Below are 114,393 nucleotides of genomic sequence, written 5' to 3' on the forward strand. Positions count from 1 at the left end.
GACTACGCCCGTGATGACCGTCAATTCATCGCCCCGGCAATCAGTTGGCGCCCCTCGGACGACACCTCGCTGACGGTGCTGGCGTCCTTTCAAAAAGACCGCAATGTGCTGGGCTACTACGCGTTGCCGCGGATAGGCACCCTCGACAGCTCGCGTTACGGACGGATCGCTACGGATCGTTTTGTCGGCGACCCTGACTTCGACAAGTACGATGTAGAACAGTGGTCACTGGGGTATCAGTTTGAACATCACCTCAATGATATCTGGACATTCCGCCAGAACGCCCGTTACAGCCGCTCCTATCAGGAACAGCGCACGATTTACCAGTACGGCCTGGATGACGACCAGCGCACCGTGGGCCGCTTCGGTTATCTGGGCCACGAAAAGGTGAAGAATGCCCTGCTCGATAACCACTTCCAGGCCCAGTGGAACGCCGGCCGTTTCGAACATACAACGCTGGTCGGTATCGATTTGCAACACGCCAGTACCAACCAGTTGGGGGGTGGCAACGTGGTTGATCCCCTGGATGTGTATGCACCGGTCTATCACCAGGATTACAGCGACCTGGACGCTTTTTACGACATCAACCAGCGTCGTCAGCTAGACCAGGCGGGTGTGTATCTCTCGGAACAGCTCAAATTCGACGAGCATTGGGTCTTCAACCTGGGCGGTCGCCAAGACTGGGCACGCTCGAAAACGGTCCATTACGCCACCGATACGGCGGCAGACCTCAAGCAGCGCGATCACGCCTTCACGTGGCGGACCGGTGTGATGTACCTGGCAGACAACGGCCTGGCGCCCTACGCGAGCTATTCGGAGTCGTTTTTCCCTAACATCACGGCGGTGGCGCGTGACGGCAGTGCGTTCGAACCCGAAACCGGTCGCCAGTATGAAGTCGGGATCAAATTCCAACCCAAGGGCAGTGACAGCTACGTGACCGTCTCGCTGTTCGACCTGACGCGGCAAAACGTACTGACTGCCGATCCTGCCAACAATCGTTTCTCGGTGGCGACCGGAGAAATCCAGTCGCGCGGTATCGAACTGGAAAGCAAGGCGCAGGTGTCCGATGCGCTGGAGTTGATGGCCAACTACAGCTATTCACACCTTGAAATTACCCGCAGCAATACGGCCGATGAGAAAGGCAATCAACCTGGCAATACCCCTGAACAACTGGCCTCGCTCTGGTCGCAATACACCATTCAGGGCGGCGCGCTATCGGGCTTGGCGATAGGGGGAGGAGTACGCTATGTCGGCAAGAGCTATATCGACTCGCAAAACAGCGAAGGCATTCCCCACTACACGCTGTTTGACGCCAGCCTGAGCTACGACCTGGGCAAGCTGTCTTCATCCTATGCAGGGGCGAAGCTGGCGCTCAATGCGTCCAACCTGACCGACGAAACCTATGTCTCCCAGTGTGGTTACACCGGCGACAGCTGCAAATACGGGTATCGCCGAAATGTGACCGGATCGGTGAGTTACAACTGGTAAGCACCCCCTTGGCGACCGGATCGGCACGTAGCGCAATTGCCAGACAAAACCGCTTTCGTACTCGATATTTCAACAGCGTCGGCCGATAGAGGGCGTTGACAGCGGACTGCTTTCGGCAGCCTGCTGCCACGGCAGCTTTTGGCGGATTCCTGCCTATTCTCTACGGAAGGGATGATCGACAACGTTCGAATTCAGGAGGTTTACCATATATTCATCCTCGATCATCCCCTCCACGCCTCACCTCCCCTCCTGTTGAATCACCTCTTTTCGCGCCAAAGCTCCGGATTTCATCCTTTATGCTAAATTATGTATTGGCAATAATTATGGCGTATCCATAAAAAGGGATAATTGCATGAGCAGCATATTTCAGCGCCCTGAACTGGCTGAATCGATGGCAAACCAGCTTCTCAATCCAGGCGTATTAGATGAAGGTCTACGCTCAGGTCTTTTTCTGTCTGGCCTGCGCCGTACAGGTAAAACGACCTTCCTGCGCAACGACCTTATCCCAGCCCTGGAAGCAGCAGGCGCCCTGGTGATTTACGTCGACCTATGGAGCGATACGCTGGCCAACCCGGCAACGCTCGTGCACAACGCCATCCACAAGACCCTGAAAGAACTGCAAACGCCGGGCTCTTCAATCCTGGAAACGCTCAAGCGAGTCAGCAATGTCGATCTGGGCGCAGCAGGATTCAAGTTCGGTTTCAAACTCGACAGCATCGGCAACGCCGACGGCCCCACATTAGCGCAAGCACTCGCAGAGGTCGTCGACCAAGCGAAGACCGATCTCGTGTTGATCATCGACGAGGTGCAACATGCCATTTCCTCCGACGATGGCAACCAACTGCTCCTGGCCCTCAAGGCTGCTCGTGATGCAATCAACCCGCGCCCGAATACGCCGGGCTACTTCCTCTTTATCGGCACAGGCTCCCACAGAGCCCAGGTAAGCGAGCTGACCGCCAAACGCAACCAAGCGTTTTCCGGCGCGACATCGGCCGCGTATCCACTGCTAAAGGGTGACTACGTTGAATTCCTGCTCAACCGACTGGCAATGACGGTGAAGAAGGAAAAGCTCCCCTCACTTGAAGCCGCTGTCGAAGCCTTCAATACCCTGGGCAATCGACCTGAGGAAATGCTCAAGGCATTGCGTCAGCTACTGCAACAGGGCGGTGATCCTGATCTTTTCCTCCCCGTGATTGCCAGCACCTTACGCTCAGCGGCGGCAAGTATTGAGCTTGAAAAAGTCGAACAGCTGGGCAGCCTGGCTCAGGCGATTTTCAACAAGATCGCGGCTACGGAAGGCGATGCTCGGGGGATTTTCTCTACCGATGCAGCTGCGGAATATTCAAAGACGGTAGGTCGCGAAGTGCGGGTTGAAGAGATTCAACCCGTGGTGATTGCGCTGGTGGCGGAGAACATCATCATGCGGCGAGGGCATGGGATTTATGCGATTACGGATCAGTTTGTTCAGGAGATTTGGTTGGAGGAGCGTGCGTTGATTGAGGGGCGGTAGGGACAAGCAATAAATTTTCCACCTTAGTCACATGCTTGGACTTTGTAGGTCCGCTATTGATGATGTGGTGAAGGTGTTGGAATCGCCTGGGAATACCGGGCTGTAAGTAGGGCTGTGAAGCGGCCCCAAAACCAGGCGCTTAGTAAAATCTCAGTGCCTTTATTGGGGCTGCTGCGCAGCCCGGCGCGGGGCAAGCCCGCTCACCACAGAGTTGTGTGCCCGCATTTGAGAGTGGTGTAGATACCCAGGGGCGTTTTTTTCGGTATAAACCTGAACATCCCTGCGTCGTGAACGGACTCCCATGAACGCCCTCAAACTGATCTGCCTCCTCATCGTTTTCCCGCTGCTGCTGGCCGCCCTCGGTGGCTGGGAGCGTCAGCGTGCTGACGAAACCACCACGGCGCTGGTCGATTACCACGTCACGGTGACTACCGCTAAACAGCAACTCCAAGCGCTGGCGGCGAAGGAGCCGACGGCGATGGTCGCCCTGGTCGATGAAAAAATCAGCGTGCAAACGGCCCTCTCGCGTCTGGAAAAAATCGAAGCCGAGCTGCCCATTGCCCACCGCGTGAACCGTGCAATGCGGGTCCTGGCGCCGTGGGTGATGGGCTTGGGTCTGTCGGCGGCGTTGATTGGTGCGGCTGCATTGGCGGGTACGTACTGGGCCGGGCGGCGGGCACGGCACTCACGGGAGAGGTTATTGCAGGCGTTCTCCCTGGGCAGCCGCCTGTTGCCCTATGTGCTGGTGGGCCATGTGGTGGCGGTGGCGGCGGCCGTCGCGTTGGCGTTGAGTTTCGAAGGCTTGGGGATGTGGCATATCGGCCGGCTGGGCAGTGGCGAAGTCAAGCTGATGGCGGTGCTGGGGGTGATCGCGGCGTTCTGTGTGTATTCGATCTGGCAGTTGCTCAGACAGCTGCGCCCTATGCTGGGGATGTTCAAGCCCGAGCCGCTGGAGATGTTCGGCCAGGTGGTGACGCCCGTGCAGGCTCCAGGGTTGTGGCGCCATGTGGACGAATTGGCGGAGAGGCTCGGCGCGCTGCCACCGGACCACATCGTGGTGAGCCTGGCCCAGGGCTTTTACGTGACCTCCAGCGCGGCCACTGTGCAACCGGCGAATACTTTGCTGCAGGGGCGCACCTTGCATGTGCCGTTGCTGTATCTGGGCCTGCTGAGCCGTGAAGAAATCAGCGCGGTGATCGGCCATGAGCTGGCGCACTTTGTGGGGCAGGACACGGAATACAGCCTGCGCTTTTTACCGATCTACGATGGGGTCAATCGCAGCCTCGAAGCGCTATTGAACACGATGCTGACCAGCGATTTTATCCAGGGACGGCTGATGCGGCCGTCGTTCATGTTCGGTGTGTTTTTCATGCAGCGCTTTGATGACGCGGTGAACCACTGGAGCCGTGAGCGTGAATTGCTGGCGGACGCTGCCGGCGCGCAGTTGGCGGGCCCTGCGGCGGCGGCTTCGGCGTTGTTGCGGGTGTCGGTGGTGCAGCCGCACGTTGAGGATGCCTTGTTGGCGTTGTGTGAAGCAGGCGCGGCTACCGATCTGCCCGACGCCGTATTCGCGAGCTTGCGTGAGTGTGAATTGCAACCATCAGCCGAAGCCCTGGAGATTCATCAACCCCATCCCACCGACTCCCACCCCTCCAATGGCGAACGCCTGCAGGCGCTGCACGTGCCACTGGACGATACCCTGCGCAGCGCCACCCGCGAGGTGGATAGCGACGTAGCGAATGCGCAGATGGATGCCTATTTCAGTGCCCCCCAGGCAGTGCGCGAGCAGCTGTCTCGCGACGTGATGGACGTGGCGGTGTCGGAGAACAGCGCGCACACCCAGCTGCTGGAAACCTTGGCCGCTTCGGCCGAGGGTGAGCGCAGCCTGCATGAAGGCGGCCAATGGCGCGGGGTGCTGATGGCGGTGTCGGGCCTGCCCTTTGTGCTGGCGGCCCTGTTTATCCTGAGTCGAGTCTGGCTCGCCCCGGAGCGTTTGAAAGGCACGCCGCTGTCGGCAGTCGGCGCGGGCGCGTGCCTGGGCCTTATCGGGCTGGGCCTGCTGTGGCTGGGCATCCGTCGATTCAAGCGCGCGCCGCAGACCGCGTTGCGCCTGACACCGGAGCATTTTGTGTTCAATAACCTGGCGCAACCGCTGCCCATCGAACATATCGAGGAGATCACGTTGCAGTTTGTCCAGGGCATCTGGGTAACCGTTCAACTGACGCCCGAGGCGCCGTTACCGGCAATGCGCAAGACCGCGTTCGGTGTACCCGGCGTGCGGGTCAACAAGAAGAAACGCCAGGTGCTGCTGCTGATGGCACAGCTGTGTATCGACAATAAAAAGATCGAACCTTATGAGGGGTTGTCCTTGATGCTCGACTACAAGAATGCGGCGTTGGCGCGCAAGATTTTGCAGAGCCGCGAGGACTGATGCACACCCATAAAAAAACCCCGAACCAGTCGGGGTTTTTTATCGCCTGGAATCAGGCGCGAGGTGCGATCACTTAGAAAACGTTGATCGGATAGTCGGCGAACAGACGGATTTCGTTACCGCCTACGTTGTACTTGTCGGCATTGCTGGAAACGCGCAACCAGGACGCACGAGCACGCAGGCTCAGGTCTTTGGCCGGGCCGCTTTGGACGACGTATTTGAACTGGTTGAAGATCTCGCGCTCGGTGCCATTGCCACGGTTGGAACCGTCGTCAATGTTGGTGCCGCGCACGTAGGCCACGTTGTAGGTCAGGCCAGGCACGCCGAAGGTGCTGAAGTCCAGGCCGTAGCCGGCTTGCCAGGAGCGCTCGTCCTTGCCGTTGAAGTCGGACCAGTAGGAGTTGGCCAGCAGGATGGTGTTGCCGCCGTCGCCGATGCCGCCAGCGTTGCGGTAGCCGCCGTACAGGTAACCGGTGTCGCCCGTGCTGCGCTGGTGAGCGACGGTGAAGCTGTGCGGGCCGACAGCCCATGTGGCGCCCAGGCTCCAGATCTTGTTGTCGCGAGCGTCTTCGCTGCCTTGGTTTTCCAGGGCGAAGCTCTTGTCCAGCTTGGTTTTGTAGCCATTGAAGTCAAAGGTCAGCGACTGTTTCTCTGGCAGGGCCAGCACGTAGTTGACGTTGACGTATTGCTTCTTCAGCACGTCTTGCATGTCGGAGGCGTACAGCGCGGCCGACAGGTTTTCGGTGAATTTGTAGCTGCCACCGACGTAGTCGATGCTTTTCAGACGGCCGCTGTCGGTACCTTCGGCGCTCTTGCGAGCTTCCTTGGTGAAGTGACCGGCGTCGAGTTGCAGGCCGGCGATCTCTTTGGAGACGATCGACGTACCCGTGAACGTTTCGGACAGCAGACGGGAGTTGTCGTAGGCCAGGACCGGAACGTTAGGGAACTGATCACCGTACTTGAGCACCGTGTTGGAAACGCGGAACTTGACCGCTGCGCCGCCTTTGGCCAGGTCGTGTGGTGCCGAGCCAGGGTTTGCCGAGCCATCTGGATTGGTGGTGCCATTACCCTGCTTGAAGAAGTCGATCCCCCCCGCGCCGGCGCGACCTTGGCCACCGTCCAGACGGATAGCATATTGGCCAATCACATCCACACCCACACCGACGGTGCCTTGGGTGAAGCCGGACTCGAACTTGCCGATGAAGCCTTGGCCCCATTCGGCTTTGTCTTGCTTGCCGTTTTTGTAGTCGCGGCTGATGTAGGCGTTACGGGCTGCGATGTTCAGGTGGCTGTCTTCAACGAAACCCTTGGATTGCTCCTGGTCGTTTGCCATTGCTGTCGATGCGCTCAAAATCCCCAGAGCGATCAGACTCATCCGTTGCTTCAACATTTTTTGTATTCCTTATTACGGGTTGAGTACGCGCGATGACACCAGGCTCCATGTCGCTTTTCTGGTGTCGACTTTTCCGAAAAAAGAAGGCCCGCGGACGACTGAACATGCCGCGGGCCTTTTCTTATTGGATGAGTCATGGCTGTTAGCCACAGGCGTTGGGCGCAATCCTAGTCGCGCGTTGAACTATGTGTCAATTTCGTGAATCGTCTGTATTTAGGCGAAATAATTCTAAGCAAAGGCCTACTGCCTTTCTGAAAACGACCAGATTCTGTCTTTAACGACCCACGAAACACATCTCGTAACATATTTCAAAGCCGATACGTTTGGTAATGGATAACGCACGCAAATGCAAAGCATTACCATTAGCGTGCTTTTTCCTGCCAAACCCTTTGGATGCATTCCACCATGCCTGCCCTTCGCCTGACGCCCATGACCCTTGGGCTTTCTGTTCTGCTGTCTGCCGGTTTTGCCTGTGCCGCCACCACCTTGCCCGAAACCTCGATCAGCGCCGAAGCTGACGAAGACGACCCGCGCGTCAAGGAAACCAGCACCGCGACCCGCACCGCCACACCGGTACGGTATGTGCCCCAGGCCATCGACTCGGTGAAGACCGAAAGCCTGCGCGCCTACGGCACCAACGACCTGGGCCAGGCCTTGAGCGGCATCCCCAACGTCAGCAGCGGCGCCGACACGCGCTTCGACAGTCTGCGCATCCGTGGCTTCGACGCGAGCAACGACTTCTACCTCGATGGCATTCGCGACGACAGCCAGTACGTGCGCGACCTGCACAACATCGAGCGCATCGAAGTGCTCAAAGGCCCGGCAGCCGTGCTTTACGGGCGAGGCGGCCAGGGCGGGATCGTCAACCGCGTGAGCAAACTGCCAACGGCCGGGCGCAAGTCGAGCATCGAGGCCCAGGGCGGCAGCAACGATTTGCGCAGTGTGTATGCCGACCTGAGCACCGACCCCACCGACAACATCAGCCTGCGTCTGAACATGGGCAACCAGGACAACAACAGCTTCCGCGACGGCGTCAGCGGCAATCGCCAACTGTTCGCACCGTCCATGAGCTGGCAGCTCACACCGGATCTGAACTGGCTGGTGCAATACGAATACAGCCGCTACAACCGCACGCCGGATCGCGGCATCCCCGGCGTCAACGGCCGCCCCGCCGACGTCAGTCGCAGCACCACCTACGGCGACAGCCGCGATTACATCGACGACAAGACCCAGTCCCTGCGCTCCAAGCTGGCCTACGAACTCAACGACAACTGGCAACTGCGCCAGACCCTCGGCGTGTTCAAGCTCGACAGCGATTTCGACAACACCTACCAGACCGCCTATGTTGCCTCGACCAATCGGGTGACGCGCCAACGCTGGCAGCAAGACCTGACCACCCTCAACGTCTTCAACAACGTCGAGCTGGAAGGAGGCTTCAGCACCTTCGGCCTGGAACACCGCCTGCTCACCGGCGTGGAGCTGGGCAGCCAGCGCCGCGATCCAAAGCTGTACACCGCCACTGCTGTGAACCGCGGTGGCCAGGCCGTGCCAGCCCTGGACCTCAACCAGCCCAACCGTCGCCTGAGCCACACCGGGCGCATGAGCGTATCGAGTAACAACCACACCGAAGTCGAAAGCCGCGCCCTGTATGTGCAAGACCAACTGCGTCTGAACGACCAGTGGCAAGTGCTGGCCGGCCTGCGTTACGACCGTTTCGAAGTGGACACCAAAAACAAACTGCTCAATACCCGACAAGACGTCAAAAGCCACAGCACCAGCCCGCGCTTTGGCCTGGTGTGGACGCCCCTGGAACACCACTCGTTCTATGCCTCGTGGAGCAAGACCTTCTCACCGGCCGGTGGCGGCCTGATCGGCATCACCCCGAACGCCGCCGGCAGCGTCAACGACCTGAGCCCCGAGCTGACCAAGCAAAAAGAGATCGGCGTAAAAAGCGACTGGCTCGACGATCGCCTGAGCACCACCCTGGCGGTGTACGAACTGGAACTCTACAACCGCCGCACCAGCGACCCGCTGGACCGCACCATTACCCTGCTCAGCGGCCTGCAGCGCTCGCGCGGCGTGGAGCTGACAGCCACCGGCAAGATCGTCGGCAACTGGTCTGTACGCGGTGGTGTCGGCCTGCAGGATGCCAAGGTCGAGAAGGACAACAACGGCTTTGAAGGCAAGCGCGTCAGCGACGTGGCCAAGCGCAATGCAAGCCTGTTCATCACCTGGAAACCGGAGATGGGCTGGTACGCGGAAACCGGTTTGACCCTGGTCGGCGACCGTTATGCCGACAGCCTCAACACCGTGGTGCTGCCGGGTTATGGCAGTTGGGACGCGTTGGTCGGGTTCCGGCAGAAAGAATGGGATGTGCGCGCGGCGCTGAACAATATCGCCGACAAGACCTACTACGAATCGGCGACCAGTGTGGCGCAGATTCAGCCGGGCGAGCCGCGTAACCTGGTGGTGACGGGCACTTATAGCTTCTAAACGTAAACCCCCTTCTTATCGCAGCTGCCGAGCGCAAGCGAGGCAGCTGCGATGAAGCCAAGGCTATTTCGTTAGTTACTCATCAACTCGCACAACGCGTGCATTTCAGCCTCGCTGAACAACCCCACCGGGTAGCGTTCACTCATCACACTGCGCAAATCCGGCTGCTGCCTGGCTTGTCGCGAGCCGTTTTCCTTCAACCAGAGCCCCAGCGCATGGATCGCGTCACCGTCAACCCGCGAAGGGTGGAAGGTGCGCGTGTACATCGGGTTGATATTGGCATTCATTTCGGCGCTCTCTCCTGCTGCGTGAGCGGCTAACTTACTCAAGGTTTATGACAGAACTGTGCGGTCATCACCCTGGGACACTGGGGCAACACCGATACAAGAGCTATGCCAATGTCGCGTGTTTATAGGTGGGCGGACACAAAAAAGCCCACGACCGTGCTGGGCCGTGGGCTTGCTGTAGAGACCGAAACCGAGGGACGCCCGGTTGCCGGAAAGGCGTTGTTACAACTGCACTCAGTTTTTATGCGGGGCCGGCTGTTGTTGGGTCAGGCAATGGATATTACCGCCACCCAGTAACAGTTCACGGCCCGGCACCATCACCACTTCGTGCTGCGGGAACAGGTCCTGCAGGATAGCCTTGGCTTCAGCGTCCAACGGGTCGTCGAAACTTGGCGCGATGATGCCGCCGTTGACGATCAGGAAGTTGACGTAGGAACCCGCCAACCGCACGGTCGGATTACGTTCCTGTGTGCCGTCCACCGGATCGACCCCTGCGCACTCTTCCTCAGTGGCATACAACGGCCCCGGGATCGGCATTTTATGCACCGTGAACGAGCGCCCCCGGGCGTCGGTGCTGCTTTGCAGGACGGCCATGGCGGCTTGGCAACGCGCGTAGTTCGGGTCTTGCGGGTCGTCGGTCCAGGCCAGCAATACTTCGCCTGGGCGCACGTAGCAGCAGAAGTTATCCACATGGCCGTCGGTTTCGTCGTTGAACAGGCCGTCCGGCAGCCAGATGATCTTATCCACAGCCAGGTTGGCGCTGAGCACCGCTTCGATTTCGGCACGGTCGAGGTGCGGATTACGGTTGCGGTTGAGCAGGCATTCCTCGGTGGTAATCAGGGTGCCTTCGCCGTCGACGTGGATCGAGCCGCCTTCCAGCACGAAACCCTCTGTGCGGTAACGCGGCGCGCGCTCGATTTCGAGGATCTTGCCGCCCACCTGCGAGTCGCGGTTCCACGGCGAGTACAGGCCACCGTCAAAGCCGCCCCAGGCGTTGAAATCCCAGTTCACGCCGCGCACTTCGCCACGGTCGTTGATCACGAACGTCGGGCCGGTATCGCGCACCCAGGCGTCATCGCTGGACATTTCCACCACACGGATATTCGGCAGGTCCAGGCGGGCGCGGGCGTTTTCGTACTGGCCGGCAGAAACCGCCACGGTCACCGGCTCAAACCGTGCGATGGCCTTGGCCACCGCCACGTGAGCCGCCTGCGCGGGCTTGCCGCCCAGGCGCCAGTTGTCCGGGCGCTCGGGCCACACCATCCAGGTTTGGGTCTGTGGCGCCCATTCGGCGGGCATATGGAAGCCATCGGCGCGGGGGGTGCTGTGCAGGGTGGTCATGGCGATCAGGACTCCGAATGGGGTAAAGGCCGACTTTATAACGGATAAAAATCGGCCTTAGAAGAGAATAAACAGCATGAATGAAAAATATGACAGCCAATGACCGATAACAATCGATTATTTACAGTTGCTCATCCAGCACCTTCGACAGCATGTCGACAAAGAAGTCCACGCTACGTTTGGAGGTCACCATCGGCGGCTTGATCTTGAGGATGTTCAAATAATCGCCAGTCGGCTGCATGAAAATCCCCAACTCTCGCAATCGATCACACAACAGGGTGGTCTCTTCGGTGGCGGGCTCCAGGGTTTGCCGGTCACGCACCAACTCCAGGCCCAGATAGAAACCGGAACCGTGAACCGCGCCTACCAGGGGATGACGGTCGATCAGTGCTTCCAGCCGCGCCTTGAAATGCCCGCCGACCACCTGGGCGTTTTCCCACAATTTTTCTTCTTCCATCACATCCAGCACCGCCATGCCGATCCGGCAACTTACCGGGCTGCCCCCCGACGATGAGAAGAAATACCCCTCGGCCTCCAATGCCTCGGCGATCTCGCGACGGGTGATCACCGCGCCAAGTGGCTGACCATTGCCCATGCCCTTGGCCATGGTGATGATGTCGGGCACCACGCCCTGCTCTTCGAAGCCCCAGAAAAAGTGCCCCATGCGGCCGTAGCCCACCTGCACTTCATCGGCGATGCACACGCCGCCTTGGGCACGCACCAACCCGTACACCTGCTGCAAGTAACCCGGCGGCAGGGAGATGCCGCCGGCGTTGCCGTACACCGGTTCACAGATAAACCCGGCCAGTTGGCGCTTGCTCGCAGCGATTTTCGCCAGGTTATGTTCCACGCTTCGTACGTAGTCCGGCGCACTGTCCTGCCCGCGGAATTCACCGCGATAGGTGTTCGGCGCGGTAACCGGATGGACCCACTCCGGGCGGCTGCTCAAGGCCTGGGGATTGTCCGCAATCGAGGTGGACACCGCATCCGCCGCCACCGACCAGCCGTGATAGGCCTCCAGCACACTGAGCATGTCGCGCCCACCGCTGTAGGCCCAGGCCAGGCGGATGGCCAGGTCGTTGGCCTCGGTGCCGCTGTTGACCAGGAACACCCGATCCATGCCCGCCGGCGCCAGCGCCAGCAAGCGCTCGGAAAACTCGGCAATGGCGGCATAGTGAAACCGCGAGTTGGTATTGAGCAGCGACCATTGCCGCGCCGCCACCGCCGCCATGCGCGGGTGGCCGTGACCCAGTACGGCGACGTTATTGAGCATGTCCAGGTAGGAACGGCCCTGCATATCGATCAGGTGGTTGCGCCAGCCGCGCTCGATGCGTGGCGGGTCGACGTAATAGTGCTTCTGCGAGCGGGCGAAACTGGCATCACGCCGGGCCAGCAGGGCATGGGGGTCGAGTTCCGGTTCGGCATCGCAGGCCAGTCCCAGTAACCCCGCAGGCGAGGGGCACAAGGCTTGCCAGGCCAAGGCCCGGGACGGTGTACAAAACAGCGGCGGTTCGAGGTCGGCGCGGCACAGTTGCACGGTCAGCGGCCCATGGACCTCACCGAGAACCTGCCCCTCCACCAGCAATGAACCGTGCTTCAACCGGGTGTCCACGCCCCACAACCGCACGCTCAGCTCCACCCCTTGCACGCTCACAAGGCCATCGGCGTCCTGATGCAGCGTTCCGGCAAAAGGCGCCTCCAACACCGTGCCATGGGGCAGATGCAGCTCTACGTGGAGGGGGAAAGTCTGCGGTTCGGTGGCACTGTCCGGGCAGGTACGCGACAGCCGATATTGGCCATAACGACTTGCCGCCAGCCCATGCACCGCCGCCGCCTGATCCAGCAGTTGCCGATCAATGCCGGGCAGTTCCCAGTTGCCGGCTTCGAAATGCGGGCTGAGCACACCCAGGTCGATCAGCGCGAACTCACGCCCCACCAGGCCCGGTAGCAACGGCGCGAAGTCCTGGCTGGCAATCGACGGCAGCGTCTCACCGACACTGCCGAGAATCGCAGCCTCCATCAGTTCAAACGGCACCGACGTCGCCACATGGAAAATTTCCCACTCGTGTTCGGCGTTTTTCAACAGGTAAGTGTTGTCCGGATCCAGGCGTTGCTGCTGTTCGCTGCTTAGTACCAACACTGCCGCACGGGCGACGATCAGTGGCCACAACGCCTGCAATTCCTCGCGTTGCAACGGGGTCACGGCATGGCAGGCCCGGACCGCCGGCAGGATGGCAAACGGGTCGCCCTCGGCATGGTGCAACAGAGCCGCACAGGTCACCGACAGGTCGGCAATCCGCCAGGTGTGCACCAGGTCGCCGAAATCGATGACGCCTTGCAGTTGCCAGTGCCGTTGCGCATCGCGCTGCCACACCACGTTGTCATCGGTGATGTCCATGTGCACCGCTTGCCAGGGCAGGCGGTCGGCCAGGGGGCGAATGCGCTGTTCAACCTGCTCGGCCACCTGTTCCAGCGCGGCGCGGTGGGGCAGGTTTTCCAGGGTGGCCAACAGATAGGTGATCAGTTCCCGGGCATGGCGTGGGTCCCATTGCAGGGTACGGTCCAATCCAGGGTGGGAGAAATCCGCCAGCGCGCGGCTCATGCGCCCGCACAGGTCGCCGAAGCCTGCGATCACGTCGCGTCCCAAATGCGGCAGATGGGTCAACGGCTGGCCGTCGATATAGTCCAGCAGCCGCAGATGCAGGGGCTGGCCATCGACCGTCACGCTCAACAGCTCTTCACCGTCCAGGGCCTTGATGACCTTGGGCACCCGCACGGCCTGCAGGGTGTCGAGGGCCGCGTGCTGGGCCTGCAGCTCAATCGCCGCATAGTCGCCCCGGCAGATTTTCAGAACAAACCGACCGCGGGCACTGTCGATTTTGTAATTGAGGTCTTGCTGGCTGCCCAGTGATTGCAGGGTGCCCGTGAGGCCGTAGTGCTGCTCGAGCAATTGCGCTGCCTGGTCGGGGCCTACTTGCGGGCAGGGTAGATTGGCGCGATGGATCAACGTAGCAAGCAGCATGGGCGTGGCCTCGTTTTTTTCAGGGGTGTATATCGCCATTGTTCAGGTGAGTTAGGCAACCCCCCTACGCATACCGCGCTTGCGCCTATCTTCCGCACAACTCAAGCTATGCTTCATTCGCTTAATGTCCGTCTAAGGAAAAGGCCCTCCGACATGCGCATTCTCATCACCGGCGGCGCTGGATTTATCGGCTCCGCCCTGATCCGCCATCTGATTCAAAACACCGAACACGAAGTGCTCAATCTGGACAAACTTACGTATGCAGGCAATCTGGAATCACTGACCAGCATTGCGTCTAACAGCCGCTATGAGTTCGTACAGGCCGATATCATTGACCAGGCCAGCGTCAGCGCCGTGCTGACGCGCTTCGAGCCACAGGCAATCATGCACTTGGCCGCAGAATCCCATGTCGATCGTTCGATTGACGGGCCGTCGGATTTTATCCAGACCAATATCGTCGGCACCTACAGCCTGCTGGAGGCCGCCCGTGGCTATTGGCAAACACTCGCCGAGCCAGAAAAACGTGCGTTTCGCTTCCACCATATTTCCACCGACGAAGTCTACGGCGACCTCCACGGCGTGGACGACTTGTTCAGCGAAACCACACCCTACGCGCCCAGCTCGCCCTACTCGGCCAGCAAAGCCGCGTCCGACCACCTGGTCCGCGCCTGGCACCGCACGTACGGCCTGCCCGTGCTGCTGACCAATTGCTCCAACAACTACGGGCCTTTCCACTTCCCCGAGAAGTTGATCCCGCTGGTTATCCTCAACGCCCTCGCGGGCAAACCATTGCCGGTCTATGGTGATGGTTTGCAAGTGCGCGACTGGTTGTTTGTCGAAGACCATGCCCGGGCACTGCTCAGCGTCGTGACACACGGCGTGGTCGGCGAGACCTACAACATCGGCGGCCACAACGAACAGAAGAATATCGACGTAGTACGCAGCATCTGCACCCTGCTGGAGGAATTGGCGCCGCAACATCCCCACGACGTGGAGCAATACACCGACCTGATCACGTTCGTTAAAGACCGTCCAGGCCACGACCAACGCTACGCAATCGATGCCGGCAAGATCGAACGCGAACTGGGCTGGGTACCCGAAGAAACCTTTGACACCGGGCTGCGCAAAACCGTGCAGTGGTACCTCGATAACCTGGAATGGTGCCGCAGGGTCCAGGACGGTAGTTATCAGGGTGAACGCTTGGGCAATACCGACACGAGGGATCTGATCGCATGATGAAAGGAATCGTATTGGCCGGCGGCTCCGGCACCCGCCTGCACCCCATCACCCTGGGTGTGTCCAAGCAGCTGTTACCGGTGTATGACAAGCCGATGATCTACTACCCGATCTCGGTGCTGATGCTGGCGGGCATCAAAGAAATCCTGGTGATTTCCACCCCGGCGGACTTACCGCAATACCGCAACCTGCTGGGCGATGGCAGCCAGTTCGGCGTCAGCTTCAGCTACGCCGAACAACCGCAGCCGGACGGCTTGGCACAGGCCTTTCTGATTGGCGAACAGTTCATCGGCAGCGACCCCGTGTGCCTGATCCTGGGCGACAACATTTTCCACGGCCAGCGTTTCAGCGAGCAGCTGCATGCAGCGGTAAAGCGCGGCAAAGGTGCCACGGTATTTGGCTATTGGGTCAAGGATCCGCAGCGCTTCGGCGTGATCGACTTCGACAGCGAAGGCCGCGCCCTGTCCATCGAAGAAAAACCGACTACGCCCAAATCAAGCTATGCCGTCACCGGCCTGTATTTTTACGACAACGACGTGATCAGCATCGCCAAAGCCGTCAAGCCCTCGGCCCGCGGCGAGCTGGAAATCACCGACGTCAATAACGCCTATTTAAAGCGCGGTGACTTGCAGGTAGAGCGCTTCGGTCGAGGGTTCGCCTGGCTCGATACCGGCACCCACGACAGCCTGCTGGAAGCCTCACAGTACGTGCAGACCATCGAACACCGTCAGGGCCTCAAAGTGGCGTGCCTCGAAGAAATCGCCTACAGCAACGGCTGGATCGACCGCGACCATCTGCTCGAACGCGCCCAATACTTCGGCAAGACCGGCTACGGCCAATACCTGTACACGTTGGCGGGAGACAACCGGTGAACGTCGTTGACACCTCACTCCCTGGCGTAATGATCATCGAGCCCAAGGTGTTCGGTGACGAGCGTGGTTTTTTCTACGAAAGCTTCAATGCTCGCGCCTTTGCAGCGGCCACCGGGCTCAAGCGCGAGTTTGTCCAGGACAACCACTCGCGCTCGCAAAAAGGCGTGCTGCGCGGCCTGCATTACCAACTGGAACACACCCAGGGCAAACTGGTGCGGGTTACCGCCGGTGAAGTGTTGGACGTGGCTGTGGACATCCGCCGCAGTTCGCCGAATTTCGGGCAATGGGTGGGCGTGCGTCTGTCGGCACAGAACCATCGCCAGTTGTGGGTGCCGGAAGGCTTCGCCCATGGCTTTGTGGTGTTGAGCGACTCCGCCGAGTTCTTGTACAAGACCACCGACTACTACCAGCCCAGTGCGGAACGCAGCATCCTGTGGAACGACCCGACGTTGGCCATCGACTGGCAACTGAGCGAACCGCCGCAACTGTCCGCCAAGGACCAGGCTGGAAAACTGCTGATGGACGCCGATCTGTTCCCATGAAAATCCTGATCACCGGCCAACATGGCCAAGTCTCCCAGGCACTGCAACAGCAGCTCCAGGGCCTGGGCGAACTGATTGTCCTCGGCCGCGAGCACCTCGATCTGGCCGACGCCAAGCACATCCGCCAGCAGGTGCGCGCCCATCGCCCCGACCTGATCATCAACGCCGCCGCCCACACGGCTGTGGATCAGGCCGAAAGCGAACCGGACCTCGCCTTCGCCATCAACGCCACCGCCCCCGGAATTCTCGCCGAGGAAGCCAAGGCCCTGGGCAGCCCGTTGATCCACTACTCCACCGACTACGTGTTCGACGGCAGCAAGCCTGGGCCCTACACCGAAGCAGACACGCCCAACCCCTTGGGCGTCTACGGCCAGAGCAAACTGGCGGGTGAACAGGCGATTGCCGCAGTGGGAGGCCAGTACCTGATCCTGCGCACCAGCTGGGTCTACTCCAACCACGGCAAGAACTTCCTGCTGACCATGCAGCGCCTGCTGCAAGAAAAACCCCACCTGCGCATCGTCGCCGACCAGATCGGCGCGCCGACGTGGGCCGTGACCATTGCCGCCAGTACGCGCGCCCTGATCGAACGCTGGCAGGCGGGCAAGGCCGGGGAATGGGGCATCTACCACCTGACCGCCGAGGGTGAAACCTCGTGGTTCGGCTTTGCCCAGGCGATCGGCGAGCACCTGCGCGCCAGTGGCCGCGCGTGTGCCGAACTGGAGGCGATCCCGTCCAGCGCCTACCCGACGCCCGCCCGGCGCCCGCTGAACTCACGCCTCGATTGCAGCCACCTGCGCCTGCAATGGCGCGTCAGTCAGCCCTTGTGGCAAGACGCATTGCGCGAGTGTCTTGCCGGGCAGCACTAGGCATAATGCGCCTGTACCCACAGGCGCACGACTCCCATGACTCCACCCCTTCCGCGAAGACCCCGCTGGCGCAGTCTCGCCCTGTTGGCCCTGTGCCTGGCACCGTTGCTGTGGCCGCTGGAGCACTTGGCCGAGCGTTACTATCGCAGCGAACTGGCCGGGCAAAACCGCCAGACCCTCGATCTGTACGTCGCCAACCTGCTGGGCACCCTGCATCGCTATGAAGTGCTGCCGCAGATCCTCGGCGACTTGCCGGCCTTGCGCACGGCGCTGGCCGCGCCGCAGGTCAGTACCAACCTGGTCAACGCCAACATGCTGCTCAAGGACGTCGCCGCCCAGGCCGGGGTGGAAGTGATGTATCTGATGGACACCACCGGCAAGACCCTCGCCGCGTCCAATTGGGACAAGCAGGACAGTTTCGTCGGGCGCAACTTCTCGTTCCGGCCCTATTTCAGCGAAGCCATGGCCGGGCGCCTGGGACGGTTTTTCGGGCTGGGCACCACCTCGGCCAAGCGCGGCTATTTCTTCGCCGCCGCCGTGCGCGATGGCGACACGATCATCGGCGTACTGGTGGTCAAGGTCGACCTGGACCACACCGAAAGCCTGTGGGGCAATACCCCGGAACAACTGCTGGTCACCGACCACAACGGCGTGGTGATCCTCACGTCGCGCCCGCAATGGCGCTTCCGTGCCACCCGGCCGCTGACCGCCGAGGAACGCCAGGCCATCATCGCCATCCAGCCCTACCCCACGCGCGACCCGCAACCCTTGAGCCTGAGCAGCAGCGCATGGCTGCGCCAATCCACCGCCATTGCCGAGACCGGCTGGAATGTGGAGATCCTGGCACCGCAATCCTTGATCAGCCGCCCGGTGCGCACGGTGGTCGCCGTGGGCGGCGCCACGTTGCTGGTGTTGATGCTGCTGCTGGGCCTGTTGATGCAACGCCGCCGCCACTACCTGGAACGCATCGCCTTCGAAGCCAAGGCCCGCCGCGAGCTGGAGATGCGCGTGGTCGAACGTACCAGCGATCTGGAAGGCCTCAACCGGCGTCTCAAACAGGAGGTGCTGGAGCGCGAACACGCCCAGCAGGAACTGGTGCGCGCCCAGGATGACCTGGTGCAGGCGGGCAAGCTGTCAGCGCTGGGCACCATGTCGGCGAGTATCAGCCACGAACTCAACCAACCCCTGGCGGCGATTCGCAGCTATGCGGAAAACGCCGAGATCCTGCTCGACCACGAGCGCACCAGCGATGCCCGGGGCAATCTCAAGCTGATCAGCGAACTGACCGGGCGCATGGCCTCGATCATCGCCCACCTGCGCGCCTTCGCCCGGCGCGACCGGCACGCGCCGGAGAGCGTGGCCCTGCAACCCGCCCTCGACGATGCCCTGGCGCTCCTGGCCAAGCGGCGGCGCTCGATGGAAGTGGAACTGATCCGCGATTTGCCGGAAGCGACCCTGTGGGTACAGGCCGGCGAAACCCGCCTGCGCCAGGTATTGGGCAACCTGCTGGCCAACGCCCTCGACGCCCTTACCGAAAAAGGCCCGCCGCGCAAACTGTGGCTGAGTGCCGAAACCACCGCCCAGGGCGTCAACCTGTACATTCGCGACAACGGCCCGGGCTTTTGCATGGAAGCCCTGGGCCGCGCCAGCGAACCGTTCTACACCACCAAGACCCGCACCCAGGGCTTGGGCCTGGGCCTGGCGATCTGTGACACCCTGATGCGTGCCTTTGGCGGCGAACTGCTGTTTGCCAACCACAAGGAAGGTGGCGCGCTGTTAACCCTGAAATTGCGTGCCGGCTCGCCGGGCGTCAGTCTGCAACCGTCCGAGGACCGCAGTGTATGAGTATCGATAACCAGATTCAGGTGGTGTTGATCGACGATGATCCGCACTTGCGTCAGGCCCTGTGCCAGACCCTGGACCTGGCCGGGCTGAACGTCCTGCCCCTGGGCGAAGCCACCGGCATCACCGCGCGCCTGTCGCGGGATTGGCCGGGCGTGGTGGTCAGCGACATCCGCATGCCCGGCATGGACGGCCTGGAGTTGCTGGCCGAGCTGCACGGCCAGGATCCGGACCTGCCGGTGCTGCTGATCACCGGCCACGGCGACGTGCCGCTGGCGGTGCAGGCCATGCGCGCGGGAGCCTATGACTTCCTCGAGAAACCCTTCGCCAGCGACGCCTTGCTCGACAGCGTGCGCCGCGCCCTGGCCCTGCGCCGGCTGGTGCTCGACAACCGCAGCCTGCGCCTGGCCCTGAGCGACCGCCAACAACTGAGCACCCGCCTGGTGGGGCACTCGCCACAGATGCTGCGCCTGCGCGAGCAGATCGGCGCCCTGGCCGCAACCCGCGCGGATGTGCTGATCCTCGGCGAAACCGGCGCCGGCAAGGAAGTGGTGGCCCGCGCGCTGCACGACCTGTCGAGCCGGCGCAGCGGGCCGTTTGTGGCGATCAACGCCGGGGCGTTGGCCGAGTCGGTGGTGGAGAGCGAACTGTTCGGCCATGAGCCCGGCGCCTTTACCGGCGCGCAGAAGCGGCGCATCGGCAAATTCGAATTCGCCAACGGCGGCACGTTGTTCCTGGATGAAATCGAAAGCATGAGCCTGGACGTGCAGGTCAAGCTGCTGCGCCTGTTGCAGGAACGTGTGGTGGAACGCCTCGGCGGCAACCAGCTGATCCCGCTGGATATCCGCATCATCGCCGCCACCAAGGAAGACCTGCGCCAGGCCGCCGACCAGGGCCGCTTCCGCGCCGACTTGTACTATCGCCTCAACGTCGCGCCGTTGCGTATTCCGCCACTGCGCGAGCGCGGTGAAGATGCGTTGATGCTGTTCCAGCACTTCGCCGACGAAGCCAGCAGCCGCCATGGCCTGCCGTTGCATGAGCTGCAACCGGGCCAGCGTGCCCTGCTGTTGCGTCATAGCTGGCCGGGCAATGTGCGCGAATTGCAGAACGCCGCCGAGCGCTTCGCCTTGGGCCTGGAGTTGGCGCTGGACAGCACCCCGGACAACCCCGCCAGCAGCGTGCTGACTTCCACGCCGGGCGGCTTGAGCGAGCAGGTCGAGCAGTTCGAAAAAAGCCTGATCGCCGCCGAACTGACCCGCCCCCACAGCTCCATGCGCAGCCTCGCAGAAGCCCTCGGCGTACCGCGCAAGACCCTGCACGACAAATTGCGCAAGCACGGCCTGAACTTCGCCAACCCAAGCACTGACGACGAATGACCCTGCCCACCCACCAAGAGGCCGCCATGAGCCGCGACAGCCGTTACCTGGAATCCATCCTCCACCACGACATCCCCCTGACCCGCGAAATGGGCCTCAAGGTACTCGACTGGCAAGACGGGCAACTGCGACTGCATCTGCCCCTGCACGCCAATATCAACCACAAGAGCACCATGTTCGGCGGCAGCCTCTACTGCGGCGCGGTGCTGGCGGGTTGGGGCTGGATGCACCTGCAACTGCGCGAGGAAGGGATTGAAGACGGGCATATCGTGATTCAGGAAGGGCAGATCAGTTATCCGCTGCCGGTGACGCACGACGCGACCGCCATTTGCGCGGCACCGGAGGAGAAGGTGTGGAAGCGTTTTTTGGCGACCTACAGGCGCTATGGCCGGGCGCGGCTGGCGTTGGACACCTGGATCGTGAATGAGGGCAGTGAAGAGCGGGCCGTTACGTTTACCGGCCAATACGTCTTGCACCGCTAGAAGCCAATACACAAAAAAATGTGGGAGGGGGCTTGCTCCCTCCCACATTCAGATCGGCTGAGGTATTAAGAGCGGGCCAAGGTCAGCAACCGCTCACGCCACGCCGCCTTCGCCGGCAACGCCAGGAAAAACGGATTCAGCAACGACGCCCGCGCCGGATAGCTGAACGGCTCGCCACTCAACTCCAGCACCTCGCCGCCCGCCCCTTCCAATACACCCTGGGCCGCCGCCGTATCCCACTGCGAAGTCGGCGCCAGCCGCGGGTAGCAATCGGCACTGCCCTCGGCCAACAGGCAGAATTTCAACGAGCTGCCGATATTCGCCAGCTTCAACTCACCCAACCCTTCGCTCAAACCGTCCAGCAGACGCTCTTGCTCGGGGCTGGTATGCCGGCGGCTGGCGACCACGGTGAACGCCTCACCCACTGCCGGGGCCTCGCGCACCTGGATCTGCCTGGGCGCTTCGTTCACGTCGGAACGCCACGCCCCCAGGCTGGCACCACCGAAGTAGCAACGGCCACTGGTGGGCATGGACACCACGCCGAACACCACGCGCCCCTGTTCGACCAGGGCAATATTGACGGTGAATTCTTCGCTGCCGGCGATAAATTCCTTGGTGCCATCCAGCGGGTCCACCAGCCACCAGCGCTGCCAGCCGGCACGTACGCTCTGGTCGATGTCAGCGTCTTCTTCGGACAGCACCGGGATGCTCGGGTCCAATGCGGTAAGGCCCGCAAGAATCAGATGGTGGGCGGCCAGGTCGGCCGCCGTGACCGGCGAATCATCGGCCTTGGAGGTCACCGCCACATCGGCGCGCCAGTACGGCAGGATCACTTCACCCGCCTGGCGGGCCAGTTCGATCACAGGGGCGATAAACGGGTGGCCTAAAAACAGTTCGCTCATGGGGTAAACGCTCCACGCTGAATCAACAAATCTCGTACCAGGTACAACGCCGCCAGGGCGCGGCCTTCGCTGAATTGCTCGTTTTGCGCAAGCTGCGACAGCTCGCGCAGGTTGACCCTGTCCACACGCATCGGCTCGGGCTCATCACCTTCCAGGCGTTCTTCATAGAGTTCGGTGGCGAGCACCACCTGGATTTTCTGGCTCATGTAGCCAGGGGATAACGACAGCTCGGTAATGTGTTCCAACTGCCGTGCGCCGTAGCCGGCTTCTTCCTTGAGTTCCCGGTCGGCCGCCGCCAGCACGTCTTCGCCGGGTTCGATCAGGCCCTTGGGCAACGACAGCTCATACTCATCGGTACCGCCGCAGTACTCTTCAACCAGCAACGCATGATCTTCGTCGATCATCGCCACGATCATCACTGCGCCGTAGCCGGCACCGCGGCCCACCAGGCGCTCGTAGGTCCGTTCAACGCCATTGGAAAAGCGCAATTGCACTTCCTCCACGCGGAACAAACGGCTACTGGCGACTATTTCGCGGGCGAGGACGGTGGGTTTCTGGCGCATAAGCGGCTCCTTGGCGTGATCGGGTTACTATACCGTGGCTTTTCCGATTGTCTGTGTCGGATATCTTTACTTACATGAGACCGCACCATGCCCTCTTTGCCCTGGCACGCCATCGACACCGTCCTGCTGGACATGGACGGCACCCTGCTCGACCTGCATTACGACAACCATTTCTGGATGGAACACCTGCCCCAGCGTTACGCCGAACTGCACGGGGTGAGCCGGGCCATGGCCGAGATGGAGTTGCAGCCTCTGTTCGAGCGTAACGCCGGACAGTTGCAATGGTATTGCCTGGATTTCTGGAGTGCGGAGCTGAACATCCCGGTGCGCGAACTCAAGCTGGAAACCGCCCACCTGATCGCCCTGCGCCCGGATGCCGACACCTTCCTGGCGGCGATCAAACGGGCAGGCAAGCGCGTGATCCTGATCACCAACGCCCATCGTGATTCGCTGTCGTTGAAATTGGAGCGCATTGAACTGGCGCCGTATTTCGAGCGACTGATCAGCTCCCACGACTACGGCTTCGCCAAGGAAAACCCGCAGTTCTGGGATGCCTTGCAGGCTGACATCCAGTTCGATCCGGCTCGCAGCCTGTTTATCGATGACACCCTGCCGATCCTGCGCAGTGCCCAGGCATTTGGCGTGGGGCATTTGCTGGCGGTGAAAGAACCGGACAGCAAAAAGGGGCCAAAGGACACGGCTGAATTTGCAGCAGTCGGTGACTACCGCGATCTCATTGTCGGGCTCTGAACCCTGTGGGAGGGAGCAAGCCCCCTCCCACCTTTTCGCCCGTGTATTACTCAGGAATACGCAGTGTCTGCCCTGGGTAAATCTTGTCCGGATGGGACAACAGCGGCTTGTTGGCCTCGAAGATCTTGTTGTACAGGTTGGCGTTACCGTACACCGTCAGGGAGATCGCGCTGAGGGTGTCACCCTTTTTCACCACGACGAAACGGGCGGCGGCAACTGCCGGGCCGGTTACGGTGATCTGGTCATCCACACTGGCCACGCCTTGAATGTTACCCAGCGCCAGCAGAATCTTCTCTTTCTCTTCCTGGGTGGCGACTTCACCGGTCACGGTCACTTTGTCGCCATCCACCGTGGTCTGCACATTCGGATTCCCCAGACCCACCTTCGCTACGTGTTCCTTCAACTGCTCACTCGCGTTGGCATTACCCGGCGTCAACAGGTCGACAATCTTTTCGCCGGCTTCTTTGATAAAGCTGAAAATGCTCATAGTGCGCTCTCCTTGGTAGTTGATTTCCAGATGCCCAAGACTAGACCAGTCCGGCAGACTTGGGTTCCAGCCCGACCAAAGACGCAAACGCGCTAGAATCCCCCCGCCATTGGAATAAGCCCTGGAGCGAAGATGGACATCAAGCAGCTGAAATTCCTCATCGCCCTCGACGAGACCCGTCACTTCGGCCAGGCCGCGGCGCGTTGCCACATCACCCAGCCAACCCTTTCGATGCGCCTGCGCAACCTTGAAGAAGAGCTGGACTTGCCGCTGGTCAATCGCGGCCAGCGCTTCGAAGGGTTCACCGCCCCCGGCGAGCGCGTGCTGGCCTGGGCACGCACGGTGCTGGCGGCCTATGACGGTTTGCAGGCCGAAGCCGCCGCCTGCCGTGGCAACCTGGTGGGTACGTTGCGCCTGGGTGTGGTGCCGTTGTCGAGCTTTGATCCGCTGGCGTTGATGCAACAACTGCACAAGGAGCATCCGAGCCTGCGCTTTGAGCTGTCGGCCCTCAGCTCCGAGCAGATCCTCGAACAGTTGGCGAGCAATCGCCTGGACCTGGGCGTGTCCTACCTCGACCGCCTGGACAACGAGCGCTTCGACTCCCTGGCCCTCGGCGAAACCCGCATGGGCCTGCTCTACGACCAGCGCTATTTCAGTTTTGGCGACAAGCCGCTGAGCTGGGAGGCCTTGATCGAACTGCCCCTGGGCATGCTCACCAGTGGCATGCACTTCCGTCAGTCCATCGACCACAACTTCCACAGCCGGGGCCTGCACCCGCAGCCGCTGTTACAAACCGACGCCGTCCATCAGTTGCTACAAGCGGTGCATGGCGGACTGTGCTGCGCCGTCATGCCGTTGGACGGCGGCCTGGACGCCCTCACCGAACATTTGCGCCTGCAACCCATCGAAGACGCCCACACCCTGGCGCGCCTGGGCCTGATCATGCGGCGCAGCGCACCGCGTTCGGCATTGGCAGAGGCGTGTTTCGCGCTGTTTCAGAAATCGCAAACAGAGTCTTGATCGACGTCATCTATCGGTAGATCAGTACTGGCAATTAGACGCGACGCTTTGTCGCGCCTAGTCTAAACACTGATCAATCCGCCGGTGGTACTGCCCCATGAACGCCAAGCGCCCAGTCTGCGCGGCGCCTGCTCCGGAAACGTCCGCGCCCGTCGCCAGCCAGAGCTACCAGTTTTGCAACCTCGAGCACACTGAAGTCGCCAGCACCGCCTTGGCGGAAGAAGTGGCGTTGGCGATTGCCTATAACGACATCAGCCAGGCCGTCATGCTGGTCACGCCCACGGACCTGGAAGACTTTATTGTCGGGTTCAGCATCGGCAGCGGCATTATCGCCGACGTCAGCGATATTTATGATCTGAAACTTAGCGGTTCGGGTTCGGCCCAATACGCTCAGGTGCAGATCTCCAGCCGTGCGTTCTGGAACCTCAAGCAGCAGCGCCGCCAGCTGGCAGGCACCAGCGGCTGCGGCCTGTGCGGAGTGGAAGCGGTGGAACAGGCCCTGCCGGACCTTCAAGTGCTGCCCGGCGCGCCCTTGCCGCCTGCCGAATGGCTCGACGGCCTGCGCCAGCGCATCAGTGCGTTCCAGCCTTTGGGCCAGTACAGCGGCGCTGTGCATGCGGCCGTGTTCATGGATAACCAGGGCGAATTGCTGATGGGCCGTGAAGACATCGGCCGGCACAACGCCCTCGACAAGTTGATCGGTGCGCTGATCCGCCAACGGGTCCCCACCGACGGAGGGCTGGCGATTGTCACCAGCCGTTGCAGCCTCGAATTGATCCAGAAAGTCCTGCGCGCGGGCATCCAGACCCTGGTCAGCCTGTCGTCGCCCACCGGCCTGGCCCTGCAATGGGCCCGCCGGCATCACCTCAATCTCATCCACCTGCCGCAGAAAAGTGCGCCGCGGGTCTACAGCCCTGCGATGGAGAACCAGCCGTGAGCAATCATCATCAAGCCGACCAAACCCCAACCCCGCGCTACAAGCCTTACAAGGGCCCGGCTGGCGGCTGGGGCGCGCTGATCAGCGTGGCACAGGCGTGGCTGACCAGCGACAACGCGCTGAAAAACCTGCGCATGATGCTCAAGACCAACCAGAACGGCGGCTTCGACTGCCCGGGCTGCGCCTGGGGCGACTCGCCGGAAAGCGGCATGGTCAAGTTCTGCGAGAACGGCGCCAAGGCGGTCAACTGGGAAGCCACCAAGCGCCGCGTTGACGCAGCGTTTTTCGCCAAGCACAGCGTCACCGCGCTGCTGGAGCAAAGCGACTATTGGCTCGAGTACCAGGGCCGCCTGACCGAGCCGATGCGCTACGACGCCGAAACCGACCGCTACACCCCCATCAGTTGGGAAGCGGCCTTCGACCTGGTCGGCAAGCACCTCAACGCCCTGCCCAGCCCGGACATGGCCGAGTTCTACACCTCGGGCCGTGCCAGTAACGAAGCGGCGTACCTGTACCAGCTGTTTGTGCGCGCCTACGGCACCAACAACTTCCCGGATTGCTCGAACATGTGCCACGAGGCCAGCGGCGTGGCCCTGGCCCAGAGCGTGGGGGTCGGCAAAGGCACCGTGACTTTTGATGACTTCGAACATGCCGATGCGATATTCGTCTGGGGCCAGAACCCCGGCACCAACCACCCGCGCATGCTCGAACCGCTGCGTGAAGCGGTCAAACGCGGTGCCCAGGTGGTGTGCATCAACCCCCTCAAGGAGCGCGGCCTGGAGCGCTTCCAGCATCCGCAGCATCCGCTGGAAATGCTCACCAACGGCGACAAGCCGACCAACACCGCGTACTTCCGCCCGGCCCTGGGTGGCGACATGGCCATCCTGCGCGGCATGGCCAAGTTCCTGCTGCTGTGGGAGCGCCAGGCTCAGGCCGAAGGCAAGGAAGCCGTGTTCGATCACGACTTTCTCAATGAACACACGGCCAACGTGCTGGATTACCTGGGCCAGATCGACGACACCTCCTGGGATGAAATCGTCGAACAGTCCGGCCTGACCCTGGTCGAGATCGAGCAAGCGGCGCGCATGTACGCCAAGGGCAAGAACGTGATCATGTGCTGGGCGATGGGTATCACCCAGCACCGCCACTCGGTGCCGACCATCCAGGAAATCGCCAACCTGATGCTGCTGCGCGGCAACATCGGCCGCCCCGGCGCCGGCCTGTGCCCGGTGCGTGGCCACAGCAACGTGCAGGGCGACCGCACCATGGGCATCAACGAACGCCCACCGGTGGCGTTCCTCGACGCCCTGGAGCGGCGCTTCCAGTTCCAGGTGCCGCGCACCAACGGGCACAACGTGGTGGAAGCAATCCACGCCATGCTTGAAGGTCGCTCCAAGGTGTTTATCGGCCTGGGGGGCAACTTCGCCCAAGCCACCCCGGACAGCCCGCGCACCTTCGAAGCACTGCGCAATTGCGACCTGACCGTGCAGATCAGCACCAAGCTCAACCGCAGCCACCTGATGCACGGCAAAGACGCGCTGATCCTGCCGTGCCTGGGCCGCACCGACATCGACATCCAGGCCGAAGGTCCGCAAGCGGTGACGGTGGAAGACTCGTTCAGCATGGTCCATGACTCCAACGGCCAACTGCAGCCGCTGTCGAAGTTGATGAAATCAGAACCGGCCATCCTCGCCGGCATCGCCGCCGCGACCCTGGGCAGCAAACCGGTGGACTGGAACTGGTTGGTGGCCGACTACAGCCGCATCCGCGACCTGATCGCCGATACCATCCCAGGCTTCAAGGACTTCAACGAACGCCTGAAACACCCCGGTGGTTTCTACCTGGGCAACTCCGCAGGTGCCCGGCGCTGGAACACGCCTTCGGGCCGTGCCAACTTCCGCCCGAACATCCTGCCCAAGGACCTGATCCACGAGCGCACCCACGCCACGGGCCACGTGCCGGACCTGATCATGCAATCGATGCGCTCCCACGATCAGTACAACACCACCATTTATGGCCTGGACGACCGCTATCGCGGGGTCAAAGGCCAGCGTGACGTGCTGTTCGTCAACGAAGCCGACATCATCCGCCTCGGCTTCAAGCCGGGGCAGAAAGCCGACATCGTGTCGTTGTGGGAAGACGGCCGCGAGCGTCGTGTGAAGGGCTTCACCTTGCTGGCGTTTGATATTCCGGCGGGGCAGGCTGCGGCTTACTACCCGGAAGTGAACCCGTTGGTGCCGCTGGAAAGCACCGGGGATGGCAGCCATACACCGACGTCGAAGTTCGTGGCGATACGTTTGGAAGCTGCCAGTGACAATGGGCTGATCATGGCGCGTTCGGCCTGACTGATCATTTCGGGCACAAAAAAGGCCGCTTTTGCATAAAAGCGGCCGCTCCGAAGTAGCTAAAGACTCGCAAAAACTACTTAAGTTCCCGAGCTAAAACAGTAACTTAGAGAATTGTGTACAACTCGTGTTACTGGTCGGATTTCTATTGTAACCATGTCAATACAGCCTCAGGATCGCGCCGTCATCCTCTTGAGGTCTCTCTATGAAGTTCTCCTCGATTCTCTTGTTGTCCCTTGGCCTGGTCAGTGGCGCAGCCATGGCCGGTGGCACCACCGAAGCCGGTGTGGGCGGCGCATTGGGCGGGGTTCTAGGCTCGGTTGTCGGCCAGCAGTTGGGCGGCAACACCGGTTCGACCATCGGCGCGGCCCTGGGCGGCGCAGGCGGTAGTGCGGTCGGCGCCGACAAGCGCAGCCGCGGCGAAGCAGCCATTGGCGGCGCACTGGGCGCAGCCGGCGGCAACGTGGTGGGCCGCAGTGTCGGCGGCAGCACCGGGGCACTGATCGGTTCAGCGGCCGGCGGTGGCGCGGGCGGTGCGCTGGGCAACTACATGGGCAACAAGAGCGATGACGATGATCGTCGTAGTCGTGATAGCCGCCGTTATGACCGCGACGACCATCGCGGCCGCGGCCACGCCTACGGGCATCGCAAGAACAAGCATCACTACCGTCACCGCTAAGCGCTAAAGAACACTGTAAAACCAATGTGGGAGGGGGCTTTCTCCCTCCCACATTTTTTGGCTTCTACAGTGTTTGTTGGATCGATTCAGACCACCAACCGCTGCAACGCCTCGCGCAACACACTCGGAATCGTCACCGGCTGGTTCGTCCCCCGATCCACGAACACATGCACAAAGCGCCCCGCCGCACAGGCCTCCTCTTCGCCTGCCTTGAACACCGCCAACTCGTACTGCACGGAGCTGTTGCCCAGCTTGCCCACCCGCAGGCCGATGTCCAGGCGGTCGGGAAAAGCAATCGACGCGAAGTAATCGCACGCCGAACTCACCACAAACCCCACCACCTCACCGTCATGAATATCCAACCCACCCTGTTCGATCAGGTAGGTATTCACCGCCGTGTCGAAGAAGCTGTAGTAGGTGACATTGTTCACATGGCCGTACACATCGTTGTCGTGCCAACGCGTGATGATCGGCTGGAAGTGACGGTAATCGGCGCGTTGCGGCATCGAGTCAGGCATGGGCACGTCTCATGAAAGTAGGGTTACAGGTCACTCAAGTGGGCCTGGGCCCACTCACGCACGTCGGCGTAGGGGTAGTCTTCCAGCGCTGCGAAACCGGGAATGCCCCGCGCCTTCAACTTGGTAAACAACGGCACGCTGATACCCCCCAGGAACCGTGTCAGCCGCTCAGCGCCCGGCAACTGTCCGGTGTGCTCATGATGCCTGTGGATAAAATCACCGCACAGCCCCATGAAGTTTTTATCCACAAGTGGCGGCAGGCTCGGCGGCGCCGGCAAATGCGCGACGTGACCGTGGCACACGGAGCAGTGCCCGCAGCGCTGCGGTGCATTTTCATCACCAAAGTAACGCGCCAGGCGCTGCCCCAGGCAATGTTCGGTGGCGAACAGATCGAGCATGGCGTGAATCCGCGCCACTTCCGTCACCTCGTGCTGCTTGAAGCCTATGTATAACTCGGCGCTCAACACCTGTGGATCAAACTCGGTATCCAGCAGGCTGTAGACCTCCGTCATCTGCTTGCTTTCCAACTCGATCAGGCCTTGTTCCTGGAAGTAATCCAAGGCCTTCACCACCCGACTGCGTTCGGCATTGTGTTGCTGGTAAAGCGCATCGAAATCCACGGTCGCCCAGGTTTTCGCACGCTTGCACACCTGGATGATCGCCGCGACAAACTGCTGGCGCTCGCCGGAAAAACGCGTCAGCAGAGCCTCGGGCTCGACCAGGTACTTGAAGCGGTATTCGGCATAAAACGCGTAGCGCGGCGCGATCACGCCCTTGAGCTCCAATTGCACCAACAGTGTCTTCAGTGGCAGTTCGCGGATGTTGCTGTGGTCCGACAGCGACCTCAGCAGGAACTCCCACTGCCCTTCACTGCGCGCGGCCTGCAACTCTTCCAGCACCCGCCGAATACCGTCCTGCTCCGGCGTATCGCCATACACGAAGTTTTCCAGCACATTGAGGCTGTCGCGGTTGGCCAGCACCAGGCAGTCCGAGGGCTGCCCATCACGCCCCGCACGGCCGATTTCCTGGCTGTAGTTCTCGATGGATTTGGGCAGGTCAAAATGCACCACATTGCGGATATCGCTCTTGTCGATGCCCATGCCAAACGCGATGGTAGCGACGATGCAATTGGAGCGCCCGCCCATGAAGCGCTGCTGGATGCCTTCACGCCTGTCGTGGGGCAAGCCGGCGTGATACGCCTCGGCCTGGATACCGTTGCGGTTCAGGTGCTCGGCAATCTGCTCGGCGGTTTTCTGCAAGGTGACGTAGACGATGCTGGGCTGGTTGGCCCGCGCGCTCATCCACTGCACCAGGCGACGACGCTTGTCCGCACCAGCGACCGGCTCCACCAACAGGTTGAGGTTGGGCCGGTAGAAGCCCGTGGTGACCACGTCGTCCGGCGCAATGGCGAACTTGGCCTGCATGTCGGCAATCACCTTGGGCGTGGCCGTAGCCGTCAGCAGCAGCGCTTGCGGGATCTTGAACTGGCGCTGGTAGTCCGGCAGCTTCAAATAATCCGGGCGGAAGTTGTGGCCCCACTCGGAAATACAGTGCGCCTCATCCACCACCAGCAGCGAGATCTGCACACTTTGCAGGAAGTGGCGAAAACGCTCGTTCTTCAAGCGCTCCACGGAAATCATCAGGATTTTCAGCTCGCCCGACCGCGCGCGTGCCATCACGTCATTGGCGTCCTCGCGGCTTTGCGCCGAATCGATACTGCCCGCCGAAATACCGTGGCGTTGCAGGAAGCCCAACTGGTCCTGCATCAACGCCAACAACGGCGACACCACCAGCGTCAGGTGTGGCAGCAACACCGCCGACAGTTGGTAACACAGGGACTTGCCCGATCCCGTAGGAAAAATGGCCGCAGCCGAACGACCTGCCAGTACGGCGCTGACCGTTTCTTCCTGGCCCGGACGAAACTGTGGATAACCAAAGACCTGCTGGAGGGTGTCGTGCATAGGCTGTCACTCCATTGACCGCTGAAGGTGGCTTAAAAACGTAGCCCAGTAAGCTCAGCGAATCGAGAAAGGTCGCATGGAAAAAAGAGACAGGATGATACACAGGGTGCAGCAATGGCCTTGGGCCAAATTTGACAAGTTCGACTGTGGCTGTAGGAACACCACAAACCAAATGTGGGAGGGGGATTGCCCCCCTCCCACATTTCAGCCTGCGCTACAGCTGAATCAGCGGTTCTGCACCCGCTCAATCGCCGTGTCATACACCGGGTTGGCCTTCTGTTCCTTGGCCAGTTGATAGTGACGCAATGCATCCGGGAACTGCCCCGCCGCTTCGTAGATCCGCGCAATGTTGTAGTAGGCACCTGCACGTACGGTGGCAGCATTGGCACCGGTGGCGAGGGCGATAGCCTTGCGATTGGCCCAGATCGACTCGGCAGTGTTGCCGGCTTTCTGATACGCCAGGCCGAGGTTGCCGTAGGCCTTGCCGAAGCCATTGTCCAGCTCGATAGCCTGGCGGAACAGGTCGATGGCCTGGTCCAGCTTGCCGGCCTGGTAGGCCGCTTCACCCTGCAGGTTCAGACGCTTCGCATCTGTTTGTACGGAAGAACTGACGGTGACGGCGGTGACCGCCACGCTGTCATCCAGCAGCGGTTTGACTTCGTTCAGCACATTCGCCGCATTCACGGTCACGCCACTGAAAGTGTTGATGTCCTGGAAGTCGCCGCTGCCGGTCATGCGGAACACCGTCCACAGGTTGCCGCTGCGGTTCTTGGGCACGTAGTAGGTACGCACCAGCGATTGGCCCATGTACACGAACACCTTGGCTTCGCTGTCGGATAACTGGCGCGAGCCTGGGTTGCCGCCATTGCTGTAGTCATGCACGGCATAAACATAGCTTTCGCCGTAGTGTTTTTTCTGCAGGGTGATGGTTTCCGGGCCGTAGCTGTCGGTGTCATCCACATCCAACTCGGCATCGGTACCCTTCTGGTTCTCGAAGTAGATGTTATTGCCGGGGAAAATCATGTGGGAGTCGAGGTCACTCGGCGTCTTGCCCCAAGTCAGCACCACACGCAGGCCATCGAGGTTTTCCATCACCGGGCTGATGGCGTAGGTCATGCCCGCGCAGGGGCACTTCACCACCAGGTTGGAGTAGCCAGGCTTCTTGATGATCAGCAGGTTGCTCCCATCATCGGCGGCCTCACTGGTCAGCGTCACTTGGCCCTGGGCGTTGGTGCGGCCCACCACGTTCTGTGCGCCGTTACGTTGCAGCAGCACTTCGGCATCGGCGATTTTCTGGTCCTTGACCACCGCACTGAGCACTTCGATCGGCAACTGCCCGGCCTGGACCGAAAAAGCCACCGCACACAATGACATCGCCGAAGCAACACGAAGCAAACCCATGCCTAACTCCCTTTAAGTCGCGGGCGGAAATCGCCCTGCAAGATTTTGCGGTGAAACATACGCTGAATTCCGGGTGTCGGCGGACTTTTTATACAAAATGTGACGTGGTTTTTATCCCGCCTGTCCATTGAAGCATTGCGCTACAATCAAACCTTGCTACCCAGGAGTACGCTGCGATGAGCGAACTGACGTTTGAGCAAAAACAGGATCATTACCACAAGATCCGCCGTTCCAATTACCTGGCCAGCCTGCGCCTGGAAGGGTTCGACACCCAGCCGGCCGACGTCGACAAACCCCTGCCGACCCGCGAAGCCGTCCTTGCCAAGTACCGCAACACCCCACGCTGATGCTCGACAAATACGGGGTGGGCCAGGATCCGTACTGCTATCCCGGTAGCAGCGTCCTGCGCAACCGCCTCGATTTGCTCGACGAAGCCCGCCTGCACCAGGCCGAGCGGGAATTATCCGAAATCGCCGTAGGCAACCTCCCTCTCTTCCCCCCGCCCTACGACCTCGACCGTCTGCAACACATCCACCGCACGCTGTTCGGTGACATCTACGACTGGGCCGGTGAGTTGCGCAGCGTGAACATCCAGAAAGGCGACACCCTGTTCTGCACCCCGGAGCGCATCCCCCCGGAAGCCGCGAAGATCATCCGGCAGATGGAAGAAGCAAACTGGTTTGTCGGTGCCAGCCAAACCGAGTTGATAAGCAGGATTGCCGAAGCCTATGGCGACCTCAACGTCATCCACCCCTTCCGCGAGGGCAATGGCCGGGCGCAGCGGATTTTGTTCGAACAGATCATCGTCAACGCGGGGTTTTCAGTGAACTGGTGGCTGGTGAAACACGCGGCATGGATACCGGCGAATATCGATGCGGTGGCGTGTGATTATCGGGGGTTGGTGGCGATTTTTGAGCGGTGTGTCAGCAGGCCTGCAGGGCAGTGATCGTTCCTCACGCTCTGCGTGGAAATGATCTTGATCAACGGCGAGGCGATGGACCAGAAAAAACACGGCGTCCTTGAGTTTTTCGCGAGCAATCTCGCTCCTACAAGCACTGCCAAGCCACAAATGCCGGAAACCGTTGTAGGAAACCTCCAAACACCGCGACATCCCCTTCCCAAACTGCTCCAAACACCCGCTTGCCCCTCTACAGAAGTTACCCGTAGCTGAATGAAAATAGCGCGGTCTCAACTTTCTCGGCAGAAACCTGTGAACATCGAAAGGGCTCAACACATCGGCCACTATGGCGTCATCTTCACAGTGAATCGCTTCACTGTTGTGCCTGACAATCGGCATGCTTTGGCCAATCTATGCCTGCTTGAAGCAAAAACGGTGGCGCGGTCAACACTCTCAATGCATGTCTACTCGGACGAGTCTTAGTGACATGGCCCTTTATCTTCAATCCGCTTCCTTTCTCATTATCTATTTGGTGCTGCACTACCAAATCACAGACCCAATGCTCAGAAAGCACTTCGCAGTCACATTTCTTACAACAGGCCTTATTTTGACGGTCCTACTACCCTATGTAGCGGTGATCCTCAGAATGCCCCTCCTACCTGTCTTTGTATTCTTGATAGGCTTGGCGCTCTTCATCACTCGAAACAAATACCGCCTCCAACGCAACCAGCCCCTTCATCCACTCCTGCGTGCCCCCACCATGAACCTCGCCCCCAACTTCCCCGAAGACCCCGTGATGCAGCAACTCCTGCAACTGCTGCACGAAGAAATCGGCCTGCCGAAACACAAGACCATCCGCCTGCAAACTTCACTCAATTTCGACCTGGGCTGTGACGGCAGTGAAGCCAAGCAACTCATGGAAGCGCTGGAGCAGGAGTTCGCCCTCGACCTCGGCGACTACGACACTTATCGTTACTTCAACCCACCGGTCTTTGACGTGTTCCTCAAGCGTCGGGGCAAGGGGCATGGCGACAAGGTGCCGCTGACCATCGGCATGCTCTACCTGGCCATCAAGACCCACAGCTGGGACACCCAGACACTGGAAAACCTGAGCTGAACGAAGATCAGCTCCAGGCACACCGCAACTCAAAGGTGGAGGGGCAATGATTCTGCCTATCGTCGACTAACCCTTCGCGCACAAAAAAGCCGCCCACCAGGGGCGGCTTTTTAACAGCGACCGAGTCTTACAACTTCGGACCCGCAGCCTTGATCGCATCACTCACTTCAAACTTCTTGAAGTTCTCGATGAACAGACCAGCCAGCGCCTTCGCTGCTTCATCGTAAGCCGCCTTGTCTGCCCAGGTGTTACGTGGGTTCAACAGGCCGGTCTCAACGCCCGGTACGGCCAATGGCACGTCGAGGTTGATGGTGTCGAGGTGTTCGGTTTCAGCACCGATCAGAGCGCCGCTCTGGATCGCTGCGATCACGCCGCGCGTGGTCGGGATGTTGAAGCGCTTACCAACGCCGTAGCCGCCGCCGGTCCAGCCGGTGTTGACCAGGTAGACCTTGGAGCCGAAGCCGCGGATGCGCTTGATCAGCAGCTCTGCGTATTCGCCGGCCGGGCGTGGGAAGAACGGCGCGCCAAAGCAGGTGGAGAAGGTCGACTTGATGCCGCTGCCCGAACCCATTTCGGTCGAGCCCACCAGCGCGGTGTAGCCGGACAGGAAGTGGTAGGCCGCTTGTTCTTCGCTGAGGATGGACACGGGCGGCAGTACGCCGGTCAGGTCGCAGGTCAGGAAGATCACCGCGTTTGGCTCGCCGCCCAGGTTCTTCTCGGAACGCTTGGCAACGTGCTCCAGCGGGTAGGCGGCGCGGCTGTTCTGGGTCAGGCTGACATCGGCATAGTCGGCGTGCTTGGCCTCGTCGATCACGACGTTTTCCAGCACGGCGCCGTGCTTGATGGCTTTCCAGATAACCGGCTCGTTCTTCTCGGACAGGTCGATGCACTTGGCATAGCAACCGCCTTCGATGTTGAACACCACGCCTTCGCCCCAGCCGTGTTCGTCGTCACCGATCAGGTAGCGGCTTTCGTCGGCGGACAGGGTGGTCTTGCCGGTACCCGACAGACCGAAGAACAGGGTCACGTCGCCTGCTTCGCCAATGTTGGCGGCGCAGTGCATCGGCAGTACGTCGGAAGCCGGCAGCAGGTAGTTCTGCACCGAGAACATGGCTTTCTTCATTTCACCGGCGTAGCGCATGCCGGCGATCAGCACTTTTTTCTGGGCGAAGTTGAGGATCACGCAACCATCGGAGTTGGTGCCGTCACGCTCTGGCACGCACTCGAAGTTGGCCACGTTGAGCACTTGCCACTCGTCACGACCGGCCGGGTTGTACTGGGCCGGGTTGATGAACAGGCAACGACCGAACAGGTTCTGCCAGGCAGTCTGGGTGGTCATTTTCACGGCCAGGTAGTGGTCTTCGGCAGCCCCTACGTGAACGTGGGAAACGAAATGCTCTTGCGCGTTGTTGAACGCCTCGACGCGGGCCCACAGGGCATCGAACTTGTCGGCCGGGAACTTGCGGTTGATCGGGCCCCAGGCGATGGAATCCTGGGTGGAAGGCTCTTCAACGATGAAACGGTCGACTGGCGAACGGCCGGTACGGTGACCGGTTTCCACGACCAGCGCGCCGGTATCGGCAAGCACGCCTTCACCGCGCTGCAGGGCTTCTTTGACCAGATCGTCAACACTCAGATCGGTGTATACGGCGTTATTGGCTTGCGTCATGAGGTTCCCCGTCGGCCTGTGGCCGAGTGCTCCAAACGTTTTGTAGTAGAAAGTTGCGCACTACTACCGCGAAAAAAGTGGGCCGGATTATGCCAGAAAAGCCCAAAAAGAGTAGGGCCCTCCCGTCAGAACGCCTCTAATCCGGCATTTGACAGGTGATTTACCTGTGCTTAAACGTTTTAGTGGCGGGTGTCGGAAGGCGTGTCGATGCCTGCGCCCGCGAACAATTGCGCTACATCGGCAGCGTCGAACAGGTAGCGCTCGTTGCAGAACTGGCAGTCGATCTCGATATTGCCACCGTGTTCCACCACCAGGTTCTGCGCATCTTCCAGGCCCAGGCTGACCAGGGCGTTGCCCGAACGCTCGCGGGAGCAGCTGCAGTGGAAGTGCAGCGTCTGCGCGTCGAACAGGCGCACGGGGTCTTCGTGGTACAGGCGGTGCAGGATGGTTTCGTTGTCCAGACCCAGCAGTTCTTCGGCTTTCAGGGTATCGGCCAAGGCAATGCAGTGCCGCCAGCTTTCAGCGCGATCTTCGTCGTCCTTGATACGGTCGGCCGGCAGTTGTTGCAGCAACATGCCACGGGCGCGCTTGCCGTCGGCGTTAAGCCAGAACTTGGTGCCCACTTGCTGGGACATCACGAAATAGTTGGTGAAGCATTCCGACAGCGTCTTGCCGTCGAGGTCGACGATGCCCTGGTAACGCTGGCCTGAGGTCGGGTCGACGGTGAGCGCCAGGACGCCGTTGGGCATCAGCTCGGCGAGGCTGGCGTCCGGGGCAATCTGGTCGGCTTCATAACGGGCCAGGCCTCGGATTTCGCGCTCGCTGGAGCATTCGATCATCAACAGCGGAATCGGCCCTTCGGAACGGGCTTGCAGGATCAGCAAACCGTCGAACTTCATGGTGCCCACCAGCAACGCAGCAGCGGCCATCAGCTCACCGAGCAGTTGTGCGACCGGCTCCGGATAGGGGTGCTTGGCGAGGACTTCGGCGTAGCTGCGCTCCAACGAAACCATTTCGCCGCGGGCGTCGCTCTCGTCGAAGATGAAGCGTTGGGTGAAGTCGGTATCCGGTAGATCAGTCATAGGTCTGGGTATCTGAATTGATGACAAATTGGTTACAAGGTTTATAAAATTAAACGCTTTAGCACCATCTTGGTGCGGCTTTCTCCTGGAAACAGAGAGCTTATTTAGAGCGAAGAGGGACAGTTTATGAACAATCCGGGTTTGTTCCAAGCCAAGTGGAACCTCCGGCGATGGGCTCTGTGCAATCTACTCGCTATCGGGCTGCTGTGTTTTTGGCTATGGCCCACGGGGCAGATGCTCTGTGTGATTTTCGACGAGTGGCTGTTTCACCTTCTCAACGACCCGCTGGCGAGCAACGCGACATGGCTGCATGTGTGGGCCGTGGCCAGTCTGCGGCCGTTTGATGCGGTGGTCGGGGTGATCCTGCTGATGCTGCTGATTCGCGGCGACTGGGTGTTCAAAGCCGCGCAGGTACGCCAGGCCCTGTTAGGTTTTGTCGGTATTTTGTTGCTCTTGCTGTTTATCCGCATGCTGTTTTCCAAACTCGCGGCGCAGATGGGCTGGCAACACAGCAGCCCGTCGATGGTCATCGCCGGGGCGATCCAGATGAGCGACTATTTCCCGGGGCTGGAGAAGACCTGGGAGCTGAAGGACCGCTCAAGCCAAAGCTTTCCGGGGGATCACGCCTCGGTGTTGCTGATCTGGGCAATGTTCATGAGCGTGTTCGCCAAGCGCATCGGCCAGGTGCTGGTGATCTGGGGCCTGGCGCTGTTGTTCATGATGCCGCGGCTGGTAGCGGGCGCGCATTGGGGGCAGGACGATTACATCGGCGGGGTGCTGCTGGCACTGTTGGCGTTGGGCTGGGGTTGTTACACGCCGTTTGCAGCGAAGGTGTCGGCCGCGTTGTTACACGTGACGACGCCGATCTTCAGGTTACTTGGCAAGCTGCCAGTGATCAGTGGATTGAGCGTCGTGCGCACCTCCCCTTAACGCTGCAAGCCCCCTCCCGCATTTGAATGGGCCGCTGCGCAATCAGTCATCATTGCCACTGCCGCGAAACTTGAACAGGTCGCGGCGCTGCTTCTTGCTCGGCTTGCCATCGGTGGTCATCCCCGTGGCGCCCGCCTTGCGCAGGGCCGCCGCATTTTCGCGCCTGGCAATGCTGGCTTCGGTTTCGGTGTACAGCGCCTGCGCTTCGGGGGCGCCACGGCGCACAATGGAAAGTACCTGAACCACCACGGTCTTTTCGTCAAAACCTATCCGAATCTGCAGCTCATCACCGACACGTGGCTCTTTGCCCGGTTTACAGCGCTCGCCTCGGTGATGCACCTTGCCGCTCTCAATCGCGGCCTTGGCCAAGGCACGTGTCTTGAAGAAACGCGCTGCCCAAAGCCACTTGTCCAGACGGACCTTTTCTTCCTCTTCCTGCTTTTGAGCCACTTGAATTCCTCGCTCTGACAAATGTCGCAACTGTAACGTTGAAACCCTTCGACGCATAAACCTCAAGGCTCACCTAAGATACGCCAGGTAGCACCCTGTTTTCGCGAGGATACGCCGTGACCGACTTTCCCACTTCACTCACCTCGCCTGAACAGCGTTGCGCAGGCTGCCAGCAAAGCGAACCCCTGGGTTTCGAGTTTGCTTTCGCCTACCAGCCTATCGTAGACCTTCGGGACCATTCGATTTTTGCCCACGAAGCCTTGGTGCGCGGTACACAGGGCGAAGGGGCGATGTCGGTACTGGAGAAGGTCAATGACAGCAACCGCTACCGCTTCGACCAGCGCTGCCGCACCCAGGCGATCGCCGGTGCTGCGGCCCTTGGGATGCAAACCCACCTTTCCATCAACTTCATGCCCAACGCCGTGTACCGTCCGGAGTTGTGCATCCGCAGCACCCTAGAGGCAGCTCGCGCGCACAACTTCCCGCTGAACCAACTGATTTTCGAAACACTGGAAAGCGAGCATGTAGATAACTATCGCCATTTGACGAATATTCTGCGTGAATACCGCGAGTTCGGCTTCAAGACCGCCATCGACGACTTCGGCGCGGGCTATTCGGGGCTGAATCTGCTGGCCGATTTCCAACCTGACTTGATCAAACTCGACATGGCGCTGATCCGCGATGTCGACCAGGATCGTGTCCGCCAGGTGATCGTCCAGGGGATTGTCACAATCTGTGAGCAGTTGAACGTTACTGTCATCGCCGAAGGCATCGAAAGTGCCGGCGAGCGCGACTTTCTGTCTGACTGCGGAATATTTCTGATGCAAGGCTACTGGTTCGCCAGGCCTGCATTCAAAGCCCTGGCCGAGGTTTCTCCTCAGGCGTGGGCGAATTGACCGGTTACCCATATTGAAGACATTTGACCATTTGACCGTTGTAGGTCTGCGTGAGTGGGTGGCACTTCCCGACTTGGGAGTGGCAGGCCTGCGTGCCAAGATCGACACCGGTGCCAGCACCTCCAGCCTGCATGCCACCGACATCGAGCCTTTTGAGCGCGACGGTGAGAAGTGGGTGCGCTTTACCGCGCACCTGGGCAGCGTTGTGCAACTGCGTCACCGCCGCTGCGAAGCGCCCCTGGTGACGATGAAAACCATCAAGAGCTCCAATGGCCATGCGCAGGTGCGCTACGTGATCAGCACCACCCTGGCACTGGGTGATCGGGTATGGCGGGTGGAGTTCACCCTGGCCTGCCGCAAAGCCATGCGTTACCGCCTGTTGCTGGGTTCCAAGGCGCTGATTGACGGCCACCTGGTGGTCAATCCCGGCGTCAAGTACGTTCAAGACAAGCCGGTGTTCCCGGTCTCTACTATTTCTGCCCCAGGTGCTGCATGAAGATTGCTGTGCTGTCGCGAAACCCGCGTCTGTATTCCACCCGCCGCCTGGTCGAGGCCGGCACCGAACGTGGCCACGAAATGGTGGTGATCGACACGCTGCGTGCCTATATGAACATTGCCAGCCACAAGCCGCAGATCCATTACCGCGGTAAACCTCTGGAGGGGTTTGATGCGGTGATCCCGCGGATTGGCGCCTCGGTGACGTTCTATGGCTGCGCCGTGTTGCGCCAGTTCGAAATGATGGGGGTCTTCCCCCTCAATGAATCCGTGGCCATTGCACGCTCGCGGGACAAATTACGCTCGTTGCAACTGCTCTCGCGGCGGGGCATCGGCCTGCCGGTCACCGGCTTTGCCCACTCCCCCGACGACATCCCCGACCTGATCGAAATGGTCAACGGCGCGCCGCTGGTGATCAAGGTGCTGGAAGGCACCCAGGGCATCGGTGTGGTGCTGTGTGAAACCGCGACTGCAGCGGAATCCGTGATCGAGGCATTCATGGGCCTCAAGCAGAACATCATGGTCCAGGAGTACATCAAGGAAGCCGGCGGTGCGGATATCCGCTGCTTCGTGGTGGGCGACAAGGTGATCGCAGCCATGAAGCGCCAGGCTAAGCCCGGAGAGTTCCGCTCCAACCTGCACCGTGGCGGCAGCGCCAGCCTGATCAAGATCACCCCGGAAGAACGCATGACCGCGCTGCGGGCGGCCAAGGTCATGGGGTTGGCAGTGGCGGGTGTGGATATCCTGCGCTCCAACCATGGGCCACTGGTGATGGAGGTGAACTCGTCGCCGGGCCTGGAAGGGATAGAGACCACCACTGGGAAGGATGTGGCGGGGATCATCATCCAACATCTGGAGAAGAATGGTGGACCGAATATGACCAGGACCAAGGGCAAGGGTTAGAGACGGGAGCTGTCAGCTTCAAGCTATAAGCTGCAAGAAAGGGCAAAAGCTGTGCGCCTTTCTCTTGCGGCTTCAAGCTTGAAACTTGCAGCTGTTTCTAGACCGCATCCCTTGGCAGCATAAGCCCAAGCGGCAAGCGTACCCGCGCCTCAAGGCCACCGCCGTCGCGGTTACGCAACTCGACATTGCCGCCGTGCATCGACGCAATCCGCCGCACGATCGCCAGCCCCAAGCCGGTCCCTTTGCCACCCCGGGCACGGTCGCCACGGGTGAAGGGGTTGAAGATACCCTCCAGCTCGTCCGGATCGATGCCCGCCCCCCGGTCCATCACACTCAGCACCACGTACGGCGCAGCACTGTCGCCAGACACATACGCAGCCACTTCAACATCCGAACCGGCGTGGTGCAAAGCGTTGCCGATCAGGTTGTTCAGCAGGCGCTTCATCGACACCCGACGCAACGCAAACGGCTGGATCGGCTCAAGGCGCATGCGCACTTGCTCGCCATTCTGGTTGTAGGGCGCGACAACCTCACGCACCAGGTCCGTGAGATCGACTTCCTCCACCACCTCGTCACGACCATCGCGAATAAACGCCAGGAACTGGTCGAGAATCGCGTCCATGTCTTCGATGTCGCGAACCATGTCGTCGGTGAGGTCGCTATGGTTGCCCATCAGCTCCAGGGACAGGCGCAATCGCGTCAAGGGCGTGCGCAAGTCATGGGACACCCCCGCCAGCATCAGCTCGCGCTCGCGCCCGGCCTGTTCGACATCCTCCGCCATCTGGTTGAAGGCGCCATACACCTCGGTCATTTCACTGGGCGTATCGCTGACCGGCAGGCGCACGCTGCGCCCCTGGCCCAATTGGCGGGCGGCAAACACCAGGCGTTTAAGCGGTTGGTTGAGCTGGCGAACGAAAATCCACGCCGACGCGGTGGAAAGCAAGCCGATGGCCAGGAACCAGCCCAACACGTTCCAGATCTTCTGCCCCCGCAAAGGGTGCGGATACAGCGGAACCTTGATCCAGGCATCGCCAAGGCTCGGCGCCCTTACCCACAGCGCAGGTGAAACATGCATGCGCAAGCGCACCTCGGTGTCCTCGCCCAGTTCGGCCTGCATCTGGCGCTGGTAGATCTCGCTGTAGGGCCAATGCTGCTCACCCTCGGGTACACCAGCCCCGTCCACGCGGGTCAACGTCGAGGCCTTGGCTACCTTTTCGCGGTTCTCAGGGTCTACGGCCCAGTAACCACGCAGCGTCAGGGCGACACCGTGGCTGTACTGCCGGTCCACCAGCACGTCTTCGTTCATCAGCAGATAAACCAGTGTCAGCGCCTTGGAAAACAGCACGACGATCAGCACCAGCCAAAGGGTGCGGGAGAAGAAACTTTGCGGGAACCACAGAGGGGTTTTCATAGAAGACAGCTGGACACCTTGCAGGAACGAGCGGCGCTCGCAGAATTGCAGACGCCGGGCATCCCGTCGACCCTCATGGAGTCAAGCGCCAGGATGCCCGCCCTGCAAATCATCGGTCACTTGGTTGCGGTGCCATCCGGCACAAACACATAGCCCACACCCCATACCGTCTGGATATACCGAGGTTTGGACGGGTCCGGCTCGATCATCCGGCGCAGACGGGAAATCTGCACGTCGATGGAGCGCTCCAGGGCGTCCCATTCGCGACCGCGTGCCAGGTTCATCAGTTTGTCGCGGGTCAGCGGCTGACGCGCGTTCATCACCAGGGCCTTGAGCACGGCGAATTCACCGGTGGTGAGCATGTGCACTTCGTCGCCACGCTTGAGCTCGCGGGTTGCCAGCGACAGTTCGTAGTCGCCAAAGGTAACGCTTTCGTCTTCGCTGCCCGGCGCGCCCGGTACCGGCGGTGCCTGACGACGCAACACGGCTTTGACCCGCGCCATCAACTCGTCTGGGTTGAAGGGTTTGGCCAGGTAGTCATCAGCGCCCAGCTCGAGGCCCTTGATGCGGCTCAGCTCATCGCCCTTGGCGGTCAGCATGATGATTGGAATCTGGTTGTTAGCGCCACGCAGGCGCTTGCAGGCGGTGAGGCCGTCTTCGCCGGGCAGCATCAGGTCGAGTACGACCAGGTTGAATACTTCACGCCCCAGGAGACGGTCCATCTGCTCGGTGTTCGGCACCGCGCGGGCACGGTAGCCCTTGGAGTTGAAGAAACGCTCCAGCAGGCTGCTAAGCCCCGGATCATCATCAACGATGAGAATTTTTTCGCCTTCAGCAGTTTGTGCAGTGCTGCTCATTGGATGCTCCTCTTATCTCGGCGCGCATTATGGCGTAGCTGCCGTTATACGCACCGTGTGCATTGTTAGCAGATTTTTCCTCTACTGCCAGCGAACCCTCGCCTTCCAACCACTGGCGCAGTACCCCCCAAGGGCAGAACGCTGGTTATAATGCGGCGCCTTCGTGCAGGGCAACGTCAGATCGTTGCCGTTTACTGCCGGGCTTTTTTTCCCCGCTTGTCGTGATTTTTTCGATTTCGAGGGTCAATAGGCTGCCTCTTGACCCAGGTAGCGGCGCCGGTCGGGCCGCTCAACCAGCCGCGCAAGGCCTTGTTTTCCGGGCCTGCGGGCTGCTTTTCAGAATTTCAGGTGGTTTTATGGACAGCATCAACAGCCGCATCGCCGAAGAACTCGGCGTACGCCCACAACAGGTCGAAGCGGCCGTCGCTCTACTGGATGAAGGCTCCACGGTGCCCTTCATCGCCCGTTACCGGAAAGAAGTGACCGGCAGCCTCGACGACATCCAGCTGCGGCACCTTGAAGAACGCCTGCGCTACCTGCGAGAACTCGACGAACGGCGTATCAGCATCCTCGCCAGCATCGAGGAACAGGGCAAGCTGACGCCTCAGCTTGAACGCGACATCAAGCTCGCCGACACCAAGACCCGCCTCGAAGACCTTTACCTGCCGTACAAACAGAAGCGCCGCACCAAGGGCCAGATTGCCCTGGAAGCCGGCCTGGGCGAACTGGCCGACGGCCTGTTCAACGACCCGTCGCTGACCCCGGAGACCGAAGCCGCGCGCTTCATCAACACCGAAAAAGGCGTTGCCGACGTCAAGGCCGCCCTCGAAGGCGCCAAGTACATCCTGATGGAGCGCTTCGCCGAAGACGCCAACCTGCTGGAAAAACTGCGCAACTACCTGAAACAGGAAGCCACCCTCAGCGCCCGCGTCATCGCCGGCAAAGAGGAAGAAGGGGCCAAGTTCCGCGACTACTTCGAACACGACGAACCGCTGAAAAGCATGCCGTCCCACCGTGCGCTGGCGATTTTCCGTGGCCGCAACGAAGGCATTCTCAGCTCTGCGCTGAAAGTCGGCGACGAACTGCCGGGCACCATGCACCCGTGTGAAGGCATGATCGGCCAACAATTCGGCATCCAGAATCAGAATCGTCCTGCGGACAAGTGGCTCGGTGAAGTCGTGCGCTGGACCTGGAAGGTCAAGCTCTACACCCACCTGGAAACCGACCTGCTCGGCGAATTGCGCGACGGCGCCGAAACCGAGGCGATCAACGTATTCGCCCACAACCTGCACGACCTGCTGCTGGCCGCCCCGGCCGGCCCGCGCGCCACCCTGGGCCTCGACCCGGGCCTGCGTACCGGCTGCAAGGTCGCCGTGGTCGATGCCACCGGCAAGCTGCTGGACCACGCCACCGTGTACCCACACGTTCCGCACAACAAGTGGGACCAGACCCTCGCCATCCTGGCCGCCCTGTGCGCCAAGCATGCGGTGGACCTGATCGCCATCGGCAACGGCACTGCCAGCCGTGAAACCGACAAGCTGGCCGCCGAACTGATCAAGAAGTACCCAGCCATGAAGATGACCAAGGTGATGGTCTCCGAAGCCGGTGCTTCGGTGTACTCGGCGTCGGAACTGGCCTCCAAGGAATTCCCGGACCTCGACGTGTCGATCCGTGGCGCGGTGTCCATTGCCCGTCGCCTGCAGGATCCGCTGGCAGAGCTGGTGAAAATCGATCCTAAATCCATCGGTGTCGGCCAGTACCAGCACGACGTGTCGCAGCTGAAACTGGCACGCGGCCTGGATGCGGTGGTGGAAGACTGCGTAAACGCGGTGGGCGTGGACGTGAACACCGCCTCCGTGGCGCTGCTGGCGCGTATCTCCGGCCTCAATGCCACCCTGGCGCAGAACATCGTCACTCACCGCGACGAAAACGGCGCCTTCAAAACCCGTGCGGCGCTGAAAAAAGTCGCGCGCCTGGGTGAAAAAACCTTCGAGCAAGCCGCCGGCTTCCTGCGCGTGATGAACGGCGACAACCCGCTGGATTCGTCAGCCGTTCACCCGGAAGCCTATCCGTTGGTGCAACGTATCGCCGCCGAGACCGACCGCGATATCCGCTCGCTGATCGGCGACGCCGCATTCCTCAAGCGCCTGGATCCAAAGAAGTACACCGACGAAACCTTCGGCGTTCCGACCATCACCGACATCCTGCAAGAGCTGGAAAAACCTGGCCGCGACCCGCGTCCCGAGTTCAAGACCGCCGAGTTCCAGGACGGCGTCGAAGACCTCAAGGACCTGCAACTGGGCATGATCCTCGAAGGCGTGGTCACCAACGTGACCAACTTCGGCGCGTTTGTGGACATCGGCGTGCATCAGGACGGTTTGGTACACATTTCCGCGCTTTCGGAGAAGTTCATCAAGGATCCGCGCGAAGCGGTGAAAGCCGGTGATGTGGTCAAGGTCAAGGTCATGGAAGTCGACATCCCGCGCAAACGCGTTGGCCTGTCGATGCGCATGGGCGACACCCCCGGCGAAAAAATCGACGGCGCCCGTGGTGCACGTCCTGGCTCGGCACCGCGCCAGTCGCAGAACCGCTCTGAAAACAGTCAACCGCGCAAGGAAACCGCCACCGCAGCGCCAAGCAACAACGCCATGGCCTCGCTGTTCGCCAACGCCAAGCAGTTGAAGAAACGCTGATGGAAATCCCCGCCGGCTTGACCCAGAGCGCGTTCAGCGAACTGATCGGCTGCCGCCTGCAACGCCTCGAAGAAGGCGTTGCCGAGGTGGCCCTGACCCTGGAGCCGCACCTGCGCAACCGCGCGGGCAAGCTCCATGGCGGGGCGATTTTCAGTCTGGTGGACATCACCATGGGGCTGGCCTGCTCCAGCGCCCATGGGTTTGACCAGCAGAGCGCGACCATCGAATGCAAGATCAACTACATCCGCGCCGTGGAAGACGGCGATGTGCTGTGCACCAGCCGCGTGATTCACGCCGGCCGGCGCACGCTGGTGGTCGAGGCCGATGTGTATCAGGACGAAAGACTTGTCGCAAAAGCACAGGGCACGTTCGCTGTCCTATAGCTCCCCGCCCCCGATTTGAGTTAATTTCGGCGCTGCGATAACAGCGTCGGAATTTTCTTGCTGCGCTATAGCCCAATTCATGGAGTGAAGTAGGCTTTTTTAACGCGGGTCAAATCGACTCAAAACCAGGCGATCACGCCAGTTTTAACTTCACCCTTGTAGACCGTCCTGCCCACCCCCATATTGGGGCGACTGACGCGTGAAGGAATCCAACTTGAGCGAACTTCTCAACCGCCGCCTGGCCCTGCTCGGCAAGCGCGAACACCTCTCCCTGCTAGAGCAGTGCTTGCACGGCATCGAGCGTGAATGCCTACGTGTCACCGGTGAGGGTCGCCTGGCGCAAACGCCGCACCCCGAAGCCCTGGGCGCCGCGTTGACCCATGAACAGATCACCACCGACTACTCGGAATCGCTGCTGGAGTTCATCACTCCGGCCCTGCCCAACCCGGCCGATACCTTGAGCAGCCTGGACAAGATCCACCGCTTTGCCTACACCAAGCTCGGCAGCGAATACCTGTGGAGCCCCTCGATGCCGTGCCCGTTGCCGGCCGAGGAAGACATTCCGATTGCCTACTACGGCACCTCCAATATCGGACAGCTCAAGTACGTGTACCGCAAGGGCCTGGCCCTGCGTTACGGCAAGACCATGCAGTGCATCGCGGGCATCCACTACAACTTTTCCCTGCCGGAACAGCTGTGGCCGCTGCTCAAGGAGACTGAAGGCTTCGTCGGCACCGACCGCGACTATCAGTCCACGGCCTATATCGCGCTGATCCGCAACTTCCGCCGCTACAGCTGGCTGCTGATGTACCTGTTCGGCGCATCGCCGGCCTTGGACGCGGGTTTCCTGAGGGGTCGCTCGCACCAATTGGAAGTGCTCGACGCCGACACCCTGTACCTGCCGTACGCCACCAGCCTGCGCATGAGCGACCTGGGTTACCAGAGCAACGCCCAGGCCGGCCTGACGCCGTGCTACAACGACCTGGCCAGCTACACCGACAGCCTGCGCGAAGCGGTGGCAACGCCCTATGCGCCCTATGTCGAAGTCGGCACCCACAAGGACGGTGAGTGGGTACAGCTCAACACCAACATCCTGCAGATCGAAAACGAGTACTACTCCAACATCCGCCCCAAGCGCGTGACCTACACCGGCGAGCGGCCGATCCAGGCGCTGATGGCCCGTGGCATCCAGTACATCGAAGTGCGCTGCCTGGACATCAACCCGTTCCTGCCGATGGGCATCGACCTGCCGGAGTCGCGTTTCCTCGACGCATTCCTGCTGTACTGCGCGCTGAACGACAGCCCGCTGTTCGCCGATAACGAGTGCGGCAACGCCACGTCCAACTTCCTCAGCGTGGTCAAGGAAGGCCGGCGCCCGGGCCTGCAATTGCAGCGTAAGGGCCAGGCCGTGGACATGAAGGAATGGGCCACCGAGCTGCTGGAGAAGATTGCCCCGCTGGCTGCGCTGCTGGATGAAAGCCACGGCATCACCGAACACAGCCAGGCACTGGACGCCCAACTGGCCAAGGTCAAGGACCCGTCCCTGACCCCCTCGGCGCAGGTACTGGCGGCGATGGCCGAGCGCAAAGAGAGTTTCGCGCAGTTCTCCCTGCATCAGAGCGAGGTGCACGCCGAGTACTTCCGCCGCGAGCCGTTGCCCGCAGAAGAGCAGGCACGCTTTGAAGAGCTGGCGCGCACATCGCTGGCGCAGCAGGCGGAACTGGAGCAGAACGAAGTGGGCGATTTTGATGTGTTTGTCGGCTCGTACCAGGCGAGCATTCTGGCCATCAGCAACTAACTGAAGCCGAACCCGGCTCAAAATGTGAGAGGGGCTTGCCCCTCCCACATTTGCCCTCATCAAGCTCAAGATTCGCTTCAACCTTTCGCCCATAAGCTAATTCGAAAATGTTATTTATTTTCGGATTCTTAGATCATTTAGTCTCCTCACACGCCGACCCTCGGCCGCCTGATTGAGGAGCTTCCCCTTGAAACTGTTAACCCCTCTGCGCCTCCTGGCCGCGTTGTCCCTGGCCGGTGCCAGCCTGTTTGCCCAGGCGGCGGATGTAACCATCGCTTACCAGACCACCGTAGACCCGGCCAAAGTTGCCCAGGCCGACGGCGCGTATGAAAAAGCCACTAACGCCAAGATCGACTGGCGCAAATTCGACAATGGCGCCGATATCATCGCCGCCATCGCCTCCGGCGACGTGCAGATCGGCTACCTCGGTTCCAGCCCACTGACCGCTGCGATCACCCGCAAGGTGCCGGTGGAAACTTTCCTGGTTGCCACCCAGATCGGCGGTGCCGAAGCCCTGGTGGCGCGCAATGGTTCCGGAATCAACAGTCCCCAGGACCTGATCGGCAAGAAAGTCGCCGTACCCTTCGTTTCCACCGGCCACTACAGCCTGTTGGCCGCGCTGAAGCACTGGAACATCGACCCATCGAAAGTGACCATCCTTAACCTCGCACCGCCGGCGATCATCGCGGCCTGGAAGCGCGGTGACATCGACGCCACTTACGTATGGGACCCGGCCCTGGGCGTGGCCAAGGAAAACGGCAAGGTGCTGATCACCTCCGGCGAGCTGGCCAAGTTCGGCGCGCCGACCTTCGATGCCTGGATCGTGCGCAAGGACTTCGCGCAGAAGCACCCGGAAATCGTCACCGCCTTCGCCAAGGTCACCCTGGATGCCTACGCCGCCTACCGCAAAGACCCACAAGCCTGGCTCGCCGACACAGGCAACGTCGACAAACTGGTGAAACTCTCCGGCGCCAAGGCCAGCGACATCCCGCTGCTGCTGCAAGGCAACGTCTACCCGCTGGCCGCTGACCAGGTGACCCTGCTGGGCGCACCGACCACCAAGGCCGTGACCGATACCGCTGCGTTCCTCAAGGAACAAGGCAAGGTCGACGCCGTGCTGCCGGACTATGCCCCTTACGTCAGCGCCAAGTTCATCACTAACTGATTCAAGGAGTTCATCGCGATGGCCTTGCTACAACTGGAGCGCATCAGCGCACAGTACCCAGGCGCCACAGAACCGGTACTGTCCGACATTTCACTCGACCTGGGGCCCCAGCAATTGCTGGTGGCCCTCGGCCCGTCCGGCAGTGGCAAGACTTCGCTGTTGAACCTGATTGCCGGCTTTGTCGAGCCGTCCGCCGGGCGCATCACCCTCGATGGCGTGCCGGTCAAAGGCCCCAGTGCCGAACGCGGCGTGGTGTTCCAGGACGACGCCCTGCTGCCCTGGCAGGACGTGTTGGCCAATGTCGGTTTCGGCCTGGAACTGGCCGGCGTGCCCAAGGCGCAGCGTGAAGTACGCGCCCGGGAAATGCTCGCCCTGGTTGACCTTGCCGGCTTCGACAGCCGCCGTATCTGGCAGCTTTCTGGCGGCCAGAAACAGCGTGTCGGCCTGGCGCGAGCGCTGGCCGCCGACCCGCGCGTGCTGCTGATGGACGAACCCTTCGGCGCCCTCGATGCCTTCACCCGTGAGCAGATGCAGGAACTGTTGCTGCAAGTCTGGCGGCGCACGGCCAAGCCGGTGTTCCTGATTACCCATGACATCGAAGAAGCGGTGTTCCTCGCCACCGACCTGATCCTGCTGGCGCCCAACCCGGGCCAGATCGTCGAACGCCTGCACCTGGACTTCGGCCAGCGCTATGCGGCCGGTGAGTCGGCGCGGGCGATCAAGTCCGACCCGCGCTTTATCGAAACCCGCGAACACGTGCTGGGCAAAGTGTTCTCGCAACGGCAGGTGTACGCATGAGCAGCTACGAACTCCCCGCCACCGCTGCCAAGCCGGTGGCGCACGCGGTCATTCCTGTGCGTCGCAGCCTGAGTACACGCTGGATCAGCCTGTTGACCCTGGTGGCCTTGCTGGCCCTCTGGTGGGCCGTCACCGCCACCGGCCTGATCGAACCGTTGTTCCTGCCACCGCCCTCGGCCGTGCTGCAAAAAGGCTGGCTGCTGGCGACCACGGGCTATATGGATTCCACCTTGTGGCAGCACCTGGGCGCGAGCCTCAGCCGGATCGGCCTGGGCCTGGGCTTCGCGGTGCTGACCGCCGTGCCGGTAGGCATTGCCATCGGCGCCAACCGCATCGCCCGCGGCATTCTCGACCCGCTGATCGAGTTCTACCGGCCGATTCCGCCCCTGGCTTATCTGCCGTTGATCGTGATCTGGTGCGGTATCGGCGAGCTGTCCAAGGTGCTGCTGATTTACCTGGCGATCTTCGCGCCGATTGCCATCGCCACCGCGACCGGCGTACGCACCGTCGACCCGGCCAAGCTGCGGGCGGCGCAGTCGTTGGGCGCCACCCGTGCGCAGCTGATTCGCCATGTGATCCTGCCGAGCGCCCTGCCCGACATCCTCACCGGGGTGCGCATCGGCCTGGGTGTGGGCTGGTCGACCCTGGTCGCCGCCGAACTGATCGCGGCCACCAGCGGCCTGGGTTTCATGGTGCAGTCGGCGGCGCAGTTCCTGGTGACCGATGTGGTGGTGCTGGGGATCCTGGTGATCGCCCTGATCGCCTTCGCCATGGAAATGGGCCTGCGCGCCCTGCAGCGTAAGTTAGTGCCTTGGCATGGCCAGGCACATTGAGTGAGAACAGCATGAGCAGCCTGACCGTTACCCCCTTGAGCACCGCCCTGGGCGCCCAGATCAGTGGCGTCGATATTACCCGGCCGCTGAGCGCCGAACACCGCGATGCCATCGAACAGGCGTTGCTCAGCCATTCGGTGCTGTTCTTCCGTGGCCAGCCGATCACCCCGCCGCAACAGGCGCGGTTCGCGGCGAACTTCGGTGACCTGCACATCCATCCGATCTACCCCAACGTGCCGGAACAGCCCGAAGTGCTGATCCTCGACACCGCCGTCACCGACGTGCGCGACAACGCCGTATGGCACACCGATGTGACCTTCCTGCCCACCCCGGCCCTCGGCGCGGTGCTGAGTGCCAAGCTGCTGCCGGCGTACGGCGGCGATACGCTGTGGGCCAGTGGCATCGCGGCGTACGAGGCGCTGTCCGAGCCGTTGAAGCGGTTGCTCGATGGGCTGACGGCTACCCACGACTTCACCAAATCCTTTCCGCTGGAACGCTTTGGCAACAGCGCCGAAGACCTGGCGCGCTGGGAAGAAACCCGCAGGAAAAACCCACCGCTGTCGCACCCGGTCGTGCGCACGCATCCGGTGAGCGGGCGTAAGTCGCTGTTTGTCAGTGATGGGTTTACCACCAGGATCAATGAACTGGAACCGGCGGAAAGCGAGGCGATCCTCAAGCTGCTGTTCGCCCACGCGACACGCCCGGAATTCACCCTCCGCTGGCGCTGGCAGGAGAACGACGTGGCGTTCTGGGATAACCGCGTGACGCAGCATTACGCGGTGGATGACTACCGGCCGCAACGGCGGGTGATGCATCGGGCGACGATTCTTGGGGATGTGCCGTTCTAAACCACACTGCAAATCAAATGTGGGAAGGGGCTTGCCCCCGATAGCTCTGGGTCAGTCAACTAATCAAGTGACTGACACACCGCCATCGGGGGCAAGCCCCCTCCCACATTGACCCAGTGGTGTCAGGTTATTCAGCGCTGGATGGCTTTTCCCACAAGTTAATTCCGCCTTCCTGCGCAAACCGATCGATCTCCGCCAGTTCTTCCGCGCTGAAGCTCAAGTTCTTCAACGCGCCGACGTTCTCGATGATCTGCTCCGGCCGGCTGGCGCCGATCAGCGCGCTGGTCACCCGTGGATCGCGCAGGGTCCAGGCCAGCGCCAATTGCGCCAGGCTTTGGCCACGGCGCTGGGCGATTTCATTCAACGCACGCACGTGGGCGATGTTGGTTTCAGACAGGTGCTTGGCCTGCAACGAACCACCACCCGGACGGTTGACCCGTGCGTCGGCCGGCACGCCATTGAGGTACTTGTCGGTGAGCAAACCCTGGGCCAGCGGCGTGAAGGCAATCACCCCGGCGCCGAGTTCTTCGGTGGTGTCCAGCAGGTCTTTTTCCACCCAGCGGTTAAGCAGGTTGTAGGCCGGTTGGTGGATCAGCAGCGGGACTTTCCACTCTTTGAGCAGCGCGGCGATTTCGCGGGTTTTCACCCCGGAGTAAGACGAGATACCGATGTACAACGCCTTGCCCTGTTGCACGGCGGTGGCGAGGGCGCTGGCGGTTTCTTCCAGGGGCGTGTCGGCATCAAAACGGTGGGAGTAGAAAATATCCACGTAGTCGACGCCCAGGCGTTGCAGGCTCTGGTCCAGGCTGGCCAGCACGTATTTGCGCGAGCCGCCGCCCTGGCCGTAGGGGCCAGGCCACATGTCCCAGCCGGCCTTGCTGGAGATGATCAATTCGTCGCGGTAGTGCTTGAAGTCTTCGCGCAGCAAACGACCGAAGTTGATCTCGGCGCTGCCGTAGGGTGGGCCGTAGTTGTTGGCCAGGTCGAAGTGGTTGATGCCCAGGTCGAACGCGGTGCGCAGCAGGGCGCGCTGGGTGTCGATCGGCGTGCTGTCGCCAAAGTTGTGCCACAGCCCCAGGGACAGTGCCGGCAGCACCAGTCCACTGCGGCCTACGCGGCGATACGGGATAGATTCATAGCGGTTTTCGGCAGCAATGTAAGTCATCGAATCCTCTCTTGGACGTAGGCAAATAAGGCCTGGGAATAACGATATTCCCAGGCCTTTTAACCAGCTGAATCGCTTAAGTCTGCCCTTCCGTTTTACAGCAATTTCCTACCAGAGTGGAACGACATAGCTGACATAGAAGCGGTTTTCATCCTGCACGGTGGCACCGGTGATGTCCGGACTGGCATGGGCGTTTTTCCACGTGACGCCAAGGCCTTTGAGGGTACCGGTCGGCACTTGATACGCCACCGCCACGTTTCGTTCCCATTCACTGGTGGTGCCCTGGGCAGTGCGGATGTCATCGCCGTGGGCGTAGGCGGCGGAGAAGGTCAGGCCGTTGAGGCCGAGTTTGCCGAAGTCATATTTGTACTGCGCCAGCCAGGTGCGTTCGCCGGCATGCTGGAATTTGTTCAGCTGCATGTTGGTCAGCGCCGGGGTGTCGGCACCCGAGCCTGGGCCTTGGCGCGCGTCACCGCTGTTTAGGCCGGAGTCGAGGTACGGGAAGTCGCTGTCGCCGCTGTTTTTCTGGATGCCCAGGCCGACGGTATGGCCGTCCAGGCTGTAGCTTTCCAGCAGGCTGACGGTGGACTGGTTGATGCGGCCCTTGCTCACGCCATCGCCATACAGGCCCGCTGCGGCAAAGTCCTTGTCGCCGTCGGCGTTGCCGCCCACACCCAGGCTGCGGAACACACGCACATCGGTATCGAGCGCACCGACCGACAAGGCGTCATGGCGCTTGGCACCGAGGAAGAACTGCTGGTAGTAATCCTCAAGGTTGGAGTACCACAGGCTGACGGTGGTGTTCTGTATGCCGGTGTAGTCCGCACCACCGAACAGGAAGCGGTCGCTCTCTTTGGTCCCGCCGGCGGTGATCATGCCCTGGTCGCCGGTTTCGTTGCGGATCTTGGTCTTGAAGATATCGCCGCCGGTGAAGGTGAAGTCGCTGAGGTCCTTGGACACCAGTTGCACACCGGTATTGGTCTGCTGGTACAGGCGCCCGTCGGTGTTGGCGAGTATCGGGTTGTTGCCGTACAGCGTACCGACGCGCAACTCATCCTTGGCAAAGCGCATCTTGAACGTCGGGCTGAGCACGCCGAACTGGTCGGCGGACTTGCCATTGTCCAGTGGGAACATGCTGCCGGGGTAGCGGCCCTGGTGATCCTTGTCGTTGAGGTCGCCGCCGGAGTCGAGCTTCAGGCCGTAGAACGCCTGCAGATCGAGGCCGAAGCCCACCGGCCCCTCGGTGTAGCCGGACTTGAAGTTGAATTCGAAACCCTGGCCCCAATCCCGAATGCTATGGGCCTTGGCATTGCTGCCCACCACGTCGCGCCCCTGCTGGTTGAGATAGCGGTTGAGCAGGGTCACGTCGGCGTGGCTGTCATCGATAAAATCGGCGTGGGCGGACAGCATAAAGCTCGCCATGGCGGCTCCCACCACAGGGCTTAAAAACGTCTTCATGGGTACCGGTCTCCGTCACTGTTCTGAAATGAAAGCGTCAAACGCTTCACACAATTACGCAGTGGCCAGATGACAGTTACGCGTCAAAACAGCGTCTTGACGGATGAAATTAAGTTTAAGAAAGCCCCGTAGAACGGGGCTTTGCGGGGAGTTGAGCGTCAGCGCACCAAGTGCAGGAACTGCAGGTGGCGCTCGTACTGGTCGAGGATGTCGTTGATGATCTGCTCCTTGGTGTAGCCCACCAAGTCGTAGTCCTGGCTGCCCTCGCTCAAGTGCACTTCCGCCCGGTAGTAGCGACGATTGTTGAGCTGCTTGGACCCCATGCCGCCGCGTGCAAATGAGGGCGTGAAATAGCCGCGCATCTGCACCTGGTACACGAACGGATGCTCTTCGCCGTGGCCGATTTCCAGGCTGACGCTGTCGTTGGACGGGTCGGGCTGGGTGACGACGTTGAGGCCTTTTTCGACAAACACCGCCGTCACTTCTTCGATCGCCGGACGCACCGTGGTCTCAAGGAAGCGGTACACCTCGTCCCGCGACGGGAAATGCACGGCCTGGCTCAAACGCTGGCGCCAACCGCCGGTGCCCTTGCGGGAGCCCGACACCGGTGCCAACGAATGCAACTGCGCAATCTGCTTTTGCGACTCGAGGTAGAAGGCCTTGTGCAGCCCCCACATCATCAGCAGCAGGATCAGCGAAAACGGCAACGAGGTCAGCACCACCGCCGATTTCAGCGAATCGATGCTGCCGGCAAACAGCAAGGCACTGGTGACCAGCGCGGTCATCGCACCCCAGAACACCCGCAGCCATTTCGGTCCATCTTCATCGGCGTTGCCGCCTTTGGACGAGAGGGTGGACAGCACTACGGTGCCCGAGTCAGCGGAAGTTACGAAGAACACGAAGCTGATAAACACCGTGACCGCGATGACGGTTTTGCTCCACGGGTAGGTTTCCAGCAGCAGGTAGAGGCTCATCGACGGATCATCGATGGCCGACTGGCCGAGGGCGGTCATGCCGTGGTTGAGCACCTGGTCGATGGCGCTGTTGCCGAAGATCGACATCCACGCCAGGGTGAAGCCCAGCGGGATCAGCAGCACGCCGAACACGAATTCGCGGATGGTCCGGCCACGGGAAATGCGCGCGATAAACAGGCCTACGAATGGCGACCATGCGATCCACCAGGCCCAGTAGAACACCGTCCAGCCGCCCAGCCAGTCGCTCGGTTTGTCGTAGGCGTACACATCGAAACTCTTGGTCGGCAACGCGCCCAGGTAGTCACCGATGTTCTGGATCAGGGTGTTGAGCAAGTGCTGGGTCGGCCCGGCGAACAACACGAACAGCAGCAGCGCGCAGGCCAGCAGCATGTTGATGTCGGACATCACCCGCACGCCCTTGTCGACGCCGGCCACGGCGACCAGGATCGCCGCGCCCATCATCAGAGTGATCAAGCCGACCTGGATCCACTGGGTGTGGGCAACGCCGAACAGGTAGTCGAGGCCGGAATTGAGGTGCAGCACGCCAAAGCCCATGTCGGCCCCCAGGCCGAACACCGTGGCAATGATGCCGAAGCCATCCACCGCATAGCCGATAGGGCCATTGATGCGCTTGCCGATCAGCGGGTACAGCGCCGAGCGCAACGCCAGCGGCAGGTTATGCCGGTAGGCGAAATACGCCAGCGCCATGCCGACAAACGCAAACACGCCCCAGCCGTGCAGGCCCCAGTGCAGGAACAGCACCTGCATGGCCTGGCGCGCGGCGTCGGCATTCATGGCCTCGCCCTGGGGCGGTTGCACCAGGTGCGTCAGCGGCTCGGACACGCAGAAGAAGAACAACGTGATGCTGATCCCGGCGGCGAACAGCATGCCGGCCCAGGACAGGTAACTGAATTCGGGCTCGTCGTGGTCGGCACCGAGTTTTATCTTGCCGTAGCCCGATAGCGCGGTGACCACCACGAAGACCAGATACAGGGTCATCGCCAGCATGTAGTACCAGCCGACCGTGTTGGCCGCCCAGTTTTGCGCCGCCAGCAACCAGGCACCGGCCTGTTGCGGGATAGCGATGACAGTGATGCCGAACAGCAAGATGAAGGTGGCGGCAAAGTAGAAGACCGGCGCATTCATGCGCACCAGGCCGCTGGATGGGGTGGACGATGCACTCATGAACGATGCACCCCGAGGGTGAGGGATGTGGCTGTATAAAACGGACTCAGCAAAGGTAAGCCTCCTGTTGTGAGCGGGCAGCGAACCACCGGGTTTAACTTGAACGAACGTTCAAGTTAAACATGAATCGGCGGTTTGGGGCTAATCGCAGGGCTGAGTGGTATGACGGGTGAGCAAAGGAAATCGTTCAGCGACTGCTGACTGAAATACGGCCTCCATGTGGAATGCCGTCAAAATGTGGGAGGGGGCTTGCCCCCGATGGCGGTGGTTCAGCCAATTCATTTTTGACTGACACTCCGCTATCGGGGTGCAAGCCCCCACACAGGGTTTTGTGTGATTTTTAAGACCGGCGCTATTTTTGCGCCCCATCATCATGCTGCAGATTCGCCTGCGTAATATTCGCCCCCGCCGGCACACTGCGGGTCAGCCACACATTGCCGCCAATGGTCGAGCCCTTGCCGATGGTGATGCGCCCGAGGATCGTCGCCCCGGCATAGATCACCACATCATCCTCGACAATCGGGTGGCGCGCATGGCCCTTCTGCAACTGCCCATCTTCATCCGCCGGGAAGCGCTTGGCCCCCAAGGTGACGGCCTGATAGATGCGCACCCGCTCGCCGATGATCGCGGTTTCGCCGATCACCACGCCCGTGCCGTGGTCGATGAAGAAACTCGGGCCGATCTGCGCGCCGGGGTGGATATCGATGCCGGTGGCCGAGTGGGCGATTTCCGCACTGATCCGTGCCAGCAGCGGCAAGCCGGCGCGGTACAGGTGGTGGGCCAGGCGATGGTGAATCACCGCGAGGATCCCCGGGTAGCACAGCAGCACTTCATCCACACTGCGCGCGGCCGGGTCGCCGTGGTAGGCGGCGAGCACGTCGGTGTCCAACAGGCTGCGCAAGGACGGCAAGGCCAGGGCGAAATCCTGGATCAGCCGGATGGCATGGGCGTCGATCTGGCTGTCATCCTCGCCGCCCTGGCGCGCGGCATAGCGCAATTCCAGGCGCGCCTGGGCCAGCAAGGCATTCAGGGCGACATCGAGGGTATGGCCGACGTAGAAATCTTCACTTTCTTCACGCAAGTCCGCCGGCCCCAGGCGCATCGGAAACAGCGCACCACACAGGGCTTCGAGAATCTGGGCAACGGCTTCACGGGACGGCAATTCGCGGCCGCCATGCTCGCCGCTCAAGCGGCCATTGCGTGTTCGCCACTGGTCACGGGCGCTGCGCAGTTGGCTGACGATGGTCTGTAATTGCCAATGGCTGGAACGCTCACTCACGGTATTCACTCCTGACGTAATGGCCATCACTTTACGGTATCCACCCTGGCCGCCCTTAAGAACCAATGGTGTGATGGTAAGAACCATCAGGCATAAGCGATTGACGGTTGCCCGATGAAAAGTGCCTGCCTATAGTCGCTCCATCCCTTAGCCACCGTGCGTAGCCATGATCAAGCAACAGCTCGACCGTTTTAACCGCCTGGAACTGCTCGGCGGCGCCACCGCCCTGGAAAAACTCGAACGGCTGTCGACCTGGTTGGGACGCGACATCTACGTCAAGCGCGACGACACCACGCCGCTGGCCATGGGCGGCAACAAGCTACGCAAACTCGAATACCTGGCAGCCGATGCCATCGCCCAGGGCGCCGATACCCTGGTGACCGCCGGCGCGATCCAGTCCAACCACGTACGCCAGACCGCCGCCCTCGCCGCCAGGCTCGGCCTGGGCTGCGTAGCCCTGCTGGAAAACCCCACCGGCACCGAAGACCCCAACTACCTGGGCAACGGCAACCGCCTGCTGCTGGAGCTGTTCGACGCCAAGGTAGAGTTGGTGGAAAACCTCGACAACGTCGACGACCAACTCAACGCCCTTGCCGATCGCCTGCGCAGCAACGGCAAGAAACCGTACCTGGTGCCCATCGGCGGCTCCAATGCCCTCGGCGCCCTCGGTTACGTACGCGCCGGCCTGGAGCTGGCCGCACAGATCGAAGACAGCGGTATCGAATTCGCCGCCGTGGTGCTGGCCTCCGGCAGCGCCGGTACCCACAGTGGCCTGGCCCTGGCCTTGAGTGAAGTGCTGCCGCAACTGCCCGTGATCGGCATCACCGTATCGCGCACGGAAGAAGCGCAGTTCCCGAAAGTCCAGGGCCTGGCCGAACGCACGGCCGAGTTGCTCGGCGTGGACATCCCCGACGCGTTCAAGGTGATCCTGTGGGACGAATATTTCGGCCCCCGTTATGGTGAACCGAACGCCGGCACCCTGTCGGCGGTCAAGCTATTGGCGAGCCAGGAAGGCCTGCTGCTGGACCCGGTCTACACTGGCAAGGCCATGGCCGGCTTGCTGGACGGTATCGGCCGCCAGCGCTTCGAAGATGGCCCGATTATTTTCCTGCATACCGGTGGGGCACCGGCGTTGTTTGCCTATGACTCGGTTTTCAACTGAATAAATGCGGGCTAAATGTGGGAGGGGGCCTGCCCCTCCCATATTAGACTCGCCAAATATTCCTAAATAGAATATCAAATAAGATTTATATTATTTTCAAGTCTTAAAACCCGGCTTTATCATCGCGCCGTAGGCGAAGACGCGCTACGCGCTTTAAGGCAGGATACGACTACCGCGTCACCTGCTTCGCTCAACATAAAAAACACAGGGGCTCTTCATGACTATTTCTGTATTCCGTCGCACGTTGCTCGTTGGCACTTTGGGTCTGGCGCTCGGTGCCGGTTGGCTGGGCCAGGCGGTTGCCGGCGAGCAACTGGGCAACATCAAAAAGGCCGGCGAGATCAAAATCGGCCTGGAAGGCACTTACCCGCCGTTCAGCTTCGTCGATGAAAGTGGCAAGCTCAGCGGCTTCGAAGTCGAGCTGTCCGAGGCCCTGGCCAAAGAGCTGGGCGTGAAGGTCAAGCTGCAAGCCACGCCATGGGACGGCATCCTCGCCGCCCTGGAATCCAAGCGCCTGGATGCGGTGGTCAACCAAGTCACCATCTCCGAAGAGCGCAAGAAGAAATACGACTTTTCCACGCCCTACACCGTGTCCGGTATCCAGGCGCTGGTGCTGAAAAAGAACGTCGACACCATCAAGACCGCCGACGACCTGGCCGGCAAGAAAGTCGGGGTAGGCCTGGGCACCAACTACGAACAATGGCTCAAGGACAACCAACCCAAAGCCATTATCAAGACCTATAACGATGACCCGACCAAGTTCCAGGACCTGCGCATCGGCCGTATCGACGCCATCCTGATCGACCGCCTGGCCGCCCTGGAATACGCCAAGAAAGCCCCGGACACCGCCGCTGCCGGCGACGCCTTCTCCCGCCAGGAAGCCGGTATCGCCCTGCGCAAAGGCGAGCCCGAGCTGCTTGAAGCGGTGAACAAGGCCCTCGACAAGCTGCGCGCCGACGGCACCTTGAAGAAGCTGTCCGAGAAGTACTTCAACGCTGACGTCACTCAATAATGGAAGCAGGTTTCCAACTCGCGCTGGACTCCGCGCCCTTTCTGCTCAAGGGCGCGTATTACACGGTGATTCTCAGCCTTGGCGGGATGTTTTTCGGCTTGCTGCTGGGCTTCGGCCTGGCCTTGATGCGGTTGTCGCGCTTCAAACTGCTGAGCTGGACAGCCCGCGTCTACGTGTCGTTCTTTCGCGGCACGCCCTTGCTGGTACAGCTGTTTCTGATCTACTACGGCTTGCCGCAAGTGGGCATCGAGCTGGATCCGATCCCGGCCGCCATGATCGGCTTTTCGCTGAACATGGCCGCCTACGCCTGTGAAATCCTGCGGGCCGCCATCGCCTCCATCGAGCGTGGCCAATGGGAAGCCGCCGCCAGTATCGGCATGACCCGTGCGCAGACCCTGCGCCGGGCCATCCTGCCGCAGGCAATGCGCACCGCCCTGCCTCCGTTGGGCAACAGCTTTATTTCGCTGGTCAAGGACACCGCGCTGGCCGCCACCATCCAGGTGCCAGAATTGTTCCGCCAGGCTCAACTGGTGTCTGCGCGCACCTTCGAAATTTTCACCATGTACCTGTCCGCCGCCCTGATCTACTGGGTACTGGCCAGCATCCTGGCGCATTTCCAAAACCGCCTGGAAGACCGGGTCAACCGGCATGACCTGGAGTCTTGAAGCATGATCGTGGTTGAAAAACTGACCAAACAATTCAACGGTCAGGTGGTACTCAACGGCATCGACCTGGAGGTCAAGGAAGGCGAAGTCGTCGCCATCATCGGCCCCAGCGGTTCCGGCAAGACCACCTTCCTGCGCTGCCTGAATTTCCTCGAAGAACCCACCAGCGGCCGGATCAAGGTGGGCGACATCCAGATCGACGGCAGCAAACCGCTCAACCAGCAACAAGGCCTGGTGCGGCGCCTGCGCCAGCACGTGGGTTTTGTGTTCCAGAACTTCAACCTGTTCCCCCACCGCACAGCGCTGGAAAACGTTATCGAAGGGCCGACCGTGGTCAAGAAGATGCCCCGTGAAGCCGCTGTTGCCCTTGGGCGCAAGCTGCTGGCGAGGGTCGGCCTGGCGGGCAAGGAAGACGCCTACCCACGGCGCTTGTCGGGCGGCCAGCAACAGCGCGTGGCGATTGCCCGCGCGCTGGCCATGGAACCGGAGGTGATCCTGTTCGACGAACCCACCTCGGCGCTGGACCCGGAGCTGGTGGGCGAAGTGCTGGCGACCATCCGCAGCCTCGCCGAAGAAAACCGCACCATGGTCATCGTCACCCACGAAATGAGCTTTGCCCGCGATGTGGCCAACCGGGTGATCTTCTTCGACAAGGGCGTGATCGTGGAGCAAGGCGAAGCCAAGGCGTTGTTCGCCAACCCCAAGGAAGAACGCACCCGGCAGTTCCTGAGCAAGTTCCTCGCCCACTGATGTGGCGAGGGAGCTTGCTCCCTCACCACACAATCTGCTCCTACAGAAAACCCTCGCCATCCACGCGTAAACCCGCCGTCTCCCTGATCCAAAAATCCCCCGCCCAGTCAGACCCTTCTGAATCTGCTCCAACCTGCCGTTTAGCCTTTTGCCGCCATTGACGCTCCTTGGTCAACCCTCTTATCTAGCGTCCAGAGGATTGGATCCTATCCCGGCTACTCACTGAATCGTTCCTTTCAGCCCACCTGCGCACCCGCGCCACGGGGCTGGAACGATTGCTGCTGGCTGCATCAAGGAGATTACTTATGACGCGCACTGCAACCCCGGCCCTGCTCACGGCCCCCACCTTGCCCCAGGCTAACCGGCACGGCATCAACGCACTGGCGGCCAGTCAACTGCAGGTGGACATCGCGCCTTACCCCGGCATGGATGAGGGCGACCTGATCGAACTGTTCTGGAACAACTGCTTTGCCGCCTCACGCAGGGTGAGCGCGTGCAAGGTCGGCTCGCCGACCCATCTGCGGGTGCCGGAAAGTTTTGTGCTGGACGGCCTGGCCCAGGTGCATTACCAGGTCATGCAAGTCGGTCGTGCACCTGCCCGCTCGGCCGTGAAAGGTGTATGTGTAAAGACCCGATACCCCGGCGGCCAGCCCTCCCCCCTGTACAGCGACGAAAACCACAACCTCGCCCCCGTCGGTTTGCCCGAGTCCATCCGTCGCTACGGCGTCAACGGTCGCCAGGTGCGACGGGGCATTCCGCTGACCATCGCGCCTTACCTGAACATGGCCACGGGCGATGCCATCACCCTGCGCTGGGGAGACGTACGCATGGACCTGCCCAGGATCCAGGCCAAAGCCGTCGGGGTGGTCGTGCAGGTGTGGGTGCCTTCGACGGTGATTGTCGAGGCCGGTGACGACAGCCGCCTGGAGGTGACGTACTGCATTCTCGATCGTGTCGGCAACAATTCGCGCTGGGCGCCCACACGTACGTTGCGCATTGCCGCCTGCGCGCCGAGCCAGCCGGCCGGGACCGCGCGGGTCTACCAACCACGGCCCCTCGGCTCACCCTGTGAACCGGGGTGACAGACCTTCTATGCATATTCCCAAAAGTTAGTTTATTTAAATATTTAACACGCTTAGGGTATATGCACCGGACCACCGGACATCTCTGATTTTTCTGTTTTTATTTCATTGAATGCGAGGTCGGTATGGTCAGAATTACCCCGGTGCATAACGCCAGGGCATTACGTGCAGCCAAGGAGCGGCGCTGATGTCTAACTTGGCTCTAACACCCCCCCAGAGTGATCTGGACGTTGCTCCCCTGCTGTTGCCGGCCGCCGTGCTGCGCAACGATGCAGAGGCGCTTAAGGCTGCCCATGAGCTGGCCCAGGCCGCGCGCCTGCAGGCCGCCCAGCGTGACCAGCAACGCAAGCTGCCGTGGGCGCAGATCGAACAATTCACGCGCAGTGGGCTGGGCAGTATTTCCATCCCCCGCGAATACGGCGGCCCACAGGTGTCGTTCACCACCCTGGCGGAGGTGTTCGCGATCATCAGCGCGGCAGACCCGGCCCTCGGGCAGATCCCGCAGAACCATTTCGGCATTCTGCAGGTGTTGCAGGGCGCCGCCACCGAGCGCCAGAAAGAGCACCTGTTCCAGAGCGTCCTCGACGGCTGGCGCATCGGCAATGGCGGCCCGGAACGCGGCACCAGGAACACCCTGGAGCTCAAGGCGCGCATCACCGCCCAAGGCGACGGTTACGTGATCAGCGGCCAGAAGTTCTATTCAACCGGCGCACTGTTTGCCCATTGGGTGGCGGTGAAGGCGCTGAACGACGACGGCAAGCAGGTCATGGCGTTTGTACGCCGTGGCACCGCAGGGCTGCGCATCGTGGATGACTGGTCGGGCTTCGGCCAACGCACCACCGCCAGCGGCACCGTGCTGCTGGACCGCGTGCCCGTGGACGCCGAACTGGTCGTAGACAACTGGCGCATCGGCGAAAGCCCGACTATCCAGGGCGCCGTTTCCCAACTGATCCAGGCCGCCATCGACGCCGGCATCGCCCGTGGCGCGCTGGATGACACCATCGCCTTTGTGCGGGAGCGTTCGCGCCCGTGGATCGACGCCAAGGTCGAGCGCGCCAGCGATGACCTCTACGTGATCGCCGATATCGGCAAGCTGAAGATCGAACTGCACGCCGCCGAGGCGCTGTTGCGCAAGGCCGGGCAAGTGCTGGACCAGGTCAGCGCCGCGCCGATCACCGCACAGTCCGCCGCGCGTGCGTCGATTGCCGTGGCCGAAGCGAAGGTGCTCACCACTGAAGTGTCGTTGCTGGTCAGCGAAAAGCTCTTCGAACTGGCCGGCAGCCGCGCCACCCTCGCCGAATTCAACCTCGACCGTCACTGGCGCAACGCCCGGGTGCACACCCTGCACGACCCGGTGCGCTGGAAGTATCACGCCGTCGGCGCCTATCGCTTGAACGGCACGTTGCCGGCTCGCCATTCCTGGATTTAACCGACCAGACCTCTGGAGAAACTCATGACCTTTTCTCACCGTGTCGCGGTTATCACCAGCGACGAACAGGCCCTTATTGTCGCCAGCGACCTGGCCGAAGACTTGCGCCGCGACAGCGCCCAGCGCGACCGCGAACGCCGCCTGCCGCTGCCCGAACTGGACGTGTTCTCGCGCTCCGGCCTGTGGGGCATCAGCGTGCCCAAGGCATTTGGCGGCGCGGGGGTTTCCAACGTGACCCTGGCCAAGGTCATTGCCCTGATCGCCCAGGCGGATGCCTCCCTGGGCCAGATTCCGCAAAACCATTTCTATGCCCTCGAAGTGCTGCGCGTGAATGGCAGCCCTGAACAGCAACAACGCCTGTACGCCGAAGTACTCGCCGGCCAGCGTTTCGGCAACGCCCTGGCAGAACTGGGCACCAGGACCGCCCACGACCGTGTTACGTCCATCACCCGCGACGGCGACGGCTTCCGTATCACCGGCCGCAAGTTCTACGCCACCGGCGCGATCTATGCCCAGCGCATCCCCACCTCGGTGGTGGATGAACACGGCATCCAGCAACTGGCCTTTGTCCTCCGTGACAGCGAAGGCCTGACGGTCATTGACGACTGGAGCGGCTTCGGCCAGCGCACCACCGGCAGCGGCTCGGTGGTGTTCGATAACGTGTGGGTTGCTGCCCACGACGTGATCCCGTTCCAGAGCGCTTTCGAACGCCCGACCACGGTCGGCCCGCTGGCGCAGATTCTTCACGCCGCCATCGACACCGGCATCGCCCGCGCCGCCTTTGAAGATGCACTGCACTTTGTGCGTACCAAGACCCGCCCATGGATCGACTCCGGCAACGACAAGGCCACCGAAGACCCGCTGACCCTGAAGAGCTTCGGCCACCTGAGCATTCGCCTACACGCCGCTGAAGCCTTGCTGGAACGTGCCGGTGTTTACCTCGATCGCGCCCAGGCCGACAGCAATGCAGAGACCGTGGCGGCAGCGTCCATCGCCGTCGCTGAAGTCCGCGCCTTGAGCACCGAGATTTCCCTGGCCGCCGGCAGCACCCTGTTCGAGCTGGCTGGCAGCCAGGCCACCCTCGCCGAGCACGGCCTCGACCGCCACTGGCGCAACGCCCGCGTGCACACCCTGCACGACCCGGTGCGCTGGAAGTACCACGCTGTGGGCAATTACTACCTCAACGCTGAAAACCCGCCACTGCGGGGGACCATTTGATGGCAAAGAAAAATATCCTGCTCAATGCCTTCAACATGAACTGCATCGGGCATATCAACCACGGTATGTGGACCCATCCACGGGACACGTCCACCCAGTACAAAAGCATCGAGTACTGGACCGACCTCGCGCAAACCCTGGAGCGCGGGCTGTTCGACGGTTTGTTCATCGCCGATATCGTCGGCGTGTATGACGTGTACCAGAACTCCATTGATGTGCCGCTCAAGGAGTCGATCCAGCTGCCGGTCAATGACCCGCTGTTGCTGGTTTCGGCGATGGCCGCCGTGACCAAAAACCTCGGCTTCGGCCTCACCGCCAACCTCACCTATGAGCCGCCGTACCTGTTCGCCCGGCGCATGTCCACGCTCGACCACCTGAGCCGCGGCCGGGTGGGCTGGAACATCGTCACCGGCTACCTCGACAGCGCCGCCAAGGCCATGGGCCTCACCGAACAGGTCGAGCATGACCGGCGCTACGACCAGGCCGATGAATACCTGGAAGTGCTCTACAAACTCTGGGAAGGCAGCTGGGAAGACGACGCGGTGCTCAACGATCCGCAGGCGCGGGTCTACGCGCAGCCGGGCAAGGTGCACAAAGTCGAGCACCATGGCGAGTTCTACCAGGTGGAGGGTTATCACCTGTGCGAGCCGTCGCCGCAGCGTACGCCGGTGCTGTTCCAGGCCGGCAGTTCAGACCGTGGCCTGTTGTTCGCCGGGCGCCATGCCGAGTGCGTATTCATCAGCGGGCAGAACAAGGCCGCGACCAAGGTGCAGGTGGACAAGGTGCGCGCCAGCGCGGTCGAGGCCGGGCGCAACCCGGATGACATCAAGGTGTTCATGGGGCTGAACGTGATCGTTGGCGCCACCGAAGAACTGGCCTGGGCCAAGCATGCCGAGTACCTGAGCTATGCCAGCGCGGAGGCCGGCGTCGCGCATTTTTCGGCGTCCACCGCGATTGATTTTTCCCAATACGAAATCGACGAACCGATCCAGTACGTGAAGAGCAACGCGATCCAGTCGGCCACCAAGAACCTGCAAAACAACGACTGGACCCGACGCAAGTTGCTCGAACAGCACGCCCTCGGCGGGCGCTATATCACCCTGGTCGGCTCGCCCGAACAGGTCGCTGACGAGCTGGAATCCTGGATCAGCGAAACCGGGCTGGATGGCTTCAACCTCACGCGCATTGTCACCCCGGAAAGCTATGTGGACTTTATCGATCTGGTGGTGCCGGAGTTGCAGAAGCGGGGGTCGTACAAGACCGAATATGAGAGCGGCACGCTGCGGGAAAAGGTCTTCCACGGCAGTGCTCGCCTACCCGAACAACACACCGGATCTACCTACCGCCACTGAACAAAAAAGGTGGGAGGGGGCAAGCCCCCTCCCACATTGGATCTGCATTGTTTGCCCTAATACCTTATGACTGGAAATCCACTATGAAAAAGACATTCCTCAATAACCCAGTCAAAGCACTGGCCCTGGCCTTCGGGTTGTTCAGCTCGGCGGTGTTCGCCGCCGATGCACCGTTGAAAATCGGCACCACCGCCGCCTTCGCGATCCCCCTGGAAGCCGCCGTCGCCGAAGCCGGCAAGCAAGGCTTGAAGGTCGAGCTGGTGGAATTCACCGACTGGATCGCGCCCAATGTCAGCCTGGCCGCCGGCGATATCGATGTGAACTACTTCCAGCACATCCCGTTCCTGGAAAACGCCAAGACCGCCGCCGGCTTCGACCTGGTGCCGTACGCGCCGGGCATCATCAACAACGTCGGGCTGTATTCGAAAAAGTACAAAAGCATCAACGACCTGCCCCAGGGCGCCAGCGTGGCGATTGCCAACGACCCGATCAACAGCGGTCGCGGCCTGCAACTGCTGGCCAAGGCCGGCTTGATCACCCTCAAGCCGGGCGTGGGCTACAAGGCCACCGAAGAAGACATCGTCAGCAACCCGAAGAAGATCAAGATCCTGCAAGTCGAGGCCGTGCAACTGGTGCGCGCCTATGACGACGCGGACCTGGTGCAGGGCTACCCGGCCTACATCCGCCTGTCCAAGACCTTCGATGCCGAGTCGGCGCTGCTGTTCGACGGCCTCGACCACCCGGAATACGTGATCCAGTTCGTGATCCAGCCAAAAAGCAAAACCGACCCGCGCGTGATCAAGTTCGTCGACATCTACCAGCACTCGCCGGTGGTGCGTGCCGCCCTGGATAAATCCCTCGGCAAGCTCTACCAAGTCGGTTGGGAAGATAAAAAATGACCGCCGCCCACGCTCGACTGCGCGACCTGGGCTCACCGCCCAGGGACGCCGAACAGACAGAACTGCATCCGGACCTGAACCGCGCGCACGTGCGCTTTATCAACCTGGGCAAGACCTACGACGGCGGCGTGCATGCCTTGCAAGGCATCGACCTGGCGATCCAGCGCGGTGAAGTGTTCGGCATTATCGGCCGCAGCGGCGCCGGCAAGTCCTCGCTGATCCGCACCATCAACCGCCTGGAACAACCCAGCAGCGGGCGCGTGCTAATCGATCAGGTGGACATCGGCGACTTCGACGAAGACCACCTGGTGGCGCTGCGCCGACGTATCGGCATGATCTTCCAGCACTTCAACCTGATGTCGGCCAAGACCGTGTGGCAGAACGTCGAATTGCCGCTGAAAGTCGCCGGCGTGCCCAAGCCCCAGCGTGAGCAAAAAGTGCGTGAGCTGCTGGAATTGGTCGGATTGCAGGACAAGCACAAGGCCTACCCGGCGCAGCTGTCCGGTGGGCAGAAACAGCGCGTGGGCATTGCCCGTTCGCTGGTGCACGACCCGCAGATCCTGCTGTGCGACGAAGCCACCTCGGCCCTCGACCCGGAGACCACCCAATCGATCCTCGGCCTGTTGCGCGAGATCAACCGGCGCCTGGGCCTGACCATCGTCTTGATCACCCATGAGATGGCGGTGATCCGCGACATCTGCGACCGCGTGGTGGTGCTGGAACACGGGCGCATCGTCGAGCAAGGCCCGGTGTGGCAAGTGTTCGGCAACCCGCAACATGAGGTCAGCCAGACCCTGCTGGCGCCGCTGCAACATGGGCTGCCGGAAGAACTGCAAAGCCGTTTGCACCCCCAGCCTGAATCGCCGGACGCCGCCGTGGTGCTGCGCTTGCAGTTCACCGGCAGTGCCAGCGATGAACCGGACCTGGCCGCGCTGTTCAGCGCCCTCGGCGGGCGCGTGCGCTTACTGCAGGGCGGTGTCGAACGGATCCAGGGGCATGCCTTGGGGCAACTGCTGCTGGCGGTGAATGGCTCACCCCATAACAGCGAAGAACTGCGCAACCGCGCTGCGAACTGGGCACAACAGGTGGAGGTGCTGGGCTATGTGGTTTGATCGTTTGGTGCAAGGCGCCATCGACACTTTGTTGATGGTCGGCGTGTCGTCGTTGATCGCCTTGCTGGTGGGGATTCCGCTGGCGGTGTTTCTGGTGACCAGTGACAAGGGCGGCATCTACCAGGCGCCGACGCTGAACCGGGTGCTGGGGGCGTTCGTCAATCTGTTCCGCTCGATTCCGTTTTTGATCCTGATGGTGGCGCTGATCCCGTTCACGCGGCTGATCGTCGGCACCACCTATGGCGTGTGGGCGGCGGTCGTACCGCTGACCATCGCCGCCACACCGTTCTTCGCGCGGATCGCCGAAGTGAGTCTGCGCGAGGTCGACCACGGCCTGATCGAAGCCGCCCAGGCCATGGGTTGCCGGCGCTGGCACATCATCTGGCATGTACTGCTGCCCGAGGCGCTGCCGGGGATTGTCGGCGGGTTCACCATCACCCTGGTGACCATGATCAACTCGTCGGCCATGGCCGGGGCGATCGGGGCCGGTGGCTTGGGCGACATTGCCTATCGCTATGGCTACCAGCGCTTTGATACGCAGATCATGCTTACGGTGATTGTGCTGCTGGTGATCCTGGTGGCGGTGATTCAACTCGGCGGCGATCGCCTGGCGCGAGTGCTGAACAAGAGGTGAGGTATAGTCGGGCCATCTCAGTGCCCGGTATTCATCACCATGCCCCTCAAGCCCGACGACCTCGACCAGATCACGTCCACCACCCTCGGCCACTACAACAGCGTGGCCGAGAGCTTCCGTGAAGGCACCCGCGATCACGATGTGAGCCAGAACATCGACGCGCTGCTGCGGCATATCCAGGGCTCGGCGCCCTTTACCGTGCTGGATTTCGGCTGCGGGCCGGGGCGGGACTTGCAGACCTTTACGCGCCTGGGGCATATCGCCGTCGGCCTGGATGGCTCCGAGCGGTTTGCGCAGATGGCGCGCGAAGACAGCGGCTGTGAGGTGTTGCAGCAGGACTTCCTCAAGCTGGATCTGCCCGCCGAACGCTTTGACGGGATCTTTGCCAATGCGGTGCTGTTTCATATCCCCAAGCAGGAATTGCCCCGTGTGCTCAAGCAACTGCATGGGGCGTTGAAGCCCGGCGGTGTGCTGTTCAGTTCCAATCCACGGGGTGAGAACCAGGAAGGCTGGAACGGGCCGCGCTATGGTTCCTATCACGACCTCGAGGCCTGGCAGGCACTGCTCACCGCCGCCGGCTTCGTGGAACTGGAGCATTACTACCGACCCGCCGGGTTGCCTCGACCCCAGCAGCCCTGGTTGGCCAGCGTTTGGCGCAAGACTTGAGTCAACCCACATTTGGAATGCATGCCCCTGTGGGAGGGGGCTTGCCCCCGATGACGGACTGATGGACACCCCTACTGCACCTGATACACCACCGATGTCCCATCCACCACCGCTGTCACACTCCTTGCCGCAAACCCCTCTCTGGACCCCGTGGAAAAATTCGCCACCAACCGCGTACCATCGGCAAACGTGGTTTCCTGCACCTGCCGATCCGCCGTCAGCCAGCGAAACCCGGTCATCGCCTGGGTGGCCAGGCGCTCATGCAGCGGTCGGAAAAATCGATCCTGGCGCTGGATCAGCGGCAGCCGCGCCTTGAGCGTCGCAGCACTCAGGTGATACAGCGGCGGCACGTTGTAGAGCAGTTGGGTCAGCTCATTTTCAGCCCGCACATTGCTCAGCTTGAGGCTGTCGAACAGCCAGTGATGGGTGGTGATCACCGAGCCATGGAACACCGCCTGATACAGCGGCAGGCGCAGCGTCGGGTCGAAGTAGAGGGTGCGAAACGGCTCGTTCAGCGGCACCGACTTGAAGAACACCGCCGGTTGTTCCGGCGGGTACCAGTTGCCCACGTAGTAGGGCGACTGTTTGTCCTGGGTCATGTCGCGATCCCCCCAGCCCAGCACCGGGGTTTGCATGCCATGGGCGAACAGGATGCCCCGGGCGGTGATGGCGTTGCCGTCTTCGGAGCCGGTCGGCAATTGCAGTGTGGTGTTCAGCCAACGGGCTGCATCGATATTGCCTTCGGCGTTTTGCGCCTGGGTCATCGGTGCGTTGGTGCGGTAGCTGTCGAACAACATGCTGGTGGCGTACGCATCGAGAAACCAGGCGTTGAAGCCGGCCCTGGCCTGCACGGCTTTCACCCGCGCCTCCAGCAGAGGCCGCACGCAGCGCGGGTCGGTGTAGTGGCCGGACTGCTGGAAGCCGGTCTTGAGCGTGCCGTCCTTCAATACGATGGCGCAGTCGCGGTAAGCCTGGCTGCCCAGGTGGGCGGTGGTCCAGTCGGGGTTTTCGGTGGCGGACAACGCGGTTTGGTAGGAATCGTAGGGCGCCATCAGGTAGCCGGCGTCGACACCGGCGCGGATGGTCTCTGGGTGCCAGAGGCCGCCTTCCCAGCCTTCGCCCAGGGTCAGCATCAAGCGTGGCAGCCCGGCGTCGCGCAGCGTCTGTACCACCTGGCTGCCCCAGGTGCCAGGGCTATCGCGCAGGGCGCCGGCAAAGTCCACGGCCAATTCGCGACGCAACTCGCCATAGCGCGCGGCAAGACGGGTCATATCGGGCTCGTCCACCTGCCAACTCTGCCGGGCCTTCCTGTTGATCGCGGCGTTGAGGCCGCGCAACAGCACCCTTTGCTCGTAGCGATTCAAGGCGCGGGGCTGCGCCAGCACCGCTGCGGAGTCCTTGTCCAACAGGCCTCTGAGTTCATGAGCGCGCAAGCGCTGGAGCAACAACGGCCAATCACGCACACCCTCCGGCGCCAGCAGGTCATTGCCCCACAGGTAGACATGGCTGGCGCCCAGCAGCTTTTCAGCCTCAGGGGTTTGCCGCAGCTTGTCTGCCAGGGGCTCATAGCGACCCTGCGCGACCAACCATTGGCGATAGCGCTTGGCCCCGGCCAGCGGATCGCTTTCGCCCAGGTGCAACAACAGGGTCATGGGGGCGGCAGGCCCGAGCGAAGTGAACTCATGGGCCAGCGACAGCGCCTGGCCCCGCCAGCGCAGGCGGTTGTTATAGGGATTGGTCAGCAGCCAGTTGAGGGTGAAAGCGCCGTGATCGACGCCCCACAGCGGCAGGCTGAGGTCCTGGGTGGTGTTGATGTCACCCTGCGCCACCAGGAAAGCGTTCCACATGGCATGGCCGGCCGGCACGTAATGCCCTTCGGCCAACGGCCATATCAACCCTCGGCCCATGGCGCTCGGCGGTTGTAGAAGAATCGGCAGCTCACCGGCTTCCCGCGCCGTGATCGACAGCAGCAGGTCGCGCTGCTCAAGGCTGGCAGTCACGCGATAGGCACCGTCATCCCATTGCCAACTGGCCTGTTGCGCGTTTTGTGCGAGTTGGCTGACGGCACGCGCCGCTACGCCGTTGGAGGCCTGCACCTGGGGCTGGCCACTGGGTGTCACACGGATGGCGAGGGTGGCCGGGTCGAGTTCGACTCGCCACAGCGGGTTTTCCAATACGGTGCCGGCAAAGGCCAGGGGCGACAGGAAGCAGCAGATCAGCAAGGTATGACGCAGACGGTTCATGGCAGGCGACCGTTGAGAGGTGGAGGCCGGAGGGTAAAGCACTCAACGGTTGGCCGGGGCAACAGGCTTCACTTGCGGAAGTTTCCCACGTCTCAAATGCCCAGTTGAGATCAATCGTCGCACCGCCCCTCCCACATTTTTAACCGTGTTCTTCCTGCTTTGGCTCGCGGATCTTGTACCAGGCCACATAAAGCGCCGGCAGGAACAACAACGTCAGCAAGGTGGCGATAATGATCCCGCCGATCATCGCGTAGGCCATCGGCCCCCAGAACACTTCGCGGGCAATCGGGATCATGCCCAGGCTCGCCGCCGCCGCCGTGAGCAGGATCGGCCGGCGCCGATGCTCGGTGGCTTCCACCACCGCGTCCCACGGCGTGTAGCCGGCCACTTCATATTCGTGGATCTGCGTCACCAGGATCACCGAGTTGCGGATGATGATGCCGATCAGCGCCAGGATGCCGAGGATCGCCACAAAGCCCATGGGCGTGCCCGTGGGGATCAGCGCCAGCACCACGCCGATCAGCCCCAGCGGCGCGACACTGGCCACCAGGAACATCTTCTGCACGCTGTGCAGCTGGATCATCAGGAACGTCGCCATCAGGAACAGCATCAACGGCACCACGCTGGCAATCGGGCCTTGGGCCTTGCCGCTTTCTTCCACGGTGCCGCCGGTGGCGACCTTGTAGCCCACCGGCAGGCCGGCGCTGAATTGGTCGATCTCCGGCTTGAGCTGCTTGACCAGGTCGGTCGGCTGCATCTCATCGCGCACCGAGGCCTTGATGGTGATGGTCGGCTTACGGTCGCGACGCCACACCAGCGGCTGCTCCAGCTCATAGCGCACGGTGGCGAAGGCCAGCAGCGGAATCGAGGTGCCGTTGGGCGTGACGATCTGCAGGTTCTGCAAGGTTTCCGGGGTACCGCGCTCGGCGTCCTCGGCACGGCCGACCACGTTGATCAGGTAGATGTCGTCGTGCACCTGGGTTACCGAAGCACCACTGACCACGCTGTTCATCAGTTGCGCCACGTCTTCGGAGGACAGCCCGAGCTGGCGCGCCTTGTCCTGGGCAATGTCGATGCGCAGCACTTTGCCCGGCTCGTTCCAGTCGTAGATGATCTCGCCCAGGTGGGTGTTTTTATCCAGCAGGGTCGCCAGTTCGATGGCGTGTTTACGCACCTGGTCGGTGTCTTTGCCGGACACGCGATACTGGATCGGACGCCCTACCGGCGGGCCCATTTCCAGCGGCTGCACGAAACTGCCGATGCCCACGAAGTCGTCGCGCAGGCGCTTTTGCAGGCGCGCAATCAAGGCACCGCGCTCTTCCAGGCCTTTGCTGACGATCACCAGTTGCGCGTAGTAGGGGTTTTCCAGTTGCTGGTCTAGGGGCAGGTAGAAACGGATCGCGCCCTGGCCGATATAAGTGCTCCAGCGTGCAATGTCCGGGTCGTCCTTGATGATCGCTTCAAGGCGGTCGACGGCCTTGCGCGTCTCGTTGATCGAGGCGTTTTGCGGCAGGTTGAGGTCGACGAGGATTTCCGGGCGGTCCGACGACGGGAAGAACTGGTTCTGCACAAACTGCATGGAGAACACCGACGCCACGAACAGGCCCACAGTGATACCGATGGCCCACCAACGGTTGCGCATGGCCCAGAGCATGCCGCCATTGAACGCGCGGCCGATGCGCCCCGGCTCGGCGCTGTGGGGTTTCACCTTGGCGCTGAGGATATGCACGCCGATCACCGGCGCAAACAGCACCGCCACCACCCACGACACCAGCATCGCCACGGCAATCACCGCGAACAGGGTAAAGGTGTACTCGCCTGCCGAACTGGCGTTGAGGCCAATCGGCACGAAGCCGGCCACGGTCACCAACGTACCGGTGAGCATCGGAAATGCCGTGGAGGTGTAGGCGTAGGTCGCCGCCTGCTCCTTGGTTTCGCCTTTTTCCAGGCGCGTGATCATCATCTCCACGGTGATCATCGCATCGTCCACCAACAGGCCGAGGGCGATGATCAACGCACCCAGCGACACACGCTGCATGGTGATGCCGCTGTATTCCATGAACACGAATACCAGCGCCAGCACCAGTGGAATCGAGCACGCCACCACCAGCCCGGCGCGCATGCCGAGGCTGATAAAGCTCACCACCAGCACGATGATCACCGCTTCGAACAGCGCGCTGGTAAAGCCGCCGACGGCCTCTTCCACCACTTCGGCCTGGTCGGAGACCTTATGCACACCGACGCCCACCGGCAGGTCGGCGGTCAGTTCGTCCATGCGCGTGTGCAGGGCCTTGCCGAACGACTGGATATTGCCGCCCTTCTGCATGGCGATGGCCAGGCCAATCGCCGGCTTGCCGTTGAAGCGGAACATCGGCCGCGCCGGGTCGACATAGCCACGGCTGATCTCGGCGATATCCGCCAGGCGATAGAAGCGGTCATTGAGGCGCAGGTTGACGTTGGCCAGGTCTTTCTCCGAGGCGAACTGCCCCGAGGTACGCACCGAGATGCGCTCCGGCCCGGCCTCGATCACGCCGGCGGGGGTCACCGCGTTCTGCGATTGCAGGCTTTGCACCACTTGGCGCTGATCGATGCCCAGGGCCGCCAGTTTGCGCGTGGAGAAGTTCAGGTAAATCACTTCGTCCTGCTGGCCGATCATCTCGACCTTGCCCAGCCCCGGCACCGAACGGATCTCGGCGCGCACCTGCTCCACGTAGTCGCGCAACTGGCGCATCGACAGGCCGTCGCCGGTAAAGGCGTACACCGAGCCGAACACATCGCCGAATTCGTCGTTGAACGACGGCCCCTGCAAGCCCTGGGGGAAGGTGCCGCGAATGTCGTCGATCTTCTTGCGGACCTGGTACCAGATCTCCGGAATCGCCTTGGCGCCGGTGGTGTCCTTGAGGAACACGAACACCGTGGATTCACCCGGTCGCGTGTAGCTTTTCACATAGTCGAGGGCGTCGAGTTCCTCGAGCTTTTTCTCGATGCGGTCGGTGACCTGCTTGAGGGTTTCTTCCTGGGTCGCGCCCGGCCAGCGGGTCTGGATCACCATGGTCTTGATAGTGAACGAGGGGTCTTCCTCGCGGCCCAGGTTCATGTAGGAGAACACGCCCATCAGCAGCGCGACGAACATCAGGTACCAGACGAAGGACTGATGCTTGAGGGCCCAGTCGGATAAGTTGAAGCTGCCTTTCATCGCGGGCTGTCCTCGTCGATTTTGACTTTCTGCCCGGGCTTCAGGCTGTTCACGCCGGCGGTAACGATACGCTCGCCGGGTTTGACGCCGCCGTTGAGCAAGGCGCTGTCAGCGTCACGGCTAAGCACCGTGATATCGCGCGGTTGCACGGTCTGGCTTTGGGTATCGAGGATCCAGATGCGGGTCTTGCCGTCGACTTCCTGCAAGGCGCTCAGGGGCAATTCGATGCGTGGGGCGATGGCCGAACTCAAGGTCACGCTGATCGCCGTACCAAGGCGGAACGCGGGCGGCGTTTCGGCCAGGGTCAGGCGCGCGCGACGGGTGCGCGTGGCGCTTTGGGCCTGGGGTTCGATCTCGCGCACGGTGGCGGTGGTGTGGACGCTGGGGTCGAGTTGCCCGGCGACGAGGAATACCACATCCGCCGGCAGGCGCTCGGCGAGGCCGGCGGGCAGGTCGATGACCGCCTCCTTGATGTCCGGGCGCGCCAGGGTCACCACTTGCTGACCGGCGCTGACCACCTGGCCGGCCTCGGCATTCCAGGCGGTGACGATGCCGGCGTGGTCGGTGCGCAGCTCGGCGTAGTTGAGCTGGTCCCTGGCCTGGTTGACCGAAGCCTGAGCCTGGTCGAGGGAGGCCTGGGTGGTCTTCAGGTCGGTCTGGGCCACGTCCAGTTGGGCCTGGGCGCCGACGCCACGGTTGAACAGCTCCTGCTGGCGACGGGCATTGGCCTGGGCGTTGATGAACTGGGCCTGCACCCGTGCCAAATCGCCCTGGGCGGCGCGCAACTGGTTCTGTTGGTCGGTAGGGTCAAGCACCGCGAGCAAGGCGCCCTTGTCCACTTCGGCGCCCACATCCACGGCACGCCGGGCGATGCGACCGGGGACCCGGAAGCCCAGATTGCTTTCATAGCGCGCCTGGATGGTGCCGGCGAAACGGCCGAGGGTTTCCTGGTCCTCGGACTTCACCTCCATGGACAGCACCGGGCGCACGGGCTCGGGCGCCGGTTCTTCTTTGGAGCAGGCCATCAGCAACAGGCTGGCGGCGAGTACAACCGTCAGGCGCTTCATGGCTGGGCTCCTGGCTGGGCAATCTCGACCAGCATGCCGGGGTGCAGCAATTGCCCACCGGCCACCACGACTTTTTCGCCGCCCTTGAGGCCGTCGCCAATAATCACTTTGCCGGTGAGGTAACGCGCCACCGTGACCTTGTGCAGTTGCGCCTTGCCCTCGCCGTCCACCAGCCATACGGCGGGCTCGCTGAGGTCTTTGGTCAACGCCGACCAGGGCAGCTCGATACTCGCCTTGGCCGGGCCATTGGCGGTGGCACTGACCACCGAACCAAGCCGCATGCCTTCGGGTAACGATTGCAGGGCGATCTTCACTTGCACCGTGCCGGTATTGGCGGCTACGGCAGGCGTGACTTCACGCACTTTACCCACGGCCTTGATGCTCGGGTTATCCAGCAGGCTGACGGTGATCGGCGCATCCGGCGGCGGCTCAACCAGCAGTGACTCATAGACGTTGAACACCGCATCGCGCTCGCCATCGCTGGCCAGGCTGAAAATCGGCACGGTGGCCTGCACCACCTGACCGACTTCGGCCTGGCGCGCGGTGATCACCCCCGGCGCATCCGCGATCAGCGCGGTATAGCCGAGTTGTTCACGGGCGTTGGCCAACTGTGCCTGCGCGGCGGCCAGGGCACTTTGGCTGCTGCGCAGCGCGGCCTGGGCGGAATCGTATTCGCTGCGGCTGGTGTAGCCCTTGGGCAGGAGCTTTTCCTGGCGCACAAACGCGGCGGCGGTTTGCTTGACCCGCGCCTGTTCCGCCACGACCTGGGCCTGGGCGGAGTCGACGTTGGTCTGCAAATCCTTGGGGTCGAGCCTGGCCAGCACCTGTCTGGCTTTGACGCGATCGCCCACATCCACCATGCGCTGGATGATCTTGCCGCCGACCCGGAAGGACAAATCGGTTTGCACGCGGGCCTGGATATCTCCGGTCAGCGTGACGGCCGCGGCGAAATCGGCGGGTTGTACGGTTTGAACAAAAACCCGCGAATGGGCCTTGGGCTCAGCTTTTTCCTGGCCACACGCGCTCAGCAACACCACTAAACCCAGACCGACGATACAGATGGAAATACGACCGCCCATGCAGACTCCTTGTGCGCGATGCGATGTGCCAGTGTGTATGCGACTGTGAGCTTAGTTCAGGGTTCCTTATCTGCATGGGGAAGGCGTATTGAGGTGAGTTCATCGGCCTCATCGGGGGCAAGTCCTCTCGCACATGTGACGTGTGAATACATTCAAATGTGGGAGGGAGCTTGCTCCCGATAGCGGCATAACAGTCAGCGCAGAACTAGCCCTGCCACTTCCCGCCTTCAACGATCACACTCTCAGGCTTGGTGTCATCGCTCAGCTCCTTGCGCACATATTGGTCATACAGCTTGAGCAGGAATTTCTCCTCACCCAGCTTCGCCAACTCGGCATTCACCCAGTCGCGCAGTTCGATATTGCCCTTCTTCACCGCCGGGGCGATGGGCGCTTCGTCACCGAGCTTCTGTTCCAGCACGCGGTAGCCCGGGTTCTGCTTGGCCCAGCTGAACAGCACCAGGTTGTCTTGCGCATAAGCATCGCCACGCCCGGCCGACAGCGCTTGCAGCGATTCGGAGTTTTTCTCGAACTTGAGCAGTTTCCAGTCCGGGTGGTTCTTGGTCAGCCAGATATCGGCAGTGGTGCCGGTGGTGACGATGGTGGTGCGGGTGGCCAGGTCATTCAGGCTTTTCACCGCGCTGTCCTGGGGCACCAACGCCTGCACCGCGACTTTCAGGTTGGGGTTGGTGAAGTCCACCGCTTCCTTGCGCTCGGGCGTCACGGTCATGTTGGCGAGGATCAGGTCGACCTTGTCGCTTTGCAGGAACGGAATACGGCTGGCCGGCTCGACGGCGACGAATTCGACTTTGTTCTCATCGCCCAACAGGTCCTTGGCGAATTGGCGACCGATGTCGGTATCGAAACCGACATAGCGGCCCGCTTCGTTGACGAAGCCAAACGGTGGCTTGTCGGTGAATACGCCGACGATCAGCTTGTCCCGCGCCTTGATCTTGTCGAGGTAGCTGACGGCGGCAGCAGGTTTAGCAGGCTCTTCGGCCTTTTTATCGCAGCCGGCCAGTAAGGCGACGGCCAACAGTGGCAGCAGTAACTTTTTCATAGCAGCTCCAGTTCCTTGGTTTTCTTGGGCAGTGTTGAGACAAAGGAGAACTTCTCCAGGAACTGCTGCGCGCGTGCGGTTTGCGGGTTCGTAAAGAATTCTTCGGGGGTGTTGTGTTCGAGGATGCGACCGGCCTCCATAAACACCACGCGGTCGGCGACGGCGCGGGCGAAGGCCATTTCGTGGGTGACGATCAGCAGGGTCATGCCATCGCGGGCCAGGCCCTGGATCACCTCCAGCACTTCCTTGACCATCTCCGGGTCGAGGGCGGCAGTGACTTCGTCAAACAGCATGACCTGAGGGTTCATGCACAGCGAGCGGACGATGGCGATGCGTTGCTGCTGGCCGCCGGAGAGCTGGCGCGGGAAGGCGTCGCGCTTGTCCGCCAGGCCTACGCGGGCCAGCAGCTTCTCGGCCTGCGCGCGGGCTTCGCGCGGCTCGCGCTTTTGCACTTTCAGCGGGCCGAGCAGGATGTTGTCGAGCACACTCATATGCGGGAACAGGTGGTAGCTCTGGAACACCATGCCCACGTCCTGGCGCACCTGGCGCCAGTCGGTGGTTTTATCCAACAACTCCTTGCCGGCAAACCGCAGGCTGCCGCTATGGGCCACTTCCAGGCCGTTGAGGCAGCGCAGCAAGGTGCTTTTGCCGCAGCCGCTGGGGCCGAGGATCACCACCACTTCGCCGCTTTGCACACTCAGGTCGATGCCCTTGAGCACCTGCTGGTCGCCGAAGAATTTGTTGAAACCCTGGAACTCGATCAATGCGCTCATGCTTGGGCCCAGCGCCGTTCCAGCACCTTGGAGGCGGCCGACAACGGGTAGCAGATAAAGAAGAAAAACAGGAACAGCACGCCGTAGATCAACACCGACTCATAGGTGCGCTCGATGATTTGCTGGCCGACCTTGATCACGTCCACCACACCGATCAGCACCGCCAGGGAACTGGTCTTGATGATGCGCGTGTAGACGTTGATGGTCGGCGGCGTCATGCGCTTGAGGGCCTGGGGCAGCAATACGTAGCCGTACAACTGCGGGTCGGACAAGCCAATCGACAGGCCGGCTTCGCGCTGGCCGCGGGGCAGCGAATGCAACGCGCCGCGTACCACTTCGCCCACTTCGCTGGCGCCCCACAGCGACAACACCAGCACCGCGCACCAGAAGCTGGGGATGCTCAGGCCAAAGAAAATCGGCAGGCCAAAGAACAGCAGGTACAACCACACCAGCACCGGAATCGCCCGGAACAGCTCCAGGTAAACCCGCAGCACCGCGTTGACCAGCCTGTTGTTCAAGGTGCGCAGCACGCCATACAACACGCCGCCGACCGTACTGAAGGCGATGCTCAACAACGAAATCGACAGGGTTTGCGCAGCGCCCTTGCCCAGTTGCGGCAACGACACCCACAACAACTCAAGACCCGAACTGGCCATGCTGGAGCCTCCTTTCCAGGCGGCTGAGCAGCAGCGACAGCGGCAAGAACAGCAGCACGCAAATCAGCGTCAGCACGGCGAGCATTTCGTAGGTCTTGTAGTAGAGGGCGATGTAGCTCTTGGTGGTGTAGAGAATCTCCGGCACCGCCACGGCAGAGACCACGGTGGTTTCCTTGAGCAGGAAGATGAAATTGGCGAACAACGCCGGCAGGCTGAGGATGCCGGCCTGGGGCAGGATCACATGGCGCAGCAGTTGCCAGTCCGACAGGCCGATGGACTTGCCCGACTCGATCTGCGCCAGGGGCACCGCTTCCACGCCGGCGCGCAGCACTTCGGTGAGGTAGGCACCGCCGAGGAACGTCATGGTGATGATCGCCGCCCAGAACCCGGAGATATTCAAACCCAGGGCCGGCAAGGCGAAGTACACGAAGAACAGCTGGATCAGCAGCGGTGTATTGCGCGCCAGTTCCACATAGAGCGCCACCAGGCGCGACAGGTACGGCGTGCGAAACACCAGCAGTGCAGCGTTGATCAGCGCCACCAGCAACGAGGTGGCAATGGCGATCAGGCCCACTTGCAGCGTGACGCCCACGGCGTTCAAAAACGCCGGCAGGGTGCTGAGGATAAAAGCGAAATCGAAGGTCATTGTGAGTCCATGACGCCGCAGGGGTAATGCGGCGAGCGCCGTCCGATCCGGCGTGGGTAACGCCGGGTAGCGCGAACTTTAAAGGTATAAAAAGTAAAATTTAAATACCGAAATAGCATATTGATATCACCCAAAAAGATAACCGACGGATTCGCAGGTTTTCCAGGTGACGACTATGGTTGGGGGGTCTGTGTTTCGAGGGAATGAACAATGAACAAAGCGAAACCGATTGATCCGCAGGAGCTGGTGAAATGGTTGGTGGCGTTGCGCAGGGCGATCAATAGCCGCGCGCTCTGACACGCTGAAAATCCACTGTGAGATGAAGATCAAATGTGGGAGGGGGCAAGCCCCCTCCCACATTTTTATTGCATTCCAAATTCCAGGCATAAAAAACGCCGACGCTGTAGTAGCCGTCGGCGTTGAAACCTTGAAGGGGGTTTTGGCTTACATCAGAACGCGGGCACGACTGCGCCGTTGTACTTCTTCTCGATGAAGGCTTTGACTTCCGGGCTGGTCAGGGCCTTGGACAGCTTCTGGATAGCGTCGCTGTCCTTGTTGTCCGGACGCGCCACCAGGAAGTTCACGTACGGCGACTTGGCATCTTCGATGATCAGCGCGTCCTTGGCTGGGTTCAAGCCAGCTTCCAGGGCGTAGTTGGTGTTGATCAAGTCCAGGTCAACCTGGTCCAGCACCCGTGGCAGCAGGGCCGATTCCAGCTCTTTGAACTTCAGGTTCTTCGGGTTGCTGGCGATGTCTTTCGGCGTGGCCAGGGCGTTGGTCGGGTCTTTCAGGGTGATCACACCGGCTTTCTGCAGCAGCAACAGGGCGCGGCCGCTGTTGGAGCCTTCGTTCGGGATAGCCACGGTGGCGCCATCCTTGAGCTCGGAAATATTCTTGATCTTTTTCGAGTAACCGCCGAAGGGTTCAACGTGCACGCCAACCACGGTGACCAGGTTGGTGCCCTTGCCCTTGTTGAAGTTTTCCAGGTACGGCAGGGTCTGGAAGTAGTTGGCGTCCAGGCGCTTCTCGGCAACCTGTACGTTTGGCTGTACGTAGTCGGTGAAGACTTTGATTTCCAGGTCCACGCCTTCTTTGGCGAGGGTCGGCTTGACCAGCTCAAGGATCTCGGCGTGCGGGATCGGGGTGGCGGCCACCACCAGTTTCTCGTTGGCCTGGGCGAAGCTTGCAGTCAGGGCAGCCGCCAATGCGGTAAACAACAGAACCTTTTTCATGCAGTGTCCTTATCGAAATTCCGGGGCGTCTCTGACGACCGTTTTTTATGTGGTGTGCCAGCGAAGTGCTATCGCGGCGTGGAATGGACAATACCTAGATTTTTTATTCCCGAACAATATCTTTTATTCACGTTGATATTCCATTTTGCTCATGTAGCGGCTTGTTCCTGTAAAAAGCTGCGCAAGGTTTCCCGCTCAGCCAGGCTGGCATTGGCGAAGATGCGCTGCACTTGCTCCAAGGGCGACCCCGCCACCGGCAGGTTCAGGTGTTCGGGCAGAATTTCGTCGCCGCTGCTCACCAGCAAGGCGAAGTGGATAACGTTCTCCAGCTCGCGGGTATTACCCGGCCAGCTGTGGTGTTCGAGGACGCGCTGGGCCGCATCGCTGATCAGCGGCACCGGCAGGTCCAGGCGCTGGCTGTAGATGCCGAGGAAGTACTCGGCCAACGACAGGATATCGCCCACCCGCTCACGCAATGCCGGCAAGTCCAGCTGGCCTTCGCTCAGGTAATGGAACAGCCTCTCATGAAACTTGCCGGCGGCCACGGCCTGGGCCAGGTCGATGCTGGTGGCGGCCACCAGGCGCACGTCCACCGGACTCGGCTGGTGGGCGCCCACGCGGGTGACTTCATGGTTTTCCAGGGCCGCCAGCAGTTTCACCTGGATCGGCAGCGGCAAGTCGCCGATCTCATCCAGATACAACGTGCCGCCATTGGCCGAGCCAAACCACCCGGCCCGGCTGCTGGCCGCGCCGCTGTGGGCGCCGGCGGCATAGCCAAACAACTCGGCGTCGGCGTAGGTTGGGCTGATGGCGCCGCAATTGACCGAGACAAACAAACCGGAGCGGTCGCTGCCCCGGTGAATATGCCGCGCCAGCAATTCTTTACCACTGCCGGTCTCGCCTCGAATCAATACGGGCAAGGCGCGCGGGGCGAGATTTTCAAGGTCTTCGCGCAGCTTGCGCGAGCGCGGGTCGACAAACACCAGCGCCTTGGCGCGGATGCTCAGCGGGCTTTTTTCGGCGTCGGGGAAGGTCAGCAGCGGCTGACCGAAGGTTTCATGCAGACTCATGGCAGGCTCCCGCCCCAAATCCACTCAGGGACGGGGCGTTGAAAAAATATCAGGCGGTGCGCCGGGCGTGATGCTCGAGGCGGCTTTGCAGGCGATACAGGTAGGCGAACCCCTGCTCCCAGCGCTGGTGACCGGACTTCACATTGATATGCCCGGCCCCCGACAGGATGCCGGCTTCGGCGCCCCAATTACGCGCCAGCTCCAGGGCCCGGGGGGCGCTGACGGCGCTGTCGTTATCGGAACTGACCACCTGGCTGGGAAACGGCAACAGGTCTGTCGGGATCGGCGCAAAGTTGCGCAGGGCCGGCGAGCAGGCTGGCCGTTCAACGTCCGCCGGAGCCACCAGCAAGGCACCGCGCACCTGCCGCAGGAACTGCACGGGTGCGGTGGCCGCCCAATGGGCCACGGTGATGCAGCCCAGGCTATGGGCGATCAGGATCACCGGCGTGCTGTCGGCGGCGATCGCCTCGGCCAGCGCGGCGACCCAATCTTCACGGCGCGGTGTGAGCCAATCGGCCTGCTCCACCCGTGCGCTGTTGGGCAGACTGTTCTGCCAGTGACTTTGCCAATGATCTTCTGGCGATCCTTGCCAGCCCGGCACGATCAGATAACGAATCGACTCGCTGTGCATGGGTGTGCCCTCCTGCAGCGTTTAACGTTGTAGGACAGTATAGGGACGAGGGTTATATTCGTTAAGGAATAAGAAGCTATTTATTAATAACCAAAAACTCAAACCCGCATGAGATCAAAATGTGGGAGGGGGCTTGCTCCCGATGGCGGTGGGTCAGTGACATATTTATCAACTGACCCACTGCTATCGAGGGCAAGCCCCCTCCCACATTGACTCGATTTCACATTCAATTTGCAGTGGTTTTAGATGACGTGATTGGTACGAGGCATGCAGTCGATGGTGCGATCCACCACGGTCTTGGCCATTTCCAGCAAATGCCACACCGCATGGACTTTCGCGCGGTCGTGCGGCTGCAGGTGCTCACAACAGTCCCATACGGTGGCCGATGCGCTGTGGATCAGGTGAGCGATATAAAGTTGGGCGTCTTCGAAACTGAGGTTTTCGTTGGCGACAAGGCAGTCAACGGGTGGGTCGGGAAGTGCTTTGGTCATGGTGTAACTCCTATTGAACACGGGAGCGACCACTAACGCTGCTAAACGATAGGTGGCAGCTGTACGCGGGTTAGCAGACTGGCCAATAGGAACACCAGCGCACCCGAGGGTGCCCCACGCACAGCCACCATAAACGCGGATGTGAACCGTGTGCCTATTGAACTCAGGCTGCTAAACCCGATCGCTGAAAACCAGCGACGGGCCGAAGACTAGCCATCCATTCCAACAGTCACAAGGCGGCGGGGATTGTCTCGGAAACGTCCTGCAATTTAAAGGGACACGGCTTGCTGGCCCTTTACAAATCATGACGAAATGCCAGCATCGATCACCTGATGAACTTTCTTGTAGGAAATATCTTCCATGAGGGTTTTTTATGGCTCCGCTGACGACTTTTCGCTTTTCCGGAGAGTGGTGAGGTTAGTTAAATATTGACTCCAACCAATCCCGTAAAAAATCGCAATGAATATAAGTACTTTCCACCACGAAATTTCTAAAGTCAGGCTTTCTAAAACCGCATTCAACGAACTACTGAGCGCAAAAGCCAGCTCCGAACCGGATGATCAAACTAATCGATTCGATGCAAAGCCTGCTTACATCGCCCCCCATCACTCGCAGACCCTCAGCGCAGAACTGCGCAATATACGAAAAATCGTTGATCACGAAAAACACGTCCTTATCCTAGATGGATTTAAAGTCGATGATCTTGCAGGCTTCAAATCTTTGATATGGACGTTCGGCTCTTTGCTGGGAGCGCCAATGGTGCAGAACCATCTTGGCCATAGGGTTATTGAGGTGTATGACCGGGGAGGTAAAAGCATTGAAGAAGGTACGAGATATCATCAGACCCGTCAGGGCACATATGTCCATAACGATGGCGTAAGCGATCCGCTCCCTATCGATTATTTGATTCTGGCTTGTGGCCAGAAAGCCTTACTCGGCGGCGAAAGTATTCTGATAGACGCAAGCGCGGTATACGCTGAATTAATGGCATTCCCTGAGGTACTGGAAGAACTTAAGTGCGATTTCTATTTTGAAAATCGAGGTATGGCGGAGGAAGAACAATTATTCAAAGCGCCAATCTTGAGCTTTTCAAATGAGGGCATCCCTTTGATTAGGTACTTCCGCGTCTATATCGAATCGGCCCACATCAAAGCGGGAGCGCCATTAACCCTGGCGCAAATACATGCATTGGATTTTCTAGATACAGTCCTTGATCAATCTTCAGTTCAACATCGAGTGCTGCTTGAACCAGGGCAGGTTCTTATTTCAGCTGACAACAAGTTTCTCCATACCCGAACGCATTTCATCGATAAGAGCGCTCCGCGCTTAGAGATTGATGACGCAGTCTCTTTGAAAGATCTCAATCGATACATGTTACGAATGTGGTTGCGCAAACGATGATCCCTCGCTGGCCATAAGGCACAACTTCATATTCCCATCACAAGCCGAGCCCCATGGACAACTCCAACATCGCGATCACCCTTGTTTTGATCTCCGCCTTCATGCACGCCACCTGGAACGCGGTCGTCCGGGCGGGGAGCAGTCGCTTCATGACCTTGGCCATGGTCGATGGTACGGCGTTGCTGATCTGCCTGGCGGCGCTGCCGCAGGTGAATACGCCAAGCCTGCAGGTGTGGGGCTACGTGCTGGTTTCCGTGGTGCTCAACACGGCCTATCGATTGTTTCTGATCAAAGCGTATGAAACCGGCGACTTTGGGCAGGTCTACCCGGTCATGCGCGGGGTGCCACCGGTTTTAGTCGCGCTGTTTTCCTATTTCCTGCTGCACGAGCAGCTATCGTTTCATGCCATGGCGGGGGTGTTGCTGATTTGCGTAGGCATTATCAGCCTGACATTCGTGCGCAGGATGTCCGCGCGTATGTTCAAACCAATTCTGATGGCGGTGTGCGCAGGTGCTTTCATCGCGTCCTACACAGTGGTGGATGCCAAAGGTGTCAGAGCCAGTGAGACGGTGCTGCAATACATCATCTATCTGACGGTATTCCAGAGCATTCCGATTCCGGCGCTGGCGTTTTTCAAGAAACGTCTGGAATTCGCAGAGGCCATTCGCAACCATTGGAAAGTCGGCGTAATGGGCGGCGTTTTTTACCTCACTTCCTACGGCCTGGTGCTGTTCGCGCTGTCGCTGGATGCGGTGGCCAAGGTCTCAGCGTTGCGGGAAACCAGTGTTATTATCGGCGCCATTATTGCCGCGCTGTTTTTTCACGAGCGGTTCGGCTGGCGGCGGATGCTTTCGGCGTTCGTCATTGTTTGCGGGATCATCCTGATCAAAGTGAGCACCTGATGGGCCAACGTCCGCCACCTACACCCATGCTGCAAGCCTTTGTCAGTGCTGCACGAACAGGCAGTTTCGCCCGCGCAGCATCAGAGTTGAGCCTCACCGCCAGTGCCATCAGTCATCAGATCGCAGGTCTGGAAGAGTGGTGGGGCGTTCAGTTGTTCGAGCGCCATTCGCGGGGCGTCAACCTCACAACCGCCGGGCAGGCTTTGTTGCCGGTGACCGATGATTTTTTCAAAACCCTTGAGACGGTGTTGCACTCGCTGAATCCGCGCAAATCTCAGCCCCTTTATCTTTCGTGCACTTCGTCCCTGTGTTCGACCTGGCTAATCCCCAGAATGCATGGTTCCCACACCGACGCTTCATTCAATCTCGACCTGGTATTGACCAGTGCGGATATGAATAGCGCCAATCTCGGTGCCCATCAATTCGATGTTGCGATTGTGATGGGGTACGGCGACTACCCGGATCATCATGCCGAGCTTCTGATGCGCGATGCCGTGTTCCCGGTTTGCTCACCGGAGTTTCAACGCATGAATGGCGATATTTCGCTGACGGATATCGCGCGGTATCCACTCATTCACCGTGTGGACGATCAAGTGTGTCCAGGGTGGGAAAGCTGGTTTGCGTTCCAGGGCCTGGCAGCTGCGCCTTATCACCATGGGCCGCGCTTTCCGGACTCAAGCCTGGCAATCAGTCTGGCAGTGAAGGGTGGCGGGATTGCGCTGGCCAGGACAGCGTTGGTGTATGACCAGTTGGAAGAAGGTGCATTAGTCACACTAGGCGGCCCGCTGATGATGTCGCCGGCGGCGTACTACGTTATTTGTAGGAATGGGCGGCAGTCGGAACCTGATATCGCTCGGTTGATTGACTGGCTCAAAGAGAGCGCTAGAAAGTTTCAGCAAGAAGTTGAAATCCGGTATCCGCAAATCGCTGGGGTTGGCGCACTTTGATCGTGTGATGTTACTGAAACGGAGGCAAAAAAAAGGCCGCACCCTGCCAAGGAAACGGCCAAAAAATTGTCGAGGCTTTTGAAACTAACGTGCGGTAATCACCGACAGTTTGGTAATCCCCGCGCGCTCGATAGACGCCATGGCTCGCGCCACTTCGCCGTAGTTCACACCATCGTCAGCCTGCAGTTGCACCCGCACATCGGGGTCCTTGGCCTTGGCCGCCTGCAGGTTGAATTCCAGCAGGTCCGGCTGGATTTCGTCCTTGTTGATAAACAGTTTGCCGGCGCCGTCGATGCTCACCACCAGCGGGTCCTTCTGCTCCACCGGGGCTACGGCCTCGGTCTTGGGCAGGTTGATCGGGATCGCATTGGTCAACAGCGGCGCGGTGACGATAAACACCACCAGCAGCACCAGCATCACGTCTACCAGCGGCGTGACGTTGATCTCGCTCAGTACCTCATCACTGTCTTGCGTGGAGAAGGCCATTTCAGGACGCCTCCTTCACTTTTTGCGGGTTGCCCGGCGCATGTTTAGTCAGGGCCGGGTGCAGCAGCACACGGAAGGAGTTTTTCTGCGCCAGGCTGTAGAAGTCGTGGGCAAAGTCATCCAGGTCCGCCGCAGTGAGCTTCAGGCGACGCAGGAAGTAGTTGTAGACCAGCACGGCCGGCACTGCGACGGCGATCCCCACGCCAGTGGCAACCAGGGCGGCACCGATGGGGCCGGCCACGGTTTCAAGGCTGGCGGAGCCGGCGGCGCTGATGCCCTTGAGCGCTTCCATGATCCCCCACACCGTGCCGAACAGGCCGATAAACGGCGAGGTGCTGCCGATACTGGCGACCACGGCCAGGCCGGTTTCCAGGGAGCGGCGCTCACGTACGATCTGCTGGCGCAGGGCACGCTCGAGGCGGTCCTGGTGGTTGATCGCCTGGCTCAGGTCGGCCGCATGCGGCGCTTCCCCGACCTGGATCGCGGCGTAACCGGCCTGGGCCACACGGGCAGCGGCGCCGGGCTGGGTTTCGGCCAACTCGGCGGCCGAGTCGAGGCTCGACGCCGCCCAGAACTGTTTGTGGAACTTGCGATCCTGCGCTTTAAGGCGACCGAACTGCACGCCCTTGAGCAGGGCCAGGCCCCAGGTGGCGACCGAAAAGACTACCAGCAGCCAGATCACCGCGCTTTCGATGGATTCAAGTGGAGATGCTAATGCCATGATGTTTTCCCTCTGTACAAGTCGCGGCGTGTGCTGCACACCGCAGCGCAATAGTTAGTGAATCTTGAAGTCGATCGGTACGCTGACCCAGCCGTCCTGGGCCACATCGCCCTGCTTGGCCGGCACGAAGCTCCACCGCTTCACGGCGGTCAGTGCGGCGTCGTCGAGTTGCTGGCGACCGCTGCTTTTCTGGACCTGGATCTCCCCCGGCTTACCGCTGGCCAGTACATGCACCCGCAACAACACCGTGCCTTCCCAACCGCGACGCTGCGCCAGGGACGGGTACTCCGGCGCCGGGTTCTTGAGGTACGCGGCGTTGGCCGAAGCCGGTGTCACCGGGGCTGGCGCGGGCGGAGCGGGCGCAGGGGCCGGTGGCGCCGGTTGCGGTGGCGTGGGCGCCTGCTCGACCGGTTTCGGTGCGGGCTTGGGCTCAGGCTTTGGCACCGGCTTGGGCTTGGGCTTGGGTTTTGGAATCGGCTTGGGCGGCGCCGGCTTGGCGGCCAACTCATCCACCACCGGCGGCGGTGGCTCGACAACAGGCGGTGGCGGTGGTGGCGGCACAGGCGGTGGCGGTTCCACCACGGGCGGTGCCGGCCGGGAAAATTCGATGGTCATCGGCGGAATCTCCGGCGGCACAATCGGCAGCACCGGGGTGGGTTTCTGGCTGACCCAATAAATCACTGCACCGTGCAGGGCCAGTACCAACAAACCGAGCAGGATCCCCTCGCGGCGGCTGGAGAATCGCTTCGGGGTTTGCTGCGTTCGCAATTGCCCCAACGGCGCGCGGTGCGGCCGGCCAAGGTCGACCAACTCACCACTCGGTGCCTGGCGCCATTGCGCCTCGGGTGCACTGGCGGCGGTCTGGACATTGCCCATTGATTCACTCCCTACGGTTTCGAAACCAAAAAACCGACGGGCCTGCGTGGAAGGCCGTCGAGGGCTGAATCATCGGGGCCAGACGCTTATCTCTTAAAGTAATCTTTGAAGTTATAGATAGATCAAATTTGAATAAACGAATGCTCTGCAAACACCAAAGCCCCGGCCCACGTGGCCTGGCGTCGAGGTGGTTTTTTTTGATGCTTTTCAGGCATACAAAATATTCACTTAAGGCATGGCTCAACGGGGCTGTTTGCACACAAATCGAACAGCTCAGCCTGCAAGCACTGCCCCGCGGCACTCAGGCCATGACGGGCATACAACGCCAGGCGCACGCCTTGCACCACGGGCAAACCGCTGTCCGGCCCCAGTTCCACATGCCCTGGCTGCACGACCCGTCGCGGCAACAGACTCACACCCAACCCCGCCGCCACCGCCGAACACACGCTGGCCAGGCTGGCGCTGGAATAACCGATGCGCCAGCGCCAGCCGCCCACTTCCAGGTGGTGCAACATTTCATTGCGGTACAGGCCGCCCACCGGGAATGCCACCAACGGCAGAGGGTCGCGCCCCAGGCACGGCGTGCTGCGGCTGTCGACCCAACACAGCGGCTCGGGCCACGACGCCAGGCAGTCATCGCTGCTGCCCATCTGTTTGACCAGCAACACGTCGAATTCACCACTGCGGTATTGACGCTGCAACTCGGGGCCCAGGCCGCTGGTGACCTCCAGGCGCACCCGTGGATAGGCCAGCACAAATGCCGACAGCAACGGCATCAGGCGCTCGGCGGCAAAGTCTTCCGGCACACCCAGGCGCAGTACGCCGTCGCTCTGTTGGTTGATCAACACATCGGTGGCTTCTTCATGCAACGCGAGGATGCGCCGCGCATAGGCCAGCAAGCGTTCGCCCTCGGCGGTGGCGACCACGCGGCGCTGGTCGCGGTCCAGCAGCTGGCACGCCACCGCGTCTTCCAGGCGGCGGATCTGCTGGCTCACGGTGGATTGGGTCAAGTGCAGGCGCTCGGCGGCGCGGGTGAAGTTGCCGCAGTCCACCACGGCGACAAAGCTGCGCAACAACACGGGATCGAACATCAGCGTCACCATTCTTTTTGCCACTGGTTGGCATGGTTATATTTAATTTCAGAATACCTTGGGTGCTGGCCATACTCACGCCTCATTTGCCGACTGCAAGAGCGTTGCATGACCCTGAACAAATCCCTCGCCGGCTGGGGCCTGCTGGTGGTGCTCGGCCTGAACCTGCGGCCAATCCTCAGTTCCATCAGCCCGTTGCTCGGCGAGATCCGCCAGGCCACCGGCCTGAGTTTCCAGAGCAGCGCCCTGCTGACCAGCCTGCCGGTGGTGTGCATGGGGCTGGTGGCGCTGGTGGGCGTGCGCGTGGAAGCCCGCCTTGGCGAACGGCGCGGCATCGCCCTGGGCCTGATGATGATCCTGCTGGCGTGCCTGGCACGCTGGCTGATGGGCCAGGCCTCGGCGCTGCTGGTCACGGCGTTGCTCGGCGGTGCGGGGGTGGCGCTGATCCAGGCCTTGGTGCCGGCGATGATCAAGCGCGAATTCCGTCATCGCGTGCCGGTGGCGATGGGTGTGTACTCGGCCTCGCTGATGGCCGGCGGAGGGCTGGCAGCGCTGCTCAGCCCGCTGGTGGCCACGCATTTCCAGGAATGGCAGGCGGGGTTGGGGGCGTGGCTGCTGCCGGCGTTGGGCGCCTTGCTGCTATGGGCCTGGCTGCCCCTGGGCGCGGCCCGAAATCCACAGGTGGTGCCGGCCTTCAAGGACCTGCGCAATCGCCGCGCCTGGTTGCTGGCGCTGTATTTCGGCCTGGTCAATTGCGGCTACATGAGCCTGGTGGCGTGGCTGCCGGCCTACTATCAGCAACTTGGCTGGGGCGTGTTGCCCAGCGGTTCGCTGCTGGCGTTCATGACCATCTTCCAGGTGCTCGCCGCGCTGTTGATGCCGGTGCTGGCGCAGCGCGGTATCGACCGTCGGCCGCTGCTGGGCATCGCCCTGCTGGCCCAGACCGTGGGTTACCTCGGCCTGATCGTCGCGCCGCAGGAATATCCGCACCTCTGGGTGGCGCTGTGCGGCTTCGGCCTGGGCGCGTGTTTCGCCTTGAGCCTGCTGCTGACCCTCGACCACCATCGCGACCCACGCCAGGCCGGGCAACTGGCGGCCTTTGTGCAAGGCGTGGGCTTCTTGATCAATGCGGTGTCGCCGTGGCTGACCGGCTGGTTGCGCGGGCTGACCGGCAGCTTTGTCAGCGCCTGGGTGGTGCTGACAGTCACGGCGGTGGCGATGCTGGTGGTGACGCGCGTGTTCAGCCCGGCCACCTATCGCACGGGGCTAGAAGTCATAGCGCCCGGTCACTCCTAGCGTGCGCGGCGTACCAAGCAGGCCTTCGTAGCCGCCGTTCCCCCCCGTCCACAGCGTGGTGTAGTAGGTCTTGTCGAAGGCGTTTTTCAGCCATAACGACACGTCCCACTGCCCTTGCTCATAGTTGCCACGCAGGCCGGTGGACAGGTTGACCACGGCGTAGGCAGGAATCTGTCCATAGTCGGAGTCCTCCACGGTGCCCACAGCCTTGGAGCGGAAGGCATAGCTGGCGGTGACGTAGGGTTCGAAGCCGTTATCCAGGTTCCACTTGTATTCGCCGTTGGCGTTGGCGATCCATTTCGAGGCCCCCACCACTTGGTGCCCACTCAGGTCACAGGAGGCCGGCGCACCGGGGCGCAGACTGACTTCCGGCGGGCACGGCGCATCTTTGTAAGACAGGTAGCTCACATCGTTGAACGAGCCGTTGAGGTTCAGCGTCAGGCCCTTGATCGGCACCAGGGTGCTTTCCACCTCGACACCCCGCGAGCGCACCGAACCGGCGTTGGTCAGGTACTGCACACGGTTGTCCTGGTCATAGGCATTGGTCTGGTAGCCGTTGACCTGGGTCCAGAACAGGTTGGCATTGAGCTGCAGCCGCCGGTCCCACAGGGTGCTTTTGAAACCCAGTTCGACGTTATTGGCGCGCTCGGTGCCGATCAGCAGTGAGTCGGCCCCGGCCGTCGGTGCCGAGCCTACCGCCAGGTTGACCCCGCCGGACTTCTCGCCATGGGACAAGGTCGCGTAGCCCAGCAGATTTTCGTTAAAGCGGTAGCTCAGGTTGAGCAAACCCGAGGGGCTGGTGCTGTATTGCGTGAGGTCGCCGGAATCGTACGCCCCCGCGCGCCCGCGTCGAGCCGTCGCGGCAGCACCGGTGACCGCCGCACCGCCAAGAGGAGCGTTACGCGTGACCCAGGCACTTTTTTCTTCATAGGTGCCACGCAGGCCGGCTGTGAAATCCAGGCGCTCGGTGAGGTGCCAGGTGCCCTGGGCAAACAGTGCAAAACTGTCGGTGCGAATGTGCCCGTTGCCGACGCTGCTGACGTTGGCCAGTGCGCCGGCTGGCGTGCCGTTCCAGATGTCGGCCTGCGGCCCGTAATAGCTGAAGGATTTGTTATCCAGCGAATTACCGAAGTAGTAGGCACCGAGCACGTAATCGAAGAACCCGCCGGTGGGTGAAGCCAGCCGGAATTCCTGGGACCACTGCTTATCTTCCACCGACACCCCGGCGTTATACGACGCCGGCACGTTAAGGCCGTCGTCGTTACGCGGGGTGAAATTCCAGAAGCGATAGGAACTGACCGAGGTCAGGGTGAAATCACTCGGCAACGTCCAGTTGGCCTCCAGCGACGTACCGCCCTGGAACACGGTGACGTGCTGGTCGCTGTCCAGGTTGACCTTGCGGTGGGTGCCATCGACCAGGGTCGCGCCTGCCGCGTTGGCCCGCGACTGGTAGAGGTTGGTGCCGTTGATGGTCGGCCCGGTGCTGTACAGCACCCGGGTGCCGGCGCTGGAATCCTCTTCGTTGTAATCGCCGATCCAGCGCAGGTTGAAGGTCTCGCTGGGCTTGTACAGCAGTTGCCCGCGAAAGCCCTGGCGCGAGCCGCCGTTGAGGTCATGGCCGTTGTATTCATTCTTGATGTCGCCGTCGCTGCGGGTGCGATACGCCGAGAAACGCCCCGCCAGGTCATCGGTGAGCGGGCCGGAAATCGTGCCCTTGGTCTGGAAGTAGCCGTCCTCGCCCAGCGAGGTTTCGATGCTGCGCTCCGGGGTAAAACTCGGCGCGCGCGTGCTGATGTTGATCACCCCGGCGGTGGTGTTTTTGCCGAACAAGGTGCCTTGCGGGCCGCGCAAGACTTCAAGCTGCTCGATGTCCATCAGGTCGAACACCGCCATGCCCGGCCGCCCGAGATACACGTTGTCGATATACAGCCCTACGCTGCCTTCCAGGCCGTCGCTGGCCGGGTTGTTGCCAAGCCCGCGGATCGACACGCTGGACTGGCGCGCATGCATATAGGCGACGTTGACGCTGGGCACCAGTTGCTGCAAATCCTGAATCCGGTAAACCCGCTGGCTCTCCAGGGCCTGGCCGCCGATCACGCTCATGGGCGTCGGCACTGCCTGGGCGCTTTCGGTGCGCCGCCGGGCGGTGACGGTGACCGTCTCCAACTCGCCGCCGGCGCTCTCGCCCTTGCTTACCGGCGCGGGCGTTTCGGCGGCCTGGGTCGGCGACCAACTGGAACTGCCGGCCACCAGAATGGCCAGGGGCAAGGACTTCAACAGACTCATAAGCGGCTCCGGAACCCGGAAATATCCATCGAGAGATATTCCTTTAGGTTATTTATTTATGTTTTTACGAACATTTACTGCATAAGAGATAGCCTTTATAAGGAGTCGACCTAATGCATAGCCAATGCATTTCCCGGATATTTTTGATGTGAAAAATGCATATCGATCTGCGCCAGCTTCGTCACTTCATCGCCCTTGCCGAACAACGCAGTTTTGTCGCCGCCGCGTTGACGGTGAACCTGTCGCAATCGGCGTTCAGTCGCAGTATCCAGGCCCTGGAACACAGCGCCGGTTGCCAGCTGATTGACCGTGGCCGCAAAGACCTGGCGCCGACCAAACAAGGCCAGGTATTGCTGGAGCACGCCCGGCGCCTGGTCAGCGGTGCGCAGCAGTTGGCCAATGAGATCAGCCAGTTCAATGGCCTGGAGGCGGGAGAATTGCGCTTCGGTTGCGGCCCGGCACCGGCCGGCGGCCTGATCCCGCGCGCCATCGGCAGTTTTATCGGGCGCTACCCCAAGGCACGGGTGCAGTACCAGGTGGACGACTGGCAAAGCCTGAGCAAACGCCTGCTCAGTGAAGAGTTCGAGTTTTTCGTCGCCGACACCCGCCACTTCGAAGCCAACCCGGACTATCACACCCACCGCCTGCGCCCGCGCCGCTGGTATTTCTGCTGCCGCGCCGGCCACCCACTGGCCGGGCGTGGCAGCGTAAGCGCCGCCGAGCTGATGAGTTACCCACTGGCCGTGACCATCCGCCCGCCCAACCTGCGCAAGGTCATCGTCGACCTCAGCGGCCGGCCCGATTACCTGCCCAATGTCGAATGCGAGAACGGCTATAGCCTGATGGGCGTGGTGCTGCGCTCCGACGCCATCGGCATCGTCAGCGCCAACAGCGATGTGCTGCACATGGCCCGGGGCGAACTGGTGTGCTTGACGATCGAGGGCCTGGCGGAGGATCTGGAGGAGCGTTACACCCGCTACGGCATCGTTAGCCGTGCGGGGTATCGCTTGTCGCCGCTGGCCGAAGCGATGATCGAGCAGATCAAGCAGGTCGATGAGTTGGATGAAGAGGTGTGCACGCTGGAGAACGTCGCGGTCTAGGCCATGCATTCACTGCATCAAAGCCAGTCCCCAAATGCACTTGCCAGCCCCCCACTCGAACGGCGAAAAACCTCACCTGTCCTCCGTCTGGTGAAGCCCCATGTCCCACCCCCAACCCGTGCGCAACGTGCTGTACATCATGTGCGACCAACTGCGCCGCGATTACCTGTCGTGCTACGGCCACGCCCACTTGCACACGCCGAACATCGATCGCCTGGCCGCCGCCGGTGTGCGCTTCAACCGCGCCTATACCCAAGGCACCATCTGCGGGCCCTCGCGCATGTCGGCCTATACCGGGCGCTACGTCAGCAGCCACCAGGTGGCGTGGAACGCGGTGCCGTTGCCCCTGGAAGAACTGACCCTCGGCGACTACCTGCGCCCCCACGGCATCCGCACGGCGCTGGTCGGCAAGACCCACGCCACGCCCAATGTGGACGCCTTGCAACGCCTGAATATCGACCCTGACAGCAAGCAGGCCGAGCCGTTGAACGAGGTTGGCTTCGAGGCGTACCTGCGTCACGACGGCATCTACCCCGACAGCCCGCTGTTCGAGGATAAACGCGAGTCCGCGCCCTACACCCATTACCTGCGCGAGCAGGGCTACAGCGGCGCCAACCCGTGGCACGAATGGGCCAATGCGGCAGCCGGTGAAAACGGCGAAGTCCTCAGCGGTTGGCACATGCGCAATGCGGGCCGCCCCGCGCGCGTGGCCGAGGAACATTCGGAAACCGTCTACACCACCGACCGTGCGATCGACTTTATCCGTGAACAGGCCGAACAACCGTGGTGCCTGCACCTGTCCTATATCAAGCCACACTGGCCCTACATCGCACCGGCGCCGTATCACGCGCTGTATGGCGCCGAGCATATCCAGGCACCGATCCAGCCAGGGGAGACCAGCGATCACCCGGTGTACCAGGCGTTCCGCCAGCACCAGGAGAGCCTTAACTTTTCCCGTGACGAGGTACGGCTCACGGTGATTCCCACCTACATGGGCTTGATCAAACAGGTCGACGACCAACTCGGGCGCCTGTTCGATTTCCTGCAAGGCAATGGCCGTTGGGACGACACCCTGATCGTGTTCACCAGCGACCACGGCGATTTCCTCGGCGATCACTTCCTCGGCGAAAAAGAATTTCTGCTGGAACCTGCCGTGGGCATTCCGCTGATCGTGCGCGACCCACGCGCCGCCGCCGATACCCGCCGTGGCACGGTGGACGCGCGTCTGGTGGAAACCATCGATGCGCTGCCGACCTTCCTCGACGCCCTGGGTTTGCCAGCGGCCGAGCATCGCCTGGAAGGCCGCTCGCTGATCCCGCTGTTGCACGGCCAGGAAACCCGCTGGCGCCGCTACGCCATCGCCGAGTACGACTACGCCTTCCAGGCCCCGGCCCGCGAACGCCTGGCGCAACCCATCGACCGTTGCCGGATGACCATGGTGCGCAGCGAACGCTGGAAATACCTGGCGTACGACGGCTTCCGCCCACAGCTGTTCGACCTGGAAAACGACCCGCAGGAACTGCACGACCTGGGCAACGACCCGGCCTATGCCGAAGTGCGCGAAACCCACGTGGGGTATCTGTTCGAATGGCTGCGCGGGTTGAAGCGACGCACCACCATCAGCCACGCAGAGATCGATCTGCGTGGCCAACGGTTTCGTTACGGTGAGCCGGAAGCGGAGAAGGTGGTGCAGATCGGCGTGTGGTAAACCACACATCGAATGTTGGGGGCTCCACTACCTCTTCGAAGTAGCGTTGTCGCGCAGCAAACGGGTACCTCTGTGGTGAGCGGGCTTGCCCCGCGTTGGGCTGCGCAGCAGCCCCAGAACCAGGCGCAGAGGAGTGGCTGATACACCGCATTCGTCTTCATCAGGGGCGCTTCGCACCCCAACGCGGGGCAAGCCCGCTCACCACAGGTACGGTGTTCGCCGTTGACTGACTGGCATCAGGGCTTGCCCCCTCCCACATCAGAGACCTTTGGTGGTCTGGCTGCGCTGCCCGTGCACGCCCACCGGCACATCGCCCTTGAGCGTCACCCGGCGCACGATGCGTTCCTGGGTGCCGTAGTCGTCGACGGCGTAATGCTGGGTGGCGCGGTTGTCCCAGATCGCCACGTCGCCGGTGTTCCAGCGCCAGCGCACGGTGTTTTCCAGGCGGGTGACGTGGCTTTGCAGCAGGTTGAACAGCTGGGTCGAGTCCGCCTGGGAATAACCTTTCAGGCGCTTGACGAAGTGCCCCAGCAACAGGGTTTTCTCGCCACTGACCGGATGCACGCGCACCACCGGGTGCTCGGTTTCGTACACCGTCGAGGTGAACACCTTGCGGTATGCCTCAAGCCGCTCGGCCGACACATCCGGCTTGAGCGCGGCGTAGTCGTATTCGTTGCTGTGCACTGCCCACAAGTTATCCGCCAGGGCGCGCAGTTCGACGCTGAGGTCGTTGTAGGCGCTTGAGGTGTTGGCCCAGACCGTGTCGCCACCGGACTTGGGCGCCAGTACCGAACGCAGCACCGAGGCTTTCGGGTAGGCATCGACGAAGGTCACATCGGTGTGCCAGGAATTGGCGCGCTGGCCACGGGTGCCGTCCAGTTCCATGAGGAAGCGCGTGCCGTCGCGCACCGGCACCGTCGGGTGGGCAATCGGCTCGCCGAGCAGATGGGCAAAGGCTTCCTGGCTCTGGTCATCGAGGTGAGTCTGCTCACGGAAGAAGACCACCTTGTACTGCACCAGCGCCTGCTGGATGGCTTCGACCGTGGCGGCATCCAGATCGCCGGACAGTCTGATACCGCGGATCTCGGCGCCGATGCGGCCGGCGACCGGGTGAATATCCAGCGCCTGGGCGACGGGTTGAACAGCTAATGCGGCGTTGCTCATGGTGATGACCCTCTTGTGCCTGCTGATGGGGACGCTTTCCGACAACGCTCTATCCATATGCAATTTAGGTCTAGCAAATGAACGAATGCTTCATTGACGGAATAAGAGCTTGCATTTAAAACCTCTGCTCCCGTGGTCGCAAATGCCTTCGACCTATTTTTAAGATGCAGGGAAAGCATATGGATCTTCGCCAACTGCGCTACTTCATCGCCCTCAACGAACACCGCAGTTTCGTGCGTGCGGCAGACGCCATGGGCATCACCCAACCGGCGTTCAGCCGCAGCATCCAGGGGCTGGAACAGGAGTTCGGCTGCGTGCTGGTCGACCGTGGCCACAAGGACCTGCGCCCCACGCCGGAGGGCCAAGTGGTGCTGCAACATGCCCTGTCCCTGGTGCACGGCGCCGCCTTGCTGAGCAGTGAAGTGACGCGCATGACCAAGCTCGACGCCGGCGACCTGCGCTTCGGCTGCGGCCCGGCACCGGCGGTGAAACTGGTGCCGGATGCGGTGGCGCGCTTTATCAGCGCCCACCCGAAAATCCGCACCAGTTTCCAGGTGGATAACTGGGAAAAACTCAGCCGTGCCCTGAGCCGTGAAGAGATCGAATTCTTTATCGCCGACATCCGCCAATTCGAAGCCGACCCGAATTTCCAGACCCGCGCGCTGACCCCCAAGCGCGGGGTATTTTTTTGCCGACCGGGCCACCCGTTGCTGGCCAAGGACAGCCTGTCGACCAACGACATGTTCGACTACCCGCTGGCGGCGCCGCTGATCTCACAGGGCATTCGCAAACTGTTGGCGAACCTGAGCGGGCGCATGGATTTTTCCCCGAGCATCCAGACCGAACATTTCCCGGCGCTGGTGAAGATCGTGCTGCAGTCCAACGCCATCGGCGTCGGCACCGAAGAGGCATTCGCCGAAGACATCGCCCACGGCACGTTGAAACTGCTGCACTGGCGCAACCTGCCGCAGAACATGGAGACCATGAGCGCCCGCTGCGGGATTGTCAGCCGCACCGGTTCGCGGTTGTCGCCGGCGGCGAAGGCGATGATCGAGACGCTGGTGGAGGTGGACAGGCAGGAGGTGAGCGTGGCGGTTTGACGGGCCTCATCGGGGGCAAGCCCCCGATGGCGATAGCCCAGGCACCACCCGACTCAAAGCCCCGCCGCCGCCAGGTTCGGCGCCACCCAGTCACTCACCTGGAACGGCTTGCGAATCAGCTTCTCCTTGGAAGCCAGGTCCACCGAACCCTGCAATTTAGCCAGGAACACCGGGTCCAGGGTCGACGGGAAAATCTCGCTGAGGGTCTGGTCTTTCAAGTCATTGGTGAGAATCACCGGCGGGTAACTGGCCAGCCCGGACACCAGCGCAATGTAGGCTTGCTTGTTGTTGTCATCGGTCAACCAGTGCACCGCCTGCTGCTGGGCCTTGAGCAGCTTGGCGACGGCGTCGGGGTGCTCGTCGACAAACTGTTTGCTGCCCACCAGCACCGCCTGGATGCTGCCGGCGCCACCGAGGTCCTTGGTGGTCAGCGGTATTTCAGCCAGCCCCTTGGCTTGCAATGCCGTCAGGTTCGAACCGCCCCAGGTGGCGTCGATCTGCTTGGCGGCCAGCGCGGCATTGGCGGCGTTGTAGTCCAGGCTGATGACTTTGAGGTCCTTCTCACTCAAGCCCTGGCTGGCCAATGCACTGTCGAACGACAACTGGCTGGCCGTGCCACGGAACACCGCGACGCGCTTGCCCTTGAGGTCCTGCAAGGTCTTGATGCCAGAACCCGGCACCACGCCGAGGTACTGCTTGATGTCCCGCGCGGTGGCACTGAGCAGGCGCGTCTCCAGGCCATTGGAGCGGCCGATGATCGCCGCCAGGTCGCCCAGGTACGCCAGGTCCACCTGCCCGTTGGCGAAGGCTTCGTTGATCACAGGGCCGGCGCCCTTGAAGTAATTCCACTGGATCTTGATGCCTTGGTCGGCAAAGGCTTTTTCGAAGATCTGCTGCTCGCGCAGCACGTCCGTTATGCCCCCGCCGCTGTGCTGGCTGCCTGCGCTGAGGTCAGGCACGGCGATGCGGATTTCCTTGAGGTCGGCAGCCTGTACCAGGCCCGCCAATGCGGTGCCTGCCACCAGGGTGATCAGACGTTTGAACGGCAGTTTCATATGCGCAGCTCCTTGTGGGCGAGGGTCGCCTGGGGAGCAGAAAGTAGGCACAACCTGGTCAAAACTTTAAATACTATAAATTCACAATTTAATAGCTTTTAGGACTATGCGAAGGGAAACGCAGGCTCCAGAGGGCTATGCATGGATAGCATCGAAAATATTCTTCGAATGCATTGGATGCGTGCGGGGGCGAGGCTTTAAATGGTTTTTCTTATCCCTCAATCATCTTGATTACGTTTTTATAAGATCGAAATCACATAACGCCCCTGGCGACAACGGAGGTCCTCCATGGCCCGAATCTCACTTTTGAGCCTCCCGCTCGCGGCTCCCGGCGCCACGCCACGTTGGCCGCTGCGCTGTGAACGGCTGTTGCCATGGTTGCTGCCGGTGACGCTGTTTGCGCTGTGGTGGCTGGCCAGCCGCAATCACTGGATGAGCGAGCAGATCCTGCCGCCACCGTCCCTGGTGTGGAGCAGCGCCGTGGAACTGGCCGGCGGCGAGCTGTGGAGCCACCTGGCGATCAGCCTGCAACGCCTGTCCTGGGGGTTGCTGGCCGGCATTGGCGCCGGGGCGCTGCTGGGGGCGATGCTGGGTTTCAGCGCGCGCGCCGAGCGCCTGGTGTTTCCGACGTTCAGCGCGTTGTCGCAGGTACCGACCCTGGCCTGGATTCCGCTGTTCATGGTGTTCTTCGGCATTGGCGAAACCCTGAAACTGGTGGTGCTGGTGAAGGCGATCGTGGTGCCCGTCACCCTGCATACCCTGGTGGGCGTGCGCGACGCCCAACCCCAGTTGCGTGAAGCCGCCCGCGTGCTGCGCCTGCCCACGCACCTGTTGATCCGGCGCCTGATCCTGCCTGCCGCGCTGCCCGCCTTTATGGCCGGCGTGCGCCTGGCCCTGGCGGCCGGCTGGACCTCGCTGCTGGCGGTGGAGTTGCTGGCCTCCAGCGAAGGCATCGGCTACCTGATGGTGTGGGCGCGCCAGCTGTTCATGCTCGATATCGTCTTCGTGTGCATCGTGGTCATCGGCGTATTCGGCGTGGTTATGGACCGTGGCATTGGCTGGCTGGACCGCAAATGGGTGCACTGGCCCCATCCGGCCACGGCGCAGATTCGTCGCGGGCCGCGCTATCAAGGCTGGCAGCGCCTGCAACCGTGGGTGCTGCCCCTGCTGTTGCTGGCGCTGTGGCAGGTCGCGACGCAACAAGGCTGGGTCGACCCGAACATTCTGGTCAGCCCTTGGGTGGTGCTGCACACCACCGTCGCCGGGGTCGTGGATGGCAACCTCAGCGGTGCACTGGGCACCAGCCTGGGGCGAAGCCTGGGCGGCTTGCTGCTCGGTGGCGGCGTTGGCTTTGCCATGGGCCTGTGGCTCGGACTGTCACGGCGCAGTGAGCGGGTACTCGGGCCGACCCTGAGCGCCTTGCGCCAGATCGCGATTTTCGCCTGGGTGCCATTGCTCACTGCCTGGTTTGGCCTGGGTGAGTTGGCCAAGTGGGTGTTTATCGCCCTCGCCGCCTTCTTCCCGTTGTTTATCGCCACTCAACGCAGCGTGCTGAATCTGTCGCCACAGCTCAACGAAGCGGCGCAGGTGTTGCGCCTGAATCTGTTCCAACGGCTGCGACGCCTGGTACTGCCAGGCGCCGCAGCCGGGATTTTCGCCGGCCTGCGCCTGAGCCTGATCTACGCCTGGCTGGGCACCATCGGTGCGGAATATTTCATGCCGTCCAACGGCGGTATCGGCAGCCTGATGATCGGCGCCCAACAACTGCTGCGCATGGACCTGATCATGAGCGGCATGCTCCTGGTCGGCCTTACCGGCGCGGCCCTCAACCTGATCGGCCAGCGCATCGAAACCCGCGCCACCCGCTGGAGACACGCATGAACGCACCTATCGTCAGCTTCAACCATGTGGGCAAGACCTTCGACGTCGACGGCTTCGAGCTGGAAGCCATCCGCGAATTCAACCTGGAGATTGCCGAAGGCGAATTCGTTGCGATTGTCGGCTCCAGCGGCTGCGGCAAATCCACGCTGCTGCGTTTGCTGGTGGGGCTGGATACGCAGTTTCGCGGCGAGATCCGCGTCGACGGTAAAGCCGTGAGCGGCATTGGCGGCGAGCGCGGCATCGTGTTCCAGGAGCATCGTCTGTTCCCCTGGCTCACCGTGGCGGAAAACATCGGCCTGGGCCTGGTCAACGAGCCACTGAGCGACGCTGAGCGCAATCGGCGCATCAGCGATTTTATCGAGCTGGTCGGCCTCACCGATTTCACCCGCGCCTATCCGCACCAACTGTCCGGCGGCATGGCGCAACGGGTGGCGATTGCCCGCGGCCTGGTGGCCAGCCCGCGCATCCTGCTGCTGGACGAACCCTTCGGCGCCCTCGACGCCCTGACCCGCCAGCAGATGCAGGACGAACTCCTGGCGATCCGCGCCCGCGCCAAAATCACCACGGTATTGGTGACCCACGATGTGGAGGAAGCGATTTTCCTCGCCGACCGCGTGGTGGTAATGGAGCCCCGGCCGGGGCGGATCAAGCAGGTGGTGGACGTCGCCCTGCCACATCCACGTCAGCGCAGCAGTTTTGAATTCCATCAACTGCGCGAAGAACTGCTGCATGAATTGACCAACGATGGCCACTACCAGCCGCCGGTGCGCGAACAGATCCGCGATCTGCCATTGGCCTTTATTGCCTGCTGAAAAAAGGAGTGCCTTGATGCCGCAACGTCCCAATTTTCTCGTGATCCTGGCCGATGACATGGGCTTCTCGGACCTCGGTGCGTTTGGCGGGGAAATTTCCACGCCGCACCTGGACGCACTCGCCCTGAACGGCCTGCGCCTGACCGACTTCCACACCGCCCCGACGTGCTCGCCTACCCGCTCGATGCTGCTCACCGGCACCGACCACCATATCGCCGGTATCGGCACCATGGCCGAGGCGCTGACGCCGGAGCTGATCGGCAAGCCCGGCTACGAGGGCTACTTGAATGACAAGGTGGTGGCACTGCCGGAGCTGTTGCGCGAGGCCGGTTACCAGACATTGATGAGCGGCAAGTGGCACCTGGGCCTGACCGCCGAACTGGCGCCCCACGCCCGCGGTTTCGAGCGCTCGTTCTCGCTGTTGCCGGGGGCGGCCAACCACTACGGCTTCGAGCCGACCTATAACGACGACACCCCGGGCCTGCTCAAGTCCACCCCGGCGCTGTACATCGAAGACGACCGGTTCGTCGAGCAACTGCCCAAGGATTTCTATTCCTCCGATGCCTTCGGCGACAAGCTGCTGCACTACCTCAAGGAGCGCGACCAGGCCCGACCATTCTTCGCCTACCTGCCGTTTTCCGCCCCGCACTGGCCGTTGCAGGCGCCTGCGGAGATCGTCGAAAAGTACCGTGGCCGCTACGACGCCGGCCCCGAAGTGCTGCGCCTGGAACGCCTGGAAAAACTCAAGGCATTGGGGCTGATCGACGCCAATGTCGAACCCCATCCGTTGATCGAGCTGAACACCCAGTGGGCCGCCTTGAGCGACGAACAGCGCCAGGTGTCGGCGCGGGCCATGGAGGTGTATGCGGCGATGGTCGAGCGCATGGACTGGAACATCGGCCGAGTGGTGGATTACCTGCGCCAGCAGGGGCAGTTGGACAATACGTTCATTGTGTTCATGTCCGACAACGGCGCCGAAGGTGCGCTGTTGGAGGCGTTCCCCAAGTTCGGACCGCAGTTGCTCACTTATCTCAACCAGCATTACGACAACAGCCTCGACAATATCGGCCGCGCCAACTCCTACGTCTGGTATGGCCCGTCGTGGGCGCAGGTGGCAACGGCGCCGTCGCGGTTGTTCAAGGCGTTCACCACCGAGGGCGGGATTCGCGTGCCGTCTCTGGTGCACTATCCGCAGTTGTCGCTCAAAGGTCGTATCAGCCATGGGTTCGGCACGGTGATGGACATCACGCCGACCATCCTCGACCTGGCCGGCGTGCGTCATCCGGGCAAACAATGGCGTGGCAAGCCGGTGGCGCCGCTGCGGGGCAAGTCGTGGCTGGGCTTCCTCTCCGGCGAGACCGCCCAGGTGCACGACGACAACACCGTAACCGGCTGGGAGCTGTTCGGCCGCCGCGCGATTCGCCAGGGCCAGTGGAAAGCCGTGTACATCCCCGGCCCGGTGGGCCCGGCGACCTGGCAGCTGTATGACCTGGGCCAGGACCCTGGAGAAATCCACGACCTGGCCTTGAGTCATCCGGACAAGCTCGCCAGGTTGATCGGCCACTGGCAGCAGTACGTCGACGAAACCGGCGTGGTGCTCAGCGCGTCGCCGTTTCAGCCGGATTGAGCCGGGCCTGGGGCGACGCCATGGGTTCAAGCCGATTGGCCCGCGCAAACGTGCCGAAATCATTGAAACGCACGCCCATCTCGGCCATGACCTTATGTGCCACCTTGGCCGTCATCTGGCGGATGTAGAACGGCTCCTTCACCACAAAATGGTGAATCCCGTGGGTGCTGCCGAAGTTGAAGCAGAACGCCTGCAACGGCCACAGCCACCACGGGTTCAATACTTGGGTTTGCTGGATCACATTGCCCGGTTCCACATCGCCGTAGTAGTGCATGTTGGAGCTGACAAAGTGCAGGCAAAAGGTGCGCAGCACGTTGGGGCCGATGATCACCACGGCGGCGATGTCGATCACCTGCATCATCTGCAAGGTGCCTGCGGACCAGTCGATCGGCGTGCCCAGCAGGCTGGCGATGCCGTTGGCGGCATGGAAGCCGAGGAAGATATACCACGCACCCCAATGCAGCAGCGCCAGGGGCGCGTACACCAGCAGCGAGCGCTTGAGGATCTTGAGTTTGTGGCCCCAGGTCCTGGCGCGCAGCATGCGGATAAACGCCGACATCACGTTATCGCCCACCATCAGCAACCGCGCCAGGCCCCAGCGCTCGCCGTTGGTGATCGCACGTTCCTCCATATCGGTCTCGGTGCCGGAGACCTTGTGGTGATTGAGGTGCAGATGCCGGCGGATCCACGGGTTGATGGTGCTCGGCCGCGCCAGCCACACCAGGCCCATCATCAGGTTGTGGGGCACGCGCTGTTTGCGAAAGTACATGCTGTGGATCAGGTCGTGTTCCAGCTCGTGGGTCAGTGAGGCCAGGAACGCATTGAGCAGCAGGCAGGCCCACCAGGCCATATGACCGCTGATATAGAGCGCCGCCGAGCCGATCATGCCGAGCAGGGAAAAGGCCAGGATGCCCGCGCCCAGGGCGTCCTGATGCTGCAGCCACGGGTGCCGGCGACGCAAGCGCACGCCTTCGGCGAGCACCACCTCACGGATATGCGCCGAACGCTGTTGCGCGTTCATCTGCTGGGGACTTGCAGAAGTACCGTCCATGCTCCCATCCTCTTATTCATTGATGGTTACATCCTGCACCAGGGCTTCTTGCAGGACGCTAGCCCCACACGCCAACCTGTTGACCGCAAGCGCCAATCGCCATGACCGAACCGACTTCCCTCGCCAGCTGGACCCGCGCCCTGCGTAAGCAGCTCGATGCCCTGGGCCTCGACAGTGCCGCGCTGTGCGCCCAGGCCGGGCTCGATCCGCAGCAGATGGACGACCCCAACGCGCGTTACCCGCTGTCGGCCACCACGCGCCTGTGGGAACTGGCGGTGCAGGCCAGCGGCGATCCGGCCATCGGGTTGCGGGTGTCGCGGTTTGTCAGCCCGACCACCTTTCATGCGCTGGGTTATGCGCTGGTGGCGAGCGGCAGCCTGCGCGAGGTGTTCGAGCGCATCGTGCGGTATCACCAGGTGGTCAGCGATGCCCTGAGCCTGGAACTCAGCGGCGATGGCGAGCGCTACCGCTTTCGCCTGCTGCAACCGCCGGGCAGCCCGGCGCCGGCGCTGGAAGCCATCGACGCGTTTGCCGCGATCTATGTGCGCACGTGCCGCAACCGCCTGGGCCGCGACTATGCGCCGCTGGCGGTTTACCTGCGGCGCCCGCAACCCGCCGACCCCAAGCCCTGGCACACGGTGTTCCGCGCACCGGTGTTTTTCGGCGCCGAGGAAGACCGCCTCGAATTCGCCGCCAGCGATTTCGACAGCCACCTGGACGACGCCAACCCGGAACTGGCCGAACATAACGAAACCGTGCTCAAACGCACCCTGGCGCAACTGCAACCGCTAACCTGGGAACGCAAGGTGCGCGCGGCCATCGAGGCGCAACTGCCCGATGGCGAGCCTAGCGCCGAGCGGATTGCCCAGGCGCTGCACTTGAGTTTGCGCAGTCTGCAGCGGCATCTGGCGGATGAGGGATGTCGGTTTGATGCGTTGCTCAATGAGTGTCGCCAGAACTTGGCGTTGCTCCACTTGCGTGATCCACAGTGTTCATTGGCCGAGGTCAGCCATCTGTTGGGATTTGCCGATACCAGCAGCTTTAACCGGGCGTTCAAGCGCTGGACGGGGATGACGCCGGGGCAGTTTCGGGATGGGTTGCGGTAGGGGGATGTGTGGGGAGGCTGAAGGCCTCATCGGGGGCAAGCCCCCTTCCACAGGGGAACGCATTTCAAATGTGGGAGGGGGCTTGCTCCCGATGGCGATCGCTCAGCGACCCCGATCCCGCCGCAACAGTTTCCTGACCCGCATCACCAACCCCTTGGCCTCAAACGGCTTGAGCAGGTAGTCATCCTCATGCAACTCCAGCCCGCGCAGGCGATCTTCAATCCCGCCCGGCGTGGTCAGGAACAACACCGGTGTCTCACCCTTCTGCCGGATCGCCTGCTGCAGCTTCCAGGCATTCAGGCCGGGCAACATCACATCCAGGATCACCAGGTCGTATTCGGCGCTTTCGACAAAGCGCTGCGCCGCCATGCCGTTGGCCGCGACTTCCACGGTGTAGCCGGCCTCGTTCAAGCCCTGGGCCATCCGCTGTGCCTCTTCGGATTCATGTTCCACTAACAGCACACGCATAACACACCTCGATTGATCAGGTTTGCAGGCTAACACCCTCAGGTGTGCGCCGCCTCTCGTAGCCGCTGGGCATCGAGGATTTCGATCTCGCCGTAGCCCAGGCGCACGATGCCCTGGGCTTGCAGGTCCTTGAGCAAGGCATTGGTGGTCTGGCGCGACAGGCTCAACATCGCCGCCAGGTCTTCCTGGGGCAGTTGCAGCACGCGTTTTGAAGGCGCCATGTCGCCGTAGCCCTCAACAATCATCAACAGCCGGTGGGCCAGGCGCACCGACGCGGGCATCAGGCTGAGCTGTTCGAGGCCGATAAAACTCAGGCGCAGCTTCTGGCTCATCAGCAGCGCCAGGTCGCGCCAGTAGCGAGGGGATTGATCGAGGATCTTCAGCAGCGCCTGCTGCGGCACCTGCACCAGCGTGCACGGCCCCGTGGCGCAGGCGTCGTGGGTGCGCGGCAAGCCGTCGAACAGGCAGATCTCGCCGAACCAGTAGGGCGCCCCCACCAGGCTCAACAGCGCTTCCTTGCCGTGCTCATTCACCGCACTGACGCGCAACGTGCCCTCGAGCACCGCATACAAGCCGCAGGGCGGGTCGCCGCGCTTGAACAGGTACTGTCCCGCCGTCAGCTGCCGCAGCCGCGCATGGGCCAGCAGACTATGCTGGAAAGGTACGGGCAGGTGACTGAACCAGTGACCGACGGCCAACCGGGATTGCCATTGCGTCGCATCCATGAGAACTCCGAAGATTGTCGCCCAACTGACAGTTAGTCCCAGGCTGACAGGGCATGATCAAACATCCTACAGGAGGAACAACAATGAAAAGCCTCGTCGATCACCTCAGTCAATACGCCGCGTACCACCGCGATCCGCGCAATATCGCCAGCCACTTCATCGGCATCCCGCTGATTGTGGTCGCCGTGGCTGTGCTGCTGTCACGCCCCGAATGGGCGGTGGGCGGGCTGTGGCTTTCCCCGGCAGTGATAGTGGCGCTGTTTTCCGCGTGGTTTTACCTGCGGCTTGAACTGGCCCTGGGCGTGCTGATGACGGTGTTGATGGGCTTGTCGGTGTGGGCCGGGCACGTGTTGGCGGCGCAGAGCACGATGGTGTGGCTCAGCAGCGGCGTCGGCCTGTTTGTGGTGGGCTGGGTGATTCAGTTTGTCGGGCATTACTACGAGGGCAGGAAGCCGGCGTTTGTGGATGATGTGTCGGGGCTGATTGTGGGGCCGCTGTTTGTGGTGGCGGAGGTGGCGTTTTTGCTGGGGCTGCGGCATGACCTGAAGGCGAACATTGAGAAACGCTCAGGCCCGGTGGCGCGCCGCGATCTAAAGCCAAGCGAGGTCTAAATGTGGGAGGGGGCTTGCCCCCGATAGCAGTGGGTCAGCAACAGATAAGCTGACTGAAACACCGCCATCGGGGGCAAGCCCCCTCCCACATTTGGTTCCAGTTTCAGAGTTGGTATTGCGGTGAACTCAGGCTTTTTGCCAGACCTTGGGCTTGAAGAACAGGGTCTCGCCACGGGCCAGGCCGGTCAGGCTGTCGTGGTCCTTCACCACTTCGGCTTCGATCAGCTCGCTCTGGCCTTCGACCTTCAAGGTGACCCGCGTGGTCGCGCCCAACGGGCGGATATCACGCACTTCGGCCGCGTGATGATCTTCCAGTTCGTGGCGCGACAGCGACACTTCATGCGGACGGAACAGCACATGCTTGTCCTCGCCCAGGTGCAGGCGGTTGGAGTCGCCGAGGAAGTGGTAGACGAAATCGCTGGCCGGGTTTTCGTAGACGTCGCCGGGTGAGCCGATCTGCTCGATCACGCCCTTGTTCATCACCACGATGCGGTCGGCGACTTCCATGGCCTCTTCCTGGTCGTGGGTCACAAACACCGAGGTCAGGTTGATGTCTTCGTGCAGGCGCGCCAGCCAGCGGCGCAGTTCCTTACGCACCTTGGCGTCGAGGGCGCCGAAGGGTTCATCCAGCAGCAGCACCTTCGGCTCGACCGCCAACGCACGGGCCAGGGCGATACGCTGGCGCTGGCCACCGGAGAGTTGTTCCGGGTAACGGTCGGCCAGCCAGTCCAGCTGCACCATGTTCAGCAGTTCGTGAACCTTGGCCGCAATCTGGCTTTCGCTCGGGCGCTGGTTCTTCGGCTTCATGCGCAGGCCGAAGGCGACGTTGTCGAACACGGTCATGTGGCGGAACAGCGCGTAGTGCTGGAACACAAAACCGACGTTGCGATCACGCACGTCGTGGCCGGAGACGTCTTCACCGTGGAACACGATGCTGCCGTCATCCGGGGTTTCCAGGCCGGCGATGATGCGCAGCAAGGTGGTCTTGCCGCAGCCGGAAGGCCCAAGCAAGGCCACCAGCTCGCCACTCTGGATATCCAGGTTGATGCTGTCCAGGGCCTTGAAGGCGTTGAAGTTCTTGCTGACGTTACGGACTTCGATCGACATGACTTATTCCTCAGCCGCACTGGCGCGCAGGCGATTAATACGGTTCTCGCTCCACTGCTTGAGCAGCAGGATGAAGAGCGCCAGGATCAGCAGCAGACTCGCCACCGCAAACGCGGCAACGTGGTTGTATTCGTTGTAGAGAATCTCGACGTGCAGCGGCAAGGTGTTGGTCACGCCGCGAATATGGCCGGACACCACCGACACCGCGCCGAACTCCCCCATGGCCCGCGCGGTGCACAGCACCACGCCGTAGATCAGGCCCCATTTGATATTCGGCACGGTGACATGCCAGAACATCTGCCAGCCATTGGCGCCCAGCAGGCGCGCGGCCTCTTCTTCCTGGGTACCCTGCTCCTGCATCAGCGGGATCAGTTCGCGGGCGACGAACGGCACGGTAACGAAGATGGTCGCCAGCACGATGCCAGGCAAGGCGAACACGATCTGGATGTCATGCGCCTGCAACCACGGGCCAAACAGGCCCTGAGCGCCGAACATCAGCACGTAGACCAGGCCGGCGATCACCGGGGAGACCGAGAACGGCAGGTCGATCAGCGTCACCAGGATGCTCTTGCCACGGAACGAGTACTTGCTCACGCACCAGGCCGCGCTGACGCCGAATACCAGGTTGAGCGGCACCGAAATCAGCACGGCGATCACCGTGAGTTTCAGCGCGGACAACGCGTCCGGTTCAAGGATTGCGGTGAAAAACGCCCCGAGGCCGTTCTTCAAGCCCTGGGACACCACGATAAACAGCGGCAGCAGCAGGAACAGGAAGAACACCAGCCAGCCCAGGCTGATCAGGATGCGTCGGGAAACAGCGCTGCCACGGCGGGCTGCGTTGGCCGAGGATGCCGCGGAAATAGACGATTGGGACATGTTCCGCGCCTCCTTATGGACGTTCGATGCGCCGCTGCAACAAGTTGATCAGCAGCAGCAGGACAAAGGAAACCACCAGCATCAGTACGCCAATGGAGGTGGCGCCGCGGTAGTCGTACTGGTCGAGCTTGACCATGATCAGCAGCGGCAGGATCTCGGTTTTCATCGGCATGTTGCCGGCGATGAAAATCACCGAGCCGTACTCACCGACGCCACGGGCAAACGCCAGGGCGAAGCCGGTCAGCCAGGCGGGCAGCAGCGCGGGGACGAGGATGTAGCGAAACACCTGCAACGGCTTGGCGCCCAGGCAGGCAGCGGCTTCTTCGATTTCCCGGGGGATATCGGCGAGTACCGGCTGCACCGTGCGCACCACGAACGGCAGGGTCACGAAGGTCAGCGCCAGGGTGATGCCCAAGGGGCTGTAGGCGATCTTGAAGCCCAGGTCGGCGGCGAACTGGCCCACCAGGCCGGTCGGCGTGTACAGGGCAGTCAGGGCAATACCGGCCACGGCGGTGGGCAGGGCGAACGGCAGGTCGATCATCGCATCGATGATCTTGCGGCCGGGGAAGGTGTAGCGCACCAGCACCCAGGCCAGCAGCGTGCCGATCACGCCGTTGATCAGGGCGGCGTACAGCGCGGTGCTGAAGCTCAGCTTCAACGCCGCCAGCACACGGGGTGCGGAGATGATGTTCCAGAACTGATCCCAGGTGAGTTGAGCGGCGTGTACGAACATCGCCGCGAGGGGGATGAGTACGATCAGGCTGAGGTACACCACGGTGTAGCCCAGCGTCAGCCCGAAGCCGGGTATGACGGGGGAAATACGACGCGACATAAGAGTCCTTGGTTAGCGGAACTGACACACAAAACCCGCAGGTGAATGCGGGCTCTGTGGGCGGGTTGTTGCTCGGCTTACTGCGCCGTGTAGATCTGGTCGAACACGCCACCGTCGTTAAAGAATTTCGGCTGGGCAGTTTTCCAGCCGCCGAAGTCTTTGTCGATAGTCACCAGGTCCAGTTTCGGGAACTGCTGGGCGTATTTGGCGGCCACTTTTGCATCCCGTGGGCGGTAGAAGTTCTTCGCCGCAATCTCCTGGCCAGCCGGGCTGTACAGGTGCTTGAGGTATTCAGTGGCGATCTCGGTGTTGCCCTTTTTCTCGGCGTTCTTGTCGACCACGGCCACCGGCGGCTCCGCGAGAATCGACAGGGACGGCACGACGATGTCGAACTTGTCGGCGCCGCCGTCTTCTTTCAGGGCCAGGAACGCCTCGTTTTCCCAGGCCAGCAACACGTCGCCCTGACCGTTGTTGACGAAGGTGATGGTCGAACCGCGCGCGCCGGTGTCGAGGATCGGCACGTGCTTGAACAGCTCCTTGACGTATTCCTGAGCCTTGGCTTCGCTGCCACCGGATTTCAGGCCGTAGGCCCAGGCGGCAAGGAAGTTCCAGCGCGCACCGCCGGAGGTTTTCGGGTTAGGCGTGATCACGGAAACGTCTTTCTTGATCAGGTCGCCCCAATCCTTGATGCCTTTAGGGTTGCCCTTGCGCACCAGGAACACGATGGTCGAGGTGTATGGGGTGCTCGCATCCGGCAGGCGGGTCTGCCAGTTTTCCGGCAGGGTCTTGCCCAGCTTGGCGATTTCGTCGATGTCGCCGGCCAGGGCCAGGGTCACCACGTCGGCGCGCAGGCCGTCGATCACGGCCCGGCCTTGCTTGCCCGAACCACCGTGGGATTGCTGGATCTTGACGGTGTCGCCGGGGTGGGACTGTTTCCAGAAGTTGGTGAACTCAGCGTTGTAGTCCTGGTACAGCTCACGGGTAGGATCGTACGAGACGTTGAGCAACTCGTAGTCCTTGGCAACGGCGGAACCGGCAAACACGGCGCTGGCCAGGGCGGCCAGGGCATAACGGCGAATCGACGACATAGAAGCTCCTGAAAATTCTGGGTGTTGGCTTTTTCTTATAGTGACGGGGTCTATCGCCGTTATTGCTTAGCTCGGTTTGTTACCCGGGTTCTGCAAACGGAATTTTTCCTTGCGTTCGATCTGTACCACTTGAGCGTTGTGCACAGTGATTTCCACCGCGCCAAACCGCAGATCGCGCAAGGCGCTCTGGATCTCGCGCAAAATGGCTGCTTCGTCCTGGCCGTCGACGCTACGTAGAGATGCGCTCATGGTCTCGCTCCTGAAATGAATAGTGCCTCGCAGTGGCGGCACTGCTTGCGGCGTAGGGCGATAGTAGATAAGCGCGGATATTCTTAAAAATACTATTTAAGAATGTTTATATAACCAGAAAGAATTTTCTGGCAGGACGTGGGGTTGCGTGCTTGTTTTGCGACCGAGCACCGAAATAACGCCTGGTGAATATCCAAATGTGGGAGGGGGCTTGCCCCCGAGGGCGGTCTATCAGTAACACATGTTCAGACTGGCACACCGCTATCGGGGGCAAGCCCCCTCCCACATTTGAATGCATTTCAAGGCTGGAGAGTGGGTGCGCAGTTCCAATCAATCTCGTCCGCCGGCATCGGCCGCCCAAACCAGTACCCCTGGCCCATATCGCAGTGCTGCTCCAACAAGAACCGCGCCTGCTCCACCTGTTCGATCCCCTCGGCATGCACCTGCATGCCCATGCTTTTCGCCAGGGCGATCACCACCCGCACGATGGCGGCATCGTCTTCGTCCCACGGCAGCCCGGCGACAAAGCCCTGGTCGATCTTGAGTTTCTGCACCGGCAGGCGCTTGAGGCGCAGCAGGGAGGAATAGCCGGTGCCGAAGTCATCGATGGCCAGGCGCAAGCCCAGTTCGCGCAGGCGGTGCAGTTGTTCCAGGGCCACTTCAGGGTCGTCCATCACCGCGCTTTCAGTGACTTCCAACTCCAGGAAGGCCGGATCCAGGCCGGTATCGTGCAGCACCTGGGCGACTTGATCATAGAGTTCGCGCCGGGCAAACAGGCGGCTGGATACATTGATTGCAATAAAGCTCAGCGGCGCGCCGTCGGCCAGCCATCGGCACATCTGTCGGCAGGCCTGGTCCATCACCCATCCATCGATCTCGGCAATCAACCCGGTGCGTTCGGCGATGGGGATGAAATCACCCGGCGGCACCAGGCCACGCTCGGGGTGTTGCCAGCGCACCAGTGCTTCGACGCCGATCAGGCGGCTGGTGTGCAAGTCGTGCACCGGTTGGTAGTAGACGCGCAACTCCTGCTGTTCGAGGGCGCGGCGCAGTTCGCTGGCGATTTCCACCCGGTTCTGCGCGTGGGCGGTGAGTTCTTCGGTGTACAACGCGTAGCCTTCGCGGCCCACGCTTTTGGCCTTGAAGAGCGCGGAATCGGCGTTGCGCAACAATTGCTCGGCGCTCAGGGCATCATTGGGGAACAGGCTGATGCCGATGCTGGCGCTGATAAACAGCTGATGGCCGTCAAAGATGAACGGCTGCTTCATCACATCCAGCATGCGCTGTGCCAAAGCCGCCGCCTGCACCACCTGTGAGCAGTTTTCCGCGAGCACCGCGAACTCATCCCCGCCCAGGCGCGCAAGGGTCACGCCAGGGCCGAACAGCGCCTTGAGCCGCTCGCCCACCAGTTTGAGCAACTGGTCGCCCACATTATGGCCAAGGCTGTCGTTGATGATCTTGAAGTGATCCAGGTCCAGCAACAACAGGGCGCAGCCGCGCTTGTGGAGTTGCGCCGAGGCCAGCGCCTGCTCGGCACGGTCGGTGAACAGCAGGCGGTTGGGCAGGTCGGTCAGCGGGTCGTGGTGGGCCAGGTGGGCCAGTTCGTGCTCGGAATCCTTGATGGCGCTGATGTCGGAAAACACCGCGACGTAATGGCTGATATGGCCCAGGTCA

101 protein-coding genes (2 of these 101 only partly in view) are annotated in these 114,393 nt (G+C 61.6%); 54 read left to right on the forward strand and 47 right to left on the reverse strand.

Going from position 1 to position 114,393, the window contains the following annotated elements:
- The 3 genes from C8K58_RS10435 to C8K58_RS10445 form a co-directional block, all read left to right on the forward strand.
- A protein-coding gene (locus C8K58_RS10435; RefSeq protein WP_108573685.1) for a TonB-dependent siderophore receptor crosses the window boundary here: on the forward strand, positions 1–1,488 show its 3' portion. It extends 936 nt beyond the left edge of the window; only the last 1,488 of its 2,424 coding nucleotides appear in the window; its start codon lies off the left edge, out of view; the stop codon is at positions 1,486–1,488.
- A gap of 352 nt (positions 1,489–1,840) precedes the next feature.
- Positions 1,841–2,998 carry an AAA family ATPase gene (locus C8K58_RS10440; protein WP_092489264.1) on the forward strand — a complete coding sequence of 386 codons (1,158 nt, stop codon included), beginning with the start codon at positions 1,841–1,843 and terminating at the stop codon, positions 2,996–2,998.
- 301 nt (positions 2,999–3,299) lie between these two features.
- Positions 3,300–5,429 (forward strand): M48 family metallopeptidase, encoded by a 2,130-nt coding sequence (locus C8K58_RS10445; RefSeq protein WP_108573686.1) that lies wholly within the window; start codon positions 3,300–3,302, stop codon positions 5,427–5,429.
- 73 nt (positions 5,430–5,502) lie between these two features.
- On the opposite strand, the gene C8K58_RS10450 is transcribed toward C8K58_RS10445, so the two are convergent.
- Entirely contained in the window at positions 5,503–6,819 is a 1,317-nt protein-coding gene (locus C8K58_RS10450; protein ID WP_027605121.1) for an OprD family porin, read from the reverse strand.
- A gap of 408 nt (positions 6,820–7,227) precedes the next feature.
- On the opposite strand from C8K58_RS10450, the gene C8K58_RS10455 reads away from it, so the two are divergent.
- Positions 7,228–9,315, forward strand: coding sequence for a TonB-dependent siderophore receptor (locus C8K58_RS10455; protein WP_027605122.1), 2,088 nt, complete (start codon positions 7,228–7,230; stop codon positions 9,313–9,315).
- 71 nt (positions 9,316–9,386) lie between these two features.
- Here the strand turns inward: C8K58_RS10455 and C8K58_RS10460 are convergent, their stop codons facing one another.
- The 3 genes from C8K58_RS10460 to C8K58_RS10470 all read right to left on the reverse strand — a co-directional run bounded on the left by C8K58_RS10460 (position 9,387) and on the right by C8K58_RS10470 (position 13,965).
- Positions 9,387–9,602, reverse strand: coding sequence for a hypothetical protein (locus C8K58_RS10460; protein ID WP_027605123.1), 216 nt, complete (start codon positions 9,600–9,602; stop codon positions 9,387–9,389).
- A gap of 234 nt (positions 9,603–9,836) precedes the next feature.
- The gene (aguA, locus tag C8K58_RS10465; protein WP_108573687.1) at positions 9,837–10,943 is read right to left on the reverse strand and encodes an agmatine deiminase; all 1,107 of its coding nucleotides are present in this window, start codon (positions 10,941–10,943) and stop codon (positions 9,837–9,839) included.
- A 121-nt stretch (positions 10,944–11,064) separates the two neighbouring features.
- Positions 11,065–13,965, reverse strand: coding sequence for an aminotransferase (locus C8K58_RS10470; protein ID WP_108573688.1), 2,901 nt, complete (start codon positions 13,963–13,965; stop codon positions 11,065–11,067).
- 153 nt (positions 13,966–14,118) lie between these two features.
- On the opposite strand from C8K58_RS10470, the gene rfbB reads away from it, so the two are divergent.
- Genes rfbB through C8K58_RS10505 form a run of 7 tightly spaced genes read left to right on the forward strand, consistent with a single transcriptional unit; the run spans position 14,119 to position 21,181 of the window.
- Complete coding sequence (rfbB, locus tag C8K58_RS10475; protein ID WP_108573689.1) at positions 14,119–15,201, forward strand: dTDP-glucose 4,6-dehydratase; 1,083 nt, start codon at positions 14,119–14,121, stop codon at positions 15,199–15,201.
- A complete protein-coding gene (rfbA, locus tag C8K58_RS10480; RefSeq protein WP_108573690.1) occupies positions 15,198–16,073 on the forward strand; it encodes a glucose-1-phosphate thymidylyltransferase RfbA in 876 nt (291 codons plus the stop codon). The genes rfbB and rfbA overlap by 4 nt, the downstream gene beginning before the upstream one ends.
- Complete coding sequence (rfbC, locus tag C8K58_RS10485) at positions 16,070–16,615, forward strand: dTDP-4-dehydrorhamnose 3,5-epimerase (protein WP_027605128.1); 546 nt, start codon at positions 16,070–16,072, stop codon at positions 16,613–16,615. The genes rfbA and rfbC overlap by 4 nt, the downstream gene beginning before the upstream one ends.
- A complete protein-coding gene (gene rfbD, locus C8K58_RS10490) occupies positions 16,612–17,481 on the forward strand; it encodes a dTDP-4-dehydrorhamnose reductase (RefSeq protein WP_108573691.1) in 870 nt (289 codons plus the stop codon). The genes rfbC and rfbD overlap by 4 nt, the downstream gene beginning before the upstream one ends.
- Before the next feature lie 36 nt (positions 17,482–17,517).
- The gene (locus tag C8K58_RS10495; RefSeq protein WP_108573692.1) at positions 17,518–19,326 is read left to right on the forward strand and encodes an ATP-binding protein; all 1,809 of its coding nucleotides are present in this window, start codon (positions 17,518–17,520) and stop codon (positions 19,324–19,326) included.
- The gene (locus C8K58_RS10500) at positions 19,323–20,699 is read left to right on the forward strand and encodes a sigma-54 dependent transcriptional regulator (RefSeq protein ID WP_108573693.1); all 1,377 of its coding nucleotides are present in this window, start codon (positions 19,323–19,325) and stop codon (positions 20,697–20,699) included. Before C8K58_RS10495 ends, C8K58_RS10500 begins: the two co-directional genes overlap by 4 nt.
- A 26-nt stretch (positions 20,700–20,725) precedes the next feature.
- Entirely contained in the window at positions 20,726–21,181 is a 456-nt protein-coding gene (locus tag C8K58_RS10505; RefSeq protein ID WP_027605132.1) for a YiiD C-terminal domain-containing protein, read from the forward strand.
- A gap of 65 nt (positions 21,182–21,246) precedes the next feature.
- Here the strand turns inward: C8K58_RS10505 and cysQ are convergent, their stop codons facing one another.
- Together cysQ and nudE are read right to left on the reverse strand one after the other, a co-directional pair.
- Positions 21,247–22,083: a 3'(2'),5'-bisphosphate nucleotidase CysQ gene (cysQ, locus tag C8K58_RS10510; RefSeq protein ID WP_108573694.1), complete on the reverse strand. Its 837-nt coding sequence runs from the start codon at positions 22,081–22,083 to the stop codon at positions 21,247–21,249.
- Positions 22,080–22,646, reverse strand: a complete 567-nt coding sequence (gene nudE, locus C8K58_RS10515; RefSeq protein WP_027605134.1) for an ADP compounds hydrolase NudE — start codon at positions 22,644–22,646, stop codon at positions 22,080–22,082. Before nudE ends, cysQ begins: the two co-directional genes overlap by 4 nt.
- 87 nt (positions 22,647–22,733) lie before the next feature.
- Here nudE and yrfG point away from each other — a divergent pair, with 87 nt between their 5' ends.
- On the forward strand, positions 22,734–23,396 hold the full coding sequence (gene yrfG / locus C8K58_RS10520; RefSeq protein WP_108573695.1) for a GMP/IMP nucleotidase: 663 nt from the start codon (positions 22,734–22,736) through the stop codon (positions 23,394–23,396).
- Positions 23,397–23,442: 46 nt separating this feature from the next.
- Here yrfG and lysM read toward each other — a convergent pair whose 3' ends face one another.
- Positions 23,443–23,883, reverse strand: coding sequence for a peptidoglycan-binding protein LysM (gene lysM / locus C8K58_RS10525; protein ID WP_027605136.1), 441 nt, complete (start codon positions 23,881–23,883; stop codon positions 23,443–23,445).
- 132 nt (positions 23,884–24,015) lie between these two features.
- Between lysM and C8K58_RS10530 the strand changes: the two genes are divergently transcribed.
- From C8K58_RS10530 to C8K58_RS10545, 4 genes are all read left to right on the forward strand, one after another.
- Positions 24,016–24,903 (forward strand): LysR family transcriptional regulator, encoded by an 888-nt coding sequence (locus C8K58_RS10530; RefSeq protein WP_027605137.1) that lies wholly within the window; start codon positions 24,016–24,018, stop codon positions 24,901–24,903.
- A gap of 97 nt (positions 24,904–25,000) precedes the next feature.
- Positions 25,001–25,840 carry a formate dehydrogenase accessory sulfurtransferase FdhD gene (gene fdhD / locus C8K58_RS10535; RefSeq protein ID WP_108573696.1) on the forward strand — a complete coding sequence of 280 codons (840 nt, stop codon included), beginning with the start codon at positions 25,001–25,003 and terminating at the stop codon, positions 25,838–25,840.
- Positions 25,837–28,185, forward strand: a complete 2,349-nt coding sequence (locus C8K58_RS10540) for an FdhF/YdeP family oxidoreductase (RefSeq protein ID WP_027605139.1) — start codon at positions 25,837–25,839, stop codon at positions 28,183–28,185. The genes fdhD and C8K58_RS10540 overlap by 4 nt, the downstream gene beginning before the upstream one ends.
- A 205-nt stretch (positions 28,186–28,390) precedes the next feature.
- Entirely contained in the window at positions 28,391–28,864 is a 474-nt protein-coding gene (locus C8K58_RS10545) for a glycine zipper domain-containing protein (protein WP_027605140.1), read from the forward strand.
- A gap of 86 nt (positions 28,865–28,950) precedes the next feature.
- Here C8K58_RS10545 and C8K58_RS10550 read toward each other — a convergent pair whose 3' ends face one another.
- From C8K58_RS10550 to C8K58_RS10560, 3 genes are all read right to left on the reverse strand, one after another.
- Positions 28,951–29,382 (reverse strand): thioesterase family protein, encoded by a 432-nt coding sequence (locus C8K58_RS10550; RefSeq protein ID WP_108573697.1) that lies wholly within the window; start codon positions 29,380–29,382, stop codon positions 28,951–28,953.
- 23 nt (positions 29,383–29,405) lie between these two features.
- Positions 29,406–31,343, reverse strand: a complete 1,938-nt coding sequence (locus C8K58_RS10555) for an ATP-dependent DNA helicase RecQ (protein WP_108573698.1) — start codon at positions 31,341–31,343, stop codon at positions 29,406–29,408.
- A 225-nt stretch (positions 31,344–31,568) separates the two neighbouring features.
- On the reverse strand, positions 31,569–32,744 hold the full coding sequence (locus C8K58_RS10560) for a tetratricopeptide repeat protein (protein ID WP_027605143.1): 1,176 nt from the start codon (positions 32,742–32,744) through the stop codon (positions 31,569–31,571).
- Positions 32,745–32,920: 176 nt separating this feature from the next.
- Here C8K58_RS10560 and C8K58_RS10565 point away from each other — a divergent pair, with 176 nt between their 5' ends.
- The 3 genes from C8K58_RS10565 (at position 32,921) to C8K58_RS10575 (ending at position 34,759) form a co-directional block, all read left to right on the forward strand.
- Positions 32,921–33,091, forward strand: a complete 171-nt coding sequence (locus C8K58_RS10565) for a YhfG family protein (protein WP_003236014.1) — start codon at positions 32,921–32,923, stop codon at positions 33,089–33,091.
- The gene (locus C8K58_RS10570; RefSeq protein ID WP_027605144.1) at positions 33,091–33,690 is read left to right on the forward strand and encodes a putative adenosine monophosphate-protein transferase Fic; all 600 of its coding nucleotides are present in this window, start codon (positions 33,091–33,093) and stop codon (positions 33,688–33,690) included. Before C8K58_RS10565 ends, C8K58_RS10570 begins: the two co-directional genes overlap by 1 nt.
- A 712-nt stretch (positions 33,691–34,402) precedes the next feature.
- Positions 34,403–34,759: a DUF1493 family protein gene (locus C8K58_RS10575; RefSeq protein ID WP_027605145.1), complete on the forward strand. Its 357-nt coding sequence runs from the start codon at positions 34,403–34,405 to the stop codon at positions 34,757–34,759.
- Between the two features lie 127 nt (positions 34,760–34,886).
- Here C8K58_RS10575 and C8K58_RS10580 read toward each other — a convergent pair whose 3' ends face one another.
- The gene (locus C8K58_RS10580; RefSeq protein ID WP_027605146.1) at positions 34,887–36,428 is read right to left on the reverse strand and encodes a phosphoenolpyruvate carboxykinase; all 1,542 of its coding nucleotides are present in this window, start codon (positions 36,426–36,428) and stop codon (positions 34,887–34,889) included.
- Positions 36,429–36,607: 179 nt separating this feature from the next.
- Complete coding sequence (gene hslO, locus C8K58_RS10585; protein WP_027605147.1) at positions 36,608–37,510, reverse strand: Hsp33 family molecular chaperone HslO; 903 nt, start codon at positions 37,508–37,510, stop codon at positions 36,608–36,610.
- A 126-nt stretch (positions 37,511–37,636) separates the two neighbouring features.
- Between hslO and C8K58_RS10590 the strand changes: the two genes are divergently transcribed.
- On the forward strand, positions 37,637–38,440 hold the full coding sequence (locus C8K58_RS10590; protein WP_027605148.1) for a phosphatase PAP2 family protein: 804 nt from the start codon (positions 37,637–37,639) through the stop codon (positions 38,438–38,440).
- Between the two features lie 42 nt (positions 38,441–38,482).
- Here C8K58_RS10590 and C8K58_RS10595 read toward each other — a convergent pair whose 3' ends face one another.
- A complete protein-coding gene (locus tag C8K58_RS10595; protein WP_108573699.1) occupies positions 38,483–38,890 on the reverse strand; it encodes an RNA-binding S4 domain-containing protein in 408 nt (135 codons plus the stop codon).
- A 116-nt stretch (positions 38,891–39,006) separates the two neighbouring features.
- Here C8K58_RS10595 and C8K58_RS10600 point away from each other — a divergent pair, with 116 nt between their 5' ends.
- Genes C8K58_RS10600 through rimK form a run of 3 tightly spaced genes read left to right on the forward strand, consistent with a single transcriptional unit; the run spans position 39,007 to position 41,184 of the window.
- The gene (locus C8K58_RS10600) at positions 39,007–39,786 is read left to right on the forward strand and encodes an EAL domain-containing protein (protein ID WP_027605150.1); all 780 of its coding nucleotides are present in this window, start codon (positions 39,007–39,009) and stop codon (positions 39,784–39,786) included.
- A gap of 46 nt (positions 39,787–39,832) precedes the next feature.
- A complete protein-coding gene (locus tag C8K58_RS10605) occupies positions 39,833–40,282 on the forward strand; it encodes an ATP-dependent zinc protease (protein WP_169899741.1) in 450 nt (149 codons plus the stop codon).
- Positions 40,279–41,184, forward strand: coding sequence for a 30S ribosomal protein S6--L-glutamate ligase (gene rimK / locus C8K58_RS10610; RefSeq protein ID WP_003171022.1), 906 nt, complete (start codon positions 40,279–40,281; stop codon positions 41,182–41,184). Before C8K58_RS10605 ends, rimK begins: the two co-directional genes overlap by 4 nt.
- Positions 41,185–41,281: 97 nt before the next feature.
- Here rimK and C8K58_RS10615 read toward each other — a convergent pair whose 3' ends face one another.
- Positions 41,282–42,595 carry an ATP-binding protein gene (locus C8K58_RS10615; protein ID WP_027605151.1) on the reverse strand — a complete coding sequence of 438 codons (1,314 nt, stop codon included), beginning with the start codon at positions 42,593–42,595 and terminating at the stop codon, positions 41,282–41,284.
- A 116-nt stretch (positions 42,596–42,711) separates the two neighbouring features.
- Entirely contained in the window at positions 42,712–43,452 is a 741-nt protein-coding gene (ompR, locus tag C8K58_RS10620) for a two-component system response regulator OmpR (protein ID WP_015373500.1), read from the reverse strand.
- Between the two features lie 356 nt (positions 43,453–43,808).
- Between ompR and C8K58_RS10625 the strand changes: the two genes are divergently transcribed.
- From C8K58_RS10625 to tauD, 7 genes are all read left to right on the forward strand, one after another.
- Positions 43,809–46,145 (forward strand): Tex family protein, encoded by a 2,337-nt coding sequence (locus C8K58_RS10625; RefSeq protein ID WP_027605152.1) that lies wholly within the window; start codon positions 43,809–43,811, stop codon positions 46,143–46,145.
- Entirely contained in the window at positions 46,145–46,528 is a 384-nt protein-coding gene (locus C8K58_RS10630; protein WP_065925818.1) for a PaaI family thioesterase, read from the forward strand. Before C8K58_RS10625 ends, C8K58_RS10630 begins: the two co-directional genes overlap by 1 nt.
- 214 nt (positions 46,529–46,742) lie before the next feature.
- Positions 46,743–48,326: a glutamate--cysteine ligase gene (gene gshA / locus C8K58_RS10635; RefSeq protein WP_027605153.1), complete on the forward strand. Its 1,584-nt coding sequence runs from the start codon at positions 46,743–46,745 to the stop codon at positions 48,324–48,326.
- Between the two features lie 187 nt (positions 48,327–48,513).
- Positions 48,514–49,491: a taurine ABC transporter substrate-binding protein gene (tauA, locus tag C8K58_RS10640; protein ID WP_027605154.1), complete on the forward strand. Its 978-nt coding sequence runs from the start codon at positions 48,514–48,516 to the stop codon at positions 49,489–49,491.
- Between the two features lie 18 nt (positions 49,492–49,509).
- Positions 49,510–50,289, forward strand: coding sequence for a taurine ABC transporter ATP-binding subunit (gene tauB / locus C8K58_RS10645; RefSeq protein WP_027605155.1), 780 nt, complete (start codon positions 49,510–49,512; stop codon positions 50,287–50,289).
- On the forward strand, positions 50,286–51,122 hold the full coding sequence (tauC, locus tag C8K58_RS10650) for a taurine ABC transporter permease TauC (protein WP_027605156.1): 837 nt from the start codon (positions 50,286–50,288) through the stop codon (positions 51,120–51,122). Before tauB ends, tauC begins: the two co-directional genes overlap by 4 nt.
- A gap of 11 nt (positions 51,123–51,133) precedes the next feature.
- Positions 51,134–51,970 carry a taurine dioxygenase gene (gene tauD / locus C8K58_RS10655; protein ID WP_108573700.1) on the forward strand — a complete coding sequence of 279 codons (837 nt, stop codon included), beginning with the start codon at positions 51,134–51,136 and terminating at the stop codon, positions 51,968–51,970.
- Positions 51,971–52,097: 127 nt separating this feature from the next.
- On the opposite strand, the gene mgrA is transcribed toward tauD, so the two are convergent.
- From mgrA to epsC, 4 genes are all read right to left on the reverse strand, one after another.
- Positions 52,098–53,135, reverse strand: coding sequence for an L-glyceraldehyde 3-phosphate reductase (gene mgrA / locus C8K58_RS10660; RefSeq protein WP_027607827.1), 1,038 nt, complete (start codon positions 53,133–53,135; stop codon positions 52,098–52,100).
- A gap of 108 nt (positions 53,136–53,243) precedes the next feature.
- Positions 53,244–54,593 carry an OprD family outer membrane porin gene (locus tag C8K58_RS10665; protein ID WP_166655299.1) on the reverse strand — a complete coding sequence of 450 codons (1,350 nt, stop codon included), beginning with the start codon at positions 54,591–54,593 and terminating at the stop codon, positions 53,244–53,246.
- Between the two features lie 158 nt (positions 54,594–54,751).
- Positions 54,752–56,713, reverse strand: coding sequence for a choline transporter BetT (gene betT, locus C8K58_RS10670; RefSeq protein WP_162844283.1), 1,962 nt, complete (start codon positions 56,711–56,713; stop codon positions 54,752–54,754).
- Between the two features lie 391 nt (positions 56,714–57,104).
- Complete coding sequence (gene epsC, locus C8K58_RS10675; RefSeq protein ID WP_092489301.1) at positions 57,105–58,031, reverse strand: serine O-acetyltransferase EpsC; 927 nt, start codon at positions 58,029–58,031, stop codon at positions 57,105–57,107.
- Positions 58,032–58,197: 166 nt separating this feature from the next.
- Between epsC and C8K58_RS10680 the strand changes: the two genes are divergently transcribed.
- From C8K58_RS10680 to C8K58_RS10735, 12 genes are all read left to right on the forward strand, one after another.
- Complete coding sequence (locus tag C8K58_RS10680) at positions 58,198–59,193, forward strand: D-cysteine desulfhydrase (protein ID WP_065948523.1); 996 nt, start codon at positions 58,198–58,200, stop codon at positions 59,191–59,193.
- 217 nt (positions 59,194–59,410) lie between these two features.
- Positions 59,411–60,205 (forward strand): cystine ABC transporter substrate-binding protein, encoded by a 795-nt coding sequence (gene tcyJ, locus C8K58_RS10685; protein WP_108573701.1) that lies wholly within the window; start codon positions 59,411–59,413, stop codon positions 60,203–60,205.
- On the forward strand, positions 60,205–60,870 hold the full coding sequence (gene tcyL, locus C8K58_RS10690) for a cystine ABC transporter permease (protein ID WP_032884921.1): 666 nt from the start codon (positions 60,205–60,207) through the stop codon (positions 60,868–60,870). Before tcyJ ends, tcyL begins: the two co-directional genes overlap by 1 nt.
- A gap of 3 nt (positions 60,871–60,873) precedes the next feature.
- Complete coding sequence (gene tcyN, locus C8K58_RS10695) at positions 60,874–61,620, forward strand: L-cystine ABC transporter ATP-binding protein TcyN (protein ID WP_027607834.1); 747 nt, start codon at positions 60,874–60,876, stop codon at positions 61,618–61,620.
- A gap of 305 nt (positions 61,621–61,925) precedes the next feature.
- Entirely contained in the window at positions 61,926–62,702 is a 777-nt protein-coding gene (locus C8K58_RS10700) for a hypothetical protein (protein WP_027607835.1), read from the forward strand.
- A gap of 187 nt (positions 62,703–62,889) precedes the next feature.
- Positions 62,890–64,131 (forward strand): SfnB family sulfur acquisition oxidoreductase, encoded by a 1,242-nt coding sequence (locus C8K58_RS10705; RefSeq protein ID WP_108573702.1) that lies wholly within the window; start codon positions 62,890–62,892, stop codon positions 64,129–64,131.
- 24 nt (positions 64,132–64,155) lie between these two features.
- Complete coding sequence (locus C8K58_RS10710) at positions 64,156–65,349, forward strand: SfnB family sulfur acquisition oxidoreductase (RefSeq protein WP_108573703.1); 1,194 nt, start codon at positions 64,156–64,158, stop codon at positions 65,347–65,349.
- Positions 65,349–66,701, forward strand: a complete 1,353-nt coding sequence (locus tag C8K58_RS10715) for an LLM class flavin-dependent oxidoreductase (RefSeq protein WP_108573704.1) — start codon at positions 65,349–65,351, stop codon at positions 66,699–66,701. Before C8K58_RS10710 ends, C8K58_RS10715 begins: the two co-directional genes overlap by 1 nt.
- A gap of 83 nt (positions 66,702–66,784) precedes the next feature.
- On the forward strand, positions 66,785–67,600 hold the full coding sequence (locus C8K58_RS10720) for a MetQ/NlpA family ABC transporter substrate-binding protein (protein ID WP_027607839.1): 816 nt from the start codon (positions 66,785–66,787) through the stop codon (positions 67,598–67,600).
- Positions 67,597–68,712 (forward strand): methionine ABC transporter ATP-binding protein, encoded by a 1,116-nt coding sequence (locus C8K58_RS10725; protein WP_092358658.1) that lies wholly within the window; start codon positions 67,597–67,599, stop codon positions 68,710–68,712. The genes C8K58_RS10720 and C8K58_RS10725 overlap by 4 nt, the downstream gene beginning before the upstream one ends.
- The gene (locus tag C8K58_RS10730) at positions 68,702–69,346 is read left to right on the forward strand and encodes a methionine ABC transporter permease (protein WP_027607841.1); all 645 of its coding nucleotides are present in this window, start codon (positions 68,702–68,704) and stop codon (positions 69,344–69,346) included. The genes C8K58_RS10725 and C8K58_RS10730 overlap by 11 nt, the downstream gene beginning before the upstream one ends.
- 39 nt (positions 69,347–69,385) lie before the next feature.
- On the forward strand, positions 69,386–70,012 hold the full coding sequence (locus tag C8K58_RS10735) for a bifunctional 2-polyprenyl-6-hydroxyphenol methylase/3-demethylubiquinol 3-O-methyltransferase UbiG (RefSeq protein ID WP_108573705.1): 627 nt from the start codon (positions 69,386–69,388) through the stop codon (positions 70,010–70,012).
- 71 nt (positions 70,013–70,083) lie between these two features.
- Here the strand turns inward: C8K58_RS10735 and C8K58_RS10740 are convergent, their stop codons facing one another.
- The 12 genes from C8K58_RS10740 to C8K58_RS10795 all read right to left on the reverse strand — a co-directional run bounded on the left by C8K58_RS10740 (position 70,084) and on the right by C8K58_RS10795 (position 84,153).
- Positions 70,084–72,255 (reverse strand): glycoside hydrolase, encoded by a 2,172-nt coding sequence (locus C8K58_RS10740; RefSeq protein WP_108573706.1) that lies wholly within the window; start codon positions 72,253–72,255, stop codon positions 70,084–70,086.
- 139 nt (positions 72,256–72,394) lie between these two features.
- Positions 72,395–75,451: an efflux RND transporter permease subunit gene (locus C8K58_RS10745; protein WP_098480613.1), complete on the reverse strand. Its 3,057-nt coding sequence runs from the start codon at positions 75,449–75,451 to the stop codon at positions 72,395–72,397.
- Positions 75,448–76,518 (reverse strand): efflux RND transporter periplasmic adaptor subunit, encoded by a 1,071-nt coding sequence (locus C8K58_RS10750; protein WP_027607845.1) that lies wholly within the window; start codon positions 76,516–76,518, stop codon positions 75,448–75,450. Before C8K58_RS10750 ends, C8K58_RS10745 begins: the two co-directional genes overlap by 4 nt.
- Entirely contained in the window at positions 76,515–77,597 is a 1,083-nt protein-coding gene (locus tag C8K58_RS10755) for an efflux RND transporter periplasmic adaptor subunit (RefSeq protein ID WP_027607846.1), read from the reverse strand. Before C8K58_RS10755 ends, C8K58_RS10750 begins: the two co-directional genes overlap by 4 nt.
- Positions 77,598–77,802: 205 nt before the next feature.
- Positions 77,803–78,654, reverse strand: coding sequence for a transporter substrate-binding domain-containing protein (locus C8K58_RS10760; RefSeq protein WP_098480614.1), 852 nt, complete (start codon positions 78,652–78,654; stop codon positions 77,803–77,805).
- Entirely contained in the window at positions 78,651–79,427 is a 777-nt protein-coding gene (locus C8K58_RS10765) for an amino acid ABC transporter ATP-binding protein (RefSeq protein WP_065941076.1), read from the reverse strand. The genes C8K58_RS10760 and C8K58_RS10765 overlap by 4 nt, the downstream gene beginning before the upstream one ends.
- Entirely contained in the window at positions 79,424–80,083 is a 660-nt protein-coding gene (locus tag C8K58_RS10770; RefSeq protein WP_065941075.1) for an amino acid ABC transporter permease, read from the reverse strand. The genes C8K58_RS10765 and C8K58_RS10770 overlap by 4 nt, the downstream gene beginning before the upstream one ends.
- Positions 80,064–80,729, reverse strand: a complete 666-nt coding sequence (locus tag C8K58_RS10775) for an amino acid ABC transporter permease (RefSeq protein ID WP_065941074.1) — start codon at positions 80,727–80,729, stop codon at positions 80,064–80,066. Before C8K58_RS10775 ends, C8K58_RS10770 begins: the two co-directional genes overlap by 20 nt.
- Before the next feature lie 449 nt (positions 80,730–81,178).
- Positions 81,179–81,961 (reverse strand): MetQ/NlpA family ABC transporter substrate-binding protein, encoded by a 783-nt coding sequence (locus tag C8K58_RS10780; protein WP_027607851.1) that lies wholly within the window; start codon positions 81,959–81,961, stop codon positions 81,179–81,181.
- A 149-nt stretch (positions 81,962–82,110) separates the two neighbouring features.
- Positions 82,111–83,031 carry a sigma 54-interacting transcriptional regulator gene (locus tag C8K58_RS10785; RefSeq protein ID WP_065925842.1) on the reverse strand — a complete coding sequence of 307 codons (921 nt, stop codon included), beginning with the start codon at positions 83,029–83,031 and terminating at the stop codon, positions 82,111–82,113.
- A gap of 49 nt (positions 83,032–83,080) precedes the next feature.
- Positions 83,081–83,662, reverse strand: coding sequence for an alpha/beta hydrolase (locus C8K58_RS10790; RefSeq protein ID WP_016975008.1), 582 nt, complete (start codon positions 83,660–83,662; stop codon positions 83,081–83,083).
- A gap of 242 nt (positions 83,663–83,904) precedes the next feature.
- Positions 83,905–84,153: a hypothetical protein gene (locus tag C8K58_RS10795; RefSeq protein WP_090401127.1), complete on the reverse strand. Its 249-nt coding sequence runs from the start codon at positions 84,151–84,153 to the stop codon at positions 83,905–83,907.
- Positions 84,154–84,612: 459 nt separating this feature from the next.
- On the opposite strand from C8K58_RS10795, the gene C8K58_RS10800 reads away from it, so the two are divergent.
- The 3 genes from C8K58_RS10800 to C8K58_RS10810 are packed head-to-tail and all read left to right on the forward strand — an operon-like array spanning position 84,613 to position 87,403.
- The gene (locus C8K58_RS10800; protein ID WP_256592522.1) at positions 84,613–85,554 is read left to right on the forward strand and encodes a TauD/TfdA family dioxygenase; all 942 of its coding nucleotides are present in this window, start codon (positions 84,613–84,615) and stop codon (positions 85,552–85,554) included.
- Between the two features lie 53 nt (positions 85,555–85,607).
- Entirely contained in the window at positions 85,608–86,456 is an 849-nt protein-coding gene (locus tag C8K58_RS10805) for an EamA family transporter (protein ID WP_027607853.1), read from the forward strand.
- The gene (locus C8K58_RS10810; RefSeq protein ID WP_090401130.1) at positions 86,456–87,403 is read left to right on the forward strand and encodes a LysR substrate-binding domain-containing protein; all 948 of its coding nucleotides are present in this window, start codon (positions 86,456–86,458) and stop codon (positions 87,401–87,403) included. Before C8K58_RS10805 ends, C8K58_RS10810 begins: the two co-directional genes overlap by 1 nt.
- A gap of 84 nt (positions 87,404–87,487) precedes the next feature.
- Here C8K58_RS10810 and C8K58_RS10815 read toward each other — a convergent pair whose 3' ends face one another.
- From C8K58_RS10815 to C8K58_RS10830, 4 genes are all read right to left on the reverse strand, one after another.
- Positions 87,488–87,889: a biopolymer transporter ExbD gene (locus tag C8K58_RS10815; protein ID WP_010565408.1), complete on the reverse strand. Its 402-nt coding sequence runs from the start codon at positions 87,887–87,889 to the stop codon at positions 87,488–87,490.
- Between the two features lies 1 nt (position 87,890).
- A complete protein-coding gene (locus C8K58_RS10820; RefSeq protein WP_027607855.1) occupies positions 87,891–88,610 on the reverse strand; it encodes a MotA/TolQ/ExbB proton channel family protein in 720 nt (239 codons plus the stop codon).
- Positions 88,611–88,664: 54 nt separating this feature from the next.
- Complete coding sequence (locus C8K58_RS10825) at positions 88,665–89,486, reverse strand: energy transducer TonB (protein ID WP_108573708.1); 822 nt, start codon at positions 89,484–89,486, stop codon at positions 88,665–88,667.
- A 224-nt stretch (positions 89,487–89,710) separates the two neighbouring features.
- Entirely contained in the window at positions 89,711–90,577 is an 867-nt protein-coding gene (locus C8K58_RS10830) for a LysR family transcriptional regulator (protein WP_027607856.1), read from the reverse strand.
- A gap of 108 nt (positions 90,578–90,685) precedes the next feature.
- On the opposite strand from C8K58_RS10830, the gene C8K58_RS10835 reads away from it, so the two are divergent.
- On the forward strand, positions 90,686–91,873 hold the full coding sequence (locus C8K58_RS10835; protein WP_108573709.1) for a CynX/NimT family MFS transporter: 1,188 nt from the start codon (positions 90,686–90,688) through the stop codon (positions 91,871–91,873).
- Here C8K58_RS10835 and C8K58_RS10840 read toward each other — a convergent pair.
- The gene (locus C8K58_RS10840) at positions 91,844–94,159 is read right to left on the reverse strand and encodes a TonB-dependent receptor (protein ID WP_012721642.1); all 2,316 of its coding nucleotides are present in this window, start codon (positions 94,157–94,159) and stop codon (positions 91,844–91,846) included. The genes C8K58_RS10835 and C8K58_RS10840 overlap by 30 nt on opposite strands.
- A 155-nt stretch (positions 94,160–94,314) precedes the next feature.
- Between C8K58_RS10840 and C8K58_RS10845 the strand changes: the two genes are divergently transcribed.
- Together C8K58_RS10845 and C8K58_RS10850 are read left to right on the forward strand one after the other, a co-directional pair.
- Complete coding sequence (locus C8K58_RS10845) at positions 94,315–95,259, forward strand: LysR family transcriptional regulator (RefSeq protein WP_012721641.1); 945 nt, start codon at positions 94,315–94,317, stop codon at positions 95,257–95,259.
- Positions 95,260–95,359: 100 nt separating this feature from the next.
- Positions 95,360–96,967: an alkaline phosphatase family protein gene (locus C8K58_RS10850; RefSeq protein ID WP_012721640.1), complete on the forward strand. Its 1,608-nt coding sequence runs from the start codon at positions 95,360–95,362 to the stop codon at positions 96,965–96,967.
- A 258-nt stretch (positions 96,968–97,225) separates the two neighbouring features.
- Here the strand turns inward: C8K58_RS10850 and C8K58_RS10855 are convergent, their stop codons facing one another.
- Positions 97,226–98,131, reverse strand: coding sequence for a TauD/TfdA family dioxygenase (locus tag C8K58_RS10855; protein WP_012721639.1), 906 nt, complete (start codon positions 98,129–98,131; stop codon positions 97,226–97,228).
- Between the two features lie 179 nt (positions 98,132–98,310).
- Between C8K58_RS10855 and C8K58_RS10860 the strand changes: the two genes are divergently transcribed.
- Entirely contained in the window at positions 98,311–99,231 is a 921-nt protein-coding gene (locus C8K58_RS10860) for a LysR family transcriptional regulator (RefSeq protein WP_012721638.1), read from the forward strand.
- A 53-nt stretch (positions 99,232–99,284) separates the two neighbouring features.
- Here C8K58_RS10860 and C8K58_RS10865 read toward each other — a convergent pair whose 3' ends face one another.
- Positions 99,285–100,286, reverse strand: coding sequence for an ABC transporter substrate-binding protein (locus C8K58_RS10865; protein ID WP_092358644.1), 1,002 nt, complete (start codon positions 100,284–100,286; stop codon positions 99,285–99,287).
- A 288-nt stretch (positions 100,287–100,574) separates the two neighbouring features.
- Here C8K58_RS10865 and C8K58_RS10870 point away from each other — a divergent pair, with 288 nt between their 5' ends.
- Genes C8K58_RS10870 through C8K58_RS10880 form a run of 3 tightly spaced genes read left to right on the forward strand, consistent with a single transcriptional unit; the run spans position 100,575 to position 104,606 of the window.
- Positions 100,575–102,167: an ABC transporter permease gene (locus C8K58_RS10870; protein WP_027607858.1), complete on the forward strand. Its 1,593-nt coding sequence runs from the start codon at positions 100,575–100,577 to the stop codon at positions 102,165–102,167.
- Entirely contained in the window at positions 102,164–102,979 is an 816-nt protein-coding gene (locus C8K58_RS10875; RefSeq protein ID WP_092358642.1) for an ABC transporter ATP-binding protein, read from the forward strand. The genes C8K58_RS10870 and C8K58_RS10875 overlap by 4 nt, the downstream gene beginning before the upstream one ends.
- Positions 102,980–102,995: 16 nt before the next feature.
- The gene (locus C8K58_RS10880; RefSeq protein WP_108573710.1) at positions 102,996–104,606 is read left to right on the forward strand and encodes an arylsulfatase; all 1,611 of its coding nucleotides are present in this window, start codon (positions 102,996–102,998) and stop codon (positions 104,604–104,606) included.
- Here the strand turns inward: C8K58_RS10880 and C8K58_RS10885 are convergent.
- Positions 104,578–105,657, reverse strand: coding sequence for a fatty acid desaturase (locus tag C8K58_RS10885; protein ID WP_108573711.1), 1,080 nt, complete (start codon positions 105,655–105,657; stop codon positions 104,578–104,580). The genes C8K58_RS10880 and C8K58_RS10885 overlap by 29 nt on opposite strands.
- 101 nt (positions 105,658–105,758) lie before the next feature.
- On the opposite strand from C8K58_RS10885, the gene C8K58_RS10890 reads away from it, so the two are divergent.
- Complete coding sequence (locus tag C8K58_RS10890) at positions 105,759–106,763, forward strand: AraC family transcriptional regulator (RefSeq protein WP_065926327.1); 1,005 nt, start codon at positions 105,759–105,761, stop codon at positions 106,761–106,763.
- 102 nt (positions 106,764–106,865) lie between these two features.
- Here C8K58_RS10890 and C8K58_RS10895 read toward each other — a convergent pair whose 3' ends face one another.
- Positions 106,866–107,231, reverse strand: a complete 366-nt coding sequence (locus C8K58_RS10895; RefSeq protein ID WP_027607863.1) for a response regulator — start codon at positions 107,229–107,231, stop codon at positions 106,866–106,868.
- A 38-nt stretch (positions 107,232–107,269) separates the two neighbouring features.
- Positions 107,270–107,956, reverse strand: a complete 687-nt coding sequence (locus tag C8K58_RS10900) for a Crp/Fnr family transcriptional regulator (protein ID WP_108573712.1) — start codon at positions 107,954–107,956, stop codon at positions 107,270–107,272.
- An 83-nt stretch (positions 107,957–108,039) separates the two neighbouring features.
- Here C8K58_RS10900 and C8K58_RS10905 point away from each other — a divergent pair, with 83 nt between their 5' ends.
- Positions 108,040–108,567: a DUF962 domain-containing protein gene (locus C8K58_RS10905; protein ID WP_108573713.1), complete on the forward strand. Its 528-nt coding sequence runs from the start codon at positions 108,040–108,042 to the stop codon at positions 108,565–108,567.
- Between the two features lie 126 nt (positions 108,568–108,693).
- Here the strand turns inward: C8K58_RS10905 and C8K58_RS10910 are convergent, their stop codons facing one another.
- From C8K58_RS10910 to dibA, 6 genes are all read right to left on the reverse strand, one after another.
- Positions 108,694–109,674 (reverse strand): sulfate/molybdate ABC transporter ATP-binding protein, encoded by a 981-nt coding sequence (locus C8K58_RS10910; protein WP_092490370.1) that lies wholly within the window; start codon positions 109,672–109,674, stop codon positions 108,694–108,696.
- A 3-nt stretch (positions 109,675–109,677) separates the two neighbouring features.
- Positions 109,678–110,550 (reverse strand): sulfate ABC transporter permease subunit CysW, encoded by an 873-nt coding sequence (gene cysW / locus C8K58_RS10915; RefSeq protein WP_027607867.1) that lies wholly within the window; start codon positions 110,548–110,550, stop codon positions 109,678–109,680.
- 13 nt (positions 110,551–110,563) lie between these two features.
- Complete coding sequence (gene cysT / locus C8K58_RS10920; RefSeq protein ID WP_027607868.1) at positions 110,564–111,382, reverse strand: sulfate ABC transporter permease subunit CysT; 819 nt, start codon at positions 111,380–111,382, stop codon at positions 110,564–110,566.
- A 77-nt stretch (positions 111,383–111,459) separates the two neighbouring features.
- Positions 111,460–112,470, reverse strand: coding sequence for a sulfate ABC transporter substrate-binding protein (locus C8K58_RS10925; RefSeq protein WP_027607869.1), 1,011 nt, complete (start codon positions 112,468–112,470; stop codon positions 111,460–111,462).
- A 66-nt stretch (positions 112,471–112,536) separates the two neighbouring features.
- Entirely contained in the window at positions 112,537–112,719 is a 183-nt protein-coding gene (oscA, locus tag C8K58_RS10930; RefSeq protein WP_003170956.1) for a sulfur starvation response protein OscA, read from the reverse strand.
- 299 nt (positions 112,720–113,018) lie between these two features.
- Positions 113,019–114,393: the 3' portion of a phosphodiesterase DibA gene (gene dibA / locus C8K58_RS10935; RefSeq protein ID WP_108573714.1), read on the reverse strand. The gene runs 536 nt beyond the window's last position; only the last 1,375 of its 1,911 coding nucleotides appear in the window; the start codon falls outside the window, past its right edge; its stop codon occupies positions 113,019–113,021.

It is taken from the genome of Pseudomonas sp. GV047 (assembly GCF_003058245.1).
Classification (GTDB): Bacteria; Pseudomonadota; Gammaproteobacteria; order Pseudomonadales; family Pseudomonadaceae; genus Aquipseudomonas; species Aquipseudomonas marginalis.

Excerpts from the sequence above, each read along its gene's own strand:
- C8K58_RS10440 (WP_092489264.1), top strand. The coding sequence starts at position 1,841 with ATGAGCAGCATATTTCAGCGCCCTGAACTGGCTGAATCGATGGCAAAC.
- C8K58_RS10445 (WP_108573686.1), top strand. The coding sequence starts at position 3,300 with ATGAACGCCCTCAAACTGATCTGCCTCCTCATCGTTTTCCCGCTGCTG.
- C8K58_RS10450 (WP_027605121.1), bottom strand. The coding sequence starts at position 6,819 with ATGTTGAAGCAACGGATGAGTCTGATCGCTCTGGGGATTTTGAGCGCA.
- C8K58_RS10455 (WP_027605122.1), top strand. The coding sequence starts at position 7,228 with ATGCCTGCCCTTCGCCTGACGCCCATGACCCTTGGGCTTTCTGTTCTG.
- C8K58_RS10460 (WP_027605123.1), bottom strand. The coding sequence starts at position 9,602 with ATGAATGCCAATATCAACCCGATGTACACGCGCACCTTCCACCCTTCG.
- aguA (WP_108573687.1), bottom strand. The coding sequence starts at position 10,943 with ATGACCACCCTGCACAGCACCCCCCGCGCCGATGGCTTCCATATGCCC.
- C8K58_RS10470 (WP_108573688.1), bottom strand. The coding sequence starts at position 13,965 with ATGCTGCTTGCTACGTTGATCCATCGCGCCAATCTACCCTGCCCGCAA.
- rfbB (WP_108573689.1), top strand. The coding sequence starts at position 14,119 with ATGCGCATTCTCATCACCGGCGGCGCTGGATTTATCGGCTCCGCCCTG.
- rfbA (WP_108573690.1), top strand. The coding sequence starts at position 15,198 with ATGATGAAAGGAATCGTATTGGCCGGCGGCTCCGGCACCCGCCTGCAC.
- rfbD (WP_108573691.1), top strand. The coding sequence starts at position 16,612 with ATGAAAATCCTGATCACCGGCCAACATGGCCAAGTCTCCCAGGCACTG.
- C8K58_RS10495 (WP_108573692.1), top strand. The coding sequence starts at position 17,518 with ATGACTCCACCCCTTCCGCGAAGACCCCGCTGGCGCAGTCTCGCCCTG.
- C8K58_RS10500 (WP_108573693.1), top strand. The coding sequence starts at position 19,323 with ATGAGTATCGATAACCAGATTCAGGTGGTGTTGATCGACGATGATCCG.
- C8K58_RS10505 (WP_027605132.1), top strand. The coding sequence starts at position 20,726 with ATGAGCCGCGACAGCCGTTACCTGGAATCCATCCTCCACCACGACATC.
- cysQ (WP_108573694.1), bottom strand. The coding sequence starts at position 22,083 with ATGAGCGAACTGTTTTTAGGCCACCCGTTTATCGCCCCTGTGATCGAA.
- nudE (WP_027605134.1), bottom strand. The coding sequence starts at position 22,646 with ATGCGCCAGAAACCCACCGTCCTCGCCCGCGAAATAGTCGCCAGTAGC.
- yrfG (WP_108573695.1), top strand. The coding sequence starts at position 22,734 with ATGCCCTCTTTGCCCTGGCACGCCATCGACACCGTCCTGCTGGACATG.
- lysM (WP_027605136.1), bottom strand. The coding sequence starts at position 23,883 with ATGAGCATTTTCAGCTTTATCAAAGAAGCCGGCGAAAAGATTGTCGAC.
- C8K58_RS10530 (WP_027605137.1), top strand. The coding sequence starts at position 24,016 with ATGGACATCAAGCAGCTGAAATTCCTCATCGCCCTCGACGAGACCCGT.
- fdhD (WP_108573696.1), top strand. The coding sequence starts at position 25,001 with ATGAACGCCAAGCGCCCAGTCTGCGCGGCGCCTGCTCCGGAAACGTCC.
- C8K58_RS10545 (WP_027605140.1), top strand. The coding sequence starts at position 28,391 with ATGAAGTTCTCCTCGATTCTCTTGTTGTCCCTTGGCCTGGTCAGTGGC.
- C8K58_RS10550 (WP_108573697.1), bottom strand. The coding sequence starts at position 29,382 with ATGCCTGACTCGATGCCGCAACGCGCCGATTACCGTCACTTCCAGCCG.
- C8K58_RS10555 (WP_108573698.1), bottom strand. The coding sequence starts at position 31,343 with ATGCACGACACCCTCCAGCAGGTCTTTGGTTATCCACAGTTTCGTCCG.
- C8K58_RS10560 (WP_027605143.1), bottom strand. The coding sequence starts at position 32,744 with ATGGGTTTGCTTCGTGTTGCTTCGGCGATGTCATTGTGTGCGGTGGCT.
- C8K58_RS10565 (WP_003236014.1), top strand. The coding sequence starts at position 32,921 with ATGAGCGAACTGACGTTTGAGCAAAAACAGGATCATTACCACAAGATC.
- C8K58_RS10570 (WP_027605144.1), top strand. The coding sequence starts at position 33,091 with ATGCTCGACAAATACGGGGTGGGCCAGGATCCGTACTGCTATCCCGGT.
- C8K58_RS10575 (WP_027605145.1), top strand. The coding sequence starts at position 34,403 with ATGAACCTCGCCCCCAACTTCCCCGAAGACCCCGTGATGCAGCAACTC.
- C8K58_RS10580 (WP_027605146.1), bottom strand. The coding sequence starts at position 36,428 with ATGACGCAAGCCAATAACGCCGTATACACCGATCTGAGTGTTGACGAT.
- hslO (WP_027605147.1), bottom strand. The coding sequence starts at position 37,510 with ATGACTGATCTACCGGATACCGACTTCACCCAACGCTTCATCTTCGAC.
- C8K58_RS10590 (WP_027605148.1), top strand. The coding sequence starts at position 37,637 with ATGAACAATCCGGGTTTGTTCCAAGCCAAGTGGAACCTCCGGCGATGG.
- rimK (WP_003171022.1), top strand. The coding sequence starts at position 40,279 with ATGAAGATTGCTGTGCTGTCGCGAAACCCGCGTCTGTATTCCACCCGC.
- C8K58_RS10615 (WP_027605151.1), bottom strand. The coding sequence starts at position 42,595 with ATGAAAACCCCTCTGTGGTTCCCGCAAAGTTTCTTCTCCCGCACCCTT.
- ompR (WP_015373500.1), bottom strand. The coding sequence starts at position 43,452 with ATGAGCAGCACTGCACAAACTGCTGAAGGCGAAAAAATTCTCATCGTT.
- C8K58_RS10625 (WP_027605152.1), top strand. The coding sequence starts at position 43,809 with ATGGACAGCATCAACAGCCGCATCGCCGAAGAACTCGGCGTACGCCCA.
- C8K58_RS10630 (WP_065925818.1), top strand. The coding sequence starts at position 46,145 with ATGGAAATCCCCGCCGGCTTGACCCAGAGCGCGTTCAGCGAACTGATC.
- tauB (WP_027605155.1), top strand. The coding sequence starts at position 49,510 with ATGGCCTTGCTACAACTGGAGCGCATCAGCGCACAGTACCCAGGCGCC.
- tauC (WP_027605156.1), top strand. The coding sequence starts at position 50,286 with ATGAGCAGCTACGAACTCCCCGCCACCGCTGCCAAGCCGGTGGCGCAC.
- tauD (WP_108573700.1), top strand. The coding sequence starts at position 51,134 with ATGAGCAGCCTGACCGTTACCCCCTTGAGCACCGCCCTGGGCGCCCAG.
- mgrA (WP_027607827.1), bottom strand. The coding sequence starts at position 53,135 with ATGACTTACATTGCTGCCGAAAACCGCTATGAATCTATCCCGTATCGC.
- C8K58_RS10665 (WP_166655299.1), bottom strand. The coding sequence starts at position 54,593 with ATGAAGACGTTTTTAAGCCCTGTGGTGGGAGCCGCCATGGCGAGCTTT.
- betT (WP_162844283.1), bottom strand. The coding sequence starts at position 56,713 with ATGAATGCGCCGGTCTTCTACTTTGCCGCCACCTTCATCTTGCTGTTC.
- C8K58_RS10680 (WP_065948523.1), top strand. The coding sequence starts at position 58,198 with ATGATCAAGCAACAGCTCGACCGTTTTAACCGCCTGGAACTGCTCGGC.
- tcyJ (WP_108573701.1), top strand. The coding sequence starts at position 59,411 with ATGACTATTTCTGTATTCCGTCGCACGTTGCTCGTTGGCACTTTGGGT.
- tcyL (WP_032884921.1), top strand. The coding sequence starts at position 60,205 with ATGGAAGCAGGTTTCCAACTCGCGCTGGACTCCGCGCCCTTTCTGCTC.
- tcyN (WP_027607834.1), top strand. The coding sequence starts at position 60,874 with ATGATCGTGGTTGAAAAACTGACCAAACAATTCAACGGTCAGGTGGTA.
- C8K58_RS10700 (WP_027607835.1), top strand. The coding sequence starts at position 61,926 with ATGACGCGCACTGCAACCCCGGCCCTGCTCACGGCCCCCACCTTGCCC.
- C8K58_RS10705 (WP_108573702.1), top strand. The coding sequence starts at position 62,890 with ATGTCTAACTTGGCTCTAACACCCCCCCAGAGTGATCTGGACGTTGCT.
- C8K58_RS10710 (WP_108573703.1), top strand. The coding sequence starts at position 64,156 with ATGACCTTTTCTCACCGTGTCGCGGTTATCACCAGCGACGAACAGGCC.
- C8K58_RS10715 (WP_108573704.1), top strand. The coding sequence starts at position 65,349 with ATGGCAAAGAAAAATATCCTGCTCAATGCCTTCAACATGAACTGCATC.
- C8K58_RS10720 (WP_027607839.1), top strand. The coding sequence starts at position 66,785 with ATGAAAAAGACATTCCTCAATAACCCAGTCAAAGCACTGGCCCTGGCC.
- C8K58_RS10725 (WP_092358658.1), top strand. The coding sequence starts at position 67,597 with ATGACCGCCGCCCACGCTCGACTGCGCGACCTGGGCTCACCGCCCAGG.
- C8K58_RS10730 (WP_027607841.1), top strand. The coding sequence starts at position 68,702 with ATGTGGTTTGATCGTTTGGTGCAAGGCGCCATCGACACTTTGTTGATG.
- C8K58_RS10735 (WP_108573705.1), top strand. The coding sequence starts at position 69,386 with ATGCCCCTCAAGCCCGACGACCTCGACCAGATCACGTCCACCACCCTC.
- C8K58_RS10740 (WP_108573706.1), bottom strand. The coding sequence starts at position 72,255 with ATGAACCGTCTGCGTCATACCTTGCTGATCTGCTGCTTCCTGTCGCCC.
- C8K58_RS10745 (WP_098480613.1), bottom strand. The coding sequence starts at position 75,451 with ATGAAAGGCAGCTTCAACTTATCCGACTGGGCCCTCAAGCATCAGTCC.
- C8K58_RS10750 (WP_027607845.1), bottom strand. The coding sequence starts at position 76,518 with ATGAAGCGCCTGACGGTTGTACTCGCCGCCAGCCTGTTGCTGATGGCC.
- C8K58_RS10755 (WP_027607846.1), bottom strand. The coding sequence starts at position 77,597 with ATGGGCGGTCGTATTTCCATCTGTATCGTCGGTCTGGGTTTAGTGGTG.
- C8K58_RS10760 (WP_098480614.1), bottom strand. The coding sequence starts at position 78,654 with ATGAAAAAGTTACTGCTGCCACTGTTGGCCGTCGCCTTACTGGCCGGC.
- C8K58_RS10765 (WP_065941076.1), bottom strand. The coding sequence starts at position 79,427 with ATGAGCGCATTGATCGAGTTCCAGGGTTTCAACAAATTCTTCGGCGAC.
- C8K58_RS10770 (WP_065941075.1), bottom strand. The coding sequence starts at position 80,083 with ATGGCCAGTTCGGGTCTTGAGTTGTTGTGGGTGTCGTTGCCGCAACTG.
- C8K58_RS10775 (WP_065941074.1), bottom strand. The coding sequence starts at position 80,729 with ATGACCTTCGATTTCGCTTTTATCCTCAGCACCCTGCCGGCGTTTTTG.
- C8K58_RS10780 (WP_027607851.1), bottom strand. The coding sequence starts at position 81,961 with ATGAAAAAGGTTCTGTTGTTTACCGCATTGGCGGCTGCCCTGACTGCA.
- C8K58_RS10785 (WP_065925842.1), bottom strand. The coding sequence starts at position 83,031 with ATGAGTCTGCATGAAACCTTCGGTCAGCCGCTGCTGACCTTCCCCGAC.
- C8K58_RS10790 (WP_016975008.1), bottom strand. The coding sequence starts at position 83,662 with ATGCACAGCGAGTCGATTCGTTATCTGATCGTGCCGGGCTGGCAAGGA.
- C8K58_RS10795 (WP_090401127.1), bottom strand. The coding sequence starts at position 84,153 with ATGACCAAAGCACTTCCCGACCCACCCGTTGACTGCCTTGTCGCCAAC.
- C8K58_RS10800 (WP_256592522.1), top strand. The coding sequence starts at position 84,613 with ATGAATATAAGTACTTTCCACCACGAAATTTCTAAAGTCAGGCTTTCT.
- C8K58_RS10805 (WP_027607853.1), top strand. The coding sequence starts at position 85,608 with ATGGACAACTCCAACATCGCGATCACCCTTGTTTTGATCTCCGCCTTC.
- C8K58_RS10810 (WP_090401130.1), top strand. The coding sequence starts at position 86,456 with ATGGGCCAACGTCCGCCACCTACACCCATGCTGCAAGCCTTTGTCAGT.
- C8K58_RS10815 (WP_010565408.1), bottom strand. The coding sequence starts at position 87,889 with ATGGCCTTCTCCACGCAAGACAGTGATGAGGTACTGAGCGAGATCAAC.
- C8K58_RS10820 (WP_027607855.1), bottom strand. The coding sequence starts at position 88,610 with ATGGCATTAGCATCTCCACTTGAATCCATCGAAAGCGCGGTGATCTGG.
- C8K58_RS10825 (WP_108573708.1), bottom strand. The coding sequence starts at position 89,486 with ATGGGCAATGTCCAGACCGCCGCCAGTGCACCCGAGGCGCAATGGCGC.
- C8K58_RS10830 (WP_027607856.1), bottom strand. The coding sequence starts at position 90,577 with ATGTTCGATCCCGTGTTGTTGCGCAGCTTTGTCGCCGTGGTGGACTGC.
- C8K58_RS10835 (WP_108573709.1), top strand. The coding sequence starts at position 90,686 with ATGACCCTGAACAAATCCCTCGCCGGCTGGGGCCTGCTGGTGGTGCTC.
- C8K58_RS10840 (WP_012721642.1), bottom strand. The coding sequence starts at position 94,159 with ATGAGTCTGTTGAAGTCCTTGCCCCTGGCCATTCTGGTGGCCGGCAGT.
- C8K58_RS10845 (WP_012721641.1), top strand. The coding sequence starts at position 94,315 with ATGCATATCGATCTGCGCCAGCTTCGTCACTTCATCGCCCTTGCCGAA.
- C8K58_RS10850 (WP_012721640.1), top strand. The coding sequence starts at position 95,360 with ATGTCCCACCCCCAACCCGTGCGCAACGTGCTGTACATCATGTGCGAC.
- C8K58_RS10855 (WP_012721639.1), bottom strand. The coding sequence starts at position 98,131 with ATGAGCAACGCCGCATTAGCTGTTCAACCCGTCGCCCAGGCGCTGGAT.
- C8K58_RS10860 (WP_012721638.1), top strand. The coding sequence starts at position 98,311 with ATGGATCTTCGCCAACTGCGCTACTTCATCGCCCTCAACGAACACCGC.
- C8K58_RS10865 (WP_092358644.1), bottom strand. The coding sequence starts at position 100,286 with ATGAAACTGCCGTTCAAACGTCTGATCACCCTGGTGGCAGGCACCGCA.
- C8K58_RS10870 (WP_027607858.1), top strand. The coding sequence starts at position 100,575 with ATGGCCCGAATCTCACTTTTGAGCCTCCCGCTCGCGGCTCCCGGCGCC.
- C8K58_RS10875 (WP_092358642.1), top strand. The coding sequence starts at position 102,164 with ATGAACGCACCTATCGTCAGCTTCAACCATGTGGGCAAGACCTTCGAC.
- C8K58_RS10880 (WP_108573710.1), top strand. The coding sequence starts at position 102,996 with ATGCCGCAACGTCCCAATTTTCTCGTGATCCTGGCCGATGACATGGGC.
- C8K58_RS10885 (WP_108573711.1), bottom strand. The coding sequence starts at position 105,657 with ATGGACGGTACTTCTGCAAGTCCCCAGCAGATGAACGCGCAACAGCGT.
- C8K58_RS10890 (WP_065926327.1), top strand. The coding sequence starts at position 105,759 with ATGACCGAACCGACTTCCCTCGCCAGCTGGACCCGCGCCCTGCGTAAG.
- C8K58_RS10895 (WP_027607863.1), bottom strand. The coding sequence starts at position 107,231 with ATGCGTGTGCTGTTAGTGGAACATGAATCCGAAGAGGCACAGCGGATG.
- C8K58_RS10900 (WP_108573712.1), bottom strand. The coding sequence starts at position 107,956 with ATGGATGCGACGCAATGGCAATCCCGGTTGGCCGTCGGTCACTGGTTC.
- C8K58_RS10905 (WP_108573713.1), top strand. The coding sequence starts at position 108,040 with ATGAAAAGCCTCGTCGATCACCTCAGTCAATACGCCGCGTACCACCGC.
- C8K58_RS10910 (WP_092490370.1), bottom strand. The coding sequence starts at position 109,674 with ATGTCGATCGAAGTCCGTAACGTCAGCAAGAACTTCAACGCCTTCAAG.
- cysW (WP_027607867.1), bottom strand. The coding sequence starts at position 110,550 with ATGTCCCAATCGTCTATTTCCGCGGCATCCTCGGCCAACGCAGCCCGC.
- cysT (WP_027607868.1), bottom strand. The coding sequence starts at position 111,382 with ATGTCGCGTCGTATTTCCCCCGTCATACCCGGCTTCGGGCTGACGCTG.
- C8K58_RS10925 (WP_027607869.1), bottom strand. The coding sequence starts at position 112,470 with ATGTCGTCGATTCGCCGTTATGCCCTGGCCGCCCTGGCCAGCGCCGTG.
- oscA (WP_003170956.1), bottom strand. The coding sequence starts at position 112,719 with ATGAGCGCATCTCTACGTAGCGTCGACGGCCAGGACGAAGCAGCCATT.